General features: G+C 39.2%; 110 protein-coding genes, 3 tRNA genes and 1 other RNA gene (1 of these 114 running past the window's edge). 19 read left to right on the top strand and 95 right to left on the bottom strand.

Annotated features, from left to right (window positions below; genetic code table 11):
- From HMPREF2876_RS01315 to HMPREF2876_RS01255, 13 genes are all read right to left on the bottom strand, one after another.
- Positions 1-105: the start of a S1 RNA-binding domain-containing protein gene (locus tag HMPREF2876_RS01315; RefSeq protein WP_024052103.1), read on the bottom strand. Its footprint begins 267 nt before the window's first position; only the first 105 of its 372 coding nucleotides appear in the window; the start codon lies at positions 103-105; its stop codon lies beyond the left edge, outside the window.
- Between the two features lies 1 nt (position 106).
- Complete coding sequence (locus HMPREF2876_RS01310; RefSeq protein WP_070241554.1) at positions 107-1,507, bottom strand: bifunctional Cof-type HAD-IIB family hydrolase/peptidylprolyl isomerase; 1,401 nt, start codon at positions 1,505-1,507, stop codon at positions 107-109.
- A gap of 39 nt (positions 1,508-1,546) precedes the next feature.
- The gene (locus HMPREF2876_RS01305) at positions 1,547-2,179 is read right to left on the bottom strand and encodes a response regulator transcription factor (protein WP_024052105.1); all 633 of its coding nucleotides are present in this window, start codon (positions 2,177-2,179) and stop codon (positions 1,547-1,549) included.
- 1 nt (position 2,180) lies between these two features.
- Positions 2,181-3,176, bottom strand: coding sequence for an envelope stress sensor histidine kinase LiaS (locus HMPREF2876_RS01300; RefSeq protein ID WP_070583974.1), 996 nt, complete (start codon positions 3,174-3,176; stop codon positions 2,181-2,183).
- On the bottom strand, positions 3,173-3,871 hold the full coding sequence (gene liaF, locus HMPREF2876_RS01295; protein ID WP_024052107.1) for a cell wall-active antibiotics response protein LiaF: 699 nt from the start codon (positions 3,869-3,871) through the stop codon (positions 3,173-3,175). Before liaF ends, HMPREF2876_RS01300 begins: the two co-directional genes overlap by 4 nt.
- 260 nt (positions 3,872-4,131) lie before the next feature.
- Positions 4,132-6,006: a Stk1 family PASTA domain-containing Ser/Thr kinase gene (gene pknB, locus HMPREF2876_RS01290; RefSeq protein ID WP_024052108.1), complete on the bottom strand. Its 1,875-nt coding sequence runs from the start codon at positions 6,004-6,006 to the stop codon at positions 4,132-4,134.
- Positions 6,003-6,743 (bottom strand): Stp1/IreP family PP2C-type Ser/Thr phosphatase, encoded by a 741-nt coding sequence (locus HMPREF2876_RS01285; protein ID WP_022526377.1) that lies wholly within the window; start codon positions 6,741-6,743, stop codon positions 6,003-6,005. Before HMPREF2876_RS01285 ends, pknB begins: the two co-directional genes overlap by 4 nt.
- Positions 6,744-6,761: 18 nt before the next feature.
- Positions 6,762-8,075: a 16S rRNA (cytosine(967)-C(5))-methyltransferase RsmB gene (gene rsmB, locus HMPREF2876_RS01280; protein ID WP_070583972.1), complete on the bottom strand. Its 1,314-nt coding sequence runs from the start codon at positions 8,073-8,075 to the stop codon at positions 6,762-6,764.
- A complete protein-coding gene (gene fmt / locus HMPREF2876_RS01275; protein ID WP_024052110.1) occupies positions 8,065-9,000 on the bottom strand; it encodes a methionyl-tRNA formyltransferase in 936 nt (311 codons plus the stop codon). Before fmt ends, rsmB begins: the two co-directional genes overlap by 11 nt.
- A gap of 73 nt (positions 9,001-9,073) precedes the next feature.
- Positions 9,074-11,455, bottom strand: a complete 2,382-nt coding sequence (locus tag HMPREF2876_RS01270; protein WP_070583970.1) for a primosomal protein N' — start codon at positions 11,453-11,455, stop codon at positions 9,074-9,076.
- Positions 11,456-11,513: 58 nt separating this feature from the next.
- On the bottom strand, positions 11,514-11,828 hold the full coding sequence (gene rpoZ, locus HMPREF2876_RS01265) for a DNA-directed RNA polymerase subunit omega (RefSeq protein ID WP_003031464.1): 315 nt from the start codon (positions 11,826-11,828) through the stop codon (positions 11,514-11,516).
- A 25-nt stretch (positions 11,829-11,853) separates the two neighbouring features.
- Positions 11,854-12,480 carry a guanylate kinase gene (gene gmk / locus HMPREF2876_RS01260; protein WP_003043430.1) on the bottom strand — a complete coding sequence of 209 codons (627 nt, stop codon included), beginning with the start codon at positions 12,478-12,480 and terminating at the stop codon, positions 11,854-11,856.
- 161 nt (positions 12,481-12,641) lie between these two features.
- Positions 12,642-14,249: a ribonuclease Y gene (locus tag HMPREF2876_RS01255; RefSeq protein WP_024052112.1), complete on the bottom strand. Its 1,608-nt coding sequence runs from the start codon at positions 14,247-14,249 to the stop codon at positions 12,642-12,644.
- 216 nt (positions 14,250-14,465) lie between these two features.
- Here HMPREF2876_RS01255 and HMPREF2876_RS01250 point away from each other — a divergent pair, with 216 nt between their 5' ends.
- Positions 14,466-14,948 (top strand): S-ribosylhomocysteine lyase, encoded by a 483-nt coding sequence (locus tag HMPREF2876_RS01250; RefSeq protein WP_024052113.1) that lies wholly within the window; start codon positions 14,466-14,468, stop codon positions 14,946-14,948.
- Between the two features lie 46 nt (positions 14,949-14,994).
- Here HMPREF2876_RS01250 and ahpF read toward each other — a convergent pair whose 3' ends face one another.
- The 7 genes from ahpF to HMPREF2876_RS01215 all read right to left on the bottom strand — a co-directional run bounded on the left by ahpF (position 14,995) and on the right by HMPREF2876_RS01215 (position 21,244).
- Positions 14,995-16,527, bottom strand: a complete 1,533-nt coding sequence (gene ahpF / locus HMPREF2876_RS01245; RefSeq protein WP_070241549.1) for an alkyl hydroperoxide reductase subunit F — start codon at positions 16,525-16,527, stop codon at positions 14,995-14,997.
- A gap of 10 nt (positions 16,528-16,537) precedes the next feature.
- Positions 16,538-17,104 carry an alkyl hydroperoxide reductase subunit C gene (gene ahpC, locus HMPREF2876_RS01240; protein ID WP_024052115.1) on the bottom strand — a complete coding sequence of 189 codons (567 nt, stop codon included), beginning with the start codon at positions 17,102-17,104 and terminating at the stop codon, positions 16,538-16,540.
- A gap of 102 nt (positions 17,105-17,206) precedes the next feature.
- Complete coding sequence (locus HMPREF2876_RS01235; protein WP_024052116.1) at positions 17,207-18,703, bottom strand: cell division site-positioning protein MapZ family protein; 1,497 nt, start codon at positions 18,701-18,703, stop codon at positions 17,207-17,209.
- Positions 18,704-18,715: 12 nt separating this feature from the next.
- Entirely contained in the window at positions 18,716-19,870 is a 1,155-nt protein-coding gene (locus tag HMPREF2876_RS01230) for a THUMP domain-containing class I SAM-dependent RNA methyltransferase (protein ID WP_042754017.1), read from the bottom strand.
- A 55-nt stretch (positions 19,871-19,925) separates the two neighbouring features.
- Positions 19,926-20,292: RNase P RNA component class B (gene rnpB / locus HMPREF2876_RS01225), an RNA gene on the bottom strand.
- Between the two features lie 13 nt (positions 20,293-20,305).
- Positions 20,306-20,647, bottom strand: coding sequence for a cell division regulator GpsB (gene gpsB / locus HMPREF2876_RS01220; protein WP_070583968.1), 342 nt, complete (start codon positions 20,645-20,647; stop codon positions 20,306-20,308).
- Positions 20,648-20,716: 69 nt separating this feature from the next.
- Positions 20,717-21,244, bottom strand: coding sequence for an SLOG family protein (locus tag HMPREF2876_RS01215; RefSeq protein ID WP_070241548.1), 528 nt, complete (start codon positions 21,242-21,244; stop codon positions 20,717-20,719).
- 69 nt (positions 21,245-21,313) lie between these two features.
- Here HMPREF2876_RS01215 and recU point away from each other — a divergent pair, with 69 nt between their 5' ends.
- Positions 21,314-21,916: a Holliday junction resolvase RecU gene (recU, locus tag HMPREF2876_RS01210; RefSeq protein ID WP_024052121.1), complete on the top strand. Its 603-nt coding sequence runs from the start codon at positions 21,314-21,316 to the stop codon at positions 21,914-21,916.
- Positions 21,909-24,077 (top strand): penicillin-binding protein PBP1A, encoded by a 2,169-nt coding sequence (gene pbp1a, locus HMPREF2876_RS01205; protein ID WP_070241547.1) that lies wholly within the window; start codon positions 21,909-21,911, stop codon positions 24,075-24,077. The genes recU and pbp1a overlap by 8 nt, the downstream gene beginning before the upstream one ends.
- 309 nt (positions 24,078-24,386) lie before the next feature.
- On the opposite strand, the gene pepC is transcribed toward pbp1a, so the two are convergent.
- The 9 genes from pepC to HMPREF2876_RS01160 all read right to left on the bottom strand — a co-directional run bounded on the left by pepC (position 24,387) and on the right by HMPREF2876_RS01160 (position 34,505).
- A complete protein-coding gene (pepC, locus tag HMPREF2876_RS01200; RefSeq protein WP_024052123.1) occupies positions 24,387-25,724 on the bottom strand; it encodes an aminopeptidase C in 1,338 nt (445 codons plus the stop codon).
- 147 nt (positions 25,725-25,871) lie between these two features.
- Positions 25,872-26,696 (bottom strand): ammonia-dependent NAD(+) synthetase, encoded by an 825-nt coding sequence (nadE, locus tag HMPREF2876_RS01195; protein ID WP_024052124.1) that lies wholly within the window; start codon positions 26,694-26,696, stop codon positions 25,872-25,874.
- On the bottom strand, positions 26,693-28,153 hold the full coding sequence (locus HMPREF2876_RS01190; RefSeq protein WP_024052125.1) for a nicotinate phosphoribosyltransferase: 1,461 nt from the start codon (positions 28,151-28,153) through the stop codon (positions 26,693-26,695). Before HMPREF2876_RS01190 ends, nadE begins: the two co-directional genes overlap by 4 nt.
- 215 nt (positions 28,154-28,368) lie before the next feature.
- Positions 28,369-29,745 carry an amino acid permease gene (locus HMPREF2876_RS01185; protein ID WP_070583966.1) on the bottom strand — a complete coding sequence of 459 codons (1,377 nt, stop codon included), beginning with the start codon at positions 29,743-29,745 and terminating at the stop codon, positions 28,369-28,371.
- A 397-nt stretch (positions 29,746-30,142) separates the two neighbouring features.
- A complete protein-coding gene (trxB, locus tag HMPREF2876_RS01180; protein WP_003025866.1) occupies positions 30,143-31,054 on the bottom strand; it encodes a thioredoxin-disulfide reductase in 912 nt (303 codons plus the stop codon).
- A gap of 62 nt (positions 31,055-31,116) precedes the next feature.
- Positions 31,117-31,341, bottom strand: coding sequence for a DUF4059 family protein (locus tag HMPREF2876_RS01175; RefSeq protein ID WP_024052128.1), 225 nt, complete (start codon positions 31,339-31,341; stop codon positions 31,117-31,119).
- Between the two features lie 108 nt (positions 31,342-31,449).
- Positions 31,450-32,193 (bottom strand): amino acid ABC transporter ATP-binding protein, encoded by a 744-nt coding sequence (locus HMPREF2876_RS01170; protein WP_024052129.1) that lies wholly within the window; start codon positions 32,191-32,193, stop codon positions 31,450-31,452.
- Positions 32,193-33,002: an amino acid ABC transporter permease gene (locus HMPREF2876_RS01165; protein ID WP_070583963.1), complete on the bottom strand. Its 810-nt coding sequence runs from the start codon at positions 33,000-33,002 to the stop codon at positions 32,193-32,195. Before HMPREF2876_RS01165 ends, HMPREF2876_RS01170 begins: the two co-directional genes overlap by 1 nt.
- A 159-nt stretch (positions 33,003-33,161) precedes the next feature.
- Complete coding sequence (locus HMPREF2876_RS01160) at positions 33,162-34,505, bottom strand: DEAD/DEAH box helicase (RefSeq protein WP_070241546.1); 1,344 nt, start codon at positions 34,503-34,505, stop codon at positions 33,162-33,164.
- A 157-nt stretch (positions 34,506-34,662) separates the two neighbouring features.
- On the opposite strand from HMPREF2876_RS01160, the gene pbp3 reads away from it, so the two are divergent.
- Positions 34,663-35,904 carry a D-alanyl-D-alanine carboxypeptidase PBP3 gene (gene pbp3, locus HMPREF2876_RS01155; protein WP_024052132.1) on the top strand — a complete coding sequence of 414 codons (1,242 nt, stop codon included), beginning with the start codon at positions 34,663-34,665 and terminating at the stop codon, positions 35,902-35,904.
- Between the two features lie 456 nt (positions 35,905-36,360).
- On the opposite strand, the gene sufU is transcribed toward pbp3, so the two are convergent.
- From sufU to HMPREF2876_RS01115, 8 genes are all read right to left on the bottom strand, one after another.
- Positions 36,361-36,816 carry a Fe-S cluster assembly sulfur transfer protein SufU gene (sufU, locus tag HMPREF2876_RS01150; RefSeq protein ID WP_024052133.1) on the bottom strand — a complete coding sequence of 152 codons (456 nt, stop codon included), beginning with the start codon at positions 36,814-36,816 and terminating at the stop codon, positions 36,361-36,363.
- A complete protein-coding gene (locus tag HMPREF2876_RS01145; protein ID WP_070583961.1) occupies positions 36,803-38,035 on the bottom strand; it encodes a cysteine desulfurase in 1,233 nt (410 codons plus the stop codon). Before HMPREF2876_RS01145 ends, sufU begins: the two co-directional genes overlap by 14 nt.
- Before the next feature lie 15 nt (positions 38,036-38,050).
- Positions 38,051-39,313 carry a Fe-S cluster assembly protein SufD gene (gene sufD / locus HMPREF2876_RS01140; protein ID WP_024052135.1) on the bottom strand — a complete coding sequence of 421 codons (1,263 nt, stop codon included), beginning with the start codon at positions 39,311-39,313 and terminating at the stop codon, positions 38,051-38,053.
- Positions 39,314-39,352: 39 nt separating this feature from the next.
- Positions 39,353-40,123, bottom strand: a complete 771-nt coding sequence (gene sufC / locus HMPREF2876_RS01135; RefSeq protein WP_003025885.1) for a Fe-S cluster assembly ATPase SufC — start codon at positions 40,121-40,123, stop codon at positions 39,353-39,355.
- A gap of 90 nt (positions 40,124-40,213) precedes the next feature.
- Positions 40,214-41,380: a glycosyltransferase family 4 protein gene (locus tag HMPREF2876_RS01130; protein ID WP_070241544.1), complete on the bottom strand. Its 1,167-nt coding sequence runs from the start codon at positions 41,378-41,380 to the stop codon at positions 40,214-40,216.
- Positions 41,371-42,126, bottom strand: a complete 756-nt coding sequence (mecA, locus tag HMPREF2876_RS01125; protein ID WP_024052137.1) for an adaptor protein MecA — start codon at positions 42,124-42,126, stop codon at positions 41,371-41,373. Before mecA ends, HMPREF2876_RS01130 begins: the two co-directional genes overlap by 10 nt.
- A gap of 123 nt (positions 42,127-42,249) precedes the next feature.
- The gene (locus HMPREF2876_RS01120; protein ID WP_024052138.1) at positions 42,250-43,092 is read right to left on the bottom strand and encodes an undecaprenyl-diphosphate phosphatase; all 843 of its coding nucleotides are present in this window, start codon (positions 43,090-43,092) and stop codon (positions 42,250-42,252) included.
- 66 nt (positions 43,093-43,158) lie between these two features.
- Positions 43,159-45,048, bottom strand: a complete 1,890-nt coding sequence (locus HMPREF2876_RS01115) for a DUF2207 domain-containing protein (RefSeq protein ID WP_024052139.1) — start codon at positions 45,046-45,048, stop codon at positions 43,159-43,161.
- A gap of 125 nt (positions 45,049-45,173) precedes the next feature.
- Here HMPREF2876_RS01115 and HMPREF2876_RS01110 point away from each other — a divergent pair, with 125 nt between their 5' ends.
- Entirely contained in the window at positions 45,174-46,739 is a 1,566-nt protein-coding gene (locus HMPREF2876_RS01110) for an ABC transporter substrate-binding protein/permease (RefSeq protein WP_024052140.1), read from the top strand.
- Positions 46,736-47,476, top strand: a complete 741-nt coding sequence (locus HMPREF2876_RS01105) for an amino acid ABC transporter ATP-binding protein (protein WP_024052141.1) — start codon at positions 46,736-46,738, stop codon at positions 47,474-47,476. Before HMPREF2876_RS01110 ends, HMPREF2876_RS01105 begins: the two co-directional genes overlap by 4 nt.
- A gap of 466 nt (positions 47,477-47,942) precedes the next feature.
- Here HMPREF2876_RS01105 and HMPREF2876_RS01100 read toward each other — a convergent pair whose 3' ends face one another.
- The 19 genes from HMPREF2876_RS01100 to rsmH all read right to left on the bottom strand — a co-directional run bounded on the left by HMPREF2876_RS01100 (position 47,943) and on the right by rsmH (position 65,323).
- Complete coding sequence (locus tag HMPREF2876_RS01100) at positions 47,943-48,158, bottom strand: capsule biosynthesis transcriptional regulator (RefSeq protein ID WP_003025899.1); 216 nt, start codon at positions 48,156-48,158, stop codon at positions 47,943-47,945.
- 109 nt (positions 48,159-48,267) lie between these two features.
- A complete protein-coding gene (locus HMPREF2876_RS01095; protein WP_024052142.1) occupies positions 48,268-49,155 on the bottom strand; it encodes an SPFH domain-containing protein in 888 nt (295 codons plus the stop codon).
- 117 nt (positions 49,156-49,272) lie between these two features.
- Positions 49,273-49,872: a response regulator transcription factor gene (locus tag HMPREF2876_RS01090; protein ID WP_024052143.1), complete on the bottom strand. Its 600-nt coding sequence runs from the start codon at positions 49,870-49,872 to the stop codon at positions 49,273-49,275.
- The gene (locus HMPREF2876_RS01085; protein WP_070583959.1) at positions 49,869-50,966 is read right to left on the bottom strand and encodes a sensor histidine kinase; all 1,098 of its coding nucleotides are present in this window, start codon (positions 50,964-50,966) and stop codon (positions 49,869-49,871) included. The genes HMPREF2876_RS01090 and HMPREF2876_RS01085 overlap by 4 nt, the downstream gene beginning before the upstream one ends.
- A gap of 4 nt (positions 50,967-50,970) precedes the next feature.
- The gene (locus HMPREF2876_RS01080) at positions 50,971-51,702 is read right to left on the bottom strand and encodes an ABC transporter permease (RefSeq protein ID WP_024052145.1); all 732 of its coding nucleotides are present in this window, start codon (positions 51,700-51,702) and stop codon (positions 50,971-50,973) included.
- 13 nt (positions 51,703-51,715) lie between these two features.
- Complete coding sequence (locus HMPREF2876_RS01075) at positions 51,716-52,591, bottom strand: ABC transporter ATP-binding protein (RefSeq protein ID WP_024052146.1); 876 nt, start codon at positions 52,589-52,591, stop codon at positions 51,716-51,718.
- 284 nt (positions 52,592-52,875) lie between these two features.
- Entirely contained in the window at positions 52,876-54,543 is a 1,668-nt protein-coding gene (locus HMPREF2876_RS01070) for a DAK2 domain-containing protein (RefSeq protein ID WP_070583957.1), read from the bottom strand.
- A gap of 2 nt (positions 54,544-54,545) precedes the next feature.
- Positions 54,546-54,911 carry an Asp23/Gls24 family envelope stress response protein gene (locus HMPREF2876_RS01065; RefSeq protein WP_003025907.1) on the bottom strand — a complete coding sequence of 122 codons (366 nt, stop codon included), beginning with the start codon at positions 54,909-54,911 and terminating at the stop codon, positions 54,546-54,548.
- Between the two features lie 175 nt (positions 54,912-55,086).
- The gene (gene rpmB / locus HMPREF2876_RS01060; protein WP_003025909.1) at positions 55,087-55,275 is read right to left on the bottom strand and encodes a 50S ribosomal protein L28; all 189 of its coding nucleotides are present in this window, start codon (positions 55,273-55,275) and stop codon (positions 55,087-55,089) included.
- Between the two features lie 134 nt (positions 55,276-55,409).
- Complete coding sequence (locus HMPREF2876_RS01055; RefSeq protein ID WP_024052148.1) at positions 55,410-56,072, bottom strand: LiaF transmembrane domain-containing protein; 663 nt, start codon at positions 56,070-56,072, stop codon at positions 55,410-55,412.
- A 5-nt stretch (positions 56,073-56,077) separates the two neighbouring features.
- Positions 56,078-56,524, bottom strand: coding sequence for a LytTR family DNA-binding domain-containing protein (locus HMPREF2876_RS01050; RefSeq protein WP_024052149.1), 447 nt, complete (start codon positions 56,522-56,524; stop codon positions 56,078-56,080).
- A 216-nt stretch (positions 56,525-56,740) separates the two neighbouring features.
- A tRNA-Thr gene (locus HMPREF2876_RS01045) sits at positions 56,741-56,813 on the bottom strand.
- 153 nt (positions 56,814-56,966) lie between these two features.
- Positions 56,967-57,848: a class II fructose-bisphosphate aldolase gene (locus HMPREF2876_RS01040; RefSeq protein WP_003025917.1), complete on the bottom strand. Its 882-nt coding sequence runs from the start codon at positions 57,846-57,848 to the stop codon at positions 56,967-56,969.
- A gap of 184 nt (positions 57,849-58,032) precedes the next feature.
- Positions 58,033-58,118 (bottom strand) — tRNA-Leu (locus tag HMPREF2876_RS01035).
- Between the two features lie 199 nt (positions 58,119-58,317).
- Positions 58,318-60,276: a peptide ABC transporter substrate-binding protein gene (locus HMPREF2876_RS01030; protein ID WP_024052151.1), complete on the bottom strand. Its 1,959-nt coding sequence runs from the start codon at positions 60,274-60,276 to the stop codon at positions 58,318-58,320.
- Positions 60,277-60,799: 523 nt separating this feature from the next.
- Positions 60,800-61,783, bottom strand: coding sequence for a phospho-N-acetylmuramoyl-pentapeptide-transferase (mraY, locus tag HMPREF2876_RS01025; protein ID WP_024052152.1), 984 nt, complete (start codon positions 61,781-61,783; stop codon positions 60,800-60,802).
- Between the two features lies 1 nt (position 61,784).
- On the bottom strand, positions 61,785-64,040 hold the full coding sequence (gene pbp2X, locus HMPREF2876_RS01020; RefSeq protein WP_024052153.1) for a penicillin-binding protein PBP2X: 2,256 nt from the start codon (positions 64,038-64,040) through the stop codon (positions 61,785-61,787).
- Positions 64,041-64,043: 3 nt separating this feature from the next.
- Entirely contained in the window at positions 64,044-64,364 is a 321-nt protein-coding gene (ftsL, locus tag HMPREF2876_RS01015; protein WP_024052154.1) for a cell division protein FtsL, read from the bottom strand.
- 8 nt (positions 64,365-64,372) lie between these two features.
- Positions 64,373-65,323, bottom strand: coding sequence for a 16S rRNA (cytosine(1402)-N(4))-methyltransferase RsmH (rsmH, locus tag HMPREF2876_RS01010; RefSeq protein WP_024052155.1), 951 nt, complete (start codon positions 65,321-65,323; stop codon positions 64,373-64,375).
- 149 nt (positions 65,324-65,472) lie between these two features.
- On the opposite strand from rsmH, the gene HMPREF2876_RS01005 reads away from it, so the two are divergent.
- The 3 genes from HMPREF2876_RS01005 (at position 65,473) to HMPREF2876_RS00995 (ending at position 67,962) form a co-directional block, all read left to right on the top strand.
- A complete protein-coding gene (locus tag HMPREF2876_RS01005) occupies positions 65,473-65,661 on the top strand; it encodes a helix-turn-helix transcriptional regulator (RefSeq protein WP_024051757.1) in 189 nt (62 codons plus the stop codon).
- A gap of 268 nt (positions 65,662-65,929) precedes the next feature.
- Positions 65,930-67,285, top strand: a complete 1,356-nt coding sequence (locus HMPREF2876_RS01000) for a TrkH family potassium uptake protein (protein WP_024052157.1) — start codon at positions 65,930-65,932, stop codon at positions 67,283-67,285.
- Between the two features lie 11 nt (positions 67,286-67,296).
- Positions 67,297-67,962 (top strand): potassium channel family protein, encoded by a 666-nt coding sequence (locus HMPREF2876_RS00995; protein WP_003025935.1) that lies wholly within the window; start codon positions 67,297-67,299, stop codon positions 67,960-67,962.
- Between the two features lie 49 nt (positions 67,963-68,011).
- Here HMPREF2876_RS00995 and HMPREF2876_RS00990 read toward each other — a convergent pair whose 3' ends face one another.
- The 7 genes from HMPREF2876_RS00990 to nagA form a co-directional block, all read right to left on the bottom strand.
- Positions 68,012-68,269, bottom strand: a complete 258-nt coding sequence (locus HMPREF2876_RS00990; protein ID WP_003025937.1) for a DUF896 family protein — start codon at positions 68,267-68,269, stop codon at positions 68,012-68,014.
- A gap of 14 nt (positions 68,270-68,283) precedes the next feature.
- A complete protein-coding gene (gene glyS / locus HMPREF2876_RS00985; protein WP_070583955.1) occupies positions 68,284-70,323 on the bottom strand; it encodes a glycine--tRNA ligase subunit beta in 2,040 nt (679 codons plus the stop codon).
- A gap of 2 nt (positions 70,324-70,325) precedes the next feature.
- On the bottom strand, positions 70,326-71,240 hold the full coding sequence (gene glyQ / locus HMPREF2876_RS00980; RefSeq protein WP_024052159.1) for a glycine--tRNA ligase subunit alpha: 915 nt from the start codon (positions 71,238-71,240) through the stop codon (positions 70,326-70,328).
- Positions 71,241-72,144: 904 nt separating this feature from the next.
- A complete protein-coding gene (locus tag HMPREF2876_RS00975) occupies positions 72,145-72,537 on the bottom strand; it encodes a hypothetical protein (RefSeq protein WP_070583953.1) in 393 nt (130 codons plus the stop codon).
- Positions 72,538-72,716: 179 nt separating this feature from the next.
- Positions 72,717-73,469: a DUF6261 family protein gene (locus HMPREF2876_RS00970; RefSeq protein ID WP_024052161.1), complete on the bottom strand. Its 753-nt coding sequence runs from the start codon at positions 73,467-73,469 to the stop codon at positions 72,717-72,719.
- A 547-nt stretch (positions 73,470-74,016) separates the two neighbouring features.
- Complete coding sequence (locus HMPREF2876_RS00965; RefSeq protein ID WP_024052162.1) at positions 74,017-74,862, bottom strand: aldo/keto reductase; 846 nt, start codon at positions 74,860-74,862, stop codon at positions 74,017-74,019.
- Positions 74,863-75,176: 314 nt separating this feature from the next.
- The gene (nagA, locus tag HMPREF2876_RS00960) at positions 75,177-76,331 is read right to left on the bottom strand and encodes an N-acetylglucosamine-6-phosphate deacetylase (protein WP_024052163.1); all 1,155 of its coding nucleotides are present in this window, start codon (positions 76,329-76,331) and stop codon (positions 75,177-75,179) included.
- 585 nt (positions 76,332-76,916) lie between these two features.
- Here nagA and HMPREF2876_RS00955 point away from each other — a divergent pair.
- Complete coding sequence (locus HMPREF2876_RS00955) at positions 76,917-77,543, top strand: hypothetical protein (protein WP_224783962.1); 627 nt, start codon at positions 76,917-76,919, stop codon at positions 77,541-77,543.
- 636 nt (positions 77,544-78,179) lie between these two features.
- Here the strand turns inward: HMPREF2876_RS00955 and HMPREF2876_RS00950 are convergent.
- The 12 genes from HMPREF2876_RS00950 to HMPREF2876_RS00895 all read right to left on the bottom strand — a co-directional run bounded on the left by HMPREF2876_RS00950 (position 78,180) and on the right by HMPREF2876_RS00895 (position 90,400).
- Positions 78,180-79,811: a Na/Pi cotransporter family protein gene (locus HMPREF2876_RS00950; protein ID WP_070583950.1), complete on the bottom strand. Its 1,632-nt coding sequence runs from the start codon at positions 79,809-79,811 to the stop codon at positions 78,180-78,182.
- A gap of 157 nt (positions 79,812-79,968) precedes the next feature.
- Positions 79,969-80,319 carry a 30S ribosome-binding factor RbfA gene (gene rbfA, locus HMPREF2876_RS00945; RefSeq protein ID WP_024052166.1) on the bottom strand — a complete coding sequence of 117 codons (351 nt, stop codon included), beginning with the start codon at positions 80,317-80,319 and terminating at the stop codon, positions 79,969-79,971.
- An 80-nt stretch (positions 80,320-80,399) separates the two neighbouring features.
- Complete coding sequence (gene infB, locus HMPREF2876_RS00940) at positions 80,400-83,237, bottom strand: translation initiation factor IF-2 (protein WP_070583947.1); 2,838 nt, start codon at positions 83,235-83,237, stop codon at positions 80,400-80,402.
- A 16-nt stretch (positions 83,238-83,253) separates the two neighbouring features.
- Positions 83,254-83,553 carry a YlxQ-related RNA-binding protein gene (locus HMPREF2876_RS00935; protein WP_024052168.1) on the bottom strand — a complete coding sequence of 100 codons (300 nt, stop codon included), beginning with the start codon at positions 83,551-83,553 and terminating at the stop codon, positions 83,254-83,256.
- Positions 83,546-83,842, bottom strand: coding sequence for an RNase P modulator RnpM (gene rnpM, locus HMPREF2876_RS00930; RefSeq protein ID WP_003025961.1), 297 nt, complete (start codon positions 83,840-83,842; stop codon positions 83,546-83,548). The genes HMPREF2876_RS00935 and rnpM overlap by 8 nt, the downstream gene beginning before the upstream one ends.
- A 12-nt stretch (positions 83,843-83,854) precedes the next feature.
- Positions 83,855-85,048 carry a transcription termination factor NusA gene (gene nusA / locus HMPREF2876_RS00925; protein WP_042754019.1) on the bottom strand — a complete coding sequence of 398 codons (1,194 nt, stop codon included), beginning with the start codon at positions 85,046-85,048 and terminating at the stop codon, positions 83,855-83,857.
- Positions 85,049-85,096: 48 nt separating this feature from the next.
- On the bottom strand, positions 85,097-85,585 hold the full coding sequence (gene rimP, locus HMPREF2876_RS00920; RefSeq protein WP_024052170.1) for a ribosome maturation factor RimP: 489 nt from the start codon (positions 85,583-85,585) through the stop codon (positions 85,097-85,099).
- A 250-nt stretch (positions 85,586-85,835) separates the two neighbouring features.
- On the bottom strand, positions 85,836-86,525 hold the full coding sequence (locus tag HMPREF2876_RS00915; protein ID WP_042754037.1) for a VIT1/CCC1 transporter family protein: 690 nt from the start codon (positions 86,523-86,525) through the stop codon (positions 85,836-85,838).
- Between the two features lie 620 nt (positions 86,526-87,145).
- A complete protein-coding gene (gene trmB / locus HMPREF2876_RS00910) occupies positions 87,146-87,781 on the bottom strand; it encodes a tRNA (guanosine(46)-N7)-methyltransferase TrmB (RefSeq protein ID WP_003033795.1) in 636 nt (211 codons plus the stop codon).
- Positions 87,778-88,575, bottom strand: a complete 798-nt coding sequence (gene ccrZ, locus HMPREF2876_RS00905; protein WP_024052172.1) for a cell cycle regulator CcrZ — start codon at positions 88,573-88,575, stop codon at positions 87,778-87,780. Before ccrZ ends, trmB begins: the two co-directional genes overlap by 4 nt.
- Before the next feature lie 50 nt (positions 88,576-88,625).
- A complete protein-coding gene (locus HMPREF2876_RS00900; RefSeq protein WP_024052173.1) occupies positions 88,626-89,672 on the bottom strand; it encodes an ABC transporter permease in 1,047 nt (348 codons plus the stop codon).
- Positions 89,669-90,400 (bottom strand): ABC transporter ATP-binding protein, encoded by a 732-nt coding sequence (locus tag HMPREF2876_RS00895; RefSeq protein ID WP_024052174.1) that lies wholly within the window; start codon positions 90,398-90,400, stop codon positions 89,669-89,671. The genes HMPREF2876_RS00900 and HMPREF2876_RS00895 overlap by 4 nt, the downstream gene beginning before the upstream one ends.
- 68 nt (positions 90,401-90,468) lie before the next feature.
- Here HMPREF2876_RS00895 and HMPREF2876_RS00890 point away from each other — a divergent pair, with 68 nt between their 5' ends.
- Together HMPREF2876_RS00890 and HMPREF2876_RS00885 are read left to right on the top strand one after the other, a co-directional pair.
- Positions 90,469-90,879, top strand: coding sequence for an HIT family protein (locus HMPREF2876_RS00890; RefSeq protein ID WP_024052175.1), 411 nt, complete (start codon positions 90,469-90,471; stop codon positions 90,877-90,879).
- Between the two features lie 9 nt (positions 90,880-90,888).
- Complete coding sequence (locus HMPREF2876_RS00885) at positions 90,889-91,176, top strand: hypothetical protein (RefSeq protein ID WP_024052176.1); 288 nt, start codon at positions 90,889-90,891, stop codon at positions 91,174-91,176.
- A gap of 46 nt (positions 91,177-91,222) precedes the next feature.
- On the opposite strand, the gene brpA is transcribed toward HMPREF2876_RS00885, so the two are convergent.
- The 5 genes from brpA to HMPREF2876_RS00860 all read right to left on the bottom strand — a co-directional run bounded on the left by brpA (position 91,223) and on the right by HMPREF2876_RS00860 (position 95,544).
- Positions 91,223-92,338 carry a glycopolymer--peptidoglycan transferase LytR gene (gene brpA, locus HMPREF2876_RS00880; RefSeq protein WP_070241538.1) on the bottom strand — a complete coding sequence of 372 codons (1,116 nt, stop codon included), beginning with the start codon at positions 92,336-92,338 and terminating at the stop codon, positions 91,223-91,225.
- Positions 92,339-92,345: 7 nt separating this feature from the next.
- Positions 92,346-92,867: a GNAT family N-acetyltransferase gene (locus tag HMPREF2876_RS00875; protein ID WP_024052178.1), complete on the bottom strand. Its 522-nt coding sequence runs from the start codon at positions 92,865-92,867 to the stop codon at positions 92,346-92,348.
- Positions 92,860-93,300: a tRNA (adenosine(37)-N6)-threonylcarbamoyltransferase complex ATPase subunit type 1 TsaE gene (gene tsaE, locus HMPREF2876_RS00870; RefSeq protein ID WP_024052179.1), complete on the bottom strand. Its 441-nt coding sequence runs from the start codon at positions 93,298-93,300 to the stop codon at positions 92,860-92,862. Before tsaE ends, HMPREF2876_RS00875 begins: the two co-directional genes overlap by 8 nt.
- 86 nt (positions 93,301-93,386) lie before the next feature.
- The gene (locus HMPREF2876_RS00865; RefSeq protein WP_024052180.1) at positions 93,387-94,826 is read right to left on the bottom strand and encodes an NCS2 family permease; all 1,440 of its coding nucleotides are present in this window, start codon (positions 94,824-94,826) and stop codon (positions 93,387-93,389) included.
- 118 nt (positions 94,827-94,944) lie between these two features.
- Positions 94,945-95,544 carry a DUF1361 domain-containing protein gene (locus tag HMPREF2876_RS00860; RefSeq protein WP_024052181.1) on the bottom strand — a complete coding sequence of 200 codons (600 nt, stop codon included), beginning with the start codon at positions 95,542-95,544 and terminating at the stop codon, positions 94,945-94,947.
- Positions 95,545-95,650: 106 nt separating this feature from the next.
- On the opposite strand from HMPREF2876_RS00860, the gene HMPREF2876_RS00855 reads away from it, so the two are divergent.
- The 6 genes from HMPREF2876_RS00855 to serS all read left to right on the top strand — a co-directional run bounded on the left by HMPREF2876_RS00855 (position 95,651) and on the right by serS (position 101,630).
- Positions 95,651-96,463, top strand: a complete 813-nt coding sequence (locus HMPREF2876_RS00855) for a Cof-type HAD-IIB family hydrolase (protein ID WP_003025986.1) — start codon at positions 95,651-95,653, stop codon at positions 96,461-96,463.
- 476 nt (positions 96,464-96,939) lie between these two features.
- Positions 96,940-97,929, top strand: coding sequence for a PTS sugar transporter subunit IIB (locus HMPREF2876_RS00850; RefSeq protein WP_024052182.1), 990 nt, complete (start codon positions 96,940-96,942; stop codon positions 97,927-97,929).
- 17 nt (positions 97,930-97,946) lie between these two features.
- Complete coding sequence (locus HMPREF2876_RS00845) at positions 97,947-98,750, top strand: PTS mannose/fructose/sorbose transporter subunit IIC (RefSeq protein WP_024052183.1); 804 nt, start codon at positions 97,947-97,949, stop codon at positions 98,748-98,750.
- Between the two features lie 19 nt (positions 98,751-98,769).
- Positions 98,770-99,681, top strand: a complete 912-nt coding sequence (locus HMPREF2876_RS00840) for a PTS system mannose/fructose/sorbose family transporter subunit IID (protein WP_024052184.1) — start codon at positions 98,770-98,772, stop codon at positions 99,679-99,681.
- An 86-nt stretch (positions 99,682-99,767) separates the two neighbouring features.
- The gene (locus tag HMPREF2876_RS00835) at positions 99,768-100,139 is read left to right on the top strand and encodes a DUF956 family protein (protein WP_003025992.1); all 372 of its coding nucleotides are present in this window, start codon (positions 99,768-99,770) and stop codon (positions 100,137-100,139) included.
- Positions 100,140-100,352: 213 nt separating this feature from the next.
- Positions 100,353-101,630, top strand: a complete 1,278-nt coding sequence (gene serS / locus HMPREF2876_RS00830; RefSeq protein ID WP_024052185.1) for a serine--tRNA ligase — start codon at positions 100,353-100,355, stop codon at positions 101,628-101,630.
- Positions 101,631-101,670: 40 nt separating this feature from the next.
- On the opposite strand, the gene HMPREF2876_RS00825 is transcribed toward serS, so the two are convergent.
- The 14 genes from HMPREF2876_RS00825 to HMPREF2876_RS00760 form a co-directional block, all read right to left on the bottom strand.
- On the bottom strand, positions 101,671-102,330 hold the full coding sequence (locus HMPREF2876_RS00825; protein ID WP_024052186.1) for a VTT domain-containing protein: 660 nt from the start codon (positions 102,328-102,330) through the stop codon (positions 101,671-101,673).
- 112 nt (positions 102,331-102,442) lie between these two features.
- A complete protein-coding gene (locus HMPREF2876_RS00820) occupies positions 102,443-103,213 on the bottom strand; it encodes an acetyl-CoA carboxylase carboxyl transferase subunit alpha (protein WP_024052187.1) in 771 nt (256 codons plus the stop codon).
- The gene (accD, locus tag HMPREF2876_RS00815) at positions 103,210-104,073 is read right to left on the bottom strand and encodes an acetyl-CoA carboxylase, carboxyltransferase subunit beta (RefSeq protein WP_024052188.1); all 864 of its coding nucleotides are present in this window, start codon (positions 104,071-104,073) and stop codon (positions 103,210-103,212) included. The genes HMPREF2876_RS00820 and accD overlap by 4 nt, the downstream gene beginning before the upstream one ends.
- A gap of 20 nt (positions 104,074-104,093) precedes the next feature.
- On the bottom strand, positions 104,094-105,461 hold the full coding sequence (locus tag HMPREF2876_RS00810) for an acetyl-CoA carboxylase biotin carboxylase subunit (RefSeq protein WP_024052189.1): 1,368 nt from the start codon (positions 105,459-105,461) through the stop codon (positions 104,094-104,096).
- A gap of 17 nt (positions 105,462-105,478) precedes the next feature.
- On the bottom strand, positions 105,479-105,901 hold the full coding sequence (fabZ, locus tag HMPREF2876_RS00805) for a 3-hydroxyacyl-ACP dehydratase FabZ (protein ID WP_070241535.1): 423 nt from the start codon (positions 105,899-105,901) through the stop codon (positions 105,479-105,481).
- Positions 105,898-106,377, bottom strand: a complete 480-nt coding sequence (accB, locus tag HMPREF2876_RS00800) for an acetyl-CoA carboxylase biotin carboxyl carrier protein (RefSeq protein WP_024052191.1) — start codon at positions 106,375-106,377, stop codon at positions 105,898-105,900. The genes fabZ and accB overlap by 4 nt, the downstream gene beginning before the upstream one ends.
- Positions 106,378-107,610, bottom strand: a complete 1,233-nt coding sequence (gene fabF / locus HMPREF2876_RS00795; protein WP_070583945.1) for a beta-ketoacyl-ACP synthase II — start codon at positions 107,608-107,610, stop codon at positions 106,378-106,380.
- 62 nt (positions 107,611-107,672) lie between these two features.
- Positions 107,673-108,407 (bottom strand): 3-oxoacyl-[acyl-carrier-protein] reductase, encoded by a 735-nt coding sequence (gene fabG / locus HMPREF2876_RS00790; protein WP_024052193.1) that lies wholly within the window; start codon positions 108,405-108,407, stop codon positions 107,673-107,675.
- Between the two features lie 2 nt (positions 108,408-108,409).
- Positions 108,410-109,336: an ACP S-malonyltransferase gene (gene fabD, locus HMPREF2876_RS00785; protein WP_070583943.1), complete on the bottom strand. Its 927-nt coding sequence runs from the start codon at positions 109,334-109,336 to the stop codon at positions 108,410-108,412.
- Positions 109,329-110,303, bottom strand: coding sequence for an enoyl-[acyl-carrier-protein] reductase FabK (gene fabK, locus HMPREF2876_RS00780; protein ID WP_024052195.1), 975 nt, complete (start codon positions 110,301-110,303; stop codon positions 109,329-109,331). The genes fabD and fabK overlap by 8 nt, the downstream gene beginning before the upstream one ends.
- A gap of 263 nt (positions 110,304-110,566) precedes the next feature.
- The gene (locus HMPREF2876_RS00775; RefSeq protein ID WP_003026017.1) at positions 110,567-110,791 is read right to left on the bottom strand and encodes an acyl carrier protein; all 225 of its coding nucleotides are present in this window, start codon (positions 110,789-110,791) and stop codon (positions 110,567-110,569) included.
- A 53-nt stretch (positions 110,792-110,844) separates the two neighbouring features.
- The gene (locus tag HMPREF2876_RS00770; protein ID WP_024052196.1) at positions 110,845-111,819 is read right to left on the bottom strand and encodes a beta-ketoacyl-ACP synthase III; all 975 of its coding nucleotides are present in this window, start codon (positions 111,817-111,819) and stop codon (positions 110,845-110,847) included.
- Entirely contained in the window at positions 111,819-112,253 is a 435-nt protein-coding gene (locus HMPREF2876_RS00765) for a fatty acid biosynthesis transcriptional regulator FabT (RefSeq protein WP_022527109.1), read from the bottom strand. Before HMPREF2876_RS00765 ends, HMPREF2876_RS00770 begins: the two co-directional genes overlap by 1 nt.
- Before the next feature lie 92 nt (positions 112,254-112,345).
- Positions 112,346-113,137, bottom strand: a complete 792-nt coding sequence (locus HMPREF2876_RS00760) for an enoyl-CoA hydratase (protein ID WP_070241532.1) — start codon at positions 113,135-113,137, stop codon at positions 112,346-112,348.
- Positions 113,138-113,304: 167 nt separating this feature from the next.
- Between HMPREF2876_RS00760 and HMPREF2876_RS00755 the strand changes: the two genes are divergently transcribed.
- The gene (locus HMPREF2876_RS00755) at positions 113,305-114,654 is read left to right on the top strand and encodes an aspartate kinase (protein WP_070583940.1); all 1,350 of its coding nucleotides are present in this window, start codon (positions 113,305-113,307) and stop codon (positions 114,652-114,654) included.
- A gap of 614 nt (positions 114,655-115,268) precedes the next feature.
- Here the strand turns inward: HMPREF2876_RS00755 and HMPREF2876_RS00750 are convergent.
- Positions 115,269-115,342: transfer RNA gene (locus HMPREF2876_RS00750), tRNA-Asn, on the bottom strand.
- Position 115,343: the final 1 nt, after the last annotated feature.

The raw sequence follows: 115,343 nt of genomic DNA, 5'->3' as shown, positions 1-115,343 counted from the left end.
TTCTGAGATATGAATCAATCCCATGTCACCCGTTTCTAGTTCCACAAAAGCACCATAAGGCTGAATACCAGTAATTTGGCCTTTTAGTTTTTCACCAATTTTCATCTCAATCCTCAACTTTAATGGTTTCAATCACGACATCCTCAAGCGGTTTATCCATTGCACCAGTTTCAACTGCCGCAATCTTATCTAACACTTGATAAGAAGCTTCATCTAGCAATTGACCAAATACAGTATGCCTACGATCCAAATGCGGCGTTCCACCTTTGCTTGCATAAATTTCAGCAATCGGTGCTGGCCAACCACCCCGTTCCAATTCCTTTTGTGCATAAGGAATCTTGCTATTTTGCACGATGAAAAATTGACTGCCATTTGTATTTGGACCAGCATTAGCCATTGAAAGTGCTCCACGGATATTATACAATTCTGGTGAAAATTCATCTTCAAACTTTTCACCATAAATGGATTCGCCACCCATACCCGTACCAGTTGGATCTCCACCTTGAATCATGAAATCCTTGATAATGCGGTGGAAAATCACGCCATCATAGTAGCCATCCTTTGACAAAGCGATAAAATTCGCTACTGTCTTCGGCGCTTGCTCTGGAAATAGTTGAATTTTCAAATCTCCGTGGTTGGTTTTAATAGTCGCTTTCGGACCTTTCGCTAATTCAATCGTTGTTTGTGGAAAATGCAATTCTTTTTCTACCATTCCTAACTCCTCTAAGGCATAAAAAATGCCGTCTTCTTCTACTGTTTTTGTCACAAAGTCAGCCTTTGCTTTGATCTTTTCATGGGAAATGCCCATAGCAACGCTGATACCTGCATAATCAAATAATTCTAAATCATTAAGCTCGTCTCCGAAAACCATGACATTTTCAGGTTTCAATCCTAGATGCTCCACAACTGTCGCAACTCCAGATGCTTTTGAACCATTTGTTAGAACTACATCTGATGAATGTGGATGCCAGCGAACCAATCGTAACTGTTCTTCTAACTCTTTAGGCAATTGCAAGCTATCTCCAATATCTTCAAATGTCCACATTTGATAAACGTTGTGATCTTGATAAAAATCTGGCTGAATAGGTAAATTAGGATAAACAATATCAATGGCTTCGTCAATAAGCGGTGTTCGCATCGAAAGCGCTGCCTCATGACTACCAACGAGGCCAAAGTCAATCCCAACTTCCTTCGTCCAAGCGATATAAGTTTCTACTAAATTTCGATCAATCGGGGTTTGCGCAATAACCTTTCCTGCTTTATCTTCAATATAGGACCCATTCAAGGTGACAAAAAAATCAGGCTGCAACGCTTTCAACTCCGGCACCACACCAAAAATTCCTCTCCCTGAAGCAATTCCCGTCAAAATTCCTTTTTCTTTTAATTGTTTAAAAACCGTTTTGATCGATTCTGGAATGTAGCCAGTTGCTTTTACTCGCAAGGTATCATCAATATCAAAAAAGACGATTTTGATCTTCTTGGATTTGTATTTTAATTTTGCGTCCATAATCTCCCTCTAGCAATTATTCTGTTTTCTATTATACCACTAAATGTCATCTTGTGGGACAAGGTGATGTTGGAAAGCATAAACAACAGCTTGTGTACGATCGCTCACTTCTAGCTTTGATAAGATATTGGACACATGTGTTTTCACTGTCTTTAAAGAAATAAATAATTCATCTGCTATGCGTTGATTTTCATAACCTTTTGCCAGTAGTCCTAAAATATCTCGCTCACGCGCAGTCAAATCTTCGTGCAATTCAATATGATTTCGATGATATTCTACTTTTTGGCTGACTTCTGTTTCAATAGCAAGTTCACCCTTGGCTACTTTTCGGACCGCTCGTAAAATATCATCCGCGCTAGAAGTTTTGAGCATATATCCTTTAGCACCCGCATCTAAAACCGGATAAATTTTTTCATTATCCAAATAAGAAGTCAAAATGAGAATTTTAGCTTCAGGCCATTCTTTTAAAATAGCAAGTGTCGCTTCAATCCCACTCATTTCAGGCATGACAATGTCCATCATAATCACATCTGGACGCAACTCCAAAGCTCTTTCAACTCCTTCGCGACCATTTGAAGCTTCTGCCACTACATCCACATCGTCTTGTAAATCCAAATAACCTTTTAAGCCAAGTCTTACCATTTCATGGTCATCTACTAATAAAATCTGCATCCTAAGCTCCTTTCAATAACGGCACACGAATGTCAATTGCCACTCCCTGCTTCGGAGCGGTTAAAATTTGCATTGTTCCTGCCATATCATTTACTCTTTCTTCCATATTTTTCAAACCATAGCTCAATTCATCAGGCGAGGTATGCTCAAAGCCAATTCCATCATCTGTCATTTTCAACTGCAATTCATTCCGAGTTTGATACAAATAAACATCTAAATGATTCGCATTTGCATGACGGAGCGTGTTACTGATAATTTCCTGAGCAATTCTAAAAATATGCTCCTCAATCTGTTTCGGTAATTTTTGCACATCATGGTGAAAACTTACCTCAATATCGCTTTTATCTGATAGCTCTTTCAAAATGAGGTTCAGCCCTTCAACCAAGCTTTTCCCTTCCAACTCTGTCGGCCTCAAATGTAAAAGCAAGATACGCAAATCCCTCTGAGCAGTATTTAAAATTCCTGATACACCCGTCAATTGTTTTGATAATGCATCTGTATCTAAATTCTCCACTTGACCTGTCACACCTGACAAAATCATATTGGCAGCAAAAAGTTCTTGACTGACCGTATCATGTAAGTCACGCGCCATTCTCTTGCGTTCTTTCTCAATAATCGTCTCCTCATTTTGCAGGGCGCGGTTCTCTGACTTTTGCAGATTTTCTGTCAAATGAGTTAATTTCTCTGAAATCTGCCGAAAAGAGACATCAATTTCAGGCTGATGAATCTCTTGCAATTCTCGACCTTCTAAAACATTTTTTAGGTTTGTTTGAATGGTAGACAAAGTGACCATTTGAATCACTTTAACACCTAAAATCATCAGCATCGTCAGAGATAAAGTCAGCACAATTACAAAGAGACTAAATTTTTCTAGCCACTCTACATTACTAAAAATCAGTTGCCAGTCAAAATTAAATAGACTAAAAATATAATGAATAATGAGTCCTAAAATGAGTAGGGAATAAAAGCTAATCAAAAGGTAGTAGACTTTTTTCATTTGCGAACCACCTCAACATTCCCTACAAACGTTGACAGGACAATTTTGACGCTTTTATGTGATCGCTTGAAGTCCGGTGTCGTTAGGCTGATACTTTCATTTCGCAATTCATAAACAGGTTGATCTAAAAACTGCAATTCACCATATAGATTATTCACTTTCAGGCTAACTGCCACATCAACTGGCACGATGATTTTTGTATTTCCAAAAAATTTTCGCAAAATAATCACATTATCATGGTTTGTGATAATGACTTGTTCCAAATGAATCGTATCTTTACCCATAAGACGGAAAAGATTGATGTCATCAAATCGACAGGTATCTGATGAGCCAAAATGATGAAGATTTCCCAACCATTGATTTTTTTCACGTTTTTGTTCTACTGCATCATCAAAGATGAGATTCGTCACTCCATTTTCTTTATAAATGTAAGGATAAGCCACAATCATGCCATAAATGACCGCAAAGAGCAAGGCAGCAATGACATAAGGATTGAGCATAATAATGAAAAAAAGCAATATAGTAGAAGTTACTAGCAGAAAATTTCCTCTTTGTTTACCAAAATAATAATAGAGTAGTAACAAGAAAAGCACCAAAAAAAGAATAACACGTGAAAAGTGACCAGACAAAATCGTCACTAATGCAAATGTTAATAGAATAGATTCAACAAAGATAAAAAATTGGATCTTTCTCATAGCCTCGATACCTTTCTGCTTCTATTGTATCAAAAACTTTTAAAAATTCCTCCGGCTAAGGTATGAAAAGAAGGGAGTGAACTGGAAGAAAATATTTTAAAGTTCTAGTTTGTAGTCCTAGAAGCTAACATTTTTAATTACAATATACTGGATAAACTTGATTGAGCAGAAGCAATGCTTATCAATGATGTAAAACGAGTGTAAAAAAAGAGGGAGGGGAAATCGGTTTAACAAAACTACGATTTTATCCTCTCTCTTTTTTAATTACTTGCACTAGCACTTGTGTCTGGTGTTTTTGAGCTGCTCCCATCATTACCACTAGCTGACGAACTGCTAGAGGATGGGCTAGTTTTATCTGAGCTGCTATCAGATTGTGAACTACTTTCAGATGTTGAAGAATCTTCGGTTTTTGGCTCATATACATATAAGACAATGCGATCACTCTTCAAATTCAAAGACTGACCAGCTTCTGGGGTTTGTCTGATAATCGTATTTGCCTGTGTACCCGTTGGAGCTGTTGTAATCGAACGTTTTTCAATATTCGCACCTTGAATACCAATCACTTCCGTCAAATTATTATAAGCAAATTCATAGGTTGAACTGATATAGCTTGGCATCGTGACACTTGAAACGGACTTCGCTACTTTTAACGTAATACGGGTCTTTGAAGTCAAATCATAAGTGCTGCCTGCTGCTGGTGTTTGATCAACAACTGTTCCTGCCGCATACTCACTACTCTCAACTTCTTCTGTTTTAATTAAACCTTTTGAAACCTTGTATTTTTGTACCAGATTGTTGATGGCATCTGCTCTTTTCTGACCTTTATAATCTTCCATAATAAAAGTTTTAGTCCCTTTTGAGACAATCAGATCCACCGTACTGCCCTCACGACGTTGCGTTCCCGCTTCTGGATTGGTGCGAATGACTGAATCTTTTTTAACAGAATCACTGTATTCGTCTTTTTCCTTGCCAACTTTCAAACCTGCAGTTTCGATTGCAGAACGTGCTTGGGCAATAGTTTTTCCAGTAACATCTGGAATTTTTACATTTGATGGACTCAAATAGACCAAAGCCACCAGAGCTGCGATAACTAAAACCACTGCTGATAACAAAACTTTATAGCGTGTTCTTAAACGGCGCTTCTTTTTTGCTTTTGGCTTAGGCGTAGGTTTACTACTGACTGCTTCTTTTGTGGGAGCAGGTGTTGGCTTCGTCGCAGAAGTCAAAGTATTTTGTGACACTTTCGGCAGTGTCTTTGTGTCTGCCTTAGCCGTGTCATCAAAAACTAGTTTTTTCTCATTTCGACGGTCAGCAGATAAACAGCTTGATAAATCCACATACATTTCTGCAACTGACTGATAACGATCCGTCAATTTTTTTGCCGTTGCCTTGATGACTACATTTTCCAATGCCTGTGGAACGTTTGGATTTTCAGCAATAATGGACGGTAGAGGCTTTTGGAAATGCTGTAGGGCAATCGTAACAGCACTATCTCCATCATAAGGGATATGTCCTGTCAGCATTTCATAGAAAATAATCCCCATGGCATAAATATCACTCTGAACGGTCGCTTTTGAACCACGCGCCTGTTCTGGTGACAAATAATGTACAGACCCCAACATAGAGTTGGTTTGCGTTAAACTCGTTTCTGCAAAAGCTACCGCAATTCCAAAGTCAGTGACTTTTGCATCGCCATCTGGAGTTAAAAGGACATTTTGAGGTTTCAAATCACGGTGAACAATCCCATGCGTGTGCGCCAAACGCATCGCTAAAAGGATTTGTCCCATGATTCGAACCGCTTCTTCATTAGACAAAGGAGCATGCTCTTTGATATAGCGTTTTAAGTCAAGTCCAGCCACATATTCCATTGCTAAATACTGCTGGCCTTCTTCTTCTCCAATGTCGGTAATCCGGACAATATGAGGATGATCCAAGTCTGCCATGGCGCGTGCTTCTCTTTGAAAACGTGCTACAGCAATCGGATCTGTCTGGTAATTGGTTCTTAGAACCTTAACTGCGACTTCTTCCCCGTCTAAAATCAAGTCTTTCGCCAAGTAGACATCTGCCATACCTCCTCGGCCAATTTGTTTGATGATTCTATATCGTCCGGCAAATATCTTGCCGACTTGAATCATTCTGCGTCCTCCTTATGATAATGAACCAGGGCAACTGTAATATTGTCCAGACCGCCTGCATTATTTGCAAAGCGAATCAAGGTTTCCGCTTTTTCTGAAAGAGCAATATCGCTTGTCATAATATCATAAATTTCACTTTCTGAAATCATATTGGACAAACCATCGCTATTCAAAATAATGTAATCATCATCTTCTAAGCTAATCATGCCAACATCAGGCTGCACTTCGCCTCTTTGACCGATTGATTGCGTGATGATGTTGCGTTGTGGGTGACGTTCTGCTTCCTCAGGTGTAATTTGTCCTGCTTTGAGCAATTCATTCACCAAAGAATGGTCGTTTGTCAACTGCTTATAACTATCACCACGCACCAAACCAATACGAGAATCTCCTACATGAGCATAAATTGCTTGATTGCCAATAATTGCTAAGGCTTCAAGCGTCGTTCCCATGCCTTTATATTCTTCATCTTGACCAAATTGATGAACTTTTTGATTTTCTGTTTCGAGATGTTCTGCGAACCACTCACGAACGCCGTTAATGGAATCAATTTGAGTATCCACCCAAGCGGCACCGAGGTCTGTTACTGCCATTTCACTAGCAATATTACCGGCACGGTGACCTCCCATACCATCTGCTAAAAGAACCATTGTCATACCGGCACGATTAACAAATTGATTGGCATAATCTTGATTATTTGTACGCTTCTGACCAACATCTGTTAATAATGAAATTTCCATACTGTCAGTTTCCTCCTATTAGGATATTCGTTTGAATTGACTGATGAAAAATCCGTCACTTCCATACAATTCTGGCGTAATTAAAATACAGCCATCTTTTAGAATATCCTGTCTATTATGTTCTAGTTTTACCTGTTTAAAATTTGGATGAGCTGCCAAAAACTGCTCAACAACTTGAAAATTTTCTTGCGAAACAATCGTACAGGTACTGTAAGTTATTATACCACCTTTTCGCAAGCTTTGACAAACACTATCCAGTATCTCAAGCTGAATTTTTTGCAACGAGGCAAAATCTGCATTTTCTTTATTGTATTTAATATCTGGTTTCCGTCGGATTAGACCAATTCCTGAACACGGCGCATCTACTAAAATTTTATCAAAGGCGTCTGCTCCAAAAGTTTCAAAAACCTTTCTCGCATCTAGCTTTTTCGTAATCACTTTATCTGCCACACCTAAGCGCTGTGCATTTTCTTTTATCAGAGCCAACTTATGCTCATAGAGATCTAATGCCGTGACCTGTCCTGTCGTTAAGTAAGAAGCAATGTGCATGGTTTTACCACCGGGTGCACTGCATGCGTCTAACACTTTTTCATCGCCGCGCAATTCAAGAGTTGGCGCAACCAATTGGCTAGATTCGTCTTGAATAGTAGTAGCACCTTCCTCAAACAAGGCATGCCCTGCAAAATGACCGTGGCTTTTCACCAACGCACTCGGAGCTAATAGCGAATCTTCTGCCTGCAACAGTTGTTTTAATTCTTCTTTACGGCTTAGGTCCACTACTCGAACGCTGGCTTTATTTCGAAGAAATAAACTCTCAAAAATGGCTAGAGCTCGTTTTTCACCGTACTCTTCAATCAGCACTTTAACCAGCCAAACTGGCAGAGAATACTGAATAGAATAGCGTTTGTTTTTACGTTTAATACTGCCTATATCTGCCACACCGTTCCGCAATAGTCTTCGCAGCACTGCATTGACGAACTTTTCGCTTCCCTTTTTTCGTGCCTTTGCCAGCTCCACCGCTTCATTGACGACCGCATGCGCTGGAATTTTATCAAGATACTGTATTTGATACAAACTCATCAACAAAAGAATATAAAGCCAGGAATCCAACTTATCTCGATTTTCAATAACATGAGACAAATACCATTCTAAAGTGATTTTACGTGCAACCGTTCCATAGACGATTTCTGTTACAAGCCCTTTATCAACAGAACTTAAAGGCGCCTCTAGCAAAGCCTGATTAAGAGCGATATTAGAATAAGCTCCCTCTGAGAAAACCTCTTCTAAAACAGCAAGAGCCGTTTGCCGCGCTGTTTTTATTTTATTGACCAAAGAAATCACCTACTGATAATTGCCGCCCCAGACCATTCAGAAAATCAATGATAGTCATTTTGGACTTTCCAGCTGGCTGTACTGTTTGAAGAGAAAGTGCACCTTCACCAGTTGCCACAATCAATTCTTTTTTTCCGATAACAAGGATTTCTCCAGCTTGTCCTAAGCCCTCTACTGGAGTAGCTTCGTAAATTTTAAAACGTTCTCCATTTAAAAGCGTATGTGCCACTGGCCAAGGATTCATTCCTCGAATTTGGTTAAAAATTTGGTGATTTGTCTTAGTCCAGTCAATTCTCTCCTTTTCTGGTAAAATATTTGGTGAAAAGGTAACTTGATTTTTGTCTTGCGGAACTGGTTTTAAATCTCCAGCTAGATAACTAGGCAAGCTCTCAAGTAGCAAATCGCGTCCGACCAACGCTAACTTTTCAAACATCGTCCCAACATTGTCTGTTTCCTCAATAGGAATCGCTCGACGCGCAATCATATCACCCGCATCCATCTCTTTGACCATTTCCATAATAGTCACACCGGCTTCTTTGTCACCATTGATAATGGCGTAGTGAATGGGAGCTCCTCCGCGATATTTTGGTAACAACGAAGCATGCACATTGACGGCAAAATTGACCGAATCTAGCAATTTGCTTGGTAAAAATTGACCGAAAGCTGCTGTGACGATACCATCAGCGTTTAAATTCAGCAAACTATCTAATTCAGCACTTTTAGACAATTTCTCTGGCTGATAGATTGGTAAGCCATAGTCTAAAGCCAGTTCTTTAACAGGCGTCATGCGGATTTCTTTTTTACGTCCTACTGCGCGATCTGGCTGTGTAACTACTGCCAAAATCTCGTACTGTTTGCTTTCCAGCAATCCTTTAAGCACCGTTGCAGAAAAATCTGGCGTTCCCATAAAAATAATGTTTGTCATGGTTTCCTCATATTCTTTTTTACTATTATATCAGAAGAAGTCGTGTATTTCTTTAAAAAAGGCTAAAATAAGGCTATATAAAACTTTGTGGTTCATGGTCTATGCTTAAACGTAAGTCCTTATTGACCTTTTCTTGAGTCCAATCCAAAATCTGATTCAACACATCTTGCAAATGCTCTTCAAAACGGTATTTAATAATCAATTGATAGTGATATAGGTTGTGAGTGCGGGCAATCGGCTTAGGAGTTGGTCCTAATATCTGAACTTTGTCTGACAAGCCAGAACGTATCATATTTAAAACTTCGTATGACTTTTTAACAACCTCTGCTTCCATTTTATGAGACAAGGTAAGTCCCACCGTAAAATAATAAGGTGGATAGGCCAACTGCTTTCTAATACTCATTTCATAAGCATAAAAGCCCTCATAATCCTGATTTTTCGCAAAAGTAATCGCATAATGCTTCGGATTGTAACTTTGAATAATCACATGACCTTCCTTTTCAGCTCGTCCTGCACGCCCAGCAACCTGAGTTAAGAGTTGAAAGGTGCGCTCAGATGAACGAAAATCTGGCAAATTCAAAGCCGTATCCGCATTGAGCACTCCCACGAGAGTAACATTTGGAAAATCCAGACCCTTTGCAATCATCTGGGTTCCCAGCAAAATATCTGCCTGTCCGTCTCCAAACTCTTTGAGAATTTGTTCATGACTGCCCTTTTTCCGAGTAGTATCAATATCCATTCTCAAAATACGAGCCTGCGGAAAGGCTTCTGCTAATTCATCATAGGCTTTTTGCGTCCCAGTCCCATAGTAACGAATGCTCCTGCTGGAGCAATTCGAGCAACTGTGGGGAATCCCTTTTGAGAAACCACAATAGTGACAATTCATACTTTTCGTATCCATATGCAAGGTCAAGGAAATATCGCAGTTTGGACAGGTGTCAACCGTTCCGCATTCACGACACATGACAAAACTAGAATAGCCACGTCGGTTTAACATCAAGACAACCTGTTCTTTCTTATCTAGTCGATCTTGGATTGCCTCTAACAGAACAGGCGTGAAATTACTAGCTTCATTCTGTCCAATATAATCACGAAAATCCACAATTTCCACTTCAGGAATCTGAGCCTGCGGATTTGCTCGCTTGGTCAATTGCAAAAAGTGATACACACCTTTGCCAGCCCGCGCTCTGCTTTCTAAACTCGGCGTCGCCGACCCCAACACCAGAACGGCTTGATTGTACTTTGCACGTAGTAAAGCGACATCTCGCGCATGATAGCGTGGGTTGGAGTCTTGCTTGTAACTCGCTTCATGTTCCTCATCAATGATAATTGCACCAATATTTTTTAACGGAGCAAAAATAGCAGAACGAGCACCAACAACCACTTGTGCTGTTCCTCGCTCAACTTTGCGCCATTCATCATACCTTTCTCCATTTGAAAGACCTGAGTGAAGAATGGCTACTTTCTTTCCAAAACGCGAAATGAAGCGGTTTGTAACTTGTGGTGTCAAGGAAATTTCAGGCACTAACATAATGGCTGTCTTGCCACGGCTGAGCGCCTCTTGAATGACCTGCAAATAAACCTCCGTCTTACCGCTACCTGTCACTCCTTCTAGTAGAAATGGCTTGCCGTCATGCCCGATCTGCTGCGTGATAGCTTGAACCGCAGCTTCCTGCTCTTCATTTAGCACCAAGGCAGAAGTCGCTGAAATATTTTCAAAATAAGCCTCAGAACGACTCACCTCTTTTTCAACGATTTGCAAAGCTGCTTGCTCTATAAAATAGTGAATAATTTCCCGTGAAAATGTTTCTTTCAAATCTGCTAAACGGTGCATTCCAGTCTGAACTTGCAAAATGTCTCGCAAGGCTTGCTTTTTTGTCGCCCGATTAGGAATGACCAATTGAGCTAAAATCTCGTGATTAACCTGATACCATTTTTCTGTTTTGATATGTTTTTGGTCTATCGCTTGGTATTCTACCTGAATCGCCCCTTGCCGTGTCAAACGCATCACCTTAGCCTGCAATTCTTTATCAAGCGATGAGAAATGTTGCTGATCTGCATTGCCAAAAATGAGCAGTCGATCTTCTTCATTCAAAGAGGGTTGAGCATGAAGAATTTTATCATAGCTGGAGTTCAGAAACCCCGGCAACATAGCTTTTAAAATTGAAATTTTGTAAGAAAAGACAGATTTTCTCAATTCTTCTGCCAGCCACAGCTGCTCCTCATTTAAAACTGGTGTAAAGTCTAACACTTCCACGATTTCCTTCAATTCTGTTGTCGTTTCTTCTGCTAGCTCTACGACAATCCCTTGAATCAAGCGATTGGCTTTCCCAAAAGGCACATGCACACGCATGCCAATTTCTAACATAGTCGAAAATTCTTTCGGCACCGCATAACTATAAGGTTTATCTGTCTGCATTAGAGGAACATCCACAATGACTTTTGCAATCTGCACTTTCTCACCACCTCTCATTTATCAGTAAAAGAAAAAATAAGATTGAGCTGACCCAACCTTAAATTTTTTCACCCTCTTCTTTTTCCTTCGCAATTTGTTCTTTGATTTTACGCTCTTCTTCTTCTCTGCGCAAGCGTTCTTCCTCAGCACGTCGACGAACTGCTTCTCGCTTGCCTTCAGGATCTGGGTGAATCCCGACATTGCCAGATTCGATTTCTTCTAAAGCACGAAGTGTTGATTTGACAGACTTAAACTCTTGAGTCGGAGCTGCTCCTTCTTCCAATTCATGAGCACGTTTTGCTTCAAGAATCACCAAGGAGTATTTTGAAGGCACCTTATCAAGCAAGGTGTCAATTGAAGGTTTTAACATCATAATTCTTTACCTAATTTCTAAATTCTTATCTTACTGAAAGTTGTTCTGACAGCATATCTTGATAGTGACCGATGACACGTTCCACTCGAAAATGCTCTGCTTCAATAACGCGCTTGACACGTTCCGCTGCTAACGGAACTTCATCATTGACAATGGCATAATCATATTCGCGCATGAGAGCAATTTCTTCTCTTGCTTTGGCAATGCGTTTGGCGATTACTTCGGCACTATCTGTTCCACGTCCCACTAAGCGATCTTGTAATTCTGCCAAATCAGGTGGCGTCAAAAAGATAAAGACAGCATCCGGCACTTTTTTCTTCACCTGAAGCGCCCCTTGAACTTCAATCTCAAGGAAAACATCAATCCCTTTATCCAAAGTTTCATTCACATAGGTCAAAGGAGTTCCATAGTAGTTGCCAACATACTCTGCATACTCTAACATCTGACCTTGCCGAATCAACTCCTCAAACTCTTCGCGCGTACGGAAAAAATAGTCAACTCCGTCCACTTCACCAGGACGTTGAGCACGAGTTGTCATGGACACAGAGTATTGAAACTGATTATCCGAGCTTTCAAAAATCTCACGTCGAACCGTTCCCTTCCCCACACCTGAGGGACCAGAAAAAACGATTAACAAGCCACGATCCGCCATCATATCTCCTTCATTGTCTTTCTATCTAGTGTAACAAAAAAGCAGTATTTTTTCAACTGCTTTTTCGCATAGATATGTGCTTGTTTTTGAAAATCAATATAGGCATCATTTGCTTACAGGGAGCTGCACATCATAGATGAGTAGCTCATGTTAAGCAAGGTCTATTTTGCATAATCTACAGCACGCATTTCCCGAATGACCGTTACTTTGATATTTCCTGGATATTCGAGGTTGTTTTCAATCTTTTCACGCACATCATGAGCCAAGATAGTAATCTTATCGTCTTTGATTTGACCAGGATTGACCATAATCCGAATCTCACGACCTGCTTGTAAGGCAAAACTATTTTTCACACCTTCAAAACTATTGGCAATTTCTTCCAAATCTTGCAGGCGCTTGATATAGCTTTCAAGGGATTCGCTACGAGCACCTGGACGAGCCGCACTAAGTGCATCAGCTGCTGCAACAATAACTGCAATCACACTTTCAGGTTCTACATCACCGTGGTGACTAGCAATTGTATTGACCACAATTGGATGTTCCTTATACTTACGAGCCAATTCTGTTCCAATTTCCACATGGCTACCTTCCACTTCACGGTCAATAGCCTTTCCAATATCGTGAAGGAAGCCTGCACGGCGAGCTAAGTTAGCATTTTCACCGAGTTCACTTGCAATGACACCAGACAACTTAGCAACTTCAACAGAATGACGCAATACATTTTGCCCATATGACGTACGGAATTGCAAGCGTCCCATAATCTTCATCAAATCCGGATGTAAGTTTGGTGCACCGATTTCATAAGCCGCTGCTTCACCATATTCACGAATCTTATGGTCAATTTCCAGACGATTCTTCTCTACTAATTCTTCAATGCGAGCTGGGTGGATACGACCGTCTTTCAACAGGGCTTCCATTGTCATGCGTGCAATTTCACGTCGAATAGGATCAAAACCAGATAAAGTCACCACTTCTGGTGTGTCATCAATAATGACATCAATACCCGTTAAACTTTCAAAGGTTCGAATATTCCGACCTTCACGTCCAATAATGCGACCCTTCATCGTATCATCCGGCAGATGAACTGTTGAATTGGTTTGCTCCGCAACATAGTCACCTGCAATCCGTTGCATGGCTTGGACTAAAATATCCTTTGCCATTTTATCAGAACGTTCTTTGACTTCTTGCTCTGCTTCACGAATATGCATCGCAATTTCCTTTGATAACTTATCCTCAGTCTGAGTGAGAATGATGTCTCTGGCTTCAGTTTGTGAAAGTGAAGCAACACGCTCTAATTCTGCTTCTTTGTGCTGCTCCAACTCTGTCAGTTTGTTTTCACGCGCCTCAAGGTTTTTGTTTCTATCAGAAATACTTTGTTCTTTCTGCTCGAGTGTTTTTTCTTTGTTGGTTAAATTGTCATCTTTACGATCAAGACTTGTCGCACGTTCTGTCAAACGACTTTCCAATTGCTTCAATTCTTGACGATCAGATTTAAATTCTGCCTCAACTTCTTCTCGATATTTTCTGGCTTCTTCTTTTGCCTCTAACAGTGCTTCTTTTTTAAGGGATTTACTTTCGCGCTTCACTTCTTTTAATAACAAATCCGCTTCGCGCTCAGCTTGTCCACGTAAATTAGTTGCTTCTTGTTCAGCATTTAAAAGAGTAAGTTCCGCAGCTTCTTTCGCAGATTTCATGCGAACTGTGATACTTACATATCCAATGACTAAACCAATGATGACGGCAAAAACACCTGCAAAAATTATTTCCATGTTTTTACCTCAAATTATTGATATTGAATTGTAAAATTCTTAATTATTTTATCATAAAAATCAATTTTTCACAAACTAAATTCTTATAAATACGTGACTGTTTTCACATTCTTTTTTGTGATTCCTTTTTCCTGACAGGCTTTGTGAAGCAGAAAATTTTTTCTTTGCTAGAGCAAAATATGGTATAATTTATTAAAAGTAAAAGGAGTTCTATTTATGGTCAAAGAAGTCATTGTTGAAAGTTTTGAGTTAGATCATACGATTGTCAGAGCCCCCTACGTACGCTTGATTGGCGAAGAGGTGGGACCTAAAGGGGACATCATTTCCAACTTTGATGTTCGTCTGGTACAGCCTAATGAAGATGCCATTCCGACCGCTGGGCTTCATACGATTGAACATCTGCTAGCTAAGCTCATTCGTACTCACATTGATGGTATGATTGATTGTTCACCTTTTGGTTGTCGGACAGGATTTCACATGATTATGTGGGGGCAACATAGCTCAACTGAAATTGCTAAAGTCATTAAATCTTCTTTAGAAGAAATTGCAAAAACCACTACGTGGGAAGATGTCCCTGGTACAACTATCGAATCTTGTGGTAATTACAAAGATCACAGTCTCTTTTCTGCTAAAGAATGGTGCAAGCTGATCTTAGAAAAAGGCATTTCCGATGATGCCTTCGAGCGTCATCTTGTATGAAGTAAAAAAACGGGCAGGAACTTCAAGTTTCCTACTCGTTTTCTTTTTATTGACGAATCAAATAATCAAATGCTCCCAGAGCTGCTGTCGCTCCTGAACCCATTGAAATAATGATTTGTTTATAAGCGCTATCTGTGCAATCACCTGCCGCAAAAATTCCCGGAACATTTGTTGCACCATGTTTGTCAACAATAATTTCACCGCGTTCATTAAGAGCAACTGAGCTATCTTTGAGCCAGTCTGTATTTGGCAAAAGACCAATTTGAACAAAGACACCGCTGAGTTCAATTTTATGTTCTTCATTATTCGCACGATTGAGATAAGTAATGGCTTCAACTTGATCGGAACCATGAATTTCTTTTGTAGCCACATTGGTTAGAACCGTCACGTTTTCAAGTTGATGCACACGGTCTTGCAACACTTGATCAGCTTTCAAAGTTGGTAGAAATTCTAGTACATAAACATGATCTGCCAGACCAGCTAAGTCAATTGCTGCTTCAATTCCAGAATTGCCTCCACCGATAACAGCCACTTTTTTACCTGTGAAAATAGGACCGTCACAATGTGGACAATTGGTTACACCTTTCGTCCGAAATTCTTCTTCACCAGGAACATTAACATTTCGCCAGCGAGCACCAACAGAAAGAACTGCTGTTTTCGCTTTCAGAACAGCTCCATTTTCAAGCTCCACTTCAATCAAATCCTTTTTCTCGATGTTTTTCACACGTTGATTCTTCATGATATCAATTGGATATTTCTTGGCATGTTCTTCTACCTGCGCCATCAGCTTAGGTCCTTCTGTATAAGGCGTACCAATCATATTTTCGATACCGACAGTCTCCATAACTTGTCCACCGAAAGTTTCAACGACCATACCTGTACGAATTCCCTTACGAGCAGCATAAATAGCTGCGCTGCTTCCTGCAGGTCCGCCCCCAACAACCAACACATCAAATGGTTCTTTTTTGTCAAATTCTTCACTTGAAGCAGGTCCAGAAATCTTGTCGAGCAGTTGCTCAATGGTCATACGACCATTTGCAAATTCTTCACCATTTAGAAAAACCGTTGGGACAGCCATGATCTTTTTGTCTTCAACTTCTTGTCTAAACATGCCCCCTTCAACCATTGTGTGGCTGATAGTTGGATTCAGCACAGCCATTGTATTCAGTGCTTGAACAACGTCTGGACAATTATGACAGGTTAAGCTGACATAAGTTTCAAAATGAAGCAGCTGCTTAATAGCTTGAATTCGTTTTATAACAGCATCTTCTACTTTTGGTGCGCGACCAGAGACTTGCAGCAAAGCCAGCACAAAAGATGTAAATTCATGCCCTAAGGGAAGTCCTGCAAACTGCACACGCCCTGCTTGCCCCACTTGTGTAACGGTAAAACTTGGCTTGCGGTTAGTCTCTATATTTTCCAGTGATAAACGTGGAGACATTGCTACAATTTCCTCTAGAAAAGCCCGCACCTGCTCAGAACGCTCATCTTGACCTAAAGAAGCTTGAAATACAACATCAGATTCTAAAAGTTCCAAGTATTGCTTCAGTTGTGCTTTAATTGTTTCATCTAAAGCCATATAAGCCTCCTTAAATTTTACCAACTAAATCAAGACTTGGAGTAAGTGTTTCAATTCCTTCTTTCCATTTAGCTGGGCAAACTTCACCTGGATGGCTCCGTACATATTGTGCAGCATGGATTTTGTCAATCAAGACAGACGCATCGCGCCCAACACCGTCTGCATTGATTTCAAGTGCTTGTACAACTCCATCTGGGTCAATGATAAAAGTACCACGTTGAGACAATCCACTTTCATCTAACACATCAAAACCAAGTGAAATGGTATGAGATGGATCGCCAATCATGATATATTCAAGTTTTCCGATGGCATCTGAATGATCATGCCAAGCTTTATGTGTAAAATGCGTATCTGTTGAAACAGAATAAACTTCCACACCTAGTTCTTTAAGATCTGCATACTGCTCTTGCAAATCCTCCAATTCAGTCGGACAAACAAATGAAAAATCAGCAGGATAGAAGCAAACGACGCTCCAATGACCTTTTAAATTTTCACTAGAAACTGTGATAAATTTCCCGTTTCCAGCGTGATAAGCATCTGCTGTAAACTCGACAATTTCCTTACCAATAAGTGACATAAGATTACCTCCAAAATTAGTTTTATAATAAAATAAAAATCTTATAAGCCCATTATAGCCTATAAGATTTTTAGTGTCTAATATCTTGCTTGAAAACGTTTCCTAATAATCCAAAGCATCTGCGTAACCCGCGCCGTTTCCTACAAAATAACCCGTTTTACAGTTAATACTAAAGAGGTAGGTTCCATCTGTTCTAAATAAATTGTAATAACCATTTCCGTTGATAATATTCACACGTTCAAGAATATAATTATCTCCTGTGAAATAGCCACGTTCCCGTGAGGTTGCTAAAATTTTTTCTAACACACCAGGATTGAAATTCCAAGCTGGATTATTACTGTCGTTAATTTTAGTTTGGTCGTATGGTACTCGACTTAAATGACGCTGTAAATTCGTGCCTGACGCTGTTGCTGCTGGAGCAGTTGTTTGCGCTGGTACAGAAGCTGGTTGTTCTGCTACAGGTGCTTGAGCGGAGCTTTGTGACGGTGCAGCGGCAGCCTCAGATTGAGGAGCAGAGGTTTGTTGACTCTTTCCTAAGCTAATCGCAGATTTCAACACCTTATCCAAGTCCGTATTTCCAGTTGTGACATCTGTAAATTTGGCATCAGCCTTAACCTTTGCTTTAGTATCCAAAACACCATCTGTAATAGCTGCTGAAGTGAATTGCGCATTCACATTTTGAACAGCCTCAACTTGTTTGACCAAGCTATCGTATTTTGCTTTGGCAACATTGTACTCGTTGGTGTTTTTTAATTTTTCCAATGCTGCTTTTAGTTTGTTTAAGTTTCCGAAACTGCTGTTTTTCAAAGCCAATTTATTGGCATCTGTAAAGAATGAATCATAAAGGCTGTTGAAAGCTTTCAAATTCTTATTTTCAGAGCTAGAAGCGGTAGAAGATTTATTTGTTTGGCTCGTTGAAGTTGTGGTTGTTTTCGCTTGCTTTTTGTTCAAAGACAGATAAGCTGTTCCGCCGATTAAAGCCAGTAAAATAACACTCGCTGCAGAATAGAGGACTTTCTTATTTTTATAAAATGGAACTTTCTCCGTTTCCATTTCTTCATCTAACGCTGTAAAAGTCGGATAGCTTTCCGTTGACTCAGTTGAACTCACAGGAATATCATCCATTTCAGGCTGAATTGGTTCCATTATTTTTGTCTCAGCCTCTAACTCCTCTGGAGTTTGTGTACTGTTTTCTTCCGAATTTTCTTGCGGTTCTGCTTCTCTGGCTGCAAGTGCAGCTACTGTTTCATCAAAGGCAGACTCCTCAGACGCTACCTCTGCAGATTCTAGGGGGGCTTCCTCTTGAACCTCATCGTGCATCTCCTGGATAAATTCTGCCAAGTCTAACTGGCTCAGTTGTTCTTTATCTTCTGCTTCAGACATTTCTTCTGCAGATTGAGCCGAAAATTTTCCTGCTTCAATTTCTTGACGATGCTGTTTAATGTATTTATCCAGCACATTGTCCTCTTCCGTCACCCCTGCTTCAAGTTCTTCGCTTTTTCTAGCAGCTTGACCAACTGTCATTTCTTTAGCTGTTTCAAAATCAAGAATTGATTCTTTTTCTTCTTGTTCTGGCAAATGTTTTTCGTCTTTACTCACGGCAAATCCTTTCTAATCTATCTGACGTTTGACTCTCTGACCAAAATATTGATACAAATCAACTTTTAAAGTTCCATTATAGAGTTTGCGTTTTTTATCGGCTTGGCTGCCAAATTTTGTTTCAAATGCTTCATCACTCGTCAAGATAAACTTGCTCCACGTCTTTAGTGGTGCAAAAGTCTGTCCCATTTCTTGATAAAGCTTGGTCACAGCATCATCATTCAACAATCGCTCGCCATAAGGCGGATTGGAAACGATGACACCATTTATCTTGTCGGTGTGCAAATCTTGCAAACGCATTTGCTTAAAAACAATCTGCTCAGAAACACCTGCTTCTTCGGCATTTCGTTTGGCAATCTCCACCATACGTGCATCAATATCAGTCCCTAAAATATCAAGCTGAATGTCTTGCTTAATCTGTCCTAAAGCTCTAGCACGAACACGCCCAACCAAGTCTGAGTCAACCCAATTCCATTCTTCAAACGCAAAATGGCGATGAAGTCCCGGCGCCATATTCATGCCAATCATAGCTGCTTCAATACAGAAAGTTCCTGAACCACAGGTCGGATCAACCAAGGGTTTATCTGGATACCAATTGGATAAGAGCAGAATCGCAGCCGCCATATTTTCTTTAATTGGAGCGCCACCCTTATCGGCCCGATAACCACGTTTGAAGAGGCTGAATCCTGTTGTGTCAATCATCACCGTCACTATATCTTTCAGAATAGTAACCTCTATTCTAAACTCAGCTCCATTTTCCATTAGGGGAACACCCTCTGGTCGAGCATAGTGCTTTTGCAACTTTTTGACTACTGCTTTTTTAGAAATAGCTTGCACACTTGGTTCATTGTGGAGTTTTGATTTGACACATTTTGCCTTAGCAATTGGAAATTTTGCTCCAAGTGGCAAATAGTTTTCCCAATCCAAAGCAAAAATCCCCTGAAATAATTCCTCAAAGGTTTTAGCCGAAAAACTGCCAACAACAATCTTAATGCGGTCTGCTGCACGCAACCAGAGATTAGTTTCAATAATGGTTTCAACAGTTCCGTCAAAACGCACACGCCCATTTTCCACTTGACATTCTAAGCCAAGATTTCTGATTTCACGACCAACCACAGCCTCTAAACCAGCCGCAGCAGTCGCAATCAACTTAAATTTCGTTTTCATTCGTCCTCTCAAAATAAAAGCTAGCATAATACGCTAGCTAAACCTATATGCAACTTTCTATAAGCCATGTTTTGTTCCAGAAATAACTAGGTATCATTTCCTTCGATAATCATCTGTCTACTGTTTCCAGTCAGAATGCTGCGTTCGTTTCCACGCATTCCGTGCCCCGACCAAAGTTTGGGTTGCTAGCTTGAGGGGTTTACCGCGTTCCACTTCTTGTGTTTCCACAAAAACTACGTCACTGTGGCACTTTCAGACCTATTTTGACTTATCAAAGACTTAGCCATTTCAGTCGCCGTAACGGATACTTCCGTCCCTAGGCTTATTGTTTCACCTAGCACAAACACTACGGGCATCACAGCCCGTGCTAGCATGGACTTTCCTCATGAAAATAAAATATTCTCACGCGATTATCCAAAAATTGCACATTACTTATTAAATTTTGTTATTTAAGATTTGCTTGCCGAATACTTCTTTTTCCAAACGATTTAAGCGTTTTAAAATATCAAAATTTGTCAGCGTAGCAGATGCCACTTGAGGGGGTTCCATGATAGATTGCGTCAAAGGTGAAGTTGCCGCCTCATTTGACTTTTTAGCGAGTTGTGCTTTCAAACGAGCATTTTCTTCACGCAGTTCCTTTACCAAAGCAGCATACGTTTCGTAATCTTTAATGACATCATCTAAAAATTCGTCCACTTCAACCTTGCTATATCCACGGACGCCAACTTTAAAATCTTGATCAAAAATATCTTTCGGTGTGTAAATAATACTAGCCATTTCTCTCTCCATTCTCGTTCATTACTTTAATTATATAAAAAATGAACCGCAAAAATCAAGGTTAAACATCTAATTTTCGGAAAAATTTTCTGCGACCTCATTCAAGTCATCAAATGTTAATTGTTTGATAAAATATTGTTCTTGTTTCTTCATCATTTGGTAAAGATACTTTAAATTTGTTTCATTTTCTTCATCGTAAAAAATATAAGCCCCGTCTGTATTACTGAGTAGAAAGTGATTGTAATCACGAAATTGGCTGGGATTTTCATAATGAGAATAGGCGTATTTAACAAAATCCACCTGTTTAAAACAACTTAATTTTTCTTGATTGGCTTCATTCCAGATTTCACCTTGATTCTCAAAAGTAAAAATCGTCGCAATTTGAAAATCGTAATCTTTCTGCAATTCTTTTGCAACCTCTAGTGCCCAAACTTCAAAACCTAAGTTCCCAGTAAAAATCAGCCACTCCGCACCTTCTTCCAATAAACGCGTCAAATCTCGCTGAATGGCTTTTTTAATAATCTTGATTCGAGGGTCTTTGTCATTAAAAATTCCCAAATCAAAATTCCGATAACCTACTATTAATACGCTAACCACTTAAATTATCCCTTTATTTCCTTTTTTATGTTATAATAGAGTGATGTTATTGTACCAATAAGGAGATATATGGTCAACTATCCACATAAAGTTCCCTCTCGAAATTCATTAAGACTTCCCAAAAAGAAGTCCGTTGACTTTGCGAATCGGGGAATGTCGTTTGAAAAAATGATCAATGAAACGAATGATTATTATCTTAGTCACGATTTAGCGGTCATTCACAAGAAACCAACCCCTATTCAGATTGTAAAAGTGGATTATCCCAGACGTAGTCGGGCAAAAATTGTTGAAGCCTACTTTCGACAAGCCTCTACAACAGACTATTCTGGTGTCTATCAAGGACATTATATAGATTTTGAAGCAAAAGAAACACATCAAAAGGCTTCCATGCCGATGAAAAATTTTCATGCTCATCAAATCAAGCACATGGAACAAGTCGTCAAACAAGGAGGAATTTGTTTCGTTTTATTGCACTTTTCAGCCTTAAAATTGACATATCTGCTTCCTGCTCCTTATTTAATTAACTTCTTCAAGATTGACAAGGGGAAAAAGTCCATGCCACTTGACTACATTCAAAAGCATGGATATTCTATCTCACAGAATGGTCTTCCTAGCATTCCGTATCTTGAAATCATTCAACAAAATTTACTAGGTGGTAAAATAAATGAATAAGCAATCTTTACTGACAGCTGCAAAATATGTAACTATCGGTCTCATTACATTATTTATGCTTGGAGTTGTAGCTGGTGGAGGAATTTTTCTCTATCAAGTTCACAAGGCACCTGCCTTGTCAGAAAAGAAACTAGTCGCCACAACTTCCAGTAAAATCTATGATAGTGAAAACAATCTTATTGCCGACTTAGGTTCTGAAAAAAGGGTCAATGCGGCAACAAGTGATATTCCAACTGACTTAGTACGAGCTATCGTTGCAATTGAAGACCACCGTTTCTTCAATCATCGCGGCGTGGACTCTGTTCGTATTTTGGGTGCTTTCTTGAATAATCTGCGCAGAGGAAATCGACAAGGAGGGTCAACGTTGACGCAACAGTTGATTAAACTGACCTACTTCTCCACTTCAAGCGCCGACCAAACACTATCACGGAAAATTCAAGAAGCCTGGTTAGCTGTTCAATTAGAGCGCAAAGCCACTAAGCAAGAAATTATTACGTATTATGTAAACAAGGTCTATATGTCAAATGGTAACTACGGTATGCAAACAGCTGCTCAAAGTTATTACGGCAAAGGTTTGAAAGATTTGAGCTTAGCTCAAACTGCTTTATTGGCAGGGATGCCCCAGGCACCGAATCAATACGATCCTTATACAAAACCAGAAGCTGCTAAAAATCGTCGCAATCTTGTATTGTCAGAAATGTATAAACTCAAATACATCTCTGCTGAGCAATATGAAAAAGCAGTCAATACGCCCGTCACAGATGGTCTGCAAAGCTTGAAAAATTCGGCTTCTTATCCTGCTTACATGGATAACTACTTAAAGCAAGTTATTGAGCAAGTCCAAGAAGAAACAGGCTATAACTTGCTGACGACGGGAATGGAAGTGTATACAAACGTAAACAGAGCAGCTCAAGAACGCCTTTGGAACATTTATAATAGCAATGAATATGTTGCTTATCCAGATGATGAATTACAAGTAGCTTCTACCATTATAGATGCTACAACTGGTAAGGTAATTGCTCAACTAGGAGTCCGAAATCAAGTTTCAAATGTCTCTTTTGGTACTAACCAAGCGGTTGAAACCAATCGCGACTGGGGATCAACCATGAAACCGATCACGGATTACGCTCCAGCCATTGAAAATGGCATTTACACTTCTACGGCTGCTTATATTAGTGATGCTCCTTATCATTATCCTGGAACAACTACTCCGGTTTACAACTGGGATATGCGGTATTTCGGAAACATCACCATTCAGTATGCACTTCAGGAATCTCGGAACGTCCCAGCTGTCAAAACATTAGAAGCTGTTGGTCTCAGCAAATCAAAGAAATTCCTTAATGGACTTGGCATTGATTATCCAGATATGGTCTATGCAAATGCCATTTCAAGTAATACCACAAAATCATATAAGAAATATGGTGCCAGCAGTGAAAAAATGGCTGCTGCCTATGCTGCTTTTGCAAATGGAGGAACTTATTATAAACCTCAATACGTCAGCCGTGTTGTCTTTAGCGATGGAACCTCAAAAGATTTCTCTAATCAAGGCACAACCGCAATGAAAGAAACAACTGCGTACATGATGACAAATATGCTGAAAACAGTTCTCACTTCAGGTACAGGAACCAACGCAGCTATATCAGGTGTCTACCAAGCCGGTAAGACAGGGACCTCCAACTATTCCGATGATGAACTAGCGAAACTAACGAAGCCTTATGGTGGCTCTAGTGTTGTGACTCCTGATGAACTCTTTGTTGGTTATACGCAGAAATATTCAATGGCGGTATGGACAGGTTACACTAATCGTCTTACTCCCGTTCTGGATGATGGTCTGAAAGTCGCAACAGATGTTTACCGTGCGATGATGTCTTACTTGTCTGAAAGCGGGACAGAAGACTGGAAAATGCCTAGCAGCCTTTATCGTAGCGGAAATTATGTCTTTTTAGCCAATTCCACTAATAGATACCAAGGAAATTATTATAATTCTACTTCCAGTTCGAGCCTTGAAGAATCATCATCTTCTTCAAGCAGCCAAGAAAGTTCTACCCAAGAGTCATCAAGCAGCTCTGCTTCATCAAGTATAGAACCGAGTGCTTCTACGTCTGCAAGTTCTCCTAATGGCGGTGGAAAGTCAGAAACTCCTCCTTCACGAAACCGATAATGAACAAGTTCCTGAAAGCCAAGCCGTTTAAAAGTTAACACCTTCAAATCAGAGTTTTGTAAAAATTAAAAAACACGAACAATCAAGACTAGTAAATAACTGACTATAAGATTGTTCGTGTTTTTAATATTTCAATTCCTGATGAAATCACCATGAAGCAGTCTTATACCTTATGAAAATCTCTTCAAACTTCGTCAGTTTCATCTGCGATCTCAAAAGCTCCTCTTTTGATCTACTTACGACTCATCTCTTAGTTTGCAATTTGATTTTCATTAAGTCTCAAAGCTTTATCCTGCTTCTTTTTTATTCTTATTTGCTAGCCAAAGCTCCCATTGGATCCCATGGGGCAAGTACTTTTGGTTCTGCTTCATAAGCAGCTAGTTCTTCTGCTGTTAAAAATTCTTTACGGACAACGATTTGATAAGTGTACTCGTCCATCCAGTCGTCGCTGGCAACAAAATAACCTTTGTCTCCAACCTTATCGCCCCAAGAATTTTCCACTTTCCATTTTGTTGATTTTCCATTTTCATCCAAATCAACACCTGTCAAGACCATAGCATGGGTCATGAGACTTTCGCTGTAATCCAAACGTCCTGCCTTATCTTGTGTCAATTCAATATCCATGCTGGATGTGAAATCGTACATGTCGTTAACCATAACGCCCGCTTTACGGTTGCTAGATTGACCGACATCAGAACCAAACCAAACAGTTTCTCCAGCCTGCATTTGAGCAATAGCCAGCTCTTTCAAACGCTCCATATTAACATTCAAATAACGGACATCACGTGCTCCTACGACATTTCCTAACATCTCAACTGTATAAGATTTACCGTATGGTTTGTCAGCTGTAGGAGCATTGATGATTGAAACGTAGTCATCTAATTGAAAATCCACGTATTTTTTGTAAAATGCTTGTGGTGTTAGTCCAGTTTCACTGTGGAAATTGTTATCTTTATCACGATAAGCAAAATCAAAAGTACGAGGTGGGAGTCCAAATGACATTGCTAAGAAATTAAAGATTTCTTGTAAGAACTCTTCTTTTTTAGCTTGAATAGCTGTCGCATCTGCTCCACTAGTAACCAAATCACGCAAGATTTGTGCATCTTGACGGAGTAATTTATTAAGATATTGGTTGAGCTCACGGCTATTGCTAGATGAAATGGATTCTGGGTAAACTGATTTTGGAACAACTCCATATTTTTCAAAAAGTGCCACAACCATATCCCATTGTCCGCCGTCTTGTTGAGGCGTATCTAAGAGGAATTTCACTTTGCGACTGGTTAAGTCTTGGTCAGCTGTTGCTAAGACTTGCTCTAAAAACCAGTTGGATTTTTCATATTTATCCCAAAAGAATGTGTGCGCTTGAGACAATTCAAATTCTTCCAATTGAAAGCCTGCAATCATTTTATGACGGAATGTATTGAGCGCTGCAAACATCCAGCAACGTCCAGACGCTTTTTGATTGCTGACTTTATCTTTAGTTAAATCAATGGAAAACACAGGATTGTTTTCAATTGCACTGCTACGCTTTTCAAGCGATGTTAATAAACCATTGTGGCTAACTGCATTTTCAATTGCAGCATACTTAGCAGTTGCTTCATAATTTGCATATAATTTATCTGTAAATTGTTGATCTATAGAATTCATAGATACCTCCTTCTAATTCTAAACACTATTATATCTTATTTTCAAAATTCTTCAAACAAAAAGTTAGGCGCACCTAACTTTTTGTTATACAGCTGATTTTAGTAGCCGACGTATTTTAAAAAACATAAGTCAGAACAATTCTCCTGCTTATTTCCAAAAATCATCGAAGATTGTAATCGGCAAATGACGCTTGTGCTCCCCTTTGTGCCACCAAGATTCAATCCTTGCTTTCGCTTGGTCAGAAATGGTTTTACCTTCCAAATAGTCATCAATTTCGTTGTAAGTGACACCGAGAGCGACTTCATCTGCAATGCCTGGCTTTTCTTCTTCCAGGTCTGCTGTTGGTACTTTTTCATAGAGGGCAGAATCAGCGCCCAAGGCAGCCAACAGTTGCTTACCTTGCCGTTTATTGAGACGATAAAGTGGCAGAATGTCTGCACCACCATCACCAAATTTCGTAAAGAATCCTGTAACGTTTTCTGCAGCATGATCCGTTCCAACCACTGCTCCTTTATAAGAGCCTGCTAAAGCATACTGCGCAATCATGCGACTGCGAGCCTTAATATTGCCTTTATTGAAGTCTGAGACCGTTGCTCCCGTAGCCTCAACCGCCTTTGTCATAGCATCTGCACTTTTTTTGATGTTGACCACAAGACTGACATCCGGCTGGATAAAAGCAAGAGCTCGCTGTGCATCCTCTTCATCAGCCTGCACCCCATATGGCAAACGCACTGCGATAAATTGATAGCTAGCATCGCCAGTTTCCGCACGCATTTCCTCTATTGCCAATTGCGCCAAACGTCCTGCTAAAGTAGAATCTTGTCCGCCCGAAATTCCCAAAACATAGGTTTTCAAAAAAGAATGTTTTTTAAGATAATCCTTTAAAAAATCAATGGATTTACAAATTTCTTCCTCTGGGTCAATGATAGGTTTCACGCCTAATTGCTGGATAATCGTTTCTTGTAAGGTCATTTTGTTTCTCCCATTTGGTTCGCTTTTTTACGCATTTGATCAATCAAATCAACCTTGTCTTGCCATACATCACGCGCTAAATCCACAGGGTAATCTTGCGGATTGAGGACACGTTTGTACTCGTCCCATAACTTATCAAACTCCTTGCGAGCATATTGTTGGATTTCTGTTAAGGTTGGCAATTCATAGACGAGTTGTCCTTGTTTAAAGATATCAATCAAAAGAGGCACTGCGTCAAAATTTGTCACTGTTTTATTGATGTAGGTGTAAGTTGGGTGAAACATTTCTAATTCGGCAATAGCATTCACATCTACGCCATCATAAGTGATATAGTCTCCTTCTGACTTACCTTTTGCACGGCTAGTAATCCGCCAAACTTGTTTTTTACCTGGTGTTGATACTTTTTCCACATTATTAGAGAGCTTAATCGTATTACGCAAATTGCCATGTTCATCTTCAATAGCCACAATCTTATAAACGGCTCCCAGTGCTGGTTGGTCATAAGCCGTGATGAGCTTAGTTCCAACGCCCCACACATCAATCTTTGCCTTTTGCATTTTTAAGTTGAGGATTGTATTTTCATCCAAGTCGTTAGAGGCGTAGATTTTAGCATTTGGAAAACCAGCTTCATCCAACTGCTGGCGAACTTTTTTAGAAATATAAGCCAAATCCCCTGAATCAATCCGCACTCCAAGGAAATTGATTTTATCCCCCATTTCACGCGCTACTTGAATCGCTGCAGGAACACCGAGGCGGAATGTATCACAGGTATCCACCAAGAAAACACAGTCATGGTGCGTTTCAGCATACGCCTTAAAAGCTTCATAGTCATTTCCATAGACTTGGACGAGAGCATGAGCATGCGTTCCTAATACTGGAATATCAAAGAGCTTTCCAGCACGAACATTACTGGTTCCATTTGCTCCACCAATCACTGCCGCACGAGTTCCCCAGATAGCCGCATCCATTTCCTGTGCTCGGCGTGTACCAAATTCCATTAAAGGCTCATCTTCGATGACTGAGCGAATCCGAGCTGCTTTTGTCGCTACCAGGGTTTGATAGTTGACAATGTTTAATAAGGCAGTTTCCACTAATTGACATTGAGCAAGAGGACCTTCTACTTGAACAATGGGTTCATTCGCAAAGACCAAGTCTCCCTCTTGTGCAGAACGTACTGTTAATTCCAATTTCAAATTTGCTAAATAGTCTAAAAATTTTTCATCATAGCCAAGAGAACGAAGATAGGCAATATCACTATCTGAAAATGTCAAATGATTTAAATAATGAACCATCCGCTCCAAACCAGCAAAAACCGCATAGCCACTATGAAAGGGCTCTTTCCGAAAATAAACTTCAAAAACAGCTCGTTTATTATGAATATTTCTTCTAAAATAGACTTGCATCATGTTGATTTGATACAAATCCGTATGCAAGGTTAAACTATCATCTGGATACATAACGACTCCTTGTAAGATATATTTTTACTTATTATACCACAAATCAAAAGAGCAAGAGGAAATCTTGTTCAACTTTAGGTGTTTAAATAACTATTCTCAAGTTTTCTGTTGTATTGCGCTGTTTAAATTTTCAGTTTTAAAACATCTTAAAAACCAAGGTGCATTTGGAACAACTTTAAAAAAGTCGCAAATTTATCCTTGGTTTTATTATATTATTATTTATCTTTAAATTTCAATTGGCTATAAATACCAAATACAAGTATCCAAATAGCTGAACCGATTGCTCCTACAACGGTTGATTTTTGTAAAAAGAGGGTTATAAATACAAAGGCAAAGAAGAGCAAAGTAAGAGGATTGAGAAACTTATAGGCTGGCATTAGATAGCCATCTGCCATAAATTCTTTTGATTTTCTGTATTTCAGGTGAGCAATCATAGTGAGTGCATAGATAGCAATATAAACTCCTGATGAAGAAGCAGTAATCAAAGCAAAGGAGTCTGATACTCCTGGTAACACCTGAATAAAAGCAGCTAATGCAATCACTACCGCTGAGGTCAAAATAGCGTTTTGCGGAACATTTTGTCTGGATAATTTCCCAGCACCGATTCCATTCAAAAAGCGATTAGGTGAATCATGTGCGATTTGATACAAATTACGCCCAGTCGAATACAAGGTAGAGTTCAAAGCTGAAGCAGCTGAAGTCAATACGACAAAGTTAATCAAAGCTGCAGCCCATTTAAGGCCTGCCAACTTGAAAACAATCACAAAGGGAGAATCTGTGGTTGCTAAATCCCGCCAAGGGATAATCGCCATAATTGCAAGCAAAGAGCCACCGTAGAAAAGAACGATCCGCAAGGGGATTTCTTTAATAGCCTTTGGCAATACCTGCCGAGGATTTGCCGTTTCAGACGTTGTGATTCCAATAAATTCAATAGCTTGATAAGCAAAGAAGACCATTTGAAAGCCCATGACAAAACTCATAAAACCATTAGGAAATAATTGGAAATTTTGACTGATATTGCTGATGCTGGCTACACCATTGGGCGTTTTAAAGCCTGTCAACACCATAAAAATCGCTGTCACAATCAAAGCAATAATCGCTACAATCTTGACCATGGCAAACCAAAATTCAACTTCACCAAAAACTCGGACTGCAATCAGATTGACCATACTCAAAACAGCAAGGAAGACGATTTGAATCAGCCATGCCGGCCAAGTCGGAAACCAAAATTGGACATATTGTGCAACTGCCGTGATTTCTGCCATACCGATAAAAATGAGAGAAATCCAATAGGACCAACCGGAAAAATAGCCCCAGCCATTCCCAAGATACTTGGTAATGAAGTTGATAAATGTGTGCTGGTCTGGATCATAATACAACATCTCTCCAATCGCCCGCATCATCAAATACATAAAGATGCCAGTCAACATGTAAATGAGAATAATTGACGGCCCTGTCAGACTAATCGAACGTCCTGCTCCCAAAAAGAGACCCGTTCCAATTGTCCCAGCAATAGCAATGATTTGGACATGACGATTTTTTAAGCCACGTTCCATTTTATTTTTATTATTTTCAGAATTCTTTTCACTCATACGAAGCCTCCTTTTCACATGAACTTTTCTATTGTACCACAATTCTGACAATTTCACTAGTCATTTATGAGGGCACGAGAATTGAACAAATCAAAAGAAACCCTTTCATTTCCAATCCTCCAATGCATTACTGGGTTTTTATTAAGCAAAAAGAAGCTGGGACAAGTGCTCAACTTCCTTTGTTTATATCGTGCGTTTGGAGAAACTCTATTACCCTTAGGCAATTTAGAGTACAATTGAGGCTGATACGAAAGTCTAAAGGCATTCGCTTTACAAGTTTGAAAGAATACCTTTGTCAAACACTTCGTTTTTTATCCACTACCTAAACAGTCTGAGAGACTGCTGAGAAGCCTTGCGTGGCTGAGACTACGAACCAAGATGATTTTGGTCTTTCGCTCTAAAAATTCTCTGTGATATACTTGTAGACTTCTTGCCCTGCAACCGCTCCGTCACCGACAGCTGTCGTTACTTGGCGAAGATCTTTTTCGCGAACATCTCCAATAGCATAGATGCCAGAAATAGCCGTTTTCATATGATTATCGGTTACAATCCAGCCTGCTTCATTGGTAATGCCCAAATCTTTGGCAAACTCACTAACTGGATCTAAACCAACATAGATAAAGACACCGCCAAATTCATGTTCAGATATTTCACCCGTTTTGACATTCTCTACCATAACGCTGCTAACGCGCTTGTCACCTTTGATTTCCTTCACAACTGAATCCCAGATAAAATGAATTTTTTCATTGGCAAATGCACGTTCTTGCAGTAACTTTTGGGCTCGCAATTCATCGCGCCGATGAATAATCGTCACCGTTTTTGCAAAACGAGTCAAAAATACAGCCTCTTCCACCGCAGAGTCGCCTCCACCGACCACAAGCAAATCTTCATCTCGAAAAAAGGCGCCGTCACAGACTGCACAGTAAGACACCCCGCGGCTGTTTAATTCTTCTTCACCCGGAACTCCTAGATGACGATGAACAGCTCCAGTCGCAATAATAAGCGTCTTGGTTTCAAAAATCTCATCTTCTGTAAAGACTTTTTTTATTGCTCCTTGGTGTTCGATTTTTTCAACAGAGCCAAACAAATGCTCCACTCCCAAATTTTCGAGCGGTTCAAACATTTTTTCGGCTAGTTCTGGACCACTGATATTAGCATATCCAGGATAATTTTCAATATCTGAGGTATTGTTCATTTGTCCGCCTGGAATGCCACGTTCCAAAAGAGCCACTTTAAGATTACTTCTAGCAGCATAAAGCGCAGCTGTCATGCCTGCTGGTCCAGCCCCAATAATAATTGTGTCGTACATAAATTTACTTCCTTTATTGTAATCACTGTTATTCTAACGTTATTAAGCTCTTTTTTCAAACATTATGCTCTGAAGATAAGCAGAATCCCCATCATTGCAAAGGATAAAATCGGAACCGTCATCACTGCAATCAATAGCATATCATACAGATGAGCTTGTCGATCTTTGATTGTTTTATCAACACGCCGAACAGCACGAAGCCCAATCCATAATCCTAGAAAACTCCCTACCAATAGTGCCGTAATCAACAAACTCTCTAAATAGAGTAAAAAAACTCGAGACAGCATAGTCACTCCTCTATTCCCTAATTTTTGTTAAAGGCATTCAAAACAAATGCCGCAAACTTGAAAATAAACCCAGCTAGCAAGGCCAACTGGGCTTCTTTTTCTATTATATCAAATGTATGTCCGTTTGTAACTGGCAAAAAATTCTTTTGTGCGTTCTTCTTTAGGATGGTTCATTATTTCATCTGGAGTACCCATTTCAATGATGTGTCCCTTATCTAAAAAGAGTACCTTGTCTGCCACTTGAGACACAAAAGACATGTCATGGCTGACTAAAATCATGGTCTGACCAGCCTTGGCTGCATCTGCAATGGATTTTTCAACTTCCCCTACTAGTTCAGGATCAAGCGCTGATGTTGGCTCGTCTAAAAGCAAAACATCTGGCTTCATCGCAAGCGCACGCGCCAAAGCGACACGTTGTTTTTGTCCACCTGACAGATGACGTGGATAGTGATTTTCACGGTCTGACAGACCAACTTTTGCCAGTTCTTCTTTGGCAAGATTCGTCGCTTCTTGGTCTGAGAATTTTTTTACAACCAATAAACCTTCTTTGACATTGTCCAAAGCCGTCCGACGCTCAAATAAATTAAACTGCTGAAACACCATAGCTAACTTTCGTCGCAAGGTTAGGATTTCTTCCTTGCTAATCGTAGAAAAATCAACAGTAAAATCATCAATGGCAATCGTGCCGCTGTCTGGCTGTTCCAGATAATTCAAACTGCGTAAGAAAGTGGATTTCCCCGCACCAGATGAACCAATTAAAGCAACCACTTCTCCTTTTTGAATCTCTAAACTAAGATTGTTTAAAACCATTTGTCCAGAAAAGGATTTGCTGAGATTTGAAATACGAATCATTATCGAACATCTCCTTTCGCCTGTATTTGTGGATTGAGATTATCAGGCGCTTCAATCGCCATTTTCTTTTCGATAAACCGCCCAAATGCTTCAATCACAATATTCACGCCCCAATAGACAAGAGCAACCGAGATAAAGCGCTCAAAGTAACGGTAATCCGCACCACCCAAAATCTGCGCTTGAGCAAAAATCTCAACAACTCCTGCACTAAAAGCCAGAGAAGTTCCCTTGGTCAAGCCAATCAAAGAGTTAATCAAGGTCGGTGTGGCAACCACAGCTGCATTGGGAATAATAACACAGCGGTAAACTTGTCTGTTTGTCATTCCCAAACTACGAGCCGCTTCAATTTCTCCAGCATCAACAGACAAAATCGCCGCTCGAATGGTTTCACTAGCGTAAGCCGCTTCATTAAAAGCAAAAGCTACAATGGCAAATAGATAGGCTGGAATAGCATTGATATTCAGACCCGTACCGAATCGCAAGTTGATGGCCTTCAGAAGCAAAGGAATCCCATAATAAGTCAGCATGAGCTGAACAAGCACTGGTGTCCCTCGCAAAAAACTAACAAAAAAGGCCTGCAGAGGATACAAAATTTTCACACGGTTGATTTTGACAACAGCAAAAATGAGAGCCAACATCAATCCAAAAAAAGCTCCTCCCAAGGTCAATAGTAGTGTTGTTGGTAATTTTTCGATAATTCTTGGTAGTCCGTCAAACACAGAGCGCCAGCTAAAAAGCTGTCCGTCTGGAATCTTCTGAACCAATTCTTGATACCAATTAGAGGTTAAAATCGCTGTTGTAACAATCATAGTAACTTCCCTTTCTCGATAATGTCTAATTCTATCACAATTTTTTTATTTCACCAATTATTTGCTACGATAAAAATAGACTAGCAAGACTAGTCTATCACATTCGTTCTATAAAGAATAATTGTTTTTATTTATGAGAGTGATAAAGAAATTTTAAGACTAAAAACTTTGACGTTTCGCTTTTCTTTCTGCACGACCGCGTGCGCGATTTTCAGCTCTTTTTGTCTTACGGCGTTTTTCATTGACAGCCCACTGGATTTTTTTCTTATAGCCCGGTTTGATTTTCTTCTTTTTCTTTTTAACCAGACCAATCATTTCCGTGTCCAATTTTTCCTGCGTTTTTTCACGATTGACACGACGATCGCGGTCATAGGTATCTTGAAATTCTCCGTTTTTGATCATCTTAGGAATGAAGTGAATGCCCAATTTTTCCAGCTCACGAATATCTGAATCATCGCTCGGTTGATAAAGTGTAATGGCTGTTCCCGATAGACCATTTCTGCCAGTTCGTCCCACTCGGTGAACGAAGAAGGACAAATCTTGCGGAATCGCATCATTAATGACATGACTAACGCCTTCAATATCAATTCCCCGCGCAGCTAAATCTGTCGCAACAATGTATTCAAAATCTAGGTTCTTCACCTGATTCATAATCCGTTTTCGCTCCCGCGGTGCAATATCCCCATGAATCTTTGCCACCTTGAGACCTTGCGCTGTCAAATAGCTATGCAATTCATCCGCTCGTGTCTTAGTATTGACAAAAATCATAGCTAGATAAGGCTGTAGGAGCTGTGTGATTTCATAAATCTGCGCATTCTTATCACGTCCTTTTGTTGAAATCAGCCAATTTTCAATAGTATCTGAAATAACCGTTTTAGTTTTGATTTGCTCAATGACCGGGTTGGATAGATATTTTTTTAAAAATGGCTGCAATTTTTGCGGAATGGTCGCAGAGAAGACCAGAAATTGCAAATCCTTCGGCAAACTGGACGCAATCTTATCCACTGTTTCTAAAAAGCCCATATCCAAGGTCATATCTGCTTCATCTACTACAAAGGTATTCGCCTTATGAATGGCTAAGTCACCTGATTCGACCAAATCATAAATGCGTCCTGGTGTGCCAATGACAATATGTGGTTGACTGGAACTCAATTTCCCAATCTGACGATTTTTATCAGTTCCACCGACATAGTTAGCAACTCGAATTTCCTTATCAGAAAAAGCAGCAATTTGGCGTGCAGCCTGATAAATCTGCCTAGCCAACTCACGACTAGGAGCTGTAATAACGACCTGAACACTATCTGTGCCTTCATCTAGTTTTTGAAAAATCGGCAGTAAGAAAGTGTGTGTTTTCCCTGAACCTGTCTTGGACTCTCCCACCAAGTCCCGACCAGCAAGGACAACTGGAATCAGTTTTTCCTGTACTTCTGTCGCCTCAACAAAGTTCAAATCCTTGAGTGCCTCTTGAATGTAATCTTTAAACTTAAATTCTGTAAATTTCATGTTTTCCTCTATTCGTCTCTTATCCTATCTATTATACCAGAACTTGCTTTAAAAATAAAAATGAATCATATTTTTCTCTTATTATTTCCTCCCTTTTCTATGAAGCTCTCTTTATTTTATGATACAATAATAATAAGTTTACAAAAAAGGGATGACCATGAAAAAATTTATTATTACTCTTGTAACGACTCTCTTGATCTTCCTAGCTCCTACAGTTTTAGCGGACAACTTTGAAGTAGGTGCTAAGCATGCTATTGCAGTTGATGCTGCAACTGGAAAAATCTTATATGAAAAAGATGCTAATCAGCCAGTTGAAATTGCTTCTATTACTAAACTACTAACAGCCTATTTAGTCTATGAAGCAATTCATCAAGGAAAATTCACTTTACAAACTTCCGTAGATATTTCTGACTACCCTTATCAACTAACCGTTAATCCGGACACCAGTAACGTTCCTTTGGAAGCTAGAAAATATACTGTCGAAGAATTGTTAGAAACTTCTTTAATAGTAAGTGCCAACAGCTCAGCAATTGCCTTGGCTGAAAAAGTCGCTGGCAGTGAGAAAAAATTTGTGGATTTGATGAAAGCTAAATTGCAACAATGGGGAATCAAAGATGCTACTATCGTCAATGCTTCTGGGCTGAATAATTCTGTTTTAGGAGAAGAACATATTTATCCTGGTTCGGAAAAAGAAGACGAAAATAAAATGAGTGCCCATGATGTTGCCATTATTGCTCGGCGTTTAATCCTTGATTACCCAGAAGTTCTAGAAATCACCCAAAAAGCTACGTCTAACTTTGCAGGCATGACGCTTACATCGTCCAACCACATGCTCGAAAACATGCCCACCTTTCGAGCCGGAGTAGATGGCCTCAAGACTGGAACTTCTGATAAAGGGGGCTCTTCCTTTGTCGGAACAATCCAGCAAAGAGGGATGCGTTTGATTACGGTTCTCCTCAATGTTGATCATGCAGATGAGGATGAGAATGCCCGCTTTACGGCTACCACTAGATTTATGACCTATATTTATCAACAATTCACAGTCCAAACTCTTGTGAAAAAAGGTGAAGCCTACAATAAAAGCTCTGCCCGCATCATTAACGGGCAAAAAGATGAAGTCACTGCTGTTGCTAGTGAAAAACTCACCATTGTGCGGAGATACAATCATAAAAAACCGACTGTTCATTTTACAACTGATAAAAACGGTTATCCCACTCCTTTAAAAAAGGGTGTCGTTGTTGGGAAATTGACCTATACTGATAATGATTTGATTGGAAAAGGCTATCTTGACAAGAAGCCACCAACTATTTCCATGCTTTCAGCGGAGAAAATTGGTCGTCCTTTCTTCCTCAAATCATGGTGGAATGAATTCGTACAATATGTCAATGAAAAATTATAAACGAGCGAAATAGAAATCAGTATTTCGTAGAAGCTTGATTTCATCGTTCATCTCCACATAGCTCGAAAGACTTGAGGAACCTTTTGAGGTTGGAAATAAGCAAATGTAACTTGATGACAAATAGGCTGTAAAAGTTGATATAGAACATATTATAGCTCATTCAATAGTAATTGGGAATGTGACAAAACTCAAAATCAAAAATTTTTAGTTTGTAGTCTCATTCCCACAAGGTTGCTCAATAGCCTGAGAGACTGTTGAGGTGGCAGATAAAGAAAACAAAGTTTTCGTCAAAAGTACTCTTCCAAGCTTGAAAAGCAAATCGCCTTGAGACTTGCTTTTCAAGCTCTATCCGTAACCTCAACGCAGTGCTTTTAGCAATTAGCTACTGCGTCTGTAATGCTAACGATATAAACAAAGAAAGCTGAGCACTTTTGTCTCAGCTTATTTATTTTAGCTTCATTTACTCAACTTTTCAGAATTTCCAGCTTCCTCAATTGCCTTTTTAAGAGCATTCCAGCCTAAGGTTGAGCATTTAATACGCTGAGGAAATTTAGCAACACTAGCCAAAAAAGCTGCGTCTCCTAGTTCCTTTTGCTGCTCATCGTCCTTACCTTGCACCATTTGGGAGAAGATTTCTGCCAAAGCTAGCGCTTCTTCCTTTGTCTTCCCTAGGACTACATCCGTCATCATACTGGCTGAAGCTGTAGAAATACTGCAACCAGAATTCACAAACGCAATATCTTCAATCATGCCCTGCTCATCAAATTGAACCGACAGGCTGATGACATCACCGCACGTAGGATTGTTGAGATTCACTTGCTCCACTCCATCCAAACGACCTTGATGATGAGGGTGAGCTGAATGGTCCGTCACAACTGCTTTATAAAGACTATTTAATTTAGAAAGTGCCATCGAAAAACTCCTTTGTTTTCTGTAAAGCTTCAACGAGCTTATCGCAATCGGCTTTGGTATTATACAGATAAAAGCTAGCCCGAACAGTTGCTGCCACTCCTAGGTAACTCAACAAAGGTTGAGCACAGTGATGTCCAGCCCGTACAGCCACGCCTTCATAGTCCAGAGCTGTTGCTACATCATGAGGGTGAAGCCCAGCTAGATTAAAAGAAATAACACCCGACCGCTGAGTCAAGTCCTCCGAACCATAAATGGTAAGCCCCTCAACAGCCTGTAATTTTGGAAATACGTAAGCTATCAATTCCTGCTCATACTGATGAACTGTTTCCATTCCAATCTTGTCCAGATAGTCAATGGCGACAGCTAGACCTATAGCACCAGCTATATTGGGTGTGCCTGCTTCAAACTTCCAAGGTAGTTCTTTCCATGTCGCTTCTTGTTCATAGACAAAATCAATCATTTCCCCACCAAATTCGACAGGCGACATTTGCTCAAGTAGCTCTTCTTTGCCATAGAGAACACCGATACCAGTCGGACCTAGCATCTTATGACCTGAAAATGCAAAGAAATCAACGTCCAAGTCTTGTACATCAATCTTCATGTGAGGAACTGATTGAGCTCCGTCCACCACTAAAAGAGCATTTGCCCGGTGCACTAACTCTGCTATTTCTTTTATGGGATTCACCACACCTAGTACATTAGAAACATGCGTCAAAGCAACAAATCGCGTCTTTTCAGTCAATTTCGACCGAAAGTCAGCGAGATCTAACATACCTTCTTTCAGATAAGCATAAATCAATCTAGCACCTGTTTTCTTACAGGCTTCCTGCCAAGGAATGATATTGGAATGGTGCTCCATAACGGAAATCAGCACTTCGTCGCCTCGCTGCAAGACACTTTCGGCATAACGCGCCACCCAATTAAGCCCAGTCGTCGTTCCTCTCGTAAAGAGAACTTCTTTCGTTGAAGCGGCATGGATAAAGGAGCACACTCGTTCCCGCGCAGCTTCATAAGCTGCCGTTGCCCGTTCTGCTAGTGTGTGAACACCACGATGAACATTGGCATTGTCTTTCTCGTAATAAGCTGCAATCGCCTCTAATACCTGCGTAGGCTTTTGGGTTGTAGCCGCATTGTCCAAATAAACCAAGGGCTCATCATTGACGATTTGATCCAAAATTGGAAAATCCCTCTGAAGGATTTCTACATCAAGTTTAGACATTTCTTTTCCTATCTTTTATTTCTTAGCCAAAATTTCATCAATAGTTTCAATCATCTCAGCACGGACTTCTTTGACTGGAATTTCAACGATAACAGAACCTAAGAAACCACGCACGACTAACCGTTCTGCCGTTGCCTGATCTAGCCCTCGACTCATAAGATAGTACATATCTTCTGGATCTACCTGACCGATAGAAGCCGCATGCCCTGCTGTGACATCATTTTCATCAATCAAAAGAATAGGATTAGCATCTGAACGTGCTTTGTCAGACAACATGAGCACTCGACTTTCCTGTTGCGCATCTGCCCCCTTAGCTCCCTTGATAATGTGACCAATTCCGTTAAAAGTCAACGTTCCCTTTTCCAAAATCACTCCATGTTGGAGGATATTGCCGATCGAATTGCAGCCGTAATTGGTGACGCGACTGTCAATCCCCTGAATCTGCTTACCACGAGAGAGAGCCACCACTTTCATATCTGCATGACTTCCGCGCCCAAATAAATCACTGTCAAAATCAGCAATCACATTGCCTTCATTCATGACTCCGATTGCCCAGTCAATCATTGAATCATCGTCCAACTTGCCCCGACGACTGATATAAGCTGTCACATTTTCCCCCAGACGGTCAATAGCTGAGAACTTAATCTGAGCACCATCCTGTGCAATCACTTCCACCGTAATATTAGCAGTCACGGGAACAGTCCCAGAACCATAGGTCTCCAGGCGCTCTAAATAGGTAAACTTGGAGTGTTTCCCTGCAATAATTAGAATGTGCTTATTAAATGGTACATCACTTTCACTGTCTTGGTAAAAAATGCCTTCAATGGGCTGATTGATTTCAACATTATCTGGAATATAGAGCACCGCTCCACTATTGAAATAAGCTGTATGGTAGGCTGCCAGCTTATCTTCATCATATTTAACTGAAGACATAAAATACTTTTCCATGATTTCTGGAATTTCCTCAAGAGCAGTGTAAAAGTCTGTAAAGATAACTCCTTGCTCCGCTAGTTCAGTCGGCAATTGCTCTAAAACAGTCTGTGTTCCAACCTGAACCAATGTCAAATGGTCATTCAGCGCTGTGAAATCAGGTACATTTGTAAGAGTTTCACTTTCTGACAGCGTGCCGTCTCCCAAGTTCCAGCGGTGAAATTTCACCCGCTCAATAACTGGTAATTTCAACTCTTCTATTTTATCAAAGGCAGCTTGACGGAGATTTGCCAACCACTCAGGCTCCGCATGCATTTGTGAAAAATGTTTAATGGTTTCTTTTGTCATTTCATTCTCCTATCTTTTCTAAGTAAAAAGAAAGGTTGACTAGACTTCTTCTTGGTAATCAAAACCAAGTTCTTCAGCCAATTTGGCATAACCTTCCTGCTCCAAACGAACAGCTAATTCCGGACCACCAGAAGCAACTACACGCCCATCCATCATGATATGGACCACATCAGGCGTAATATAATTCAACAGACGTTGATAGTGCGTAATAATCATAGCACCAAAATGTTCACCACGCATAGCATTGACGCCCTTAGACACCACTTTCAGTGCATCAATATCTAGTCCAGAGTCAATTTCATCCAGTAGTGCAAAAGTCGGCTCTAGCATGAGCAACTGCAAGATTTCATTACGTTTCTTTTCACCGCCAGAAAAACCTTCGTTTAGATAACGTTCTGCCATTTCTTCTTTCATATTGAGTAGTTCCATTTTTTCGTCCAATTTCATGATGAAATCACGAACAGAAATTTTTTCGTCGTCTTCTTTACCTGCATTCATAGCTGCACGCAGAAATTCTGCATTGGTAATGCCTGGAATTTCACTTGGATACTGCATAGCCAGAAAAAGCCCCATGCGAGCTCGTTCGTCCACATCCAATTCTAAGATATTGACACCGTCAAAGAGAACTTCTCCCTCGGTTACCTCGTAATTTGGATTTCCCATAATCGCTGCTGATAAGGTGGATTTCCCCGTACCGTTTGGTCCCATAATGGCTGCAATTTCTCCTGTTTTAAGAGTCAGATTGACTCCTTTTAAGATTTTCTTTCCTTCAATTTCTACATGGAGGTCTTTGATTTCTAACACAGACATGGCAAACTTTCCTTTCTTCATATCCATAATCTACCTTACCAGTATAGCAAAAAAAAGCCAAAAAGGCTTTGATTTTGTTTAAGTGCGAGTCTACTTCTTTTTTCTATTTCTGAACTTTGTTTTGATTTCTACTCGATAAGCAGAATTTCCAATGAACCGAAGAACATTAAGGAGTGGTGTCCGATTTTGACCCAGAACACCAATTAGTTCTACCAAAAGTTCCACTCCAAAAAGTAGTCCAATAATTAACAGCGTCCCACCGATACGGCTCGAAACATTTAGCAAAAGAGAAATCATGGCAAAAATCATAGAAATGCCATAAATAACCAAGACTGTCCCACGATGTGTTAAGCCCAAGGATAACAGCCGATGATGAAGATGTCGCTTGTCTGGTGTGTAAAACTTTTGCCCAGATAAAGTTCGACGGACAATCGCTAAAAAGGTATCTGTAATCGGCACACCCAGAATAATCATCGGAGTAATCACAGCGACAGCTGTCGCATTCTTCAAACCTTGAAGTGATAAAACTGCAATCATAAAACCGATAAACAGCGCTCCTGTATCTCCTAGATAAATAATAGCTGGATGATAATTATAAGGGAAAAAGCCTGCAATAGACATGACCAAGACAAAAATAGTTAAGGTTAGAAAGACATTGTGATCTGGCAAGAAAAAGTAGGAAACAATCCCCATTGTCACCAGCGAAATAATGGATACACCACTCACTAATCCGTCCAACCCGTCAATCAAATTGACGGCATTAGTAATCGAAATAATCCAGATAACCGTCAAAATGAAAGATAGCCAAGGAGCAAAGTGTAGTAGCGGCCCGCCAAAAGGAATTTTAAAATGATTCAAACGGAAATCCGTCAATAGCCAAATCAAACTAGCAGCTAACACAATTCCTGACATCTTTGCTAAAGGCTTCAACTCTTTCACATCATCAATAAGCCCTGTTAAAGCAATGATGCCGCCTCCTAAGACAACCGGCCAAATATAATCAAAATACCCCTTTCCATGAAAGGTCGCTTGCACAATCATCGGCATAAAAACAAGTGTAGCAACCGAAAAAGCAATGACAATAGCTAAACCGCCGCTGCTTGGCATCGGCTTTTTGTTGATTCTTCGTGCATTTGGATAATCAACCGCACCTATCTTAAATGCCAATAGACGCACCAAAGGCGTGAGAATCACACCGATGAAAAAGGTTCCAAGCAACACCAAAATGAATTTTAAAGGGAAGGGAATCATAAGCATTTAACCTTTTGAAGACTGGCAACCGCCTCGTTGACAAGCAATAAGTAACCGTGTTCTTGCAAAACAGCTCTCGTCACATCTGTGTCTTCTGCATGTTCACGCATAGAGGCAAGGAGCCAAGCTGGATAACGCTTCGGGTGTCCCTCAATATCAACCAGAATTGTCAAATAATAGTGATCGTCCATTTTGTACAACTCCGAAGTATTGACAGCATAATCTACTGTCTTAGAAAAAACAATTGCTTCTTTCAGGCTGGAAAATTTCAAAATGTAATAGATATATTTTTGCGTAAGCTCATCACTATTTTCCTCTGACTCTTCCATATCAGAAGTGCTTGTGTTATCGTCTGCTTCCGCCGTTTCCAAAGAACGAACAGCCTCCATATCGTCTTTACTTTTCTCAAAAATATTTTTTTCTAATGTCTTTAAAAATTCATCTGGAGACATTTGAGACAGCTCTTCTACATCTGGTAAATCTGCCAAATCATCGAAGTTCAAATTCTTATCAATCTTAGACTTGGTGACAAAAACATCCAGTCGGTCTGGTTTAGGAGTTACACGAAAACTGAGCATACCGCTATCTAAAAAGCTCTCTGGCATTTCCAACTCATCTAAAATCGCATAGAAAAATTCCTCTGTTTTTTCTTGCGGAACGAGAAAATCTGCCATCTCCATTCCACGTTCTTCTAAATCTTCTAATTTTATTGTGATCTTAATCGTTGTATCACTAATTTGCTTCATTTCCATCGCATTACCTCATACTTCTAGTCTTTTCATTATACTAAAATTTCGGTTTTTTTACAAAAAATAGACAACCTCATTTTCTTTTACCAATAAAAAACTCAACAAAAACTGTTGAGTTTTGAATACTTAAAAAATAGCTTTAAAGATTCCGTACACGATAAGCAAAACACCGAGTCCGATACGATATTTCCCAAAGATCGTAAAGTCGTGCTTTTTCACATAGTCTGTCAAGAAGCGAATGACATAGAGACTAACCCCAAATGCAACACCCATTGCTACAAGCAGCAAGAAGAACTGCCCAAATCCAAGTGTGTTTCCTTTGATAATAAATTTCAAAATCTTCCAACCACTGGCACCAAACATGACAGGAATTCCCAAAAAGAAAGTGAACTCTGTCACCACAGAACGACTGGTCCCATTCAAAAGCCCACCTACAATGGTTGCTCCTGAACGACTTGTTCCTGGGAAAAGCGACAATACTTGAAATAACCCAATGTAGAGAGCAGTTTTATAAGGCAAGCGATCTAAGCTGGTAATTGTCGGTTCTACGTTGTTATTACGTTTTTCCAGTAAAATAAAAGCAACACCATAGATAATCAACATACAAGCAACAGAAATGAAGTTATAAAAATGAGCATCAAACCAACTATCTAAAGGCAAACCAATAATAGCAGCAGGTGCAGCCGCAACCACTACTTTTGCCCATAATTGCCATGTTTTCTGCACTTCATGCGCTGTCTTTCCCGGTTTAAACGGATTTAATTTATCAAAATAAATCACTACAACTGCTAAAATTGCTCCTAATTGGATAACGACATTGAACATTTCCATAAAGGCAGTATTCTGATTTTTATACTTGATAAACTCCTGTATCAAAATCAAGTGACCTGTGCTAGAAATAGGCAACCACTCTGTAATTCCTTCCACAATCCCAAAGATGATGGATTTTAAAATTTCAATGATAAACATGTTCTTCTCCTAAGGTTGATTTGTTTCATTATAGCATAATTTCAAGTGAGAGAATAGAGGCACTTTTTAAAAAGCACCGCCTCCACCTCCACCACCTCCACCAGTGAAGCCGCCTCCGCTGCTACCACCTGATGAAACAGTGAAGCTACTAGCTGAATTGGCTTCTGAGCCATAACTAACAAAAGCGTGGGAGCTAGTATGAAAGGTATACGACATATCCTGATAAACAAAAGCATTCATAGACGGATTGTCAATTGTGATTTTACGTAGCTTCATAGCCTTGGTCACCTTATCAGCACAATTAAACATAGTAGCATAAACCAATAATCGGTTCCATAAAATGACTCCGTCAACTTCTGTGTCCTTTAAATGAGCAATATCACGCAGCATATTGGCAAAACTCTTCCAATAATAATAGTTTTCAGCACCTTCTTCATTTAGGACTCCATCACGTTTCACCATTTTGCATTTTCTCAAAAGGTAATACAGCATTCTGCCAGAAATGAAGATGCTAACTACAAATTGATAAAATACGAGTCCATACTCCAAGAAAATCCAAGCCAAAACGCCAAGAGAAGCAACCATAATAAGTGCCATCAAGGAGATTGAAAGATATAAATACAAGATTTCCTTTTTAGCAACTGGGCGGTAATTATTTGGCAATTGCTCCCGCTCAATAATCTCATGCACATTTTCTGTAATATTCTTCAAATAACATTTTAAGAGATTTTTTACCCTGTTGCCCGCTTTACGGACAGCTTCCTCACCTCTGTTATACACTTTCTTATCAATTTTAAAGTCTGAAAATAGCTCTTTTACAAGAAGCTGCTGGTTGTTGCCCATAGCCATTTTTAAAAATTCTTTTTCAAAACCCGATAAACCTTTATCCGTCACTCTTTGCAGCCTTGGTTGCTTCGTATCGTCTGTAAAAACAAGATTGCCTCGATCAATCAAATCTAATAAAGTAGCTTGGACAAGATTTTCAAATTTCAGAGATGTAGCTTGTCGCTCAGTCGGATCCAATTCTGTCAAATCTACCGAATAAACATTGGAAGCAATGACCATTGGTGGCAAATCTTGCGGTATTTCATACAAACGAGCACGCTTAGGAAACGTTACACGGGATTTTGTTCTAAGATGAAAAATAATGTAAAAAACCAAACTAATTAGACCAACCAATACCAAAGCAAGTGGTAAGTCCCAGTCTACTAATCTCTGGTATTTTTTTGTACTGGTGGCAACTTCCTTTTCAACTTGACGAAACTCTTGCAACCGATTGCGTTTTGTAACAGCTAAACTATTTTCAGGAACAGTTACTAGCGATCGATCCCAATATGCATGAAATTCTAAATTTCTATTTTTAGCAATACTAGCGACACGGATCAGATAGCTATCTCCCTCTCGTGTCACTTGAGCTGGCTTCATAAAATAACCCGTGTGAGCATACAATTCGGTCTGTTGTGAAGTAGCTGGAGGAGTAATCCGAAATTCTACATTGTTTAACTTTTTATCCCAATCACTAATTGGAATCCAGTGCAATTCTACAATATCATTGTAGACAAACAACATATTCTTCAACTTCCAAGTAACCGTAATGGTTACACGGTCTCCTTTATTACCGGCATTATAAATTTTATATTTATAACCACCCGCAATGTATTCCTGAACAGCAGTAATATCCGTTTTTGGTTGTCCATTTCTTAAAGCTAGAATCGTCGGCTTTCCTTCCACGTCAAAGCCCAGAGGAACTTTACCAGACGTCCCCAAAGTAATGATTTGTCCTCTGTAGTCGCTTGAAAAATGGTAAGTGACTGTTTCAACAAATGTCGCTGTATTATCAGAATGAATCTGTAAATTGCCTTTATAGGATTCAATATCATAACTCACCGCCAAGACTCGTTGACTGAAGAACAAACATGAGAAAAAAATTATGATACTCCAAAAAAACTTTTTCATCTAGTAATCTCCTTATACTGATTGCCTTTATTATACCATTTTTTAAGCAAGGGTTTCCCCAATATTGAAAAGCATGTCATTTTTCGGTACAATAAAAAGAAGCTATTTTTAGATGAGGAGAAAATATGAAGAAATTATTCTTATCTCTATTTGCACTTCTGCTGCTTAGTTTCGGATTTGCAAATAGAGCTCAAGCCGATGAATACTTGCGAATCGGAATGGAAGCGGCTTATGCACCGTTCAACTGGACGCAAGATGACGATAAAAATGGTGCCGTCAAAATCGAAGGCACCAATCAATATGCTAACGGTTACGATGTCCAAATCGCCAAACAAGTCGCAAAAGCATTGGACAAAAAACCGTTAGTGGTCAAAACTTCTTGGAATGGATTGATTCCTGCATTGACATCAGGTAAATTAGATATGATTGTCGCTGGAATGAGTCCAACCGCTGAGCGGAAAAAGGAAATCGCATTTTCCAATAGTTATTATACCAGTGAGCCTGTGGTATTGGTCAACAAAGACGGAGCTTATGCTAATGCAAAAACGTTGAAGGACTTCAAAGGAGCAAAAATCACCTCTCAACAAGGTGTCTACCTCTACAATTTGATTTCCCAACTGACAGGTGCTAAGCAAGAAACTGCAATGGGCGACTTCGCTCAAATGCGCCAAGCACTTGAGTCAGGAGTGATAGACGGCTACATTTCTGAACGTCCCGAAGCCCTCACAGCAGAATCCGCTAATTCAAAATTTAAAATGATTCAGTTCAAAAAAGGTTTTGAAGTTAATGAAGAGGATGCTACGATTGCAATCGGAATGCGCAAAAACGACAATCGCCTAAAACAAGTCAATGCTGCTATCGCTAAAATCAGTGACAAAGACCAAGTCGCTTTAATGGACAAGATGATTCAAAACCAACCTGTTGAAACTGACACCAGCAAAGATAAAACTACTTTCTTTGGACAAGTGACAAAGATTCTGAAAGACAACTGGCCCCAATTTCTGCGCGGAGCTGGCTTAACCCTTCTCATTTCCATTACTGGTACAATTGCAGGGCTCATCATTGGTCTCTTAATCGGTGTTTACCGCACCGCTCCTACAGCCAAAAATAAAGCTCTCGCTCTTTTACAAACTTTATTCGGTTGGTTCCTGAATGTCTACATCGAAATTTTCCGTGGAACACCTATGATTGTTCAATCTATGGTTATTTACTACGGAACAGCACAGGCATTTGGAGTTTCCATTGATCGTACAATCGCAGCCATCTTTATCGTTTCCATTAACACGGGTGCTTATATGAGTGAAATTGTCCGCGGAGGAATCTTTGCTGTTGATAAGGGGCAATTTGAAGCCGCAACTGCTCTGGGAATGACACATAACCAAACCATGCGCAAAGTTGTCCTTCCTCAAGTCGTGCGCAATATTCTACCTGCTACAGGGAATGAATTTGTCATCAATATCAAAGATACTTCCGTACTGAATGTTATCTCCGTTGTTGAACTTTATTTCTCAGGAAATACGATTGCCACCCAAACTTACCAATATTTCCAAACCTTTACGATTATTGCCGTTATCTACTTTGTCCTAACATTTACGGTAACACGCATTCTCCGCTATGTAGAACGGCGTTTTGACACAGATGATTACACAACGGGCGCTAATCAAATGCAAACGAAAGGAGTAAAGGCATGAGTGATACCATTTTAGAAATCAAGCATCTTAAAAAATCCTACGGACAAAATGAAGTCTTAAAAGATATTTCCCTTACCGTCCACTCCGGAGAAGTCATCTCTATCATCGGAAGCTCTGGTAGTGGAAAATCTACTTTCTTACGCTCTATCAATCTCCTTGAAGAGCCAAGTGGCGGAGAAATCCTTTACCGTGGTGAAAATGTACTAGAAGAAAACTATAACCTCACTCATTACCGTGAAAAACTCGGTATGGTGTTCCAAAGCTTTAACCTTTTTGAAAACCTTAATGTTCTTGAAAATACCATTGTCGCACAAAAAACTGTTCTCAAGCGAGAACGAGCAGAGGCCGAAAAAATCGCCAAAGAAAATCTTGAAAAAGTTGGTATGGGGCAACCTTACTGGCAAGCCAAACCAAAACAACTCTCTGGCGGACAAAAGCAACGGGTTGCTATTGCACGCGCCTTATCCATGAACCCAGATGCTATTTTATTTGACGAGCCAACCTCAGCGCTTGACCCTGAAATGGTCGGTGAAGTACTTAAAATTATGAAAGGCCTTGCTCAAGAAGGCTTAACCATGATTGTTGTCACGCACGAAATGGAGTTTGCGCGTGATGTCTCCAATCGTGTCATTTTCATGGACCAAGGCATCATTGCTGAAGAAGGCAAACCTGAAGACATTTTCACTCACCCTAAGAAAGAACGCACAAAAGAATTTTTACAACGTTACTTACGATAATCCACAACCTTTACAGCCCCACACAGTTGAGTAGGGCTGTAAAGGTTGATTTATCAACCGCATAGAACCCACTCAACCACTGCGACTTGCAAGAAACTCATACAAATCTGACGAGGTTAAGGACTTTTGTCCCAGTCTCGTCTTTATTTTCTCTTCAAAATCTTTAAGAAGTCAATTGAAAAACTAATTTTTATTCAAACAAAACAGAATGTTTGAATACACATTCATTAGAACATTTTCTTGTTAAAAATAAAACTCTAATTTTTAAGAATATTTTTTAAAATAGATTGTATTGTAGAAAGCAGTTTATCATTTTTCTGTAAAAATATTCATTCTAAAGAATTAGATAGGAATCGAATAAATAAACTTTCTGCTTTATAATTATTTGTTATTTCCATATAAAATTATAATGTTTTACAATTGCAAACAAAAAAAGCAGGCTGATAGCCTGCTAAAAATACAACTATTAGTTTTCAAACTTTTCGTGGTTTTTATCGTAAAAATCAATCAATCCAAGAGCGGTTTCAAATGAAATATTTTTCACTTTAGCACGGCCTTGAGCAAGGGCAATGATAGACATTTCACGAGCGTTCGTTTCTTTACTGATACGATAACCCGTAATTTTTTTATCACGAACCCAGCTAACAACTGATTCTACTTTTTCAAAGTTAGATTTAGCCATTTCCTTCTCCTATTTTATTATTTCTAACTAAATATTGTAAAGGTTTTTGTTTGTTTTGTCAATGGAAAAGGCTGTCTATTTTGATGAATAAAACAATTCAGAATATTCTTTATTTTGCTTTAAGAGCTGATAAAATTTGCGTTCGGATACTTTCTACTCCGTCAGGATTGGCTGGTAAGAAAATTGTATTATTTCCCTTATTATCTGCAAAATTATTCAATGTATCAAGATATTGGTTGGTTAAAAGAATGGACATGATTTGTTCTTCCTTCATTTCAACATTCGCACCTTTTAATTCCTTAATTGAGTCTGCCAATCCATCTACAATTGCTTTCCGTTGTTCGGCGATACCAACCCCATGAAGGCGATCTTTTTCAGCTTCTGCTTCTGCGGCTGTCACAATTTTAATCTTGTCAGCTTCAGCTAATTCTTGCGCAGCAACACGTTTCCGTTGGGCAGCGTTGATTTCATTCATTGATTGCTTGACTTCTGCATCTGGCTCAACTTTTGTAATCAAGGTTTTTACGATGATATAACCGTAAGTAGACATTTCTTCTGCCACTTGCTTTTGGACTTCAAGCGCAATTTCATCTTTCTTTTCAAACAATTCATCCAAGGTCAATTTAGGAACAGATGAACGCAATGCATCTTCAATATAAGACTTGATTTGAGCTTCTGGGCGAATCAATTTATAGTAAGCATCTGTTACGTTATTTTCATTGACACGGTATTGTGTCGCAACGTTCATCATGACAAATACATTGTCTTGTGTCTTAGTTTCAACCACAATCTCACTTTGCAAGAGGCGCAATTGTACACGCGCTGCGATATGGTCAATACCAAACGGCAAACGCAAATGAATCCCGCTATTACTGAGTTTTTGATATTTCCCAAAACGTTCTATAATCGCGACAGACTGTTGACGAACAACATATAAGGAACTAAAAAGAATAACAATGAGTACGACAACAACAATTGGTACTACTAAAAATAACATGATATGAAACTCCTATCTTCTTTTTCCAAGATTATAGCATACTTATAAGTGTTTATCAAACAGAAACGATAGTTGCAACACTCCATAAGTTTGCTTAAGTTTTTTTAAATCTCTTTACTAAATCCAGCCATTTTCTTGCGCAATTCGAACTGCTTCTAATCGATTTTCCGCTGCTAATTTCGTTAGAATGCTTGACATGTAATTGCGGATAGTGCCATTTGATAGATAAAGCTTTTGAGCAATTTCTTTACTAGACAGACCTCTTGCTGCTGCTTGCAAAACCAAAATTTCCTGATTGGACAAGGGATTTTTACTCGTCATCATGGCTTCCATTAGTTCAGGAGAATATTCTTTTTGCCCTTTTAATACTGTATGAATTGTTTTCATGAGGTCAGCAATACTGCGTTCCTTTAAAACATAGGCATCTACATCTGCTTTGACCGCTCGCTCAAAGTAACCAGGACGTTTAAATGTGGTGACAATAACGACTTTGACGGTTGACTGCTGCACCTTGACCCATTCCAACACATCCAGCCCTGTTTGCTTAGGCATTTCCACATCTAAAATAGCTACATCTATCTTTTGAGATTGCAGCAAGGCCATTGCCTCCTGCCCATTAGAAGCCTGATGAACTGTTTCCACATCTGATTGCATTTCTAGCAATTGGCACAAAGCATCCCGTAGCATGCTTTGATCTTCAGCTACTAACAATTTCATTTGTATCCCTCCATTAGTAAGTTTACTCGAATCATAGTTGGCTGTTTATAACTTAAAACCTCTACTTGTCCAGACAATGCTTCCACACGCTCCCGAATGGAATGCAACTCTTTTCCTGTGACAATTTTGAAACCTTTCCCATTATCCTCAACATCTGTAATTAACCGATTTTTTTCAGAATACAAATGAATTTGGCAACTGCTTGCCTGAGCATGCTTGATGATATTCGTTGCTAATTCTAGTAAAACCATACTTAAACTTGATTGAATATTTGGTGCGACACTAGCAATATTGAGTTGACGCTGTACTTGTACCTGAATCCCACTCATTTCCAGCATAGCCTGAATAGTCACTAACTCCTCATCCAAGGTTCGTGTTTTTAGATTATCAATAATCCGTCGCACATCTGCCATAGACTGCTTGCTAATTTCATGCACTTCCTGCAATTCTTTACCAGCTTTCTCATAGGATTTCATTTGAAGAAACTGTTGTGCTAATTCTGTCTTGACACTGAGCATAGCAAATGTATGCCCTAGACTATCATGTAGGTCTCGTCCAATACGATTGCGCTCATTTTCAGCTAGGAACAGATTGAGTTGAGCATTCTGCTTTCTTTTTTCCTCCTGAAGCAATTCAGCCACCTGCATGCGATACAATCCGAAGGTCAATAAATCAGCAAATAAAAAGGTCGCAATCAAAAATATCAGATAGGATAAATCACTCGGATTTTTCAGAAAAATAGAAAACAGAATGATTGGCTGTAAGGTAAAAAAGGTCCAAAAGCGCCAAGATTTAAATGGAATTTCATTAAAGTGATAGATTAGTAGATTTGATAGATAAAAGATGTACCAAACAAAACTTGGATTTAGCCAAATAGAACTATAAAAAATGTAGGCAATCATTATCCACCAAGACAGCCACTGATGAAACGGATGATTATCGAGTAGAAGATTGTAATAAGCTCCGATAAAAAATACTGTCCACAACAAGAGCAAAAGCGAGTAGTCCCCACCGATGACACCCGCTATTGGAAAGACAATAAAAACTAAAGCAATATGAAACATATAGTGAATATTTTTTAGTTTTTTCCACATAAATTTATTTTACCTCAATCCGTTTTTTAAGTTGAAGAACCACCAGACTGACACCAACTGTGTAAACCAGAACAATCAGTGCTGCAATGGCATTAAACTCACGATGTTCCAAATAAGAAGATACAACCTGCATGAGTTGATAACTAGGCATCAATTTACCGATAGAGCGAAGCCAGGCTGGGAACATGCTCAAAGGAAACCAAAGACCACCTAGGACTGCCAAAGCCATATAGGCAATATTCCCCACAACAGACATAAGCTGAGCGCTGGGAAGCAAACTCACTAATACTCCCATGGCGATGAAAACCAAACTTCCGAACAGGATAATTAGGGCGATGATTAACCAATCCATTGTAGGAAGACTGACTCCACGAACAAAATACCCAACAGAAAAAACAACGACTATGGAAAGAAGGAAAGTCAGTAAGGCACTGAAAAGTTTGGATATATAATATTCTACCATAGAAACAGGTGAGTGCTGAATCATTTTTTGCCAATTATTGGTTTTATCAGATTGCAAGGAACTGGGAATACTAAAGAAAGCACTAGACATGATACTGAAAACCGTCATTGAAAAGAGATATAGTCGAAGTACACTGGTTGGTGTGTCGCTTGACATCACGCCTGAAAAAATCAGATAAAAGACACTAGGCAAACCAATAGACAAGAGGTAATAAGCAGCCTGCCGCTTCATTAAAATCAATTCAACCTTCATTAAACTGGTCATATTTTTCATGATACATCTCCTTTTACTCTTGCGTTGTCTCAAAAATACTATCTAATAGTGTCCGGTTGCATACTTCTACTTCCTCAATCGTACAGCCATTATCTACCAAGACTTGCCACACTTGACCAGCCTTTCTAGTTGCCAAGGACAGAGCATTTTGCTTGATTTCAACTTCGGTCACTTCAGATAACCCTTCCAAAATAGTTTGGTAAGAAAGCGGAATAGTAAAGTGTTTTTCTTGTTCTTCGCTGCGCATGGCATAAGGCGTCGTATCACGAATCAATTCGCCCTTATGCAAAACCAAAATACGATCTGCTGTATGCTCCACTTCCTCAATATAGTGAGAAGAATAAATAATAGTCACACCCTTTTTCTTCAATTCATCCACAATTTCCCAAAAATGCTGGCGAGTTGACGTATCCATAGCAGAAGTTGGTTCATCTAAAAAAAGTATCTTCGGACGACCAATAAGAGCTAAAATAAAGGAAAATAAGCGTTTTTGACCACCTGATAATTTAGAAGCCAACTGTTCTTTTTGCTTATCCGTAAATTTTAAAAGAGCATCAATTTCCTGATTGGTTAGACTGTTTGGGTAAATATTTTGAAAAAAGTTCAATAGTTCTTTCACTTTCAGATCTTCCACTACTGTATTTTCTTGTGGCAAAATAGCAACCATCTGCTGTAATTGCTCATCTGTTGGCTTTAATCCTCGAACACTAGCCTGTCCACTCGTAAGAAATTTATCCCCTAGCAAACAATCCATGAGAGTCGTTTTCCCAGCTCCATTCGGACCAATCAACGCCACACATTCTCCATCGTTAATCGTAAAAGAAATATCCTTCAAAATATCTTTTCCATGAATCTTTTTAGATAAATGGTTCACCTCAATCAGCTTCATCTTTTTCTCCTCATTATTTCTTTGGTGGAAATACAACCCATGCAGAACTCCTAGCAATTGGCTCAGGAAAGTTTCTGGTCAACGATTGAATTACCACAGAGTTACTTGCAGCAAGAAGAATAAAACAGGTTGTAGACTTGGTTTCTAACTCTACATTTCCTCTTGTTACTTTCATTATAGCTCAACTCTTTTATCGCCACTAGATGATTTTGTCATCGCTCAACATGACAAATGTCATAAAAAAGACGACTCTCTCAAGTCGTCCTTTTCATCAGTTATTCTATTTATTCAACACTAAAGAGATATGGATAAACTGGCTGTCCGCCATTGTGAATTTCTACTTCTACATCTTCAAATTTTTCAGTAATGTCTTGCGCTAATTCATTGGCCAAGTCTTCACTTCCATCTTCACCGATGTAAATCGTCACAATTTCACTATCCATATCTAACATTTTACTGAACGTTTCATTCAATGTCGTCAGCATATCTGGATTGGAAACAACAATTTTTCCGTCTACCATACCTAAATTATCATTTTCATGAATTTCAAGACCGTCAATCGTTGTATCACGGACAGCTGTCGTCACACTACCACTGACAACATCTGCAAGTGCAGCAGTCATCCGATCATGATTTTCCTCAATAGATTTGCTTGGGTCAAAAGCTAACAAACTAGTCAAACCTTGCGGAATTGTTCTTGTTTCAATCACTGCAGCAGATTGTTCAATCACTTCAGCCGCTGATTGCGCCGCCATGAAGATATTCTTGTTGTTTGGCAGGATAATGATATGACGAGCATTCACATGTTCAACTGCCTTGATGAAATCTTCTGTTGAAGGATTCATCGTTTGCCCGCCAGAGATGATGTAGTCCACACCTTGCGCTTTAAAGATGTCTGACAATCCTTCTCCTGCAACGACAGCAATGATTGCATATTCTTCTTCTTCTGTTGGCTGGCTATTTTCACGCTCTTCTTTTTCAACCTGCGCTTCGTGTTGATTGCGCATATTATCTACTTTGACCTTGACAAGACTTCCGTATTTCAAGCCTTCTTGCATGACCAAACCTGGGTCTTCCGTGTGAACATGAACTTTTACGATTTCATCATCATTTACGACAAGAAGTGAGTCGCCCAGTTCATTCAAGTAGTTGCGAAATTCATCATAGTCAAATTCTTTAACATACGTTGGACCTTTTTTCAAGGCTACCATGATTTCCGTACAATAACCATATTTGATGTCTTCTGTTGCCACATGACTAGCTACTGACTTATGGTGTTCTGCATTGATCATTTCTGTCATAGTTGCAGGCGTTGCTTGAAATTCTTCAGACGCAATGTATTCGCCTGTCAATGCTGACAAAAAGCCTTCATAAATGAAAACAAGACCTTGACCACCAGAGTCCACAACACCGACTTCTTTTAAGACTGGCAACATGTCTGGTGTTTTAGCAAGAGCCACCTTAGCACTATCAAGAGCTGCTTTCATGACCTCAACAGCATCATCTGTCTCTTCTGCTTTTTTCTTGGCACCAATTGCAGCTCCGCGAGAAACGGTCAAAATCGTTCCCTCAACCGGCTTCATCACAGCTTTGTAGGCTACTTCCACTCCAGACTGAAAAGCAAGGGCTAAATCTTGTCCCGTTAATTCTTCCTTCTCTTTCACACTTTGAGAGAAGCCGCGGAAAAGCTGAGACGTGATAACACCCGAATTCCCACGCGCACCCATTAAGAGACCTTTTGCAAAAATTCCAGCCACTTCACCAACAGTAGAAGCAGATTTGTCCGCAACTTCCTTTGCACCATTTTCAATGGTCATTCCCATATTGGTACCTGTGTCACCGTCTGGCACAGGAAAAACATTTAAAGAATTGACATATTCAGCCTGTTTATTCAAACGAGTAGATGCAGACTGCACCATTTCTTGAAATAAACTAGTAGTAATATTTGACACGATTATTCTCCTACAACTTTAATATTTTGGATATAGACATTTACTGTTTCAGCAGTAATTCCAAGCTGATTTTCAAGACTGAATTTCACACGCTCTTGAATATTTTTAGACACTTCACTAATCTTGGTACCATAGCTCAAAACTGTATAAACATCAACAGCAATGCTACCTTCTTCCGTTGTTTTTACTACAACGCCTTTCGCATAATTTTCTTTGCCTAATAAAGCTTGGAAATTATCTTTAATGGCATTTTTACTGGCCATTCCAACAACACCAAAAATTTCAGTTGCTGCCCCACCAACAATTGTCGCAATGACATCATCTGTCAGTTCGATTTGACCATCTTTTGTATTGATTTTTACAGTCATAGTTTCTACCTCAAAAGTATTTTATAGTTTATTTTACCATATTTTACGCGGACTGTAAAAGAGAGAGTACATAATTAGAAAGTATTCAGTCAATGTTTGGGGGTTTCCTTGTCCTAAAAAATCTATTTTCTTGTACAAAAAGAAAAGGGACCCCAGAGGTCCGATTCTTCATAAATTAAACGCGTTCAACTTTGCCTGATTTAAGGGCACGTGCTGAAGCCCAAACTTTCTTAGGTTTACCATCAACTAAGATTGTCACCTTTTGAAGATTTGGTTTCACAGTACGTTTTGTTTGGTTCATTGCGTGAGAGCGGTTGTTTCCTGATACAGTTTTACGACCTGTAAAGTAACATACTTTTGCCATTTATACTTGTCCTCCTGATTAGTTTCACGGGCTTTATACCACATACCGTAAAATTTTATCACAATTTTTAAGATTTTGCAAGACTATTTTCTCTATATTTCAAAATTTAGCCAAGACAGCCCAATCCATCAGTCTTAAATATAGATAATTCCCAAACGACCGAAAGATACATCTCCCTTTACATAGAGGGTCTTGTCTTTCTCATTGATGTTACGGGGATTGGTAACTGTGCCGAAAGCATTGTCTACATCCAACTCCACACGCCAATTACTAGGCACATATAACGTTGCATTCCCAAAAGATACATCAACATCAAAGGTAGCGGAATCGCCTTTTATCGTGGCATTGTCAAAATAAACTGTGGCATTACCAAAGGTACAATCTAGCGTTTCATAGGTAAAATCTTCCGAATTGATGTAGCGCGTACCACTTCCAAAATTAATATCCCCATTTATAGTGCGATGAGCATTTGAACCACGATAAACACCCCAAATCCGTTTTGGTTTGAAAATTAAGCCAATACCAATAGAAGCCAGAATCCCTGCTAAAAAAATCGTTCCAGATGAGATTGGCAAAAAGTGATAGCTACTATTTGCAACGATTAAGGAAATAATGGCTAAAATAACCCCACCAGATAAATTTCCTCTCCAAAAATTTTCAATCGCAAAGTAAGCGAAGCCCAGCACCACGAGAATGGGCCAAAAATTGAAATCCATAACTGGAATACCAAAATTTCCTTGTAGTAGCACCCAACCTGCCAATACCAAAAGCCCCACTCCAAACAATGTTTTTCTCATAATATTTACCTCATTTCACTTAATTTTTCTTTTAAGAATTGAAAATAATGCCGAAACACATGCACTTGCTTATGGGTATCATAAAAGCGAATACTGCTGGTCCCTGAAAAAGACTTCTCTAATGAATAAATTGCTTTAATGTTCGTAATCGTTGACTTAGAAATACGGCAGAAATACCGCGGCAAGCATTCTTCCAGCTCATACAATTTCAGTTTGACTTCATAAGCATTATTTCGAGCATGCGCAAAAATCTTATTTCCCTCTGTCTCAAAAAAGAGAATATCTGCTAAATCAACATAATATTCGCTCGTATCTTTGTAAAAAAGAATAGACGGCTTAGCAACTTCTTCCAGAGAACGCTGAATGCGCTCTATCTGTTCATCAAAGCGAGGTGCCTTAATGACAATTTCTGCTTCTTCCAGATTAGAATCTAGCTCAACTCGAATTTTCATAAACGCTCCCCTCGTTTTTCTTTATTTTATTATAACAATTGGTTCGTGAAATTCAAGCGGTTTTCAGTAAGTGGTTCATTTCGAGACGCAAATGGTCGTGAAATCTGAATAACTTCCTTGCTTTTTCATAAGTTGACCAGATTCTAGCACCTTTTTACGCAACAACACTTTATAAATAACAAAAAAAGCCTTCAATTCAATGAAGACCTTCAATAATGCCGATTATAGGGCTTGAACCTACGACCTACGCGTTACGAGTGCGTTGCTCTACCAACTGAGCTAAATCGGCGAAATAAACGTATAAATCTATTCTAGCATGCAAATTTGATTTGTCAAGAGGAAAAGAAAAAATAATAAATCCCACACTACATTCAATCAAATAACTCAAAGAAAAACAAAAATCCCGCACAAGGCGAGATTTTCTTGTTTATTTAGTAAGCGATTAAGCTTTACCTTCTGAACCAAATACGTCAATACGTTCTTCAACAGCTTCTGTAATTGCTTCGAAACCTGGTTTCAAGAATTTACGTGGGTCAAAGAGTTTCTTCTTATCGTATTCTGCTTCGTTTGCTTCGTATTCAGCAACGAATTTACGAGTAGCTTTTGCAAATGCAATTTGACATTCAGTGTTTACATTTACCTTAGCAACACCCAATTTGATAGCTGCTTGGATTTGGTCGTCAGGAATACCTGAACCACCGTGAAGTACGATTGGGAATCCAGGAACAGCTTCTGTCAATTTTTGCAAGTGGTCAAGGTGAAGACCTTTCCAGTTAGCTGGGTATGGTCCATGAATGTTACCAATACCTGCTGCAAGGAAGTCAATTCCAGTTTCAACCATTGCTTTTGCATCTTCGATTGGAGCCAATTCACCATCACCGATGATACCATCTTCTTCACCACCGATTGTACCAACTTCAGCTTCTACTGACACGCCATTTGCATGCGCAAATTCAACAACTTTGCGAGCTTTTTCAAGATTTTCTTCAACTGGAAGATGAGAACCATCAAACATAACTGAAGTGTAACCAACTTTGATACATTCAAGTGCATCTTCATAATGACCATGGTCAAGATGAATAGCAACTGGTACAGTAATTCCCATTGATTCTACAAGGTTTTCGATGAGAAGTTTACATACTTTGTAACCACCCATATATTTAGCAGCACCCATAGAAGTTTGGATAAGAACTGGAGCTTTTTTAGCTTCTGCTGCACGCAAGATAGCTTGAGTCCACTCAAGGTTGTTTGTATTAAATCCACCAACTGCATAACCATTGTCACGAGCTGCTTGGACAAATTTTTCTGCTGAAACGATTGCCATTAGTATTAGGCCTCCTATTTATTTTTATGGGTTTTCCCATTTACATTGTTTATTTTATCACTTTTTAGGAAAAAATACCAGCATTTCCTAATCTTTTAAGCGCTTTCTCTTATAAAACTGTTTTTCTTTCCTCACATTTCAAAAATAATGAAACAAAAAAACCGGCCGAAGCCAGCTTACCTGATGCGGAGAGAGGGACTTGAACCCTCACGACCTAAAGCGGTCACAGGATCCTTAGTCCTGCGCGTCTGCCAATTCCGCCATCCCCGCGATTGGGTACCTTATTAGTATAACAGAATAGAAACTCCTTGTCAAGAATTTTTTTGAAAAAATGTATCTGTCAGCACTTAAAATCACTCTCTAAAGCCAACTCTTATTTGAGACTTCTTCAATATAGGTTCTTTAGATAGGAACAACAAAAAGAAACTCCTACGAAGCTTATCGTTCATAGAAGTTTCTTACATTTGTTTTATTTCACATGATTTTCGTAGTCATCTTGCGCTTTTTTATTAGAGGTTTCTTTTTCTTTTAGCCATTTCTTTTTAGCACTTTCGTATTCTTTTGTTGTTACAATTTTGTCTTGCAGTTTGACATATTTGAAATAACTGCTTGAAGCACCTTTGATTCCAACTAATGAATAAGAACGGCTAAATGGAACTGTTTTCGTCACAGATGGTGTTCCTCCAAGAGAGAGGTTTGGCATTGTCAAGCCACTATCAATTAACCATGCTTGCGCCTCGGCATATTTTTCATAGCGTGTAGCTTCGTTGGTTTCAGCATTTGCTTCTGCTAGCATCTCTGTATATGTGTCCAGTCCAACTGCCTTGATCTTATCATTTTCTTGACCTGGTTCCAGACCAAAGTTTTGTAAACTACCACCATTTTTTATATTCAAAGTATCTAGATAAGTAGATGGGTCTTGATAGTCACCAGACCAACCACCATTATACAAATCATAGTCCTTTTGAGCAGCTGTATTAGCAAAATAACTGATATTATTTAATTCATCTGAACTCATTTGTTGAATATCAATGACAACATTTTCTGTGCCTAAGACAGACTCAACAGATTGTTTCATGGAACTTTCCCATTGAACACCAATTTTACTTGTCTGATCAGCTGGTACATCTAAGTGGATAGGAAACTGAACACCCTTTGCTTGCAGTTCTGCTTTAGCTTGAGCAAACTTTGCTTTAGCTTTTTCTGGATTGTAATAAGCATCTTGTGCATCGGCCAAATTCATGTTTGACCATTCTGAGCCATAGTTTACCAGCTTAGAAGACACAACATCACCAAACGTTTTATCACCGATAGAAACAAATGTTGGTGGCACGAGTGTGTTCCGCAATACCTTTGTCGCTCCGTCTTTCCCATTACTTTGTGCACCATAAGAAGTACGATTATAGGCAAAATTGATAGCTTGACGGAAAGCTTTATTTAGCACCGCTTCTTGGGTCGCAGCCTTTTGAGCATCTGTTTTCTTCGATGTATGGTTATAGGACTGACGATTTAAATTAAAGTTATAATAGTAGCTGGTCGCATCTTGCAAACTATAGATGATATTGTTAGCATATTGTTTCTTAACAGAAGCAAAACTAGAGCTATTTGGATAAAGACGAGCTGCACTATAGGCACCATCTGTGAAGTTACGGATAAGGGCTTCTTGGTCAGAGCCGTCATAATATGTCAATTTAATGTTATCCAAATGAACATTCTTTTTATCATAGTAATGAGGATTTTTAGCAAATTCCATAGAAGACTTGGCTGTCAGAGACTTCAATAGATAAGGACCATTGTATAGAATGCTGGTTGGTTTTACAGAACCAAATTTTTTTCCTTGTGATTTCAAGAAATCTGCATTAACTGGGAAGAGGATATTATTGGTCGTTTTTGAATTCCAATAAGTCTCTGCACGGCTGAGTGTATACTGTACTGTATAGTCATCTAGAGCTTTTACTCCAACCGTTGAAAAATCTTTCGTTTCACCCTTGATGTAAGCATCTAAACCTTTGACAGAATCTTGAACGAGGTAAAGGGCTTCTGATTTATTATCTGCGGCGTATTTCAAGCCAGTTACAAAGTCTTGCGCTTTTACACTTGCGTACTCTTCACCTTCTGATGTGTACCATTTAGCATCTTTATGTAATTTATACGTATATGTCAAGCCATCTTTGGAGACTGTCCATGACTTAGCAAGCGCCGGAACTAAATTTCCGTACTGGTCATTTTCCAATAATCCATCAACTAAGTTAGTCACAACATCTGAAGTTGTCGCACGATTCGCCATCAGATAATTTAGCGTGTCTGGATCTTGTGTATACACGTATGAATAAGTTGATGTGCTAGAAGCTGACTTGCCACAACCTGATAATAGGATTCCAGCGCTTAGCACAACTCCTGTTGCAATAATCCATTTTGATGATTTCATAGATAAACCTCCTCTAATGTCACATCTTGTTACATTGAATATTATGCCGAAATATTTTCAAAAAGTAAAGAGCTATCTTTTGACAGAAAATATTATTTATTTAAAATAATAGTTATTTGCTGCATAATATGATTAAAACAAGCCTCAAAATACATAAAAAACAAAAATAACAAATTTTATCCTTTTGCTCAAATTGAATAAACATTCTTTTAAAACTAAAAAATAAGCCATTCTACTTTATGAAGATAGCAACTACTCCCCTCCTTCAACTAAATATTGAACCTATTATACACTTTTTTCGTATAAGTACAAGAAAAATCATGATTTTTTAATATATTTTTCGGATTTTCTGCTATTTAAAACAAAAAAAGAGACATCCAGAGATAAAATTTGCATTTTTTAGTTTCTAACCTCCTCTCTCAGAGGGGGGTTATTCAGCAATCTAGAAGACTAGTGAGGTAGGGACGAAGTTTTCGTCACAAAAAAGCGAGGCAGAAATAATATTGTCCCCACCTCGTTTCTCTTATAAATATAAAATTGCAAGTGTTAGTAAGCTAGCTACAAGACCAATTCCCCAGAAAAAGAAATCGACCTTCCATTCACTCCAAGCTTTACCATGCCCTGATAGACCTCCCAGTTCAAAATGGTGATGAACTGGTGTCATCCGAAAAATACGTTTGCCGCCGGTCAATTTGAAATAAGAAACCTGCATCATAACCGAAGTTGTTTCAAAGACATAGACAATTCCAATGATGAGCAGCGTCCATTCTTGATGAAGCGCCATCGAAATGGCTGCTAACATACCACCAAGTGCTAAGCTCCCTACATCACCCATAAAAATTTTAGCTGGTTTATGATTGAAAATGAAGAAGGCAAGCAGACCGCCAATCATACTCAAAATGACAATTAAAATATCAAAACGATGCTGAACCACCGCAATAACTGCATAAGCTGTCAAACTGATTGTAACAGAAATGCTGGCTAATCCATCAATGCCATCTGTCAAATTGACTGCATTGGAAAAACCAACCAACCAAAAGAGGGCAAAAGCGATATAAAGATAACCTAAATGAAGTGGGAAACCAAAAACATTAAGCAAATCGCCTCCACCGTGGGTGTCAAAGAAGAAGTAAAAAACAATACCACCGATAATTTGAAGAGCTAGTTTCTGCTTGGGATTTAAACCTTCATTTATTTTGCGAAAAACTTTTAAAAAGTCGTCTAAGAAACCAACAATGCCGTACAAAACAAGAATAAACAATATCATCAAGGCAGCGCTTGAGAGTTCTCTTGATATAAGCGCAATCACAAAACCGGACAAAACGGAAGCTAGCAAGAAAACAGTCCCACCCATGGTTGGAGTTCCCGCTTTTGCTTGGTGTTGCTTCACATCCTCGTGCATTTGTTGCCCAGAAATATGGGCTTTATGATAAAAACGAATAAAAGCAGGTATTCCAACCAGAGTTAGAATAAAGGTTACAACACCTGCAACGATAGCTTGTAACATGCTAATCTCCTAATGTAATTGTTATTTCTTTTATTTTCTTGAGTGATGCGTTGGTTTTAACACTTTGGGCAACGACTTTAGAGCCTTTGCCCTTAACATGCACTTTTATGCCTAACCATTCACCGAATGTTTCAACATTTTTCTTGGTCCAACCGTACATATCCGGCATTTCAGTAAAGTCATCTGTTAAGACAAGAATTTGCTGATTGGATTTCAATGCCTCACCTGTTTTTACAGACACTCTCTTAATATTTTTACTAGTACCTAGGATAATAGGTTGTACAAGATTGCGTCGTAACTCATCTGCTAAATCACCAGGGCTGGTATTTTTAGTAGAGGGCATTTTATAAGCCATTTCTTTTGAAACCGACTTTAGAATAGGGGTTTGCGTCGTCAAGTTCAAAGTATCCTTCATCGCTGCAGCTTCTTCTAGCACCGGATTGACAACTTCTTTCCAGAAGATTGGTTGGAAAGATTCTGAGGGCTGTTTCAGAGTTACATACATGATAAAATCAGGATTTTCTGCTGGTGTCATTGCCACAACAGAATAGATGTAATCATTTGCCCCTGTCAGATAACCACTACCATTTTCTCCGGCAATTTGTGCTGTACCGGATTTAACTGCCACATTTTGATTAGGCACTTTGATAATCGGACCTTCTGCCTTGCTATATAAGGTTCCGTAAATAGGATCTGTACCGACAGTCACCATATGGTCTCTCGTTGACTTAGCAGCATCTTTGGAAACAGGGTGCCCGACAATTTCTGTAGAAGCCTTACGCGCACTCCCACTTTTGGAATCATAAATTGCACTGATGAATTTTGGTTCAACCATTACACCGTCATTAGCGATGGAAGAAAAAGCACGTAACATTTGTATCTGAGTAACCGAAATTCCTTGACCAAAAGCACTCATTGCATAAGTAACGATATTATCTGCCGGAAGACCACCGTAATCTTCATAATTCATTCCAAAGCGTGTGGGTAGACCAAATTTAAACTTGCTAAGATAGTCTAGCCATTTTTCGTCACCCATTTTTTTCTCAAGAGAAGCCATTCCCACATTACTAGAAAGAGCAAAGCCTTGAGCATAGGTTAATGTCTGTCCTTCAGAAAGTCCCATGTTGACATTCCAGTCTCGAATCGTTACATCCGCAATTTGTAAACCACTATTATTATACGTTTCATTTTCTGGGAAAGTGTTATTGTCTATAGCTGCAGCTAGTGTCATAACCTTCATCGTTGAGCCAGGTTCATACTGATTTTGATAGAGAGCACTAGACCAAGCAAAGTCTTTTGTCAAATCTTGCTTTGTATCAGCATCAAAACTTGGACGCTGCGTCGTTGCAAGGATTTCTCCAGTTTTTGCACTGACTAATGTGGCACTGGCATAAGTTCCCTTAGCTTTTTCCACAAAAGCATTCATCCGCGTTTCAAGGAAAGACTGTAAATCCGAAGATAAGGTTGTATAAACATCTTTTCCATCTTGTGTTTGCCTTGAAACCTTGTCTGATCCCGGTACTATATTTCCGTTTTTATCTTTTTCATAGGTGATGACACCATTTGTTCCAGCTAACGTCTTGTTTAAAGCAGCTTCTAAACCTGTTGTTCCAACAAGTGTTTTACTACCATCTTTATTTTCTTGTAACTGAGCCAATCCAACAAAAACAGAAGCAAAATTCCCATTGTTATAGCTTCTATTTGGACTAGTTGTGAAATCAACTCCCTTTACTTTCGCTTTTTTCAATTCCTCACGAATGGTATTCATATTACTATAACTGATACCATTTCCTTGAGCACCAAACGAAACTTGTTGTAATTTTTTTCGAGATAGTTGTTTTTTGACGTAGTCCTTGTCCATACCAAGATACTTGTTAAATACATCAGCTACCTTATCGTATTGAGATTCTTCTACATAGAGAATTTCTCCTGTTGCTGACTTATAACTTTTATCAATAACTGCATAAACATTATAGGAAGTCGCGTCTTCAGCTATTGGCAAACCATTACGGTCATAAATGGTTCCACGTTTAGCTGGGACGATCTTTGTGATTTGATGCACTTGACTTGCCTGTTCAGCTAAATTCACGCCAAACTTCTTTCCCGTTCCAATGATAATTGCAAAATTGATTAGGAAAACAAAAAAGACAAAAACCGTCAAAACGCTTAGATTTTTCCCTACTCGTCTACGGTTGTAACCAGGATTCCTACGATTTTTCAAAGCATGGTTTAAAATTCGTCTTCTGAGTCCATTCATGCTCTACTCCGCCGTTCTGATATTTTCATTATTCTGAGTCATTTCCTGTGAACTTGCTAATTTTGACAAACGTTCACTACGAATCAATTCGTTTACTTCTTGTTTAGCATCATCTAGCTCTGTGCGCTTTGCCTCAATTTTTGAATTGACAGTCGTTAAATCACGTTGCACCTGCAATAATTTTGTTTGCATAAAGACAACGCTTGTCGCTAAGATAACTGCCGTCAACACTATAGCTCCATAAAATGCCTTTTCAACACGAGAAAATCTTTGAATACGCGCCTGAAGTAGCTGGCTAGTCGTTCTTGGTCTATTATTTGCCATCTCAATCCTCACTTATGTACTTTTTGCGCTACACGCAGCTTGGCTGAATGCGCGCGATTATTGTTATCTAGTTCTTCTTTACTTGGTAAAATAGGTTTTCGAGTAACCAATTTCATTTTAGGTTGTAAATCCTCTGGAATAAATGGTAAGCCTTTCGGCACATCCACTGTTGATGCCTCTTTAAAAAGTTGCTTGGTCAAGCGGTCTTCTAACGAATGAAAAGTAATCACAGAAATCCGCCCATCAACCGCTAACAAATCCATCGCCTGTTGAATGGACTCGTCTGCCGCTCCCAACTCATCATTGACCTCAATACGAATGGCTTGAAAAATCTGTTTAGCTGGGTGACCTTTTTTCTTTAATTCCTTGGCAGGCTTAGCAGATTTAATAATCTCTGCCAACTCCGTAGTAGTCTCAATCAGTTTCTTTTCACGCATTTGCTCAATTTTACGAGCAATTTGTTTTGAAAACTTATCTTCCCCATACTTAAAAAAAATCCGCACTAAATCATGATAGCTATATTGATTAACTACTTCATAAGCTGTTAGCTTTGCCTCACGATTCATTCGCATATCAAGCGGAGCATCTTGTTTATAGGAAAAGCCACGCTCACGCTCATCAAGTTGCGGACTCGAAACTCCTAAATCATAACAAATACCATCAATTTCTTCAACACCTAGCTCATTCAAACGAGCCTTTAAATGACGAAAATTGTCATTGATAAAAGTCACCATTCCTCGCGCCACATAGGGTGCTAAGCGTTTTTGAGCATGCTCAATAGCAGTCTGATCTTGATCAAAAGCATATAGATGACCGTTTTTTCCTAATTTACTCAATAAATATTCACTATGTCCTGCTCCACCTAATGTTGCATCAACATAGACTCCATTTGGTTTTATATCAAGTTGATCAATGGTTTCGTGCAGAAGAACTGTTACATGATGAAATTCATTTGTCATATCTTTACTATTATACCACAAAGATTTAAAAAAAGAATTTTAGAATCATGTAAAGTTTTTTGGCAATTATATTTGATATATTTCACAAGTATATTTATAATAAAAGGACAAAAGTCACTTATATTTGACACTAGGATAAGGAGAAATACATGAATCACGTGAAAGATTTCCGAAAAAATCTAGGACTCTCGCAACTAGGCCTTGTCAAACAAATTGGCGTTTCGCGGCAGACAATTAACATGATTGAAAACAACAAATATAATCCCACGCTAGAACTTTGCATTAATCTAGCACTAGCTTTAAAGACAGACCTAAACACACTTTTTTGGAATAAGTAAAAAATAGAAAGGCTACATTCAAATGAAACTTCAACAATACAAAAAAATTATCCTAGCTCTCTTAGTAATTCTCCTCGTTGTGTGTCTCTATTTTTTCTTCATCTTAACAGATCCAATCTTGTTCTGGATAGATGTGGCAGTGATTGCTGGTTGCATATTTTTCGGTCGAAAACTTTTAAAGAAGGGCTAGACTTCTTACGCCTTCCTTCTCGTCTTTTAAGCTGCTTTGTGGTAAAATAAAGTCATTATTCTATGAAGGAAGATACGAATGTCACGTTTTTTATCAAGATTATCTCCTGCTAGGCGCATTTTATTGAGCTTTGCCCTTGTAATTGTGGTGGGCTCTCTTCTTTTAAATCTGCCTTTTATGCAGACAGCAACTTCTAAAGCTAATTATTTTGACCACCTCTTTACATCAGTTTCAATGGTTTGTGTGACGGGGCTTTTTACGCAGTCTGTTGCAGATACTTACAATGTTTGGGGACAGATTATCTGTATGCTCCTCATTCAGATTGGCGGATTGGGGCTGATTAGCTTTATTGGGCTGATTTATGTCCGCTCCAATCAGAAACTCAGTTTTTCCAATCGTACTACTTTACAGGAAAGTCTTAGTCGAGATGAGACAAATTCTATTCGCGACTTTCTTCGCTCCATTTTTCTCATTACTTTCAGCATTGAAGCTCTTGGATCATTTATCCTCAGTTTTCGCTTTGTCCCCCTTTTAGGATGGGGAAAAGGACTTCTAACCTCCATTTTCCTTGCTATCTCTGCATTTTGTAATGCTGGATTTGACAACTTAGGAAGCACTAGCTTGCTAGCTTATAAAACAGATGCCTTGGTCAATTTGACCATTGCTGCCTTGATTATCATGGGAGGCTTGGGTTTTTCAGTTTGGTTTGACTTAAAAACAAATATCCAGACAAAAGGACACAAGCGGAAATTACGCTTTCACACAAAATTGGTTCTTGCTTTAACAGCTTTCATCTTAATCAGTGGAACCTGCTTGACATTTCTGACAGAATATCAAAATACAGCTACTATTGGTCGACTTCCCTTTGAAAAGAAACTTTTAGTCAGCTTCTTTCAAACCGTCACCATGCGGACGGCCGGCTTTGCAACAATTGACTATACACAAGCTCGCCCAGTGACACTTCTCCTTTACATCATTCAAATGTTTCTAGGGGGTGCTCCCGGAGGAACGGCAGGGGGACTGAAAATCACTACTTTTTTGGTCGTATTAGCCTTTGCCCGAACGGAAATCCTTGGCTTGCCTCATACTAATTTTGGACACCATACGTTTTCTCCCTCTACCATTCAAAAAGCCTTTAGTGTCTTGATTGTCTTTACAACAACCTTTATCATTGGCTTGACTTTTTTGACTATGATCGCTGATAACGGACATCGTTTTATTTACTTAATGTTTGAAGCCATGTCCGCTCTTGGAACGGTAGGCGTAACGGCAAATCTAACGCCTACTTTAAATCATGCCGCCTTAACGGTGATTATGTTTTTGATGTTTATCGGACGTATCGGACCATTGACCTTAATTGTCAGTCTTTCCAATCGAAAACCGAAGAAAAAAGACACAATTAAATTTGCCAATGCAAATATTATTATTGGATAGGAAGGAATCTTATGGATAAACGAACAATCGGTATACTGGGGCTAGGAGTTTTTGGTCGCAGTATCATTAACACGCTCCGTAAATACAACTGCGATATTATCGCTGTTGACGATCATGAAGATGTCATCAACCATTTTGAACCCATTTTAGCACGAGGCGTGGTCGGCGATATTACAGACCACGATTTGCTGCAAGCTGCAGGAATTGATACCTGTGATACGGTCGTGGTCGCTACTGGAGACAATCTAGAATCGAGTGTCCTTGCTGTTATGCACTGCAAATCGTTAGGCGTTGAAAAAGTAATTGCCAAGGTGAAAAGTAAAACAACCAGAGAAGTGCTGCTAAAGGTCGGAGCAGATCGCTGTATCTCCCCTGAGCGTGAAACAGGAATTTCACTTGCAAAAAATATCCTGCATCAAGCTACGACTGACGTCATTGAACTAGATAAAAATGTATCTATTATCGAATTTTATCCACCTCAGTCTTGGATTGGTAAGAATTTAGCCCAATTAAAACTTCGTCAAAACTACAACCTCAATATCATTGGTTTTCGAGAAATGCCCGACGGCGTTCTCAACATTGATACATCACCTGACTATACCTTTAAAAAGGACGAATTGTTGATGGCAGTTATTGACAGTCAAACATTTGACCATTTTGAAGATATTACAAAATAGCCTAGCAAAAATCGCCGAGAATGTTTCTCGGCGATTTTTGCTGCCTTTATTACGAATTTGGATCATCTAAACTTCGACCGTGTAAGCCTTTTTCACGTTGGACTTGGCGAAGTTTTTCTGGCGTGATGTCATTGCCCTCTTCATCCACAATTTTAATCCCTTCAATGTGGTGGCGAACGCTACGACGATAGCCTTCAATGTATTCTTCACGCAATTTAGCTTGCTCTACTTTTTCTTCTGGCGTTAGACCAACTGTTTTTTTCTTTTTGGCAAGTTCGTTGATGCGTTCGATTTTCTTTGGTTCCATTTTCCCTCCTTGGATTATTTTGTATTGATTTGGTTAAATTGTGCCACTTTTTTGGCTTTCGTCATTAAGGCAGATATGAGTGCCAAACGATTGGCTCGGATTGCTTCATCTTCAACCATAACCATAGTATTGTCAAAGAAAGCGTCAATCACTGGACTTAAAGCGAAGAGTTGCTCAATATTATCTGCTAAGTCATCAGATAACGTTAAGTTTTCTATTGCTGCATGAAGGGCTTTTTCTTCGGCATTTTCAAAGAGGCTCTCGTCCACAACACTAGCCGTTTCTGCTTTTTCTGCCAAGTTAAAGACACGTGCTAAACTTTCGACCGACGATTTGAAAGAATCTTCTTGTGCTTTTTCTGCCAAAAGAGCCGCCACCTCGACCAAATCACGTACAACAAACGTCGAGCTGTTGAGCACAGCTGTTACGATATCTTTTGGAATATCATTATCCATCATTTTTTCAATACGCGAACGGAAGAAATCAAGTACCTGCTCTTTGTTACTATATGTGAGACTATCAAACTGCAGCGCATAGAGCTGTTCTATCAATTCATCTAAGGCAATATGCCAACCAAATTTATCCAAAATGCGCACAACACCTTGTGTTGCCCTACGAAGAGCATAAGGGTCATTTGAACCGCTTGGAATGAGTCCAACAGAGAAGAACGAAAGAATTGTGTCTATCTTGTCTGCAATGGCTAAAATAGCACCAACTTTCGTATCTGGCAATTCACCGTCACTGGCAGTTGGTAAATAATGCTCTCGAATAGCTCTAGCTACTGCTGTGTTTTCTCCTGCAAGTAGAGCATATTTTTCTCCCATGATACCTTGCAATTCATCAAATTCTCCAACCATACCGGTCAATAAATCAAATTTGTAAATAGATGCGGCACGGGTTACATCTTTCACTTCCTGAGTAGATAAGTGTGCTTTTTCTGCTAAAAGAGCTGCGATCTTTGCTGTTCGCTCCATGTGCTCTGCTAGAGAGCCGATTTTTTCATGAAAGGTCACATTTTTCAACTTTTCAACCAAATCAGAAATAACCAATCGTTGGTCTTCGCGCCAGAAAAATTCTGCATCTTCCAAACGAGCTACCAACACTTTCTGATTCCCTTTGACCACATTTTCGAGATGTTCTGCATTTCCGTTACGTACCGATACAAAATATGGAAGCAGCTTACCATTTTCGTTACGAACAACAAAGTAGCGTTGATTGACTTTCATGGAAGTCACAAGGACTTCCTCAGGTACATCTAGGTAACGCTCGTCAAAACGTCCGATAAAAGCGGTTGGGTATTCAATCAAATTCAGCACTTCGTCCAGCAAATCTTCGTCAATCTCCACATGAACGTTGTGCATTTTCTCGATTTCTTTGATTTGATCCAAAATCATGTTTTCTCGTTCCATTGGACTAGCAATGACAAAAACTTCGCGCAGATCTTCTTCATAAGAATCTGCAGACTGAATCTTCACTTCATGACCGAGAAAACGATGACCCCGACTTGTCCGTCCGCTTTCAATATCGAACAAATTCATCAAAAAGGACTCATCGTCCAACAACACAGTTAGGGTATGAACGGGACGGATATATTCAAATGTATTGCTCCCCCAGTGCATATTGACCGGAAAGCTTAGTGAAGTCAGCACATCAACAACTCCGTCAATCAATTCTTCAACAGGTTTTCCGATTTCTTGCTTGGTCACATAGACATATTCTTCGCCTTTGACTTCACGGAATGTGATATCTTCAACAGTCAAGCCTTTTCCACGAACAAAACCTTGCGCGGCTTTGGTGAAATTTCCCTCTGCATCCAAAGCAATCTTCTTGCTTGGTCCTTTAAAATCTTCTGTTAAATCTGTTTGCTTTTCACTTAGATTGGACACGCGCACAGCCAAGCGACGAGGAGTTGAAAACATTTCAATCTTATCAAAAGTTAAACGATTGTCTGTTAAAAAGGCTGCCATTTTATCACGTAATTGCTTCATGCTTGGTGTTACGACATAGGCCGGCATTTCTTCCAGCCCTAACTCAACCAATAAATTCTTTGTCATTTTTATTCCTCCTCAGCCAATAATTTCTCACGTGTTGCTTCATCTAATAATGGATAGCCTAGTCGTCTGCGCTCTGCCACAAAAGTTTTAGCAACAATACGTGCCAAATTGCGAATCCGAGCAATGTAACCTGCCCGCTCCGTCACCGAAACAGCTCCGCGAGCATCCAATAAATTAAAAGTATGAGAGCATTTCAATACATAATCATAAGCAGGGTGCACAAGATTATATTCCAAGCAGCGTTTTGCTTCTGCTTCAAAATGATCAAAATTTTCTAAAAGCAAGGCTTGGTCGCTCACTTCAAAACTGTATTTTGAATGTTCAAATTCTGGCTGACGGAAAATTTCGCCGTACTTAACTCCATCTGCCCATTCAATATCATAAACAGAATCCACTTCTTGAATATAAGATGCCAAACGTTCTAAACCATAGGTAACTTCAGATGTAACTGGACTGGTAGATAAACCACCGACCTGTTGGAAATACGTAAACTGTGTAATCTCCATCCCGTCAAGCCATACTTCCCAACCCAAACCTGCAGAACCAGTTGAAGGATTTTCCCAGTTGTCTTCGACAAAGCGAACATCGTGCTCTAGCGGGTTAATTCCTAACAATTCCAATGATTGTAAATACAACTCTTGAATGTTGCTAGGACTTGGTTTCATTACAACCTGAAACTGATGATGTTGGTAAAGGCGATTCGGATTTTCACCATATCGTCCATCTGCTGGACGACGTGAAGGCTCTACATAAGCCGCATTCCATGGCTCAGGTCCAATAGCCCGTAAGAAAGTGTAGGGGCTCATCGTACCAGCACCTTTTTCATTATCGTAAGCCTGCATGAGCATACAACCCTGATCATTCCAAAACTGTTGCAACGTTAAAATAATTTCTTGGAAGGTTAACTTCTTCGGCATAATGTTTACTCCATTCTTTTTATTATAATATTCTTGTAACTTGAGCTTATAGTAGGAATATACTAGTCTCAACAAGTGAATCAATTTGACTAACAAAACAAAAAGCAGAACTGCACTCGATACGACACCCTATACAGCTTTGCATAGGGGCGTCAAAACGCGGTTCCACCCTAGTTTATTACTTCATTGTTAATATAGCCTTAAGATAACATCAACGACTAAAATTTACCGAAAGCTCCATCTTCATTCAGCTCTTATCTGGCTTCCACCATCCCAGACTCGCTAGCAAGTAATTGCATGAGACTTCTTTCATACAAAACATTATAGCAAGAAATAGGAAATTTGTAAAAGGAAAATATTTTATTTTACATTGGGTATCAAAAAAAGTCAACAAAAGTGTCTAATTTTTCTTTCTTGCACTCTTCACTAAAGTTTTCAAATCTATTTTTTACCTTGTCCTTTGTATTTTTTCTGCTAAACCAGAATTAATACTTTTGGAATATTTACTTAGAATTTTTGCTAAAGAATTGACGCTAACTAGATAAGATTGGATTTTTGAACGATAGAATATATTACCTTTATTTTAGAATACTTTCGGGAATAAGCTATTTAGAAAATTGTTCTGACATAGAATATTGAATAACTGTAATTGAACTTCAAGTGGCAGATTCCCTAGTAAAATATCTTGCCTTCTGTTATCCATTAAAAACTTATCAATATGTCTTAATTTACAACTTGAAATATCTAGTTTCATTGCTGGATCTAAATTAAAATCTTTTTCAAAATTTGAAGTGACCGAATTGATAAAAGCAGACAGATCACGAGAATAATCAATAAAAATTGGTTCTATTTCTTGTTCTCACTTTTCTATAGTTGTAAATTTATTTAACCTCAAAATATATACTCATTTGACTAATGTTTCCATAAGGAATATCATCAATAGTAAAACTCCCAAATCGTGCTGCACAAAGCAATAAACAAAAAATTCTTGATAAAAATTATAGTTCGACTCTAATAGGCGCTTTCTTTCAACCGCACTATTACTTAACTTATTACAAGCTTTTGCAAATTTATTATCAGAATAGAGCTTCACGCCAATTCTAATTTTTTTCATCATGGTTACAAAGTTTACATCTCTGATGTTTGGTAATTCTAAAATGATTCCTTGTTCTTGAAACTTCTCAATCCAGCCTAAACAAATTGATGATAAAAACGGGAAAAGTGGTATGAATATCTCAGAATTATCAAAATCGTCGGTAAAATTAGTTATTATATATAAAATTTGCTTTGCTTCCATCGTTTCTTGTAATAGAAAGTATAAATGATATATTTCCCAATAATTTTTCTTCGTTCATAATAATTCGCTTCCCATTTTTCACTCACCTGCAGTTTCATCAAGTTTGTGTAGGTTTCTTTTGATAGAAAAAACCACGAAACCACCAAAAATCCCCTAGAAATCATTCTAAGGGATTAACTTTACCCTGCCATCTCTGCCACTTGTTCCGTTTTTGCTTTCTTGCTTGGACTGGATAGGCGGCGCTTGCTGTCGCGGATGGTGTTGAGGTCTTTGAGGAGTTTAGCAAAGTGGAGTTTTTCGGGATAGGCTTCTGCGGAGGCTGCGGTATAGCGCATAAAGAGGTCATAGATACGGGAGAGCTCGGTACGCAACTGCTTGGTTTTGCCGACTTCTTTGCTGGACTTGGCTGCACGCGCCAGAGTTTCTGCCCGGTCATAGTCTTCCTGAGCTGTTGCCACGGCGGTAAGCATCGGCAGAAGACCCAAGGTAGTCACTGCTGCATCATAAGGTTCCTCCTTGAGGGTTTTGAGGAGACTCTTGATTTCAGCAGTTGCGACATCGTTGGTATGCTTGGTGATGTCCTTATACTTCGCAAGGACTGACGTTAGGGTTTCGTGGGCAGCTTTGAGATTGGGCTCCTTGATTTTGGCAAAGCCCCTATGCAAGGTAAACAGTCCGACTAGGGCACTGTCCCGCTCCTTATCCACTTCTGCTAGACTCAAGGTTTGTTTATTTTCTACGCTGGCCAACTGGGCTTGGAATTGCTCCAGCTTACTGTCAAAGACTTCAAGATGCTCATCATACATAGCCTCATCCTTGTAGGACTTGGCAAAGCTAGTAAGAACCTGATGAGAGTCCGTCATCAAGCTCTCAAACTCACGGTTAGTAAAGTTGCTGTAAGGCAGGGGGCGAATGGTGTAGGTTTTTGTCATAATAATCCTTTCCTCAAATATGATAAAACAAGTATAGCATGTGGTGATAAATCTTTGGCAAGGCTACTCTGAAATGTTGTTTTTAAGCTCCGAAAAGGCATTTTTCTCTTTTTCAAAGAAAAAAGGCAGCAAAAATCCCCATCTGATTGCTAGTAAACCTTCCGACGGGGACTATTTGTCTATAAAAAACGAATCATCCGATCATTCAAGACTTAGAATACCTAGAAACTTTAGTGATTAGTGTCATCCTAGACATAGAATGCCAATCAATTTTAGTAAATCCTGTCATTCGAGGGATAGATTATTTGGAAATTTTCATAAATAGGACTATCTGAAAGCTAGATTCCCTCCAAATTTTAGTAAGGAAGACGATTCGACTCCTAGATTGGAGTAGGACGTTGATAAATGATATTGACTGAAGCCTTGACTGCTTCTTTTCTTCCTTATCTTCCCACTCCCAGTAGCTCAATAACCTCCTCAATCAGCCCTTTGATTTCTTTATCGCACAGAAGAGAAAGTTTTGATTACAGTTTCAGTCAATCATCATCTAAAAATCCATCTTATCTGGATCTGGAGCGCCGCCTTCAAGACCTTGAATGTTTTTCAACACTTCTAGGTCTGCTGGACTGAGGGTAATGTCAAAGCAGTCCAGATTGCTCTTGATTCGCTCAGGCGTAACCGACTTGGGCAGGGGCAGGAAGCCCTCTTGCAGGCTCCAAGCCAGAGCGATTTGGGCGACAGATTTGCCGTATTTATCGGCCACAGCCTTGACTTCTTCATTGCGGAAAAGTTCCCCTTGACCGAAGGGACCCCAAGCCTCTAGGAGAATATCATGCTTACGACAATAGTCCACTGTTTCAGCCTGATAGACACCAGGCGCCAGACGAATTTGATTGACCGCGGGCAAAATACGCGCTGTCTCAAGCAGAGGCTCTAGGTGGTGAGGCAGGAAATTGCTGACACCGATAGCTCGGATTTTCCCCTCCCGATAGAGGTCTTCCATAGCCCGCCAAACCTCCCGATTGCGCTCCTTCCAAGCTTCCTGCTCCCGCAGAGGTTTTGGATTGGGCCAGTGGATAAGATAGAGGTCCAGATAGTCCAGCCCCAAACGCTCTAAGGAGCGGGCAAAAGCTTCTTGAGTCTCCTCATAAGTATGATTACCATTCCAGAGCTTGGTCGTAATAAAGAGCTTTTCCCGCGGTATACCATTGTCTTTGATTGCACGACCCACACTTCCCTCATTCTTATAAACAGCTGCAGTATCAATGTGCCGGTAGCCTGCTTCAAGTGCTGTCAGCACTGCCTGATAGGCCTCTTCACCATCCTGAGCCTTCCAAGTTCCAAAGCCCAAAACCGGAATCTCTACACCATTGTTTAATTGATAACGTTCCATCTCCGTCTCCTTTATTAAGCAAGCAGGCAGCCCAGTCAACTACCCCTTCCAACAAAAAATCTATTTCTTAGCTTTCTTTTTCAAGGATTTGGGTTTAAAGACATTCTCCTTGGTTGGTGCCATTCCCCTGCCGAGAAAACTATAAGTAATAAAAGTTATGCCAACTACAATCATGAGCATACGACTCAGATAACCTCATTATATCACGCCTCTTATTGCAATTCAAATCCTTAAAAACCTTTTCTTAACTACATGTATTTTAAAAAGTAAAATGAAAAGAGTCGGTTTTCCAACTCTTTCAAGATAAAAAGATTCTATTTAGCTTCGTATCGTTTTTCACCATCAAGATAAGTTGCAACGAGTTCTAAATCATTGTCCAAAACGATAAAGTCCGCATCGTGACCTTCTTTGATTTGACCACAAACATCATCAATATGAACGGATTTTGCTGGATTGAGCGTCGCCATCATAACAGCTTGGTGCGCATTAGCAATCCCCCATTTTACAACATTTTTTAGACCATCTTTTAATTTCAAGATAGAACCGGCTAGGTTGCCTGTTGATTTGAGTCGAGCAGTGCCATTTTCCACTACAACCGGAAATTCACCCAGCATATAATCGCCAGCTTCTAATCCACCAGCTGTCATACAGTCGGTAATGAGGGCAATATGTTCATGACCTTTTTGCTTCATCAAAATGTCACAAGCCTTTGGATCCACATGGTGTCCATCACAGATCAGCTCAGCATAAGTGTGTGGCAGCTCGTACATAGCGCCGACCATGCCCAGCTCACGGTGAGTCAGACCACGCATACCATTATAGGCATGAACCCAGACACTAGCGCCAGCATCTACCGCAACTTTAGCTTCATCAAAAGTTGCATTTGAGTGCCCAAGTGCAACTGTTACGCCTTCATCAGTAATGGTTCGAACAAAATCTTCAACACCTTCTCGTTCTGGAGCTAAAGCGATTTTATTGAGCAAACCATTCGATGCTTTTTTCCAAGCACGAAATTCATCCATTCGAGGATTTTTCATGTAAATTGGATTTTGGGCTCCTTTATATTTTTCTGTGAAATACGGACCTTCAAAATATAAGCCACGAATCTTAGCACCTGTCGCTTCCTGATAATGAGCACCGATATTTTCTGTCACAGCTAAGAGTTGTTCATAGCTTGAAGTCAAAGTCGTTGGCAGAAAACTAGTCACCCCCGTCGTCAAGAGACCTTCACTCATCGTATGAAGGGTGCCCTCGATATTGTTATCCATGACATCGACACCGCCAAAACCATGAATATGGGTATCCACCAGTCCCGGTGCGATAGAATAACCTGTATAATCTATCACATCCGCACCTGCCGGAATAGCTTTCGTCCATTTGCCAAATTTACCATCTGTGATTTCCAAGTAGCCACCTTGACGGATACCATGGGGATAGAAAAATCGATCTGCTTGAATATATTTAGGCATAATAAAACCTCCTTCTTTCAGTGAGAGTTTATATAAGCTGTCACTTTAGACAACTGTAAATGGTATTTTAAATCACTCTCGCATTGTTCATTATGTCTCTTTCATTATATCGCTTTCTTTTCTTTTTGTAAATGGTATAGACCTATCTTGCTAGATTTTAAGTGATTGTATAAACACTACTGTTTATACTATTTTCTATACTGTCCATTTAACAAACTTGTAGTACACTTCGTTTAAAAGAGTGATCTAAATTCCATATTGGCAAGAGCTTACTTTGATGCTGCTTATTTTAGGATATATACTAGTACTCATTCCATTTGCAAGTCTTGTTTGCTAGATATTTTTCGATATTAAATTCAGACCAACCTTATAGTCGTCTTGTTTTTTCTTGTTGTTTTCATATTTTTAGTACTAAATAGATAATTTCTGTCAAATGAATCAATTAAGGCACTCAACCTAAACCATCAAGTTTATATTCGACTTTCCGGTTACTACCTTATTTAAGTATTTATGTTCTATCTTTTATTGAATAATTATTTGTATAATGATATAATAAAAGTGGGGAAAAGTATTTTGTGTTGATTGTTGTCACAAGGAGCTGATTCCAAATTCAAATTTAGAAGAGACAAATCAGCTTTAAATGACTTTAGTCTTCACCTAGCACACTTATCTTTGGAGGTGTACCATGAAAAAGAAAGTCTTTACAGTTGTTTTTCCTTACTTGCTATTCTGTTTTTAACTGCTTGTGGTAATAATAAGAAATCAACAAACACATCATCTTCTGAAGTACCCAAGACTAGTTCTAGTCAAAAAGCAGAACAAAAATCAAAAGTTGTTGAATTTTCTACCACAGCTACTGATACAGTTATTTATGAAATCAAAGGTCTTACGGCCACCTATAAAGGGCTGGAAAAAGATGATTATGAATATACTCTTAAACTAGCTTATAAAAATACTTCCAATAAGGAATATGAAGTGCAAACTCGTAATGGTAAAGTCAATAATATTTCTAATAGTGATGACCATAAAATTATCATTTGTTCTGATACCTTAAAAGCTTCTGCTGCTTCTGAAGGTAGTATTAAATTACCAATAAATGCTTTAGAAGCAGCTAGTATTACTAAGCCAAAAGTTTTAGAATGCAATTTAGAAGTCATTTATGATATCACAGAAACCATAGCCAAAGTACCAATTAAGGTTACTTTTGAATAATTCAGTAGGAGCTAATGTTTAGCTTCTCTCACATCATGTATGTATACAGTACATAGCAGCTAAATTAACTTTCAATACATATTGTTCTAATAATAAATTAAACAACCAGCCATTCCTCGCTTTATGAGGATTGGCTTTTTATATGACTAGTTTCCGAACATCCTTAATAAACTAGTTATGACAATCTCCCCATCACAATAATATTCTCATCAAAAAACATGAGTCTGGCTTATAGAACATACTAAAACTTTTTTTAATTCAATACCCACAATCTACTGATAGCCAGCAATAAGAGGTTCGAATAGTTTAACAAATGCAATTTTACAAGAAAGATTTAATCAAAAATAAAAAGTATATTTCGAAATTTGTATTTTTCTTCTTGATGAACTGGTTTAGAGTTTGTAAGTTTTGATAAAGATAAACTGTGACATCTTTCAAGTTCTATTCAACCTCTATTTGCTCTATCACATTGGATTGATAGCAAAGTCAAGCTAGTATTACAGCACAGATGTTCCACTTTTTCTTGTGTACCAAACTTGATCTCACAGAGCCATTATTAATAAACTTTCTACTTGATCATGCAAGATAAGTAGGGTACAAAAAAAACAAACTGCACCAGCAGTTTGTTTCTCATGATTATATTTGTTCCGCTTGGACCTTTTCCGCCAAGTTCATGGCGTGATCCGCTACTCTCGTATAGTGAGAGATGATATCAATAAAGTTTACGCCTGCTTGTGTCGAGCATTCTCCTCTATTCAGACGATGAATGTGCGTTTTCCGTAGCTTTCGTTCCATTTTATCAATCGCTTCATGCTTAGTTACTAAGCTATCCGCCAACTCAATGTCATTATTTTCTACAGAAGCCAGGGATTCTTTAATGAAAGTCAAAGTCATGTTATAAATCAATTCCAACTCTTGCAAAGCTGCTGGAGAAAATTCCACCTTTTTCCGACGGATATAATCAGTCAAATTAATCAGCGCTTCACCATGGTCCCCGATTCTTTCTAAATCTCGAGATGAATCCAAAATATTTGTCAGCACTTCACTTTCTTTTTGGCTAAGAGGCTCACTAGATAAATCAATGAGGTAACGTGTGAGATCTTCATCAATTTTATTGATTGCTTCTTCTACCTTGTGTCCCTTGTCTGCTGACTTTTCAGTATTGTTCACAATATAATCATAAGCCAACTCAAATGAACGCATCGCATAACGTCCTAAATGAAGCAATTCTTTTTTAGCATTTCCAAGCGCCAAAGACGGAGCTTGTTTGATTAAAATCGGATCTAAATAAAGCGGTTCATATTTCACAACTTCATCTTCACCTGGAATCAGTTTTGTTACCAAGGTAGCTAACAAGCCAATAAATGGAAATTGAATAATGGTATTAGTAACATTAAAAGTTCCGTGAGCAAAGGCGATGGTCATTTCTGGGCTTAAATGGAATGCTGCTTGAAACCACTGAATTAAGCTCGTAAATGGACCTAAAACGATCAAGCATAAAACGGTACCGACCACATTGAAAGTGACATGGGCACCTGCCACACGTTTAGCAGCAATATTGGCTCCTAATGATGCAATAATCGCTGTAATCGTTGTCCCGATATTATCCCCAAAAAGGACTGGCAAAGCTCCCTTTAACTCAATCAAGCCGCTCGCATATAAATTTTGTAGAATACCAATAGTTGCTGATGAGGCTTGAATCAACAAGGTAATACCTGTCCCTACAAATACACCTAGAACTGGATTTCCACTCAACTTTATCATATACTCACGAAAAGCATCTAAATTTTTCAATGGCTCCATAGCACCACTCATCAAATTCAAAGCAAAGAAGATCCCCCCGACCCCAAATAAGACACGACCAATATTATTGATAGAGCGCTTTTTGGTAAAGAAGAGACAGACTGCTCCTAAAAAGAGAATGGGTAAGGCATAATCACCTAGCTTAAAACCAATAATAAAGGAGGTCACTGTCGTTCCGATATTGGCTCCCATGACAATACCAATCGCTTGCTTCAAAGTCAATAGTCCAGCGCTTACCAGTCCAACCGTAATAACTGTCACACCCGAACTTGATTGAATCAGAGCTGTTAGACCAATCCCAACTAGAACGCCAAAAAATGGATTGCTTGTATATTTATCAATAAAATAACGAAGCCGATCACCTGCAGCCTGCTGCAAGCCTTCTCCCATCATTCGAATACTATATAGAAAAAGTCCTAAACCGCCTAAGAAGCTAAATATAATTTGCTGCCAATTGATGGACATCTTTTCTCCTCCGAAAAATCTGTAGCGGATTATCTCCTTTTCTATTTTAAAGGATAAGTGTAAAAGTAACAAGCCTTTTTAGCATTTTTATCAAAAAAAGAAAGAAAAATAGAATTTCCTTTCTTTTTAAATATATTGATATAGCTAAAATCACGTTTTATTTTTGTTCTAAATCGCGGATCATTTGGTCAATTTTGTTCCCATATTCAATCGATTCATCCTTGATAAATGTCAAATCAGGAATTTTATACATCTTCAAGTTGTGACCCAATTCACGTTTGATGGTTCCCTTCGCCTTTTCTAAACCGGTCTGAGCTTTTTCTTGTTCAGAAGCAAGGTTGCTCATCAGCGTGTAGTATACTTTTGCCATTGACAAGTCGCCCAACATTTGCACATCTGTAATGGTAATTCCTTGAACACGCGGATCACGAACTTTTTTTTGCAAAATTTCATTGACTTCACGTTTGATTTCCATGCCCACACGATCCACACGAAATTGATTTGCCATGATATCTCCTTTCACTTACTTTAGAAAAAGGTTGAGGCAGACTTCAATAAATCATAGTCTGTCTCTCTTCCATTCATATCTTATCTTGTGATTTCTTCCATGATGTAGGCTTCAATCATGTCGTCTACCTTGATGTCATTGTAGTTCTCAACCATAAGACCACCTTCTTGCCCATTTCCGACTTCTTTCACATCATCCTTATAATGTTTGAGGCTAGCAAGCGCACCATCAAAGATGACAACACCATCACGAATGACACGAACCTTAGAATCACGAGTTACTTTACCGCTAACCACCATAAATCCGCCGATGGTACCGACTTTAGAAACCTTGAAGGTTTCACGAATGACAGCTTCGCCAATAATTTTTTCTTCAAATTCTGGATCAAGCATCCCTTTCATGGCGTCTTCTACTTCTTCAATCACTTTATAAATGATACTGTGAAGACGCATTTCGACGTCATCCGCTTCAGCTTGTTGACGAGCTTGTGGAGTAGGACGAACATTGAAACCAATGATAAAGGCATTGGAAGCTTCCGCAAGAGTAACATCTGATTCGTTAATCGCACCAACTGCTGAGTGAACAATTGTTACTTTAACACCTTCCACTTCAATCTTCTGAAGGGAAGCTGTCAAGGCTTCGGCAGAACCTTGCACGTCTGCTTTGATAATGACATTGACAGACTTGACTTCACCAGCTTTAAGGGTATCAAAGAGATTTTCCAAACTAACACGATGCGTTGCTTGACGTTGTTTCATGAGAGCACGTTTTGCACGTTCTTCACCAGCTGCACGCGCTGCTTTTTCATCTTCATATACGGCAAAATGGTCACCAGCCATTGGTGTTTCATTTAAACCTGTGATAGATACTGGTGTCGATGGCCCCGCAACTTTCACTCGGCGTCCACGGTCATTGGTCATGGCACGTACACGTCCAAAGGTATTTCCGACAACGATTGGATCCTGCACATTCAAAGTACCTTGTTGAACGAGCAAGGTTGCAACTGCACCTTTTCCTTTATCCAAGCGCGCTTCGATTACTGTACCAATTGCGCGAACCTTTGGATCAGCTTTTAGCTCTTGAATTTCAGCTACAAGGAGAACGGTTTCGAGCAGTTCATCAATATTTTGGTTGAACTTCGCTGAGATTTCAACAAATTCAGAATCACCGCCCCAAGCAGTTGACATAACGCCATATTCAGCCAATTCACCGATAACCCGCTCAGGATTAGCACCTGGCTTATCAATCTTGTTAATCGCTACAATAATTGGCACATTAGCTGCTTTTGAATGGTTAATCGCTTCAATTGTTTGAGGCATGACTCCATCATCTGCTGCTACGACAAGAATCGTAATATCTGTGACAGAAGCACCGCGCGCCCGCATAGAAGTAAAGGCCGCATGCCCTGGTGTATCAAGGAAGGTAATTTTCTTACCATTTTCTTCAATCTGGTAAGCACCAATATGTTGTGTTATCCCACCTGCTTCACCTGTAGCAACACGAGAATTACGCAAGGTATCCAAAAGTGTTGTTTTCCCATGGTCAACGTGTCCCATGATGGTCACAACTGGCGGACGCTCTACCAAGGCATCTGGATCAAGATAATCATCATCCACAAAGAAACGTTCGATATCTGCATTATCGACTTCAACTTTAGCATGTGCTTCAATGCCATAATCTACCATCAGAAGTTCAATAGTATCGCCGTCCAACGATTGATTCTGCGTTGCCATAACCCCCATCATAAAGAGTTTCTTGACAATTTCGGCTGGTTCACGTTTAATCCGTTTTGCAATTTCTGCAACGGTCATGCCTTCTGTATATTCAAATTCTTTTGGCAATTCATGGAACTTGCGTTCTGTAACCGGTTTTGGAGTTTGGTTATTGTTCCGATTATTCTTGCCTTTTTTATTTTTCTTGTTATGATTCCAATTACTATTTTTTTGATTTCTCACTTGATTTTGACTGCTTCGATTCTTTTGTTGTTTTCTTGGACCATCTTCTTCACGATCAAAGTCATCGCGCTTCTTGTCTGGCCGGGCTTGTTTTTTACGACGAGTGTCAACTGCGGGAGTTTGACTCGCTTCAGGAGCAACTTGGGGCTGTGGAGCTGGCTTTGTTGCTTCCACGATAGTAGCTGCTGCTTGAAATAATTCTTCTACAGGTTCTTTCCGTTTATTCTGCTCGCGTTGAGCTGCTTTCGCAGCCTGAGCTTGTTTGAAACGTTCTTCACTACCACGAGCGTATTCAGCATTTTGTTCAGCTTTCAGAGCTGCTGCACGTGCTTTAAAATCAATGCGTGGCCCTTGATCCGTTTGAGGGCGATTTTGATTTGCAACATGTGAACGATTTTGCCCTTGGCGATGATTGTCTTGGTTTCGATGATTGCGGTTGTCGCGTTGTTCGTTGCGATTTCCTCGGTCATTGCGATTTTGATTGCTTCGATCATTACGCTGATTACGTTCATCTCGATTTCGTTTATCGCCATTTTGTTGTTTTTGCGGACGATTGTCTCGCTGTTTATTTCGTCGTTCTGCCTGTTCTTTCGCTCTTGCCTCTCGTTCAGCCTTAAAATTACGACTTTTTGGTTTTGCAGACGCCGACTTCGCTTCCACTTCCGACTTTTGCGTTGGAGCTACTGCCTTCGGCTCTACTTTCTTCTCAGCCTCGGTCGTTTCTTTCACTGCCGTTGGAGCTGACGCTTGCTCTTTAGGCAACGATTGAGTCGGCTTTTGAGTCGTTTCTTTTTTAGGAGCTGCTGCTTGAGAAAAGCTAGCTGTTATACGTGTTGCTATTTCACTTTCCACGCTGCTGGCATGACTTTTTACCTCAATACCAAGCTCTTTTGCACGCGCCACAATTTCCTTGCTTTCTTTTCCCAGTTCTTTCGCGATTTCGTACAATCTTACTTTAGACAAATCTTGTCCTCCTCTTCTATTCCATAAGAGACCTCATTTTCTTTGTAAATCCAGCATCAGTGATGGCAAGCACTTTTCTTGCCTTGCCTACTGCGGTGCTTAATTCCAGTGTTGAAAACACGGTTGATACTTCTACTTTGTAATAATGACTTTTATCAGTAATTTTCTTAGTCAAATTTGGAGCAGCATCGTTGGCTAAAAAGACCAACTTTGCTTTCCTATCTTGTATAGCCTTAACAACCAATTCTTCACCCGATATGATGCGACCTGCTCGTTGTGCTAAGCCAAGTAAATTTGCTAGTTTTTGCTTATTCAAGACCTAACTCTCTTCTTTTGACCTTGTGATCCACATAAGCAATCAGTTCATCGTAAAAATCGTCTTCCACTTCCATATTGAAACTGCGATTAAAGACTCGTTTTTGCTTAGCTTGAAGCGCTTCTTCATTATCAAGTTTGATATAAGCTCCACGTCCGTTCGCCTTACCTGTCGGATCAATGAAAATTTGACCTTCTTTGTTTTTGACAATGCGGAGTAAATCACGCTTGTCAATGATTTCGTTAGAAACTACTGATTTTCGTAAAGGGATTTTTCTTGTTTTTGCCATTCTTTCCCTCCTTTAGTCTGCTGCTTCAACTTCACTTTCCACAAATTCTGTTTCTACAGGACTTTCAACTGCTGTAAATTCTTCTACTTCTTCAGCAAATCCGCCGAGTTCACCAGCTTCTTCCATAGCTTCAAATTCACTTGCAGATTTGATGTCAATTCTGTAACCTGTCAAATGAGCTGCCAAGCGTACGTTTTGTCCGCGACGACCGATTGCAAGAGACAATTTGTTATCTGGCACAACGACAAGAGCATGCTTGCTATCTTGACTGTCAAAGATGACTTGATCCACTTCTGCCGGAGCAATCGCATTGTAGATGAATTCAGCAGGATCTGCTACCCATTCAATCACATCGATGTTTTCTTCAATAGGAATCATACGGTATGATTTTGCATCATACTTAGCAGGATGAAACTTGCTAGTGATTTTCTTGATGTTTGCGCCACCACGTCCAACGATTGTACCAATTGCATCTACATTTGGGTTGTGACTGCGTACCGCAACCTTGGTTCGATCACCTGCTTCACGAGAAACGCTCATGATTTCAACCGTTCCGTCATAAACTTCAGGAATTTCTTGCTCCATCAAGCGTTTGATCATCTCTGGATGACTACGGCTAACAAAAACATTCACACCGCGAGGATTGTCCTCAACCTTATAAACAAAAACTTCAATGCGGTCGTGTGAAGCAAAGACTTCTCCAGGAATTTGGTCTTGTTTAGACAACTGCGCTTCAATGCTGCCAAGATTGACATAGATGAAACGATTGTCAAAACGTTCGACTGTTCCTGACATGATTTCATTTTCATGCTCTTTGTACTTATTGTAAGTAATCGCCCGCGTTTGCTTGCGCATCTTTTCCATAATTGTTTGCTTAGCAGATTGAGCTGCTACCCGACCAAATTCAGCCGGCGCTTCTTCAAATTTGATTTTATCACCAAGCTCATAAGCTGAGCTAATGGCAAGAGCATCTTTTAAGCTGATTTCCAAACGGCTATCAAAAACTTCGTCCACCACTTCACGAACTGTATAGACACGAAAATCTCCTGTTTTTTCGTTAAATTCAATGGCTGCGCTATCTGCTTGACCATAACGGCGACGATAAGCGGAGCGCAAGGATTCTGTCACTGCTTCGATAATGTCTTCTTTTTTAATCCCTTTATCTTCTTCCAAAATGCGGAAGGCCTCTAGCATTTCTTTACTCATGTCTTTTTCGCTTTTGTAAAAACAAAAGCAATCCTTTCTTTTTTCTTACTAAAATTTTACTGCTAATCTTGCTTTGGATACTAGCTTGTAAGGAATTTGAACAACTTTCTTACGCGTCTTATCCATATATTCCATTGTTAAATGATCTTCCTCAAAAGAAAGCAATGTTCCTTCAAAGGTTTTACTTTTATCAACTGCCTGATACAGACTAACATGGATATATTGCCCAACTGCATCTGCTAATTGTTCTTTCGTTTTCAGCGGACGTTCCAACCCTGGGCTAGTTACTTCAAGAAAATACTGCTCAGGAAAGGGATCCGGCTTAATCATATCTAAAAGTGGACTGATGATGTCCGTCAATTCTGCCGTATCATTTACAGTAATTCCTCCCGGCTTATCTACAAAAATACTAAGAACATGGTCGCTCCCCATCTTACCGTACTCAATATCCACTAATTCATACGGTTCTTGAACGACTGGTTCAACAACTTCTTTTACTAATTTGACAATCGTTGTGATAAGACTACACCTCCTCACAGATAAGAGGCGAAGATATTTCCTCGCCTCTCTTTCATATTCATTATCTACATTATAGCATAAGAAAAAGGAAAATACAAGAAAATTTATTCTTGTATTTTATTTGATGCTATTATACTTATCAATCGTAAGAAAATTGATTGATTTCAGCATTGTGGTTGACAGATAATTCTAAAAAGAATTGACTATAAAGTCAAATAGAATAATCTACAATCAAAATCACTCCTCATAAAGGTTTTTTATTTCGAAATTAAATAGCAAATAATTGACCTACAAGATAAGTTACTGTCATAGTCAAAAGTCCAATGACTAAGTTTCGAATCATGGCATTTTTTATCGGTGCTTTTCCTAACTTGGCACTAGTGTATCCCGTTCCCAATAGCGATAAAGCAACGATGACTACTGTCGCCGGAATTCTATAACTAGCAGAAAAGAAGACAATGCTCAGCATGGGAAAGATAGCTCCTGCTACAAAAGCGATAAAGCTGGAGATTGCTGCATGCCAAGGATTAGTAAATTCTTCCACTTCAATACCATACTTTTCCGCTACCAAAGCTTTGAGAGGATCCTTTAAAAAAGCTCGATTGGTTAAAAGCTGGGCAGAAGTCTCACACTCGCCATTCTGGATATAAGCTGCATAGAGCGACTGCCTAGCAATATCTGGATTTTTCATTAAAAGATCTCGCTCTTTGACAACTGCGGCCTCCTCCGTATCCTTTTGAGTGGAGACAGATACATATTCACCACCTGCCATGGAAAAAGCTCCCGCAAAGACTGCTGCTAACCCAGAAAGAAAGATAATCCAAATACTTTCTGTTGCACTTGCTACCCCTATTACCACACCCGCGATAGAAATAATACCATCATTGGCCCCCAATACTCCAGCTCGCAAAATATTAAGCCGACCGCTAAAATTCTTATCAATTTCTTGTTCTCTCATCATCGTCAACCTTCTCTTTTTACTTTATTTAGAATTATTATAAATAAAAACTTAATCAAGCACAAGAGAAAAGAACAAAATGAGAAAAGTTCTACTATTTAATAAAATTTCTTGAACAGCTACTTGGACAGCAACGTTTTACTTTTTAGCAAGCTCAAAACAAGACCATTCTACCAAATCACACACATATATATGTATGATAAAAGGTCATCCGATTGATACCACAATCTTCTACAATGTCCTGAATCGTAAATTTTGTTAATAGTTTTTATAACAAAATGTTTAAATGAAGCTTCTAACGTTCATTTTGTCGCTTGAGACATTCTTTTGTTCCTTTTGTCTTTTAGCAATCTTTTCTCCTGAAAATCAGAAAAGGGAGTGGGACAGAACTAAAAATTGAAAATTTTTAGTTCGTAGTCCCACCCCCGCAAGAGTGCTTAAACAGTTATCAAGCTGTTTAAGGTTGTAGATGAAGAAAACGAAGTTTTCGCCAAAAGTGCTCTTCCGAGCTTGAACAGCGAATGAAGAGCCCAATCACCTACTGCGTTATTCCTTTATTACTAAATCTGATAGAAGCTGGGACACTTTTTGCCCAGCCTCTTTCAATTATCTATTTCACCTTAAAACTCTGCCTCAACCCGATAGATGACTTGACCTTTGTTGACAAATTTTTTCTCGTACTCTGTCAGCACATTATCTTCAAAGTCGCTCGCGTGTAAATCTAACCAAACACCATTTAGTTTCATCCCGTATTGAGAAAAGCTCACTAAGCTATATTCAAAAAGACCACGATTATCTGTTTTGAAATGAATCTCACCATGTTCTGGTAAAATTTGCTTAAAGGTATCGAGAAAAGATTTGTAGGTCAAGCGCCGTTTTTCATGGCGTTTCTTGGGCCAAGGATCAGAAAAATTCAGATACAAACGATCAATCTCTCCATTTTCAAAGTAGTTGGTCAAATCAGAACCATCTACCCAAAGGAGCTTGATATTGGGAACATCAGTTGCTAAAACCTTATCCAAGGCGTAACTCAAAACGGATTTTTGAATATCAATTCCGATATAGTTAATTTCTGGATGAGCTTTTGCCATTTCTGAAACAAACGCACCCTTTCCACTTCCCACTTCAATATGAATGGGGTGCTTATTCCCAAAAATCTCATGCCACTTGCCCTTTGCTTCAGCAGGATTTAAAATTACATATTGTGGGTTTGCTTCTAGTAATTCCGTCGCCCCTTTACGATTTCTAACTCTCATGACACCTTTTTCCCGTATTTTGAACGGAAGTTACGTAGTGCATAAATCTCCCGATTCACATTTTCCAAGTCTGCATTTTCATAATACTTAGCAATCTGACATAGGTAAGCATACTGACCATACCAGTACAATTTTTTCAATACCGTTTCATTATACCGATAGCCATAGTAGGTCAACCATTCTTTCCAACGCACCTCTGGAATATAATGGCTTAATATATGAGCCACATCAAACATACGATCTGTCAATCGAACAGAATCCCAATCTACTAAATACACCAATCCACTATCTGTCTCAATCCAGTTACTATGACGCACATCGCCATGCACAATTGTTGCATAATCCTCGCGAAATTGTGGTAAATGACTACGCATATCATTTAAAACCGACCGCAAGTAATGATTATTTCCAATTGCCAATGGTGCATGTTCTAACCAAGATTCCAATAAATCTGCTGGCGTCTCCAAAGCATAACCCAACCGACGCAACTGTGTCATCAAAGGACGTGAACGATGCAGCCGTGTCAAAATATTTACAATTTGCTTTTTGTCCATTTCAGCTGGTGTCAAGATCTTTCCTGACAGCCACTCTTGCGCACTCATAACGTTGCCATCTGCCATGCGACGACTCCACAATAGTTGTGGTGCAATTTGTTCTCTAGCTAAACCTACTAAGATTGGGGTTGTATTCATCTTGACGAAAACGCGCACCCCATCTGGATAGGTGCCCATGTAGGCTTTTCCACTCTTGCCTGCAATCGGCGTCAGAGTTAGCTCATTATCAACCAAGTCCATTATTCCCCTCCGTAAAAAGTTTCCTATCTATTTTACTAATTTTACTTCCTTTAGTCAACCAAACTTCTTAATTTAAATGGTAAATAGATGAAATAAAGTAGCAATGTAATTCCAATCATAAAAAGCAAAGCTACTCTATCTTGGAAAAACAACAAAGCCATCATTGTTTCCACAAAAAGCACGCTGTAGCCAATAAGAATAATCACTTGTTTCACTCCTTTTAATTTCAATCCAGTTTCCAAAGGAAATAAGAACGTCAAATATTGATAATCAAAAGCATTGTACAAGGCTGTCAACTGAAATAGCAAGAGATAATTCAACAAAGCCACGAAAATAGCCGCAATCCATGATTGACTGATAAAGCCAATTCCCAAAAGAGACAGAAACAGCAACCGTATAGTCAAGGCCAGAAAATCACCATTTCGTAAATAAGAACGCAAATATATATTTTGCCAAGTAGTTGACTGTCTTTTGGGTAGAATATTTGTCAAACCATCAAGATACGCACGGCGTTTCACACTATTAGAAATTCCTTTGACATTGGTAAAGAGAGCAAAGAAACGTAGGATTGTCTGCTTACGTCTTTCTTCATAAGCAATGAGATAACTCCAATTCACCCCTGCACCTTGGTAAAATTTTTGACTTTTCTGCAAAAATACGAACCATTTTGCTATCAACATAAGAAAAACAAGAATAAACCAGCCCCAAAGCGGCATGCCTAAGGCAAGAAAAAGCGGTACTAATAGTAACAACACAACGGTTTGAAGCAAGACCCATAATCGATAAGATAAACGCGTTTGTTCTTGTAGGTAGCTTTTTAATTCCTCTTCTTTGACCAATAAAAACAGACTATCTGGTTTTTCCATATAAGTCGCGATTCGTCCCAAAGGCAATAATAAGAACAAAAGAACCACTAAAGCAAGAATGATTGGCAGGTGATTTTTAGGAAAATTTCGTAACAGTTGACTGTATTGAACAGCTAAAAAGCCAATAAAGACCAATAAAAAGAGGACAAAATGGTCATTAAAAACATAGCGTGAATACTTCAAACATTGATTGCGAAATACTTGCCTGCGCTTTTGAAACAGATTTCTCATAAGCTCGCCTCTTCTGTCAAAACTAGATAAATGTCATTGAGACTAGCTTCTGGCATGGCAAATTCTGCTCGTAATTCTGCTAAATTGCCTTTAGCTCGGATTTCTCCCTTATGCAATATCACGAATGAATCACACATCTTTTCTGCCGAATCCAGCACATGCGTACTCATAAGAATTGACTTGCCTTTTACCTTTTCATCCTCCAAAAGCTCTATCAAGTCAGCAATGGCAACTGGATCAAGTCCTAAAAATGGTTCATCAACGATAAAAAGGCTGGGGTCAACCACAAATGCACAGATAATCATGACTTTTTGCTTCATCCCCTTAGAAAAATGCACCGGAAACCAATCTAATTTTTCTTTCAAGCGAAACATCGTCAATAATTTTTCCACGCGTGCAAAAGCCACCTTTTGCTCCACATCATAAGCCATAGCAACCGTTTCAATATGCTCGCGCAGCGTTAATTCCTCATACAAACTAGGTGTTTCCGGAATAAAACCAATTTTCTTACGATAAGCCGTAGGACTATCTTGCAGTTTGGCACCGTCAATTAAAATTTCACCTTTATAAGGAGTTAAAAGTCCGATAATTTCATTGATTGTAGTGGATTTACCCGCACCATTCAAACCAATCAACCCCACCAGTTCCCCATTTCCTACTGTGAAACTGATGTCTTTTAAAACAGGGATATTCACATAGCCCCCTATAAGCCCTTTTATTTCTAACATATTTTCTCCAAATTCTGGTATAATGTTCTTATATTATAACAAAATCTAACAAAGTAGAGGTAAATTTGATGGCAGATTGCATTTTTTGTAAGATTATTGCAGGAGAAATTCCAGCTTCTAAAGTATATGAAGACGATGTAATTCTAGCATTTTTAGACGTCTCACAAGTAACGCTCGGACATACCTTGGTTGTCCCTAAAAAACATTTCCGCAACATGCTTGAAATGGACGGTGAAGCTGCCAGTCAACTCTTTGTACGTATTCCAGATATTGCTCGTAAAGTGATGAAGGCTACTGGTGCAAAGGGGATGAATATCATCAATAACAACGAAGAAATTGCCGGTCAATCTGTCTTCCATACACATGTCCATTTAGCACCACGCTATACAGAAAATGATGATTTAAAACTGACTTTCGTGGCGCACGAACCAAACTTCCCTGCTCTTGCAGAATTAGCCGAAAAAATTTCAAAAGCATAAGGAGAAACCATGAAACTTAGTAATCTATTATTATTCACCGGTGCAGCTGCAGCCAGCTTTTTCCTTGTTAAAAATAGAGAAAAACTCATGAACGAGGCTGTTGAAAGTTATGAGCTAATGGACAGGATTCAAGACAATCTACAAAATATTCAACGAAATCTCCAAGTCGTTCAAGAGCAAAAAGACAATCTCCAAACAATTTCACAGGATTTGACTTACCAATTCAAACTTTTTGAGCAAGACTCTACTGCTCGACTTCAGCAAATTCAAGATATCTGGAAGGCTCACATCAACTAAGAAGTTAAAAAGAATTTAGACACACGCTAAATTCTTTTTTATTATGTCATTGTCCGTATTGACCATAATACTGTCCATTTTGATCTGTTCCATAAGGATTGCTTGAATACGCAGAAAAATCAGCAGCACCAGTTGTTGCGTCATTTCCTGACTGACCGGAACTAGGAGCAGCACTGCCATACAATTCTTCATATAAAACCGCATTGGTTTCCAATTCAGTCACTTCGTCCAAGCCAAGCGATTTTCTCAGAACATTTTGCATTTCCAACATATGCTCCGAAGTTACGATTTGGTAAGATCCACCGTCTGGTAAAGTGGCACCCTCACCTTTCAATTGCTTACTTTCAATATTTTTAAAAGCATCTTGGTAACCTAATAATTGCGGAATACTGCCAGAAGACAACTCTACATTGGTCTGCATATTGTTGCTAACAGCTTTTAAAATTGCTTGATAGTGGCTGACACTGTTTAAGCTCAGCACTTTTTGGACTACTTTTTGAATCACTTCACGTTGGCGCTTTTGACGTCCATAATCCCCTTCCGGATCTTGATAACGCATGCGAGAATAGACCAGTGCTTGATCACCATTGATATGTTGTTCCCCTGGTTCAACAACTGCTTTATATTCTGGCTCGTTTTCTTCAATCGAGATAGGAAAACCAAGGGTGTTATTGACCGTAATGCCCCCAACAGCATCAACTAATTGTACCAGACCTTTCATATTGATAAGCACAGAGCGGTCAATGTGAATATTCATCATCTTTTGCACTGTGGAAATAGCTAAATCAGCTCCACCATTTGCATAAGCCGCATTAAGCTTTGCTTGCGTTGTCCCATCAGCGGTTTTAATTTTGGTAAGAATATCCCTTTCCAAACTCATCATTGTCGTTTTTTTTGTCTTAGGATTAACTGTTACGAGAATCATGGAATCACTATTTCCAGCCCACCGATCTGAGCGTGATCCACTACCTGTATCTACCCCCATCAAAAGCAAGGTCAAAGGTTTGGTAGCGGCAATCACATTTGTTTCTTTCCCAAAGCTTTTATAAGTCTTAGACAAAGCATCTGTTGATTGGTTATAAATCGTAAATCCATAAACGCCTAGTCCTGCAACCGTTACAAGACACAAGCTCAAAAACATTAAGATAATTTTTTTAAACATATTTATTCTAATCTATCAGTTTTCCCATTAGGTAAACATCAAGAAATTTCCCTTCTGAAAGATAGGCTCCTCTTTTTTGAATGCCCTCAATCTCAAACCCAAACGCTTGATACAAATGAACCGCCCGCTCATTTCTGACTTGTACGGTCAATTCTAATCGTCGAATCACTTCAGAATTCTCTGCCCAGTCTATCGCTTCTTCTAGAAGAAATTTCCCTAAGCCTTGATTCCAAAATGCTCTTTTAACCACGATAAAGACCTGCCCGATATGACGAATTCGCTCATGAAAATCAGCTGTAATGCTCACAAGCCCAGCAATTTCATTATCTAATAGTGCAATTAGATAAATCTGGTTATCTGACGCGGCTTGATGTTGAATGAAAGAGCTCATCTGCTCTTCTGTCATCAAAATCCCTGCGTCATCTAATGTCATGTAATCTGATTCTTTTCCAACTTGATTAAGAAAATCAATTAAAGATTTGGCGTCTTGAGGTTCTGCTTCTCTTATAACTAGCTCTAACTCAGCCATTGACAAATTCCTCAAGCAGTTTCTCAGCTCGATGTCCTTTTGCATCAAAGACCAATTCTCGACCATCATTTTTTCTTAAAATTGTCAATTTGAGATAGTCACTTGGCAAACTATCTCCCAACAATTCGCCCCATTCAATAACCGTCACTCCATCTCCAAAGAGAAAATCGTCTAAATCAATAGAATCTGGATCTTCCCCAATGCGATAAACGTCCAAATGATAAAGCGGCAGGCGTCCGTCATATTCTCGTACAATAGTGTAGGTCGGACTTTTGATCATTTGTTTGATACCCAGTCCACGCGCTAAACCTTTGGTGAAGGTTGTTTTCCCAGCACCCAAGTCACCCGTTAAAATCAACACATCTTGTTTTTGGAGTAAAGCACCCAATTTCTCGCCCCACGCCATCAACTCATCTTCATTATGGCTAAACATTCTACTATTATATCAAAATTTTTCTGTTTCTGCTAAAATTTGACAAAAGAAAAGCTAGTTCCAAAGAACTAGCTATTTCCCAATCATTAAGCCAAAGCTAGACTAATAAAGTTTAGGATAAATAAAGCATCCAATACCCAGATAATAGGGTGGACTTCCTTGGCTTCACCTTTGATGATTTTCACAAAAGTATACATGATGAATCCTACGGCAATACCATGAGTAATACTATAAGTAAAGCCCATAAAAATAGATGTGAAGAACGCTGGTACTGCTTCTGACAAATCATCCCATTCGATATCTTTCATGCTGGAAAGCATCATAATTCCCACAATGATAAGAATAGGGGCTACCGCTACTGTTGGTACAATAGCAAGAAGTGGACTAAAGAAACTTGACACAGCAAACAAAGCCGCAACGACAAGCGCTGTCAAGCCAGTACGACCGCCCGCTTCAATTCCAGCTGCACTTTCTACATAAGTCGTAACATTTGAAGTTCCTGCAATCGCACCAATCGTTGTACCAACCATGTCTGAAAATAATGCCTTATCCATTTTAGTTTGAAGGCCAGACGAATCTTTAGCAGCTTCTTCATCTGCAATGTTAAAGATGCCCGCTTTGCGCCCTGTACTAATCAAAGTTCCAATATTATCAAAAATATCTGTTAATGAAAAGGCCAAAATAGCTAGAAGCACTTCTGGAAGGCGAGCTGGTTTTGCAAACAAAGCCAACAAGCCATCTTTACCTAGTGCCGCACCAAAAATCTTTCCTAAATCCTGAACAGCAGCACCGATATTATTGGAAGCAAAATTGATCTTTGAAAGGTCTACGACCCCTACCAAAATGGCTAGGATTGTTGTTGCTGCAATGGAGAGAACAATCCCTCCGCGAATGCGTTTGAGAACAAAGAAAATGGTGATGAAAATTCCAAACAAAGCTACAAGAACAGCTGGGTTGTTAAAATCTACCAAGCCCGGCGTTGCCATTCCATTGGCTGTAATAGCTGCTTGTGCCTTATCAGCACCTTTTCCTGTAACGCTATAAGTTCCCGGATCAATTGAGAATTTTAAAAGTCCAGCTTTTTTAACTCCAATGTAAGCTAGAAAAATCCCAATCCCACCAGAAATAGCATATTTTAAACTTTCTGGAATTGCATGAATAATAATTGTACGAACTTTGGTTAGCGTAACAATAATGCTGATAATCCCACAAAGGAAAACCATGGCAAGTGCTTCTTGCCAAGTATACCCCAGTGCAAACACAACGGTATAAGTAAAGAAAGCATTCAGTCCCATACCAGGCGCCTGAGCGTAAGGAATGTTGGCATATACAGCCATCATCAGCGTCCCTGCAACAGTCCCAATGATAGTCGCCAAGAAAACACCTTGTGCTGGCATGCCTGTTTGACTAAGCATTTCAGGGTTGACAAAGAGAATATAACTCATTGCAAAGAAAGTGGTTAAACCAGCAAGAACTTCTGTACGAACAGTCGTACCGTTCTCTTTTAGTTTAAAAAACTTGTCCATTTTTAAAATCTCCTTAAATTTTACGAACGATAGTGGATATAATATCACAAAATATTCACGATTTCAATAGAAGTTTTAAAAATAAACAAATTAATTCAATGTTTTATACAGAAAATATTTATTTAGACTGATTTTTACTCAAAAAGACCAAGGACATGATTTGAATAAAGGTAAACCCTAAAATGAATAGCAGGCGCTCCCTTTGCAAAGCAGCTGTCAATCGCTCAAAGACTAATGTAGGATGACTGACTAGATCCCAAGAATTGAGCCGATCATAGCGACCAATGTAAATCGCGAGACTCGATAAAAATGAGACAGCTCCAATAGCCAAATATTCCAGACACCATTTGAGCTTCAAATAGCCCGAAATCAAATTCCAGCTCTCTATTCCGCATAGAACCCCGAAGAAAATACTTGGAACAAAGGCCATAAAAAGATGCAGACTTTCTCGATTCCACAAGGTATCACTCACCCAGTGCATGTGTACCAAGTCTGTAATCATATAGAACGTATTGGGATAAAACATCAGCCAAAGAATTGCTACAGGTAAGAAAAACCATTTTTTCTTAAATTGAATGGCTATAAAAGCCGCATCATAGGCAACCAAAGCTAGAAACATATTCCAAATCAAATCTGGACCTTTTGTCAAAATTCCTTCGGCATAAACGATGGCAGAAATAATCGCAAAGAAAATATGAATGATAATTGTTTTACGCATACTCGATTTCCTCCTTCATTATATAAGAAAACATTATATCACAAATTCTGCACTTTCATCTTAAAATCTGCTATAATAGAAAACAGCACAAATGAAAGAGTAGACTATGACAAAAAAAGTAATTGCAGTAGATTTAGACGGAACCTTGCTCAATTCTGACAGCAAACTATCTGAATTTACAAAAGAAACAATTAAAAAAATTTCTAAAAAAGGACATCATGTTGTCATCACAACTGGACGCCCTTATCGAATGGCACGGGAATTTTATAAAGAATTGGAGCTACACACTCCAATGATCAACTTTAATGGCTCTTTGACCCATATCCCTGAGAAAAAATGGCAACAGGAAAGATGTATCACTTTAGATAAGGAATATCTATTAGACATTGTCAAAAGGAAGGAAGAAATTGAAGCAGACTTCATTGCTGGAGAATATCGAAAGAAATTTTATATCACAGCTCCCAATGAAACGATTGCCGACCCGAAATTATTTGGTGTAGAATCTTTTCAACCTGAAAATCAATTTAATCCAGAATTGGTTACCAAAAATCCCAACTGTATCCTTTTGCAAACGCATGCCAATGATAAATATGCTTTGGCGGATGAGTTGAATCAATTTTATCAACAACAATTATCTATCAACACTTGGGGCGGTCCGCTCAATATCCTTGAATGCACTCCAAAAGGCGTCAACAAAGCTTTTGCTTTGAAATATTTATTAGAGGTTCTGAACGTAGAGCGAAAAGATTTGATTGCTTTTGGTGACGAACACAATGATACAGAGATGTTAGCTTTTGCAGGTACTGGCTATGCCATGAAAAACGCTAGCCAAACACTTCTTCCTTACGCAGATGAGCAACTTCCGCTGACCAATGACCAAGACGGAGTCGCTCATCAATTATTGAAACTATTTTTATAATGAGACTTAGAGTTGGACAGGTTTTCTGCCCGACTCTTTAATATTTACACGTAATCTTCCCAGATTTCATTTTTCTGCAACTGATTGTGCACTAGCAATCATGGGGCGGTCTCATCAGCTGTTGATTTTCAATTATTTTCTATCAGTTTATTTATGCCATAAATTAAATATTATAAATTTTGTTTTTTAAATTTAAAATGTTTCTAGATTTTTTATTGATTCTCCTCTTTCTTCTTCAATAATTCATGTAGATAGAATTATTTTTTTCAAAACTTTCATTATTTTTCCAATCGCTTTTCAAAGTTAATATATTGTTTAAATTGCTATTTTTGTCCGTTTACAATCTGTCAAAAATATGAAAGATTTTGATTTTTTAGCTCAAACTATTGCATTTTTCATGAAAACGTTTTATAATTAAGTAGTCTTAAATTTTTCTTAAACTTAAGTCAAACATTTTATAAGGAGGAAAGACAATAATGAGTATCGGAATCATTATTGCAAGCCATGGTGAATTTGCTGCTGGTATTCATCAATCAGGTTCTATGATTTTTGGTGAGCAAGAAAAAGTTCAAGTTGTAACTTTTATGCCAAATGAAGGTCCTGATGATTTGTATGCTAAGTTCAATGACGCTGTGGCTGCTTTTGACGCGAATGATGAAGTTCTAGTTTTGGCTGACCTGTGGAGTGGTTCTCCATTTAACCAAGCTAGCCGTGTAATGGGTGAAAATCCTGACCGTAAGTTCGCGATCATTACAGGTTTGAATCTGCCAATGTTGATTCAAGCTTATACAGAACGAATGATGGATGCCAATGCTGGCGTTGACGCTGTTGCCGCAAACATCATCAAAGAAGCCAAGGACGGAGTGAAAGCTCTTCCTGAAGAACTAAATCCTGTAGCTGAGGTAGCAAGTGCACCGGCTGCACCAACTGCTCAAGCTGCTATTCCAGAAGGAACCGTTATCGGCGATGGCAAGTTGAAAATCAATCTTGCTCGTATCGATACACGTCTTCTTCACGGTCAAGTTGCAACTGCTTGGACACCAGATTCTAAAGCAGACCGTATCATTGTTGCTTCTGACTCCGTATCAGCTGATAAACTTCGTAAAGAGTTAATCAAACAAGCTGCTCCTGGTAATGTCAAAGCAAATGTTGTCCCAATTGACAAATTGATTGCGGTAGCAAAAGACCCCCGTTTTGGTAACACACATGCACTGATTCTTTTTGAAACTCCTCAAGATGCACTTCGTGCTGTTGAAGGTGGTGTCAATATCAAAACACTCAATGTTGGCTCAATGGCTCACTCAACTGGTAAAACAATGGTCAATAACGTTTTGTCAATGGACAAAGACGATGTTGCAACCTTTGAAAAATTGCGTGACCTCGGAGTGGAATTTGACGTACGTAAAGTGCCAAATGACTCCAAAAAAGATTTGTTTGACTTAATTAAAAAAGCCAACGTTCAATAATGGAAAGGATTTAGAATATGTCAATTATTTCTATGATTTTAGTGGTCTTCGTTGCCTTTCTTGCTGGACTCGAAGGAATCTTGGACCAATTTCAATTCCACCAACCACTTGTTGCTTGTACCTTGATTGGTCTTGTAACAGGACACTTGGAAGCAGGTGTCATCCTTGGTGGTACACTTCAAATGATTGCTCTTGGTTGGGCAAACATTGGTGCTGCCGTTGCTCCTGATGCCGCACTTGCTTCTGTAGCATCTGCAATCATCATGGTACAAGGTGGCGACTTCACTGATAAAGGTATCAGTTTCGCTTATACAACTGCTATCCCTCTTGCAGTTGCAGGTCTCTTCCTTACAATGATTGTTCGTACAATTTCAGTAGGTCTTGTTCACGGTGCTGATGCTGCTGCTAAAGAAGGTAACATCGGTGCTGTAGAACGTACTCACTTAGTTGCACTTCTTCTTCAAGGTCTTCGTATTGCTATTCCTGCTGCTCTTCTTCTTGCAGTTCCAACATCAGTTGTTCAAGGTGTCTTGAATACTATGCCTACTTGGTTGTCAGGTGGTATGGCTGTCGGTGGTGGTATGGTCGTTGCCGTTGGTTACGCGATGGTTATCAACATGATGGCAACTCGCGAAGTATGGCCATTCTTTGCTATCGGTTTTGCACTTGCAGCTTTATCAAACCTTACTCTTATTGCTATGGGTACTATTGGTGTCGCAATTGCCTTGATTTACATCAACCTTTCTAAAAAAGGCGGAAATGGTGGCGGCGGTTCTGCTACATCAAATGACCCAATTGGTGATATTTTAGAAGACTACTAAGAAAGGAGCTACTAATACCATGACAGAAAAAATTCAATTATCAAAATCAGATCGTCAAAAAGTTTGGTGGCGTTCAACTTTCTTGCAAGGTTCTTGGAACTATGAACGGATGCAAAACTTAGGTTGGGCGTACGCACTTATCCCAGCTATCAAAAAACTTTACACTTCTAAAGAAGACCGTGCTGCGGCTCTTGAACGTCACTTGGAATTCTTTAATACTCACCCATACGTAGCTGCTCCTATCATTGGTGTGACACTTGCCCTTGAAGAAGAAAAGGCTAACGGTGCTGAAATTGACAACACTGCTATCCAAGGGGTTAAAATCGGTATGATGGGACCTCTTGCTGGTATCGGTGACCCAGTCTTCTGGTTTACCGTTCGTCCTATCCTCGGTGCTCTTGGTGCCTCACTTGCTATGGCAGGTAACGTGATGGGGCCAATCCTCTTCTTCGTACTTTGGAATCTTATCCGTATGGCCTTCTTGTGGTACACTCAAGAACTTGGCTACAAAGCTGGTTCTGAAATTACAAAAGACATGTCAGGTGGTATTCTTCAAGACATCACCAAAGGAGCTTCAATCCTCGGTATGTTCATCATCGCCGTTCTTGTTGAACGTTGGGTAAACATTGCATTTACAGTTTCACTCCCTTCTAAAACTTTGTCTAAAGGTGCGTACATTGAATTTCCTAAGGAAAACGTAACAGGTCAACAATTGCACGATATTCTTGGTCAAGTAAATAGTGGTCTTGGACTTGATAAAATGCAAGCACAAACACTCCAAGGACAACTGGATGCATTGATTCCTGGTCTGATGGGACTTCTTCTTACATTACTCTGCATGTGGTTGCTTAAGAAGAAAGTTTCTCCAATCACAATTATCATCGGTCTCTTCATCGTTGGTATTGTGGCACGCTTCTTCGGAATCATGTAAATAACAAAAAGAAGGTTTCGGCCTTCTTTTTTATTGACAATAAATGTGCTATAATAGGGAGGATAATAGATAAATGAGGATTGAACATGGCACAGTCACAAAATACAAAAATTGATTTTCAAACAACAGGAACTTCTTATCTGGGAATTGGAGGGAAAGTTGGTAAATTCTTAGTTGGAGATAAAGCGCTCGAATTTTATGCAGATGCCAATGTCGAAGACTATATTCAAATCCCTTGGGATACTATCCATCAAATCGGTGCCAATGTGTCTGGCAAACGAATTAGTCGTCATTTTGAAGTCTTTACCAATAAAGGAAAATTCCTTTTCGCTTCAAAAGATGCTGGAACTATTTTGAAACACGCTCGAAATCATATCGGTAATGAAAAAGTCGTTAAACTACCGACACTGATTCAAACAATTGGTCAATTTTTTAAAAATCTATTTGCAAAAAAATAAGAATTCTTGTATAATTATAGGAAACGGATAAGTAAATCTAGTATCTCTTTCAGAAAGTCTGCGGCAGCTGTGAGCAGATAGGGAGCTAGCTTGAAATTCTACCGTGATACTAATTTCATAAACAATCAAGTGCACTTATGTGAAGTTGGATGGAACCGTGGCTCTGCCACTCCAACACTTTCCATAGGTGCATTTTTATTTAAGGAGGTTCTGATGTTAGATATTAAACGCATTCGCACAGATTTTGATATCATCGCAAAAAAACTAGCTACTCGTGGCGTTGACGCTGCAACACTTGATAAAATGAAAGAGTTTGATAGCAAACGCCGTGAACTCTTGGTCAAGGTTGAAAATTTAAAAGCAGAGCGTAACACGGTTTCAGCAGAAATTGCCCAAGCGAAACGTAATAAAGACAATGCTGATGATAAAATTGCTGCCATGCAAAAATTATCTGCTGAAATTAAATCATTAGACGCAGAGTTAGCAGAAATTGACGCTATATTAACCGAGTTTACAACGACTTTGCCAAATATTCCTCACGATAGTGTGCCGGTAGGTGCTGACGAAGACGATAATGTAGAAGTTCGCCGTTGGGGGACGCCACGTGTGTTTGACTTTGATGTAAAAGCTCACTGGGATCTTGGTGAAAATCTTGATATTCTCGACTGGGAACGCGGGGCAAAAGTAACCGGCGCTCGCTTCCTCTTTTACAAAGGATTAGGAGCTCGTCTAGAACGCGCTATTTATAATTTCATGTTAGACGAGCATCAAAGAGAGGGCTACACAGAAGTCATTCCTCCTTACATGGTTAATCACGATTCTATGTTTGGTACTGGTCAATATCCAAAATTCAAAGAAGATACTTTTGAAGTGAGCGACACTAATTATGTTCTCATTCCAACTGCTGAAGTTCCTTTGACAAATTACTACCGAGGGGAAATTTTAGACGGGAAAGACTTGCCAATCTACTTCACAGCCATGAGTCCGTCTTTCCGTTCTGAAGCTGGTTCTGCCGGTCGTGACACCCGTGGTTTAATTCGTTTACATCAATTCCACAAAGTAGAAATGGTCAAATTTGCCAAACCAGAACATTCTTATGAAGAATTAGAAAAAATGACCGCTAATGCTGAAAATATCCTGCAAAAATTGAATCTTCCTTACCGTGTCGTTGCACTTTCTACAGGGGATATGGGCTTCTCTGCGGCGAAGACCTACGACTTGGAAGTCTGGATTCCAGCTCAAAACACCTATCGTGAAATTTCTAGCTGTTCCAATACCGAAGATTTCCAAGCTCGTCGCGCTCAAATCCGTTACCGTGACGAAGCAGACGGCAAGGTCAAACTCCTACATACTTTGAATGGATCTGGTCTTGCAGTTGGTCGTACCGTTGCAGCTATTCTTGAAAATTATCAAAATGAAGACGGCTCCGTCACTATTCCAGAAGTACTTCGTCCATACATGGGCGGTGTGAAAGTGATTGCTCCAAAATAACATAAAAACTCTGAGATTTTCAAATCATCTCAGAGTTTTCTTATCTCTTCATTTGATTGTTTCGCTTTTTAATCATTGCACTTCGAACCACACTTATCACAGTTGGGAGTAAGGTGACAATGACAATTCCCAAAATAATCGCTGAAAAATGAATTTTCACAAAGGGAATATTCCCAAAAAGATAGCCTGCCCCTGTCGCAATCAAAGACCAAGACAAAGCAGCAATAAAAGCTCGTTTCAGAAAAGACTGAACAGGGAATTGGCTAATACCTGCTACAAAAGGCACAAAGGTGCGAATAATAGGAATATAACGTCCTAAAATAATGGAAGTAGATCCATGTTTTCCAAAATACACTTCTGCTTCTTTGATATTTTCTTCTTTTATCAATTTACTGAAAAATTTATAATGTACAAAACGATAACCCAAGGTTCTGCCAATGAAGAAATTACAGGTATCGCCAACAAAAGCTCCCACAAAAAATAGAAGCATAAAAAGTAGAACATTAAAATTCATTGCTGGATTAGCTGATAGAGCGCCTGCAGCAAAAAGTAAGCTGTCTCCCGGCAAGAATGGAAATACTACCGCAGCTGTCTCAATAACAATCACCAGAAACAAAATCAAATACGTCCAGCCACCTACAGCATGAGCAATCTTATAAATGTGTGCGTCAATATGCAAGATAAAATCAATAATAAACATCTCTTCTCCTTTTGTCCATTCTCTATTATAGCAGAAAATATTATAGAAAAGCGTATTTTAAAAATAAAAAAACAGAAGTAAACGGTACAAGCCAATCCACTTCTGATTTTTATTAGTATTTTCGAAATCGTTGGTAACGTGCTTCTAAAAGTTGTTCAAGTGGTAGTTGAGACAAATTTGCTAATTCAGCGACTATTTCTTGTTTCACAGCATACAATAAATCCTGATTGCTAAGCCCTGCTTCTGGAATCACCTTGTCCACTACTCCCATATCAAGAAGCTCATGAGAAGTGATTTTCATGAGTTCTGCAGCTTCCATAGCACGACTGCCGTCTTTCCACAAGATAGAAGCAAAACCTTCGGGACTAAGCACCGCGTAAATTGAATTTTCTAGCATCCAGACCTTGTCTGCAACAGCTAAAGCTAGTGCTCCTCCAGATCCGCCTTCACCGATAATAATAGCGATAATCGGCATCTTTAAATCGCTCATCTCGAGCAAATTACGCGCAATAGCTTCTCCTTGACCGCGCTCTTCAGCCCCAACTCCCGGATAAGCACCGGCTGTATTGATAAACGTAACGACAGGACGACCAAATTTCTCTGCCTGCTTCATCAAGCGAAGTGCCTTTCGATAACCTTCTGGATGAGGTTGTCCAAAATTCCGTTGCAAATTATCCTGTAGATTGCGCCCTTTTTGAATCCCAACAACGGTGATGGGCTGACCATCTAAAGTTCCGATTCCACCTATAACCGCTCCGTCATCTTGAAAAGAACGATCGCCATGTAATTCAATAAAATTCTCGCAAATTCCTTGTGCAAAATCCAAAGCTGTCAATCGTGCCTGATCTCGTGCTTCTTTAATAATTCGGGTAATCTTTGTCATTGTTCACCTCCATGGAAAGCCAAGAGCATTGCAATGGTGGAGCGCAATTCCAAACGTTTGACAATAGCATCAACAAAACCATGTTCAAACAAAAATTCTGCCTTTTGGAAGTCATCTGGCAATTTTTCACGAACGGTTGTTTCAATTACTCGGCGACCTGCAAAGCCAACAAGCGCTTGTGTCTCAGCCAGAATGATGTCTCCTTCCATGGCAAAAGAAGCCGTCACCCCACCCGTGGTCGGGTCTGTTAAGATCGTCAAATAAAACAAACCAGCATTAGAATGGCGTTTCACTGCTGCGGATACTTTAGCCATTTGCATCAAACTCATAATGCCTTCTTGCATGCGAGCGCCACCAGAAGCTGTAAACAAAGTGACTGGCAACTGATGTTCTGTAGCATATTCAAAAAGACGAGTAATTTTTTCTCCAACGACTGTTCCCATAGAAGCCATGATAAAGTTGGAATCCATGATCCCCAGTGCAGTTTTTTGACCACCGATTGTCGCAATTCCTGTCAATACCGCTTCATCCAAACCTGTTTTTTCACGGACAGTCCTTAATTTTTCACGATATTTAGGAAACTTCAAGGGATCTGATGTTTCAATTCCTGTAAATAATTCCTCAAAACTATTGGCATCTACCGTTAAATTGAGGCGTTCAAAAGCTGAAATACGAAACGTATAGCCACATTGCGGGCAAATCCGTTCACTTCCCAAATCTTTTTGGTAAATGATATGCTTACATCCTGGACACTTTGAAAACAGTTCATCCGGAAACTCTGGTTTCACTTGAGGTTTCTCACGACTGGAACGGTTTGGATTGATCCGAATATACTTATCCTTTTTGGAAAACAAAGCCATGACTTATATCCTTTACTCCTCTACTTTTTCTTTTGATAAGCTGGTAAAAATTTCTCCATAAGAAAAGCTGTATCATAATCGCCAGCAATGACATGTGGGTCTGAAATCAAATCTAACTGAAAACCGCTATTTGTCACAACGCCGTCGATTTCTAATTCATAGAGCGCACGCTGCATTTTCATAAGTGCATCAAAACGATTTTCACCATGAACAATAATCTTGGCAATCATGCTGTCATAATACGGCGGAATCGTGTAGCCAGGATAAACTGCAGAATCCACACGCAACCCCACTCCCCCACTAGGTAGATAGAGATTGGAAATCTTTCCCGGACTTGGTGCAAAGTTAAATGCAGGATTTTCTGCATTGATTCGGCATTCAATCGCGTGACCTGTTATATGAATATCTTCTTGGTTAAAAGGCAGCTCTTGCCCCGCAGCAATTTTTATTTGCTCCTTGACAATATCCACTCCCGTTACAAATTCCGTTATCGGATGCTCCACTTGGACACGTGTATTCATTTCCATGAAATAAAATTCTCTTTTGTCTTCGTCAAATAAGAATTCAATCGTTCCAGCGTTTTCATATCCGACAGATTTTGCAGCTCGAACAGCTGCTTCCCCAATCTTCTGACGAAGCGTTTTGCCAATCGCAACCGACGGACTTTCTTCCAGCACTTTTTGATTATTTCTTTGAAGTGAACAATCGCGCTCGCCTAAGTGGACAACATGACCATGTTGGTCAGCCAAAATTTGGACTTCAATATGCCGAGCCGGATAAATAACCCGCTCCATATACATGGCGCCATTTCCGAAAGCCGCTTTGGCTTCTCTGGAAGCCGATTCAAAGGCGGCCACTAAATCTTCCACCTTTTCGACTTTCCGAATGCCTTTGCCACCACCGCCAGCAGAAGCTTTCAGCATGACTGGATAACCGATTTTTTCTGCAACCGCAAGTGCTTCGTCTGAAGTATGAACTTCGCCGCTAGAACCTGGAATTACAGGCACATTAGCCTTAATCATCTGAGCACGCGCATTGATTTTATCACCCATTAAATCCATTACCGCTCCCGAAGGACCAATAAATTTAATGCCAACTTCCTCGCACATGGTCGCAAACTTAGAATTTTCACTCAAAAAGCCAAAACCCGGATGAATTGCTTCAGAGCCTGTTAAAACAGCTGCTGACAATACTGCATTCATATTGAGGTAGGATTCTGTCGACTTTGCCGGACCTATACAAACCGCTTCATCCGCCAGTAAAGTATGGAGAGCTTCTTTGTCAGCAGTAGAATAGACTGCTACTGTCGCAATCCCTAACTCTCTAGCTGCACGAATAATTCTGACCGCAATTTCCCCACGGTTGGCAATTAAAATCTTACGAAACATGGTGAAATCTCCTTTTCTTACTGTCCGAGGGCAAAAGTCAAAGTACCACTCGCTGCCAACTTCCTATCAACTTCTGCTTTCGCTTCCACAACCGCAATGGTGCCACGACGCTTCACAAACTTCGCTGTCATGATGAGCTGATCACCAGGAACAACTTGTTTTTTAAATTTCACCTTGTCCATTCCAGCATAAAAGACCAATTTCCCTTTATTTTCTTCTTTGGATAATTCCAAAACACCGGCTGTTTGAGCCAAAGCCTCCATAATGAGAACTCCCGGCATGACAGGATATTCAGGGAAATGTCCGTTGAAAAAAGGCTCATTGATTGTAACATTTTTAAGTGCTACAATCTCATCTTCTTTCACTTCCAACACACGATCAACCAACAGCATAGGGTAACGATGTGGAAGAGCTTCTTTTATCGCATTGATATCAATCATTTAATCCGCACCAAACCTTTCCCAAATTCGACCATTTCTTCATTTTGGACAAGGATTTCCGTCACAATACCGTCCTTAGGTGACGGAACTTCATTCATCACTTTCATGGCCTCAATAATCATCAAGGTTTGCCCTTTCTTCACTTGGTCGCCAACGGAAACAAAAGAAGGTTTATCAGGACCTGAAGCAAGATAAGCAACTCCAACCAATGGACTTTCTACTACATCGCCTTCAGCTGTTAGCACTTCTGGACTAACCGTTTCCTCCACAATTGGAGGAACAGTTGGCTGGGTAACTTCGACTTGTGAAACAAGATTGGTGTTCACTATTGAATCCTCTGCAGAAGGAGCAATTGATTCAACTGTTCTTTCATTTTTACTGAAGGTTAATTCATCACTTTGATTTTTATAAGAAAATTCACGCAGACTTGATTGGTCAAATTGAGCCATCAAATCTTTGATTTCATTGATATTCATTTAAGCCTCCCAGCGCTTGAATGCAAGTACAGCATTGCGCCCACCAAAGCCAAAGGTATTTGAAATCGCATATGGAATATCATGTTCTTGCCCTTGACCATAGATGACATTCGCCTCGATATCATCTGAAAGTTCTTGCGTTCCTGCAGTCATCGGTACAAAGTTATGACGCATTGCCTCAATCGTTGCAATAGCTTCTACTGCACCAGCTGCACCAAGAAGGTGACCTGTGAAAGATTTCGTAGAAGAAACCGGTACTTCTTTCCCAAGAACATTAACAATCGCTTGACTTTCACCTTTTTCATTGGCTTGTGTAGAAGTTCCATGAGCATTCACATAGGCAATATCTGAAGGTTGTAATCCTGCTTCTTCAATGGCTAGTTTTATAGCTTTAGCAGCCCCTGTACCAGCTGGTGATGGTGTTGTCATGTGATAAGCGTCACAAGTATTTCCATACCCCACAATTTCTGCTAAAATCGTTGCCCCACGTTTTTCAGCATGTTCTAGACTTTCAATTACCAAAACACCTGCCCCTTCTCCCATTACAAATCCATTCCGATCTTTATCAAATGGAATAGACGAACGTTTTGGATCTTCATTTGTAGAAAGAGCTGTAAGAGCTGCAAAACCTCCGATGCCAATTTCGTTGATAGAGCATTCAGAACCACCTGCTAAAACAACATCTTGAAAACCAAATTTGATTTCACGGAATGCTTCTCCAATAGCATCATTAGAAGACGCACAAGCAGTTGTAATAGATTTACATACCCCATTAGCTCCCACACGAATAGCGATATTTCCGGCTCCCATATTTGAAAGTGCTTTAGGAATGAAGAGCGGTTGGATACGATTGGCTCCTCTTTCATGCATTCGGATAATTTGATCTTGCAATTCTTTTAAGCCACCAATCCCACTAGATACAATGACACCAAACCGATCATGGTCAACTGTCTCGGCATCTAGATGAGCATTTTCTAACGCTTCTAAAGCTGCATGAATGGCATAAATAGAATACATATCCATACGATTTTTGTCTTTTTTAACAAAATGTTTTTCTAGCGGGAAATCTTTAATTTCTGCTGCATTATGTACACCAATCACACTAGGATCAAAATTCGTAATTGGACCAATACCAATCTTCCCTTCTTTTAGACTATCCCAAAACTCTTCGGGTGTGTTTCCAATAGGTGAAGTTACTCCATATCCTGTTACAACAACTCGATTTAGTTTCATTTCAAACTCCTTTATTAAGAAAATATATCACATGCTTAAAACTCGTACGTTTTAGTCATCTTCTACCTCATGGTTAACCCGCCATCAATGGCAATGACTTGCCCAGTTAAATACTCTTGACGAGCTAGAAAGGCTGCCACTTCTGCCACTTCGCTGGTATTTCCAAAACGTTTCATTGGAATTTGTGCTAACGTAGCTTCTTTCACTTTATCAGACAAAACATCAGTCATATCTGACTCAATCATACCTGGCGCAATAGCATTCACTCGTACATTGCGGGCTGCTACTTCACGCGCTACAGACTTAGTAAATCCAATCAGTCCAGCCTTAGAAGCTGCATAATTTGCTTGACCGACATTACCAATCAAACCAACCACACTTGATACATTGATAACAGCACCTTGACGAGCTTTCGACATTGGCTTCAAAACCGCTTGAGTCATATTAAAAGCACCAACAAGATTCACTTTCAAGACCTGTTCAAAATCTTCCTCTGTCAGTTTTAGCATGAGTTTATCTTTTGTAATCCCTGCATTATTGACCAGAATATCCACGCTTCCAAGTTTTTCGATAGCCTCTTCTACCATCCGCTTGGCATCCGTGCTATCTGACACATCACCAGAAATCGGAATCACTTGTGCCCCATAATCTGAAAATTCAGAGACGAGTACCTCATCAATCTCACGGCGACCGTTTAAAACAATGTTGGCACCTAGACTCGCAAACTTATGTGCCATTGCAAAACCAATTCCACGTGTTGAACCAGTTATAAAAATATTTTTACCTTTCAGTTCCATACCTATTCCTTATTTTCTAGAAGAGTAGATAAACTTCTAACATCTTCAACGTGAGCAACCTTTGCTGATTTATCATTTTTTTTAATAAAACCAGACAGAACCTTACCTGGACCAATTTCAATAAAATCAGTTACACCTGATTTTTTCATTGTTGCGATACTATCATAAAAACGAACCGGTTCCATTACCTGACGAGTTAATAGCTCTTTTATCCGTTCTTTTTCCATGACAGCTGCTTCTGTATTTCCTACCAAAGGGAGTTTAAAATCAGTAAATTCGACTGTTGCTAAAACTTTTGACAATTTATCACTTGCAGGTTTTAGCAAAGCTGTATGAAATGGACCAGAGACATTCAAAGGGATGAGACGCTTAACACCAGCTTCTTTTAACAATTCTACTGCTTTGTCAACTGCTTCAACTTCACCACCAATAACAATCTGACTAGGCGTATTGTAATTTGCTGGTGATACAATTCCCAGCTGACAAGCTGCTTGACAAGCTGCTTCAATAGTTGCCACATCTGCGTTTAGTACAGCAACCATTTTACCAGAGCCAGCAGGAGCTGCTTCTTCCATAAAAGCACCACGTTTCGCAACCAAAGCAACCGCTGTTTTAAAATCCAAAGCACCTGCTGCTACCATGGCAGAGTATTCCCCAAGAGAAAGGCCTGCTACCATATCAGCTTGCATTCCTTTTTCTTGCAATAATCGGTAAATAGAAACCGAAGTGGTTAAAATTGCTGGCTGAGTATGGCGTGTCTGGTTGAGCTTTTCTTCCTCATTATCTATCAGATATCGTAGATCATAGCCCAATACTTGACTTGCTTCATCATAGGTTGCCCTCACTACATCAAACTGATCGTAAAGGTCACGAGCCATTCCCAGATACTGAGCACCCTGACCTGCAAATAGAAAGGCTGTTTTAGTCATTTCTAGTTACTCCTGCCCAACGGCTAGCTTCTTTTTGGATTACCTCTGCTGCACCGTAGTAAATATCTTTTAAAATTTCTTCAACTGTTTCTTCTTTGCTGACAAGCCCCGCAATTTGTCCTGACATGACAGAACCATGTTCAACATCACCGCGAACAACTGCATTTGCAAGAGCGCCAGCTCCTAAATTCTCAAAAACAGTTAAATCAGGATTTTCTTGCTTAAAAGCATCCTTTTCTGCTTGATCAAATTCTCTAGTTAGTTTATTTTTCAAAGCTCGTACTGCATGACCAAAATGTTGAGCAGAAATAGTTGTATCAATATCCCGAGCTTTCAAAATCATATTTTTATAATTTTGGTGCGCATTTGACTCTTTTGCAACGACGAAACGTGTTCCCACTTGAACAGCCTCTGAACCAAGCATAAAGCCTGCAGCTGCACCGCGACCATCGGCAATCCCTCCTGCTGCAATTACAGGAATATCAACTGCTTCAACTACCTGACGAACCAAAGTCATGGTGGTTAATTTTCCAATATGCCCACCTGCTTCCATTCCTTCAGCAATGACTGCATCTGCACCAATTTTTTCCATTCGCTTAGCCAATGCTACACTTGGAACTACTGGAATGACTGTAATACCTGCGTCGTGGAAACGAGTCATATATTTACTTGGATTTCCTGCACCAGTTGTCACAACCTTGACACCTTCTTCAATCACTAAGTCAACAATATCTTCCACAAACGGTGACAACAGCATGATATTCACGCCAAAAGGTTTGTCTGTCAATGACTTAATTTTATCAATATTAGCTTTGACAACTTCTTTTGGTGCATTACCACCACCGATAATGCCAAGACCTCCCGCTTTAGAAACTGCACCAGCCAAGTCACCATCAGCAACCCAGGCCATCCCACCCTGGAAAATAGGATATTTAATATTTAACAATTCTGTAACACGTGTTTGCATAATACCTTCCTTTATATTGCTTAAGTAATGGCTCAATCCTTTCAGTTCAAGCACTTGTATACTTTGAAAATCAAACTATTACCTAAACAAGAGGGAGTGAAACATGCCATCCAACCATAGATTTTATTGTTCCACCCCAGCAAAATCAACTGTCTCTTGCTCTTTTCTCAAAAGAAAATCGGTTATACAGTCAACTTTACTGCCTACCTCAATACCTTTTTCAAAAGAGGGCGAGAATCTTATCTCAGCCCCGTTTCATCTTTTTATTTTGTTTTTTCTTCAACGTAGGCAACTAAGTCACCAACTGTGTTCAATCCTTCTTCGGTTTCGATTTGAATATCGAATGCATCTTCAATTTCTGAGATAACTTGGAACAAATCCAATGAATCTGCGTCAAGATCATCAAAAGTTGACTCAAGAGTAACTTCTGAAGGTTCTTTACCAAGTTCTTCCACAATAATTTCTTGTACTTTTTCAAATACTGCCATGATAGACTCCTTTAAAAATAAATATTTATATTCATGTGTTTACCACATAATAACTAAATTGTAACAATAAGTGTGCCCCATGTCAAACCTCCACCGAATCCTGACAACAAAACTGTTTGACTGCCATCAAGGTGAATGAGTCCTTTTTCAACACACTCAGATAAAAGAATTGGAATGCTCGCTGCACTCGTATTCCCATATTCCATCATATTTTCAGGAAGTTTTTCCCTTGCTACACCAATCTTTTTCGCCATTTTATCTAAAATACGAATATTGGCTTGATGTAATAATAAATAGTCAATATCCTCTACTTGAATATCACTGGATTCAATTGTATTTTTTATAGATTTTGCCACATCTCGAATAGCAAAATCAAAAATTTTACGACCATCCATCGTCAAATATGGTGCCGCTTCTTCCTTTTCAGAATAAGGTGAAGATAAACCAAACTTACCACAAGTCAAGCTTTCCCCACGCGAACCGTCTGTATATTGACTTTCAGCTAAAAAATGCTGCTGCTCTGAGCTCTCTAGCAAAACACCACCAGCACCATCACCGAAAAGAACCGCAGTTGAACGATCAGACCAGTCAAGGACTTTTGATAAGGTTTCACTTCCTATAACAAAACCCTTCTGGTAACGACCTGAAGAAATCAACTTTTCAGCTGTTGATAAAGCAAAGATAAATCCACTACAAGCCGCTGTTAAATCAAAGGCAAAAGCATGATTTGCACCAATATTCGCCTGAACTCGTGCAGCCGTTGAAGGCATCATAGAGTCTGGGGTAATAGTTGCCACAATGATAAAGTCTAGCTCATCTGCATGGATATTCGCCTTTTTCAACAATTGTTCTGCCACCTTGGTAGCCAAAACACTCGTTGATTCTATTTGTGATAAATGACGACGCTCTATTCCTGTTCGACTTGAAATCCATTCATCGCTCGTATCCATTATTTTTGCCAAATCATCATTTGTAACTACCTGACTTGGAGCATAATGAGCAACTTGACTAATTTTAGCATAGTTCATTATTTCAAATCCTCTAAAAAATGATACAGATTAGTCAGACCTTTTCCCATGACCTTCATCTCTTCAGCATCCATTCCTTCAATGATTCTTTCAACCATTCTCTTGTGAAATCTTCTGTGCAAGCGATAAATCAGGCGACCATTTTTTGTCAAATTCAGATGAACGACACGACGATCAACTTCTGAACGTGTCCGTTCAATATAGCCTTTTCTTTCAAGGTTATTTAAACTAGTTGTTACGGTACCTAATGTCACCATCAATTCCTTTGCTACGCTACTAGGAGTCGCATTGGGATTTTTCCCAACAACATCAATCGTGTGCATTTCTTTGATAGAGATATCTTTGAAGCGACTGCCTCTCAAACTAGATTCTTCAATAACCAATACATTATTGAAAATAGATGTTAAATAATCATTGACCAATTGGTAATCCAAAAATCTATCCTCCTCTAACAAAAAAACTTTCACCATCAAAACATTTGACTAGAAAAGTATATCAAATATCAAATTAAATTGCAACTACTTTTTTACTTCCCAGAAAATTTTGGTCGACGCTTCTCAGCATAAGCTCGCACCCCTTCTTTGAAATCTTCTGTGAAAGCCAATGTCTTTTGCAACTGTAGTTCGAGTTTTGCATACTCATCCCAACCAGTAAACAAACTCTTCCATACCAATTCTTTAATAGCACGATAAGAATTAAGTGAATGACGTTTCAACTTCTTAATCACTTGATTCGTTGTAGTTTCTAACTTTTCAACTTCACAAACTTTATACAAAAGACCATAATTTAAAGCTTTTTCTGCGTTTAACGGTTCACCTGTCATTGCTAATTGAGTTGCTCTCGTCACACCAATCGCTCTAGCAAGTAAATATAGACCACCCGCATCAGGAGCAAGACCTACCCCCACAAAAGCTTGAATAAAACGAGAACGCTCCGTTGCAATACAGAAATCTGCAGCTACCACCATGTTAGCTGCCGCACCAGCAACTGGTCCATCTACACTCATAATGACCGGCTTAGATAGTTGTTTCATTGAGTAAGAAATTTCATTGACTAATTCAGCAATTTTGACCAAAGACTGAATATCATCTGCCTCCACCGCTCGTTGCATTTCTGCCAAATCACCGCCAACAGAAAATACTTTCCCATTTGCATTGATGAACAAAATTTGGATTTCTTCATCTTCAGAAGCCATTTTTATCGCTCTTAAAATTTCTTCACACATGGGAACATTAAACCCATTGGAAACCTCTGGGCGATTCAAAGTCAATGTTGCAACACCGTCATTAACGTTATATAAAATATTTTCAAATTGCATTTAATCGCCTCCGACAATTATTTTCTTTGTCAATTAAATTATTTGAATATCAAATAATATGGTTACATTCTAACATAAAATATTTGCTTTAGCAAGTAAGCACAAGTAAATTTGAAAAGATTTCAGAATTTTGCTATAATTTAAACAATCAGCCTATAGGAGAATTTATGAAAGTTGTTAAATTTGGAGGAAGTTCACTTGCCTCTGCTGGTCAATTAGAAAAAGTATTACAGATTATAAAAGCTGATCCTGAACGTCGATTCGTGATTGTCTCTGCGCCTGGGAAGCGATGCACTCAGGATACAAAGGTAACAGATGCCCTCATTAAATATTATAGAGACTATGTTGCTGGTAATGACGTAACAAAGCACCAACAATGGATTATTCAGCGTTATCGAGATATGGCGTTAGAACTGCAACTCAAACCAAATATTCTAGAGAGAATTTCAAAAAGTTTCCAAAAGCTCGCAAGCCTTCCTATCGAAAATAATAAGTTCTTGTACGATACTTTTCTTGCTGCAGGTGAAAATAACAATGCGAAACTCATTGCGGCTTATTTTAGACAAAATGGCGTAGATGCTCGTTATGTTCACCCTAGAGAAGCAGGACTCATTGTATCCAGCGAACCAGGAAATGCTCGACTTCTCCCTTCCAGTTATGATAAAATCGAAGAATTAAATGAAGCTGACGAAGTATTGATTATACCAGGGTTCTTTGGAGTAACAAAAGATGACCAGATTTGCACCTTTTCACGTGGTGGGTCTGATATTACTGGCTCCATTATTGCTGCCGGTGTAAAAGCTGATCTTTATGAAAATTTTACAGATGTTGATGGTATTTTTGCAGCACACCCTGGCATTATCCACATGCCACACTCCATTCCAGAATTAACTTATCGCGAAATGCGCGAATTAGCTTATGCAGGTTTTACTGTATTACATGACGAAGCACTCATTCCAGCTTACCGTGGGAAAATTCCACTCGTTATTAAAAATACAAATAACCCTACTCATCCTGGTACAAAAATTGTTTTAAAGCACAGCAACAGGGACTTCACTGTAGTAGGTATTGCTGCGGATGCCCATTTCACCAGTATTAACATGTCTAAATACCTCATGAACCGTGAAATCGGTTTTGGTAGAAAAGTTCTGCAAATATTGGAAGATCTAAATATCCGCTGGGAGCACATGCCTACCGGTATCGATGACTTATCTATTATTCTTCGGGATCGTGAGTTAACCCCCATTAAAGAGGAAGAAATTCTTCGTCAATTAAGACAAAAATTAGAAGTTGACCACGCAGAAATCGAACATGATCTCTCAATCATTATGATTGTCGGTGAAAAAATGAAAAGTCACATCGGTTTGACTGCTACCGCAACTAAAGCACTGTCAGATAATCACATTAATATCCAAATGATTTCCCAAGGATCTAGTGAAGTTTCTATCATGATTGTTATCAATTCCAAACAAGAAAAAGAAGCTATAAAAGCACTGTACAAAGCTTTTTTTGAATAAAAATTGAGAGTCTAGGTAAAAATTCATAAAAATAGTCAAAAAGCTTAAAATCAACCTTTTAATTAACTTGATTTTAAGCTTTTTTCGCTATAAGCGATTATTACACTTTGACCATGAATTGGGTTTTTGCTCAGCCACTTGCATTATATTAACCCCAAAATCTTGATGTAGTAGCTGATGATAAAAGCAACAGCATAGCGTAGGTAGGAGTACGAACTAAAAATTTTCAAATTTTGATTGATTGCTATGCGTAATCTCCCCAGAGTGTATTATTTATAGGTGAACTCGTCAGGCATCTCACCTGGAAATCTATTACAAAATATAATCATCCATGAGCAGTCTAAAAACCAAACAATCTTAATTTGATTGAGATAATACAATCCTCTCGATAAATGAAACAGTGTAACTCATTCTCTAAAAATGAAAATTTTAAAAAAATACATTCTCATTGTTTTGAACATAAAAAAAGAGAATGAACTTCGTCCTCTGCTTTTCATCAACCAAGAGCCTGAATTAGTGTTATAAATAATAATTTTAACCCGAGATTCTGCATTCTATTTTAAAAATAGCAAAAAAGAAACCCGATTATATCAAGGTTTCTAATCATGTATCAACTCCGGCAGTAGGACTCGAACCTACGACATCATGATTAACAGTCATGCGCTACTACCAACTGAGCTATGCCGGAT

It is taken from the genome of Streptococcus sp. HMSC073A12 (assembly GCF_001812815.1).
Lineage (GTDB): Bacteria > Bacillota > Bacilli > Lactobacillales > Streptococcaceae > Streptococcus > Streptococcus vaginalis.
The sequence above is the reverse complement of the archived record's forward strand: the minus strand, read 5'-3'. Positions and strand labels throughout refer to the sequence as shown.

What these genes read in the sequence shown, in the direction of transcription:
- HMPREF2876_RS00845 (WP_024052183.1), top strand. Translation starts at nt 97,947, where the DNA reads ATGTCAATTATTTCTATGATTTTAGTGGTCTTCGTTGCCTTTCTTGCT.
- HMPREF2876_RS01000 (WP_024052157.1), top strand. Translation starts at nt 65,930, where the DNA reads ATGTCACGTTTTTTATCAAGATTATCTCCTGCTAGGCGCATTTTATTG.
- HMPREF2876_RS00855 (WP_003025986.1), top strand. Translation starts at nt 95,651, where the DNA reads ATGACAAAAAAAGTAATTGCAGTAGATTTAGACGGAACCTTGCTCAAT.
- HMPREF2876_RS01285 (WP_022526377.1), bottom strand. Translation starts at nt 6,743, where the DNA reads ATGGAAATTTCATTATTAACAGATGTTGGTCAGAAGCGTACAAATAAT.
- glyS (WP_070583955.1), bottom strand. Translation starts at nt 70,323, where the DNA reads ATGACAAAGAATTTATTGGTTGAGTTAGGGCTGGAAGAAATGCCGGCC.
- ahpF (WP_070241549.1), bottom strand. Translation starts at nt 16,527, where the DNA reads ATGGCTTTAGATGAAACAATTAAAGCACAACTGAAGCAATACTTGGAA.
- ahpC (WP_024052115.1), bottom strand. Translation starts at nt 17,104, where the DNA reads ATGTCACTTATTGGTAAGGAAATTGTCGAGTTTACAGCAGATGCTTAT.
- HMPREF2876_RS01310 (WP_070241554.1), bottom strand. Translation starts at nt 1,507, where the DNA reads ATGGACGCAAAATTAAAATACAAATCCAAGAAGATCAAAATCGTCTTT.
- HMPREF2876_RS01065 (WP_003025907.1), bottom strand. Translation starts at nt 54,911, where the DNA reads ATGACTGTAAAAATCAATACAAAAGATGGTCAAATCGAACTGACAGAT.
- HMPREF2876_RS00950 (WP_070583950.1), bottom strand. Translation starts at nt 79,811, where the DNA reads ATGTCCATCAATTGGCAGCAAATTATATTTAGCTTCTTAGGCGGTTTA.
- serS (WP_024052185.1), top strand. Translation starts at nt 100,353, where the DNA reads ATGTTAGATATTAAACGCATTCGCACAGATTTTGATATCATCGCAAAA.
- HMPREF2876_RS00760 (WP_070241532.1), bottom strand. Translation starts at nt 113,137, where the DNA reads ATGCAATTTGAAAATATTTTATATAACGTTAATGACGGTGTTGCAACA.
- HMPREF2876_RS01300 (WP_070583974.1), bottom strand. Translation starts at nt 3,176, where the DNA reads ATGAAAAAAGTCTACTACCTTTTGATTAGCTTTTATTCCCTACTCATT.
- mecA (WP_024052137.1), bottom strand. Translation starts at nt 42,126, where the DNA reads ATGGAAATGAAGCAAATTAGTGATACAACGATTAAGATCACAATAAAA.
- HMPREF2876_RS00895 (WP_024052174.1), bottom strand. Translation starts at nt 90,400, where the DNA reads ATGTTAGAAATAAAAGGGCTTATAGGGGGCTATGTGAATATCCCTGTT.
- liaF (WP_024052107.1), bottom strand. Translation starts at nt 3,871, where the DNA reads ATGAGAAAGATCCAATTTTTTATCTTTGTTGAATCTATTCTATTAACA.
- HMPREF2876_RS00915 (WP_042754037.1), bottom strand. Translation starts at nt 86,525, where the DNA reads ATGAGAGAACAAGAAATTGATAAGAATTTTAGCGGTCGGCTTAATATT.
- HMPREF2876_RS01055 (WP_024052148.1), bottom strand. Translation starts at nt 56,072, where the DNA reads ATGAGAAAAACATTGTTTGGAGTGGGGCTTTTGGTATTGGCAGGTTGG.
- gpsB (WP_070583968.1), bottom strand. Translation starts at nt 20,647, where the DNA reads ATGGCTAGTATTATTTACACACCGAAAGATATTTTTGATCAAGATTTT.
- recU (WP_024052121.1), top strand. Translation starts at nt 21,314, where the DNA reads ATGGTCAACTATCCACATAAAGTTCCCTCTCGAAATTCATTAAGACTT.
- HMPREF2876_RS01160 (WP_070241546.1), bottom strand. Translation starts at nt 34,505, where the DNA reads ATGAAATTTACAGAATTTAAGTTTAAAGATTACATTCAAGAGGCACTC.
- HMPREF2876_RS01095 (WP_024052142.1), bottom strand. Translation starts at nt 49,155, where the DNA reads ATGTTATTTTTAGTAGTACCAATTGTTGTTGTCGTACTCATTGTTATT.
- HMPREF2876_RS01305 (WP_024052105.1), bottom strand. Translation starts at nt 2,179, where the DNA reads ATGCAGATTTTATTAGTAGATGACCATGAAATGGTAAGACTTGGCTTA.
- HMPREF2876_RS00840 (WP_024052184.1), top strand. Translation starts at nt 98,770, where the DNA reads ATGACAGAAAAAATTCAATTATCAAAATCAGATCGTCAAAAAGTTTGG.
- HMPREF2876_RS00835 (WP_003025992.1), top strand. Translation starts at nt 99,768, where the DNA reads ATGGCACAGTCACAAAATACAAAAATTGATTTTCAAACAACAGGAACT.
- pknB (WP_024052108.1), bottom strand. Translation starts at nt 6,006, where the DNA reads ATGATTCAAGTCGGCAAGATATTTGCCGGACGATATAGAATCATCAAA.
- HMPREF2876_RS01170 (WP_024052129.1), bottom strand. Translation starts at nt 32,193, where the DNA reads ATGATTCGTATTTCAAATCTCAGCAAATCCTTTTCTGGACAAATGGTT.
- fabD (WP_070583943.1), bottom strand. Translation starts at nt 109,336, where the DNA reads ATGACTAAAACAGCCTTTCTATTTGCAGGTCAGGGTGCTCAGTATCTG.
- pepC (WP_024052123.1), bottom strand. Translation starts at nt 25,724, where the DNA reads ATGAATTCTATAGATCAACAATTTACAGATAAATTATATGCAAATTAT.
- HMPREF2876_RS00900 (WP_024052173.1), bottom strand. Translation starts at nt 89,672, where the DNA reads ATGAGAAATCTGTTTCAAAAGCGCAGGCAAGTATTTCGCAATCAATGT.
- HMPREF2876_RS01030 (WP_024052151.1), bottom strand. Translation starts at nt 60,276, where the DNA reads ATGAAATCATCAAAATGGATTATTGCAACAGGAGTTGTGCTAAGCGCT.
- HMPREF2876_RS00770 (WP_024052196.1), bottom strand. Translation starts at nt 111,819, where the DNA reads ATGAACTATGCTAAAATTAGTCAAGTTGCTCATTATGCTCCAAGTCAG.
- HMPREF2876_RS01190 (WP_024052125.1), bottom strand. Translation starts at nt 28,153, where the DNA reads ATGTATCCAGATGATAGTTTAACCTTGCATACGGATTTGTATCAAATC.
- accB (WP_024052191.1), bottom strand. Translation starts at nt 106,377, where the DNA reads ATGAATATCAATGAAATCAAAGATTTGATGGCTCAATTTGACCAATCA.
- HMPREF2876_RS00865 (WP_024052180.1), bottom strand. Translation starts at nt 94,826, where the DNA reads ATGGACAAGTTTTTTAAACTAAAAGAGAACGGTACGACTGTTCGTACA.
- HMPREF2876_RS01110 (WP_024052140.1), top strand. Translation starts at nt 45,174, where the DNA reads ATGAAGAAATTATTCTTATCTCTATTTGCACTTCTGCTGCTTAGTTTC.
- fabF (WP_070583945.1), bottom strand. Translation starts at nt 107,610, where the DNA reads ATGAAACTAAATCGAGTTGTTGTAACAGGATATGGAGTAACTTCACCT.
- trmB (WP_003033795.1), bottom strand. Translation starts at nt 87,781, where the DNA reads ATGAGAGTTAGAAATCGTAAAGGGGCGACGGAATTACTAGAAGCAAAC.
- rpmB (WP_003025909.1), bottom strand. Translation starts at nt 55,275, where the DNA reads ATGGCAAAAGTATGTTACTTTACAGGTCGTAAAACTGTATCAGGAAAC.
- nagA (WP_024052163.1), bottom strand. Translation starts at nt 76,331, where the DNA reads ATGCCTAAATATATTCAAGCAGATCGATTTTTCTATCCCCATGGTATC.
- HMPREF2876_RS00850 (WP_024052182.1), top strand. Translation starts at nt 96,940, where the DNA reads ATGAGTATCGGAATCATTATTGCAAGCCATGGTGAATTTGCTGCTGGT.
- fabG (WP_024052193.1), bottom strand. Translation starts at nt 108,407, where the DNA reads ATGGAACTGAAAGGTAAAAATATTTTTATAACTGGTTCAACACGTGGA.
- rbfA (WP_024052166.1), bottom strand. Translation starts at nt 80,319, where the DNA reads ATGGCAAATCAATTTCGTGTGGATCGTGTGGGCATGGAAATCAAACGT.
- rnpM (WP_003025961.1), bottom strand. Translation starts at nt 83,842, where the DNA reads ATGGCAAAAACAAGAAAAATCCCTTTACGAAAATCAGTAGTTTCTAAC.
- accD (WP_024052188.1), bottom strand. Translation starts at nt 104,073, where the DNA reads ATGGCTTTGTTTTCCAAAAAGGATAAGTATATTCGGATCAATCCAAAC.
- trxB (WP_003025866.1), bottom strand. Translation starts at nt 31,054, where the DNA reads ATGTACGACACAATTATTATTGGGGCTGGACCAGCAGGCATGACAGCT.
- HMPREF2876_RS01230 (WP_042754017.1), bottom strand. Translation starts at nt 19,870, where the DNA reads ATGAAAACGAAATTTAAGTTGATTGCGACTGCTGCGGCTGGTTTAGAG.
- ccrZ (WP_024052172.1), bottom strand. Translation starts at nt 88,575, where the DNA reads ATGGACTTGGTTGATAATGAGCTAACTCTGACGCCGATTGCAGGCAAG.
- gmk (WP_003043430.1), bottom strand. Translation starts at nt 12,480, where the DNA reads ATGGCGGATCGTGGCTTGTTAATCGTTTTTTCTGGTCCCTCAGGTGTG.
- HMPREF2876_RS01175 (WP_024052128.1), bottom strand. Translation starts at nt 31,341, where the DNA reads ATGCTGTCTCGAGTTTTTTTACTCTATTTAGAGAGTTTGTTGATTACG.
- HMPREF2876_RS00755 (WP_070583940.1), top strand. Translation starts at nt 113,305, where the DNA reads ATGAAAGTTGTTAAATTTGGAGGAAGTTCACTTGCCTCTGCTGGTCAA.
- HMPREF2876_RS00825 (WP_024052186.1), bottom strand. Translation starts at nt 102,330, where the DNA reads ATGTTTATTATTGATTTTATCTTGCATATTGACGCACACATTTATAAG.
- HMPREF2876_RS01165 (WP_070583963.1), bottom strand. Translation starts at nt 33,002, where the DNA reads ATGATTGTTACAACAGCGATTTTAACCTCTAATTGGTATCAAGAATTG.
- sufC (WP_003025885.1), bottom strand. Translation starts at nt 40,123, where the DNA reads ATGTCTGTGTTAGAAATCAAAGACCTCCATGTAGAAATTGAAGGAAAG.
- nadE (WP_024052124.1), bottom strand. Translation starts at nt 26,696, where the DNA reads ATGACCTTACAAGAAACGATTATCCAGCAATTAGGCGTGAAACCTATC.
- HMPREF2876_RS00820 (WP_024052187.1), bottom strand. Translation starts at nt 103,213, where the DNA reads ATGACAAAGATTACCCGAATTATTAAAGAAGCACGAGATCAGGCACGA.
- HMPREF2876_RS01040 (WP_003025917.1), bottom strand. Translation starts at nt 57,848, where the DNA reads ATGGCAATCGTTTCAGCAGAAAAATTTGTCCAAGCAGCTCGTGACAAT.
- fmt (WP_024052110.1), bottom strand. Translation starts at nt 9,000, where the DNA reads ATGACAAACATTATTTTTATGGGAACGCCAGATTTTTCTGCAACGGTG.
- HMPREF2876_RS01090 (WP_024052143.1), bottom strand. Translation starts at nt 49,872, where the DNA reads ATGAAATTGTTAGTAGCTGAAGATCAAAGCATGCTACGGGATGCTTTG.
- sufD (WP_024052135.1), bottom strand. Translation starts at nt 39,313, where the DNA reads ATGACAAAAGAAACCATTAAACATTTTTCACAAATGCATGCGGAGCCT.
- mraY (WP_024052152.1), bottom strand. Translation starts at nt 61,783, where the DNA reads ATGTTACAAGCTATCGTTGCAGGTGTTGTAACCTTTATTCTAACTCTG.
- HMPREF2876_RS00995 (WP_003025935.1), top strand. Translation starts at nt 67,297, where the DNA reads ATGGATAAACGAACAATCGGTATACTGGGGCTAGGAGTTTTTGGTCGC.
- sufU (WP_024052133.1), bottom strand. Translation starts at nt 36,816, where the DNA reads ATGGCACTTTCTAAATTAAATAGTCTTTATAAAGCAGTTGTGACGGAC.
- HMPREF2876_RS01255 (WP_024052112.1), bottom strand. Translation starts at nt 14,249, where the DNA reads ATGGAAATAATTTTTGCAGGTGTTTTTGCCGTCATCATTGGTTTAGTC.
- HMPREF2876_RS01005 (WP_024051757.1), top strand. Translation starts at nt 65,473, where the DNA reads ATGAATCACGTGAAAGATTTCCGAAAAAATCTAGGACTCTCGCAACTA.
- HMPREF2876_RS01130 (WP_070241544.1), bottom strand. Translation starts at nt 41,380, where the DNA reads ATGCTTATGATTCCCTTCCCTTTAAAATTCATTTTGGTGTTGCTTGGA.
- ftsL (WP_024052154.1), bottom strand. Translation starts at nt 64,364, where the DNA reads ATGGCAAATAATAGACCAAGAACGACTAGCCAGCTACTTCAGGCGCGT.
- HMPREF2876_RS00975 (WP_070583953.1), bottom strand. Translation starts at nt 72,537, where the DNA reads ATGGAAGCAAAGCAAATTTTATATATAATAACTAATTTTACCGACGAT.
- HMPREF2876_RS01185 (WP_070583966.1), bottom strand. Translation starts at nt 29,745, where the DNA reads ATGAGTGAAAAGAATTCTGAAAATAATAAAAATAAAATGGAACGTGGC.
- HMPREF2876_RS01075 (WP_024052146.1), bottom strand. Translation starts at nt 52,591, where the DNA reads ATGAAGCTGATTGAGGTGAACCATTTATCTAAAAAGATTCATGGAAAA.
- HMPREF2876_RS01105 (WP_024052141.1), top strand. Translation starts at nt 46,736, where the DNA reads ATGAGTGATACCATTTTAGAAATCAAGCATCTTAAAAAATCCTACGGA.
- HMPREF2876_RS01120 (WP_024052138.1), bottom strand. Translation starts at nt 43,092, where the DNA reads ATGTTTATCATTGAAATTTTAAAATCCATCATCTTTGGGATTGTGGAA.
- HMPREF2876_RS01085 (WP_070583959.1), bottom strand. Translation starts at nt 50,966, where the DNA reads ATGTGGAAAAAACTAAAAAATATTCACTATATGTTTCATATTGCTTTA.
- HMPREF2876_RS00990 (WP_003025937.1), bottom strand. Translation starts at nt 68,269, where the DNA reads ATGGAACCAAAGAAAATCGAACGCATCAACGAACTTGCCAAAAAGAAA.
- HMPREF2876_RS01250 (WP_024052113.1), top strand. Translation starts at nt 14,466, where the DNA reads ATGGTCAAAGAAGTCATTGTTGAAAGTTTTGAGTTAGATCATACGATT.
- HMPREF2876_RS00970 (WP_024052161.1), bottom strand. Translation starts at nt 73,469, where the DNA reads ATGACAAAAACCTACACCATTCGCCCCCTGCCTTACAGCAACTTTACT.
- nusA (WP_042754019.1), bottom strand. Translation starts at nt 85,048, where the DNA reads ATGAGTAAAGAAATGCTAGAGGCCTTCCGCATTTTGGAAGAAGATAAA.
- fabK (WP_024052195.1), bottom strand. Translation starts at nt 110,303, where the DNA reads ATGCAAACACGTGTTACAGAATTGTTAAATATTAAATATCCTATTTTC.
- HMPREF2876_RS01145 (WP_070583961.1), bottom strand. Translation starts at nt 38,035, where the DNA reads ATGTCTAAACTTGATGTAGAAATCCTTCAGAGGGATTTTCCAATTTTG.
- HMPREF2876_RS00875 (WP_024052178.1), bottom strand. Translation starts at nt 92,867, where the DNA reads ATGGCTGAGTTAGAGCTAGTTATAAGAGAAGCAGAACCTCAAGACGCC.
- HMPREF2876_RS00775 (WP_003026017.1), bottom strand. Translation starts at nt 110,791, where the DNA reads ATGGCAGTATTTGAAAAAGTACAAGAAATTATTGTGGAAGAACTTGGT.
- HMPREF2876_RS01050 (WP_024052149.1), bottom strand. Translation starts at nt 56,524, where the DNA reads ATGAAAATTCGAGTTGAGCTAGATTCTAATCTGGAAGAAGCAGAAATT.
- rsmH (WP_024052155.1), bottom strand. Translation starts at nt 65,323, where the DNA reads ATGACAAATGAATTTCATCATGTAACAGTTCTTCTGCACGAAACCATT.
- pbp3 (WP_024052132.1), top strand. Translation starts at nt 34,663, where the DNA reads ATGAAAAAATTTATTATTACTCTTGTAACGACTCTCTTGATCTTCCTA.
- HMPREF2876_RS00965 (WP_024052162.1), bottom strand. Translation starts at nt 74,862, where the DNA reads ATGGAACGTTATCAATTAAACAATGGTGTAGAGATTCCGGTTTTGGGC.
- HMPREF2876_RS01100 (WP_003025899.1), bottom strand. Translation starts at nt 48,158, where the DNA reads ATGGCTAAATCTAACTTTGAAAAAGTAGAATCAGTTGTTAGCTGGGTT.
- pbp1a (WP_070241547.1), top strand. Translation starts at nt 21,909, where the DNA reads ATGAATAAGCAATCTTTACTGACAGCTGCAAAATATGTAACTATCGGT.
- fabZ (WP_070241535.1), bottom strand. Translation starts at nt 105,901, where the DNA reads ATGATTGATATCAATGCGATAAAAGAAGCTCTTCCACATCGTTACCCT.
- HMPREF2876_RS00890 (WP_024052175.1), top strand. Translation starts at nt 90,469, where the DNA reads ATGGCAGATTGCATTTTTTGTAAGATTATTGCAGGAGAAATTCCAGCT.
- HMPREF2876_RS00885 (WP_024052176.1), top strand. Translation starts at nt 90,889, where the DNA reads ATGAAACTTAGTAATCTATTATTATTCACCGGTGCAGCTGCAGCCAGC.
- tsaE (WP_024052179.1), bottom strand. Translation starts at nt 93,300, where the DNA reads ATGTTTAGCCATAATGAAGATGAGTTGATGGCGTGGGGCGAGAAATTG.
- HMPREF2876_RS00810 (WP_024052189.1), bottom strand. Translation starts at nt 105,461, where the DNA reads ATGTTTCGTAAGATTTTAATTGCCAACCGTGGGGAAATTGCGGTCAGA.
- HMPREF2876_RS00860 (WP_024052181.1), bottom strand. Translation starts at nt 95,544, where the DNA reads ATGCGTAAAACAATTATCATTCATATTTTCTTTGCGATTATTTCTGCC.
- rpoZ (WP_003031464.1), bottom strand. Translation starts at nt 11,828, where the DNA reads ATGATGTTAAAACCTTCAATTGACACCTTGCTTGATAAGGTGCCTTCA.
- pbp2X (WP_024052153.1), bottom strand. Translation starts at nt 64,040, where the DNA reads ATGAATGGACTCAGAAGACGAATTTTAAACCATGCTTTGAAAAATCGT.
- glyQ (WP_024052159.1), bottom strand. Translation starts at nt 71,240, where the DNA reads ATGCCGAAGAAGTTAACCTTCCAAGAAATTATTTTAACGTTGCAACAG.
- HMPREF2876_RS01080 (WP_024052145.1), bottom strand. Translation starts at nt 51,702, where the DNA reads ATGAAAAATATGACCAGTTTAATGAAGGTTGAATTGATTTTAATGAAG.
- HMPREF2876_RS01115 (WP_024052139.1), bottom strand. Translation starts at nt 45,048, where the DNA reads ATGAAAAAGTTTTTTTGGAGTATCATAATTTTTTTCTCATGTTTGTTC.
- brpA (WP_070241538.1), bottom strand. Translation starts at nt 92,338, where the DNA reads ATGTTTAAAAAAATTATCTTAATGTTTTTGAGCTTGTGTCTTGTAACG.